This is a genomic window from Paenibacillus paridis, from assembly GCF_006345825.1.
Taxonomy (GTDB): Bacteria; Bacillota; Bacilli; order Paenibacillales; family Paenibacillaceae; genus Pristimantibacillus; species Pristimantibacillus paridis.
Window position 1 is genome coordinate 115344 of sequence record NZ_VCIX01000091.1, and the last position, 115343, is coordinate 230686.

Genomic DNA, 115343 nt, shown 5'->3' on the forward strand with positions numbered 1-115343 from the left:
TGTTGTTCGAGATGTTTAGCTGGAATTTGTCCTTCTAAATTACCCAAGGTCGTCTTCTTAGCTCTAAAACGGTCGGATTAACGGTATAATTTCCATCTATTTCTTTTTCCGAGCGAATAATGATAAATTAGCGGGAGAAATTCCAACTATATCACTTGATCTTGAAAAATGAAGCTTTTGCGAAGCGATCAAACGTTGACTACAATTTTGATATTGTTCATGATAAGCTATTGTAGTCAGTCATTTTTCTTATACATTGGAAGGAGGGATACCGGATGAAAAAAAGATCGATCAAATCGCTGTCTTGGGGCATCGGGTATTCCACTGCTGTTTTTTTCTAGAATGAATGTGGACGGGATAGGTCTGTCAACAATTCAGAACATAGAAAAACAGTGAAAATGGATCACCGTAATTTGGCGGTTTATTTTCAATATATAAGGAGACTTTATCCATGATGAATTCAAACCATAACGTTGTACAACGATATAATCCGGAAAATATAGCGAAACCTGTCGGTGGATATAGCCATGTAACTAAGATCAGCAGACATGCGGAGATGTATGTGTTTTCTGGTCAAGTTGGCGTGGACATGAACGAGCATATCCCTTCGGACTTCAATCAGCAGGTGACCAATACGATGGGCAATATTGTTGCGATTCTTGCTTCTCAGAAGCTGACTCCCGATCATGTGGTTAAGGTTAATATCTGGGCAACGGAAGAAATTGATTGGGACCATTTCTATGGCATTTGGAATCAAACCTTCGGCGATACGCCTCCTTCCATGACCATTGCTTATGTTCAAGGATTAGGTTTGCCTGAATTAAAAATTGAACTGGACGTGTGGGCCGCTGGTTAACGCAGTCCGTCATATAGAGAGTGAAGCCACTTAGCAGTGGTGCGAAATGCAAGCTGCGAAGGTGAGAATAGAAAGAGCCGCCCCATTCATGGGGCGGCTCTTTCTATTTGCGGCAGAACACGGGCGAGGTCTGACCAATCCTGCATGTCTATTTCTATTGATCCTGCTTGTTTAGAATTCCTTGCAGGATGACCTCAAGCCCCCAATGAAACCGTTCCTTGCCGCCGGAGGAGGTCATTTCGTCCTTCAGGCCCGCGAGTAGCGGATAACGTGACGCATCAAGCGTCTGGTAAGAAGCGGTAAGCGCGTGGAGCGGCGAGCCCTTCTGATTGCGGGAAGCTTGTTCGAAAGCGACCGAAGCCGGGTAAAGCAGCAGCAGATCGACTCCCCAAGCTGCCGAAGTGGAACGGATGCCTCCTTCATGCAGCCGCTCAAGAATATACTCCGTCAACGCTAACGAATGGGGTCCGACGGGAATGGTCGTAAGCGCAAGCTCAGCGATGCCCGGGGTCTCATACAAAACCATGAGGTACGAGTTTAGCGCATCAAACAGGTTCGTTTTCCAGGAGCCTTCTTGGACATCAGGCAATGCCATCTTGCCAAGCCCGTGATCTAACACATAAGCGCTTAGCTCCTGCAGGTTTGTGACATAGACATAAAGCGAAGAAGGGCCCGTATCTAGTGCTTTGGCGATTTTTCGCATGCTTAGCCCGGATGGGCCTTCACTTTTTAATAACTCCAAGGCGGTCTTTATAATGAGCTCTTTGCTTAGCGGCTCCTTGGCAGGCCGCGAACGACGACTGATAATGGTTCGAGTAGGTTTATCCATAGTTTCCTTATAGCATGCCCGCTTAAATTAGTAAACAATCGGGCGCGCTTTTTAGTGCTGCTCATGAAATTGAGTCATCATCTGGCTAAGCTTCGCTGCGGCATCATCGCCAAAGCAAAGCTTTAGGCTATCATCCGACTCCGCAGCTGATTTAGAGGAATAGCCATACATCTTCTGCTCGTAGTCGGAGATGGCTTTGTTGATATCGTCGTGCTGCACGAGGGACAATGCGAGCTCTGTAGCATCCAGCATCGCTAAGTTCGCACCTTCTCCAGCAAACGGCGACATTACATGGGCAGCATCGCCGATCATCGTGATGCCCGGCTTATGCTCCCACGTCAGACCGACAGGGAGCATATAAATGCGTCTTGGCAGCAGAGGGCCATCGGCATCGCGGATATATTTGGTTAGGGATTCGTCCCAATCGCTATACTGCTGAAGCAGCTGCCGCTTTGCCTCCTCGGGTTGGTCAAAGGGAATGCCGCAAGTATCCAGCCAATCCTGCTCGACTTTAAAGCTCAGATATACCCGGATGGTTCCGTCTCCATTCAACTGGCCGATAATGGCTTTATGGTCGGAGAGTGCGAACATTTTGCCGCGTCCGTTGAAAGCGGCGATTTCAGGATGAATTGCGACAGCATTCCGCAAGCTAATCTCAACCATGCTGAGCCCGGTGTAGGCTGGCACGGCATCCGTAAGAAGCGGGCGAATGCGGGAGAAGGCGCCATCGGCTGCTACGACAAGATGCACAGTGTCCACGTGCCCGTTCTCGAAGCGAAGCTCGTGCATACCATTTTCCAAGGAAATGGCTTGGTCCAGCTTATATCCCCAGCGGATGCAGCCCGGATCGAGAGCATCAAGCAACAGCCGGCGCAGCGTGCCGCGATCGATCTCGGGACGTTGTCCTTCATCGGTGTCATCGGGATCAGCGACTTCATCCCAATAGTTTCTTCCGGTTTTATCGAAAATGCGGAAATCTTCTCCTTCATAGCGGGCAATGGCTTGAAACTGCTCATACAAGCCAGCTTCTTTGAGCGCTCGTTGTCCGGACTCCGCATGCAGATCCAACGAACCGCCCTGCTGCTTGCTCGATGGCGAAGCTTCGCGTTCATAGACGACGGTCGGTATGCCGTGTCTCTGGAGAATGAGGGCAAGAGTCAGCCCGCCAGGACCTCCGCCGACGATGGCTATGCGTTGTTGTTTCTTTGTTACTGCGTTTGTAGTTGTCATGATAGTCAACACCTCGGTATTAGATTTGAAATGAATTGATCTAGTTATACCATAACGAACACCGTTCGTAAAGAACAATGTTCGTTAAAGGTGAGAATGCTTTTTGGATGGATTCCCATCATCTGTGCAAGACACTCAAAGCGCTGCTGATGGATTGGAAGCCGCGATCAAAGCAATAAAAAAACCGAAATGCCTTCGACTGGGCTTTTTCATCCCGATACGATGGGCAATCCGGTAGAAACGAAGTTAGCTTATTCAAACCGCTCCAAAACGATTTTTCCAATCATGCTGCCGGTCTCGATGATTTTGTGGGCTTCTCGCAGGTTAGCGGCATTAATCGGGGACAGCCGCTTTGCAAGGGTGGAACGAAGCGTGCCGTTATCGATTCGCTTGGCAATCTCATTCAGCAACCGATGCTGCTCTTCCATATCTGCCGTTTCGTACATTGCTCTTGTGAACATGAACTCCCAAACGAAAGTGACGCTTTTGTTTTTGAGCAGGGTGAGGTCGATAGGCGAGCTCATCTCGACGATAGAGCAAATTTTTCCTTGTGGTGCAATCGCTGCAGCCATATTGGCCCAATGCTGCTCCGTTTGGTTAAGGCAGAAAATGTAGTTGACCGATGCAAGGCCGATGGCCTGCAGCTGAGGCAAAAAAGACTCATGGTGATTAATCGTATGGGCAGCGCCATGTGCCCGTGCCCAATCTGCGGATTCGGGTCTCGAAGCGGTTCCAACCACAGTTAATCCTGCTTCGCTTGCGAGCTGGGTAGCGATGGAACCAACTCCACCGGCAGCGCCTATAATCAAGATAGACTTGCCTTCATTCTTGCCGCAGTCGTGTGAGATGCCGAGACGGTCAAAGAGCCCTTCCCATGCCGTGATGGCGGTAAGCGGCAAGGCTGCGGCTTGAGCAAAATCAAGGGTTTTCGGTTTGTAGCCGGCAATGCGTTCATCCACGAGGTGAAATTCGCTGTTGCCGCCTGCGCGCGTGATGCTGCCCGCATAGTAAATCTCATCGCCCGGTTTAAAGAGTGAGGCATGTGGGCCGACAGCTTCGACGATACCCGAGACATCCCAGCCGAGCACGCGCGGGGCTGCCTCAATTTTTTCCTTAGGAGCACGGACTTTCACATCTACGGGATTAACTGAAATTGCCTGAACTCTCACTAGCAGGTCGCGGCCCGTAGGAATAGGCTTATCCATTTGGAAATCGATGAGGCTTTCAACGTGTTCGATCGGCAAATAACGGTGCAATCCAATTGCTTTCATTGTGGTCATATGGTTCATTCCTCTCTTTTTGACTAGCCATAGCCCTAGTATAGGTGTTAACCTACAGATACGTAAGTACGCACATTCATGTGATGTAGTATCAAAATGTATACTATGAAAGTGAGGATGAGTTGAGATGAGAGACCGGATAAGCGGGTATGGCGATTGTCCATCCGGTGAAGGCTGCCCCGTAGAATTCACGCTGGACGTGATTGGCGGCAAGTGGAAAGGCGTCATCCTGTATCATCTAATCGATGGAACGAAGCGGTTTAATGAATTTCGTAAAATATGCCCGAACATTACCCAGCGCATGCTGACCCTACAGCTTAGAGAGCTTGAGAACGACGGGATCGTTCATCGCGAGGTTTATCATCAGGTACCGCCGAAGGTGGAGTATTCGCTGACGGAATTCGGGGAAACGCTGAAGCCGATTATATTGCAAATGAAGCAGTGGGGGGAAACCTATAAGGACAGCCTGCTGGTGCTTTCGAAAAACAGGCAGACGAAGTAATTTGTCGGCAGGCTATCCTGCACGTTGGCAGGATAGGGGGTAATAAACTGCTTGAATGAGCAGCTATGTTGCATCGTCGCAGCAGAGCTGCTCTTTTTGGTGTATGGAGCTGCTAAATCATACGTTTATCATGCGATTTTGAAGGATAGGCTGCTCAAGCGCACGGAATAAGGATAAGTTGCTGCACAGATGCAGGATAGCGAGTAGGCAAACGATTACGGACGGGGATCCTATAGATTGGACTAACCGTTAAGAAATGCTAACTATCACCGGGCACCGACCTCTGCAGTTGGTGAACGTAAAGTAGCGCTAACGATTGCTGAGCTCCCATCTCTGCAATTGGTGGACGTTAATTAGCGCTAACTTTTGCCGAGCTCCCACCTTTGTAATTGGTTAATGGCGCCCTCATCAATGGAGCTATCCGCTTGCTTTAGCGCGAGTAAGACCGAGCCGATGACGGGCGGGAATTGCGGCTGTACGATAAGATAGCGTTTGTTGTTCCCTTGGGCAAGCTTTTCCCTTAGTGACTCTAAGTAATAAGCACTGTTTGCTACACTGCCTATGAAGGTGACTGAAACTTCCTCGCTAGCGAAGGAGGCGGCAATAAGCTCAATGCCTATTTTGATTTGGCCAATCGCTCGCTCGCATACACGGATCGCTGCGGAGCTTCCTTGCTCTGCCGCTTTGGTAACCGCGGGGGCGAAGTCGCCAAACTGCTTGTCACGTGCGCGGCGCTCTTCGAGGAATCCTTTTTTTGCTAGCTCGGCAAGCTCGCCTAAGCTTGGAACTCTCCAGTGCGCAAGCATGGAGTCCAGCAATCCCTTGTCCGATTCGTCATAGCTGCCAGCAAGCACTTCGTATACGGCATCGTAAGCGATGGAGCGGGCAGCAGTTACGGCATAATGATGAAAATCATAATTGCGAATGAATTGCCCATCTTCCGTTACGCCTACAATAATCGAGCCAGTTCCAGCTATAACGACGATGCCAGGCTTGCCCATCAGCGCACCTGAATGTGCGGATACAGCGTCGTTGACGTGCAAGACGGGGCAGTTCAGACCCGGCAGCTCTGTTAACGGCGTTATCCACTCTAGATCGGATGGTGCATCATAGCCTGCGATCCCGGCAACCAATGCTTGTATGTCAGCAGTTGTCCGGTCTGCTTGTTGCAGCGCTTCGGCTATGGCTCCTTTTACGTTTTGTGCAGCCTGCTTGTCTTTATAGATGGAGGCTGAGCCTCGCTCCAAGTAAGCCAGAACATGTCCCTGTTTATCGCTAATCATCACACGGGTATGCGTTCCGCCGCCATCGATACCGATAACGACCTGTTTGGTGCTCATAGGATTCCCCCTAGTTATTTCGTTGATTCAGCCCAAGATGAAATGAGCCGCATGATTTATTTTACCGCTATTTTCCATAAAAAAGAAGCTGTTCCTTTTGGAGGATACTGCTTCTTCCGTATGAAGCTGCGGGCTTTCCGGCTTGCTCTTTATCTCTTCACCATCCCCTTTCGCCAGAGCTGTATTTACCTGTAGCCTAGCGATCATTTCTCACGCAACTTCAGCTGCAACCCTTTTTTTGAAAAACGGTATTAACAGGTATTCAGCGATCCTGCGGCAGCTTGCCGCTTTGTTTAAATTGCGTTTAAACAGGGAAGGTAAAGTAAACGGCATAGTGGAGAGAAGAGAGATAGAGGAGTGGGAGCAATGAAAGATAAAAAAAGCAATGTGAAGCGATTTAACGGACTGATCATGGAGACAAATCCTCCAAAGAAGATGTTGACCATAGCCATTGTTCTAAGTTTGATTAGCACGCTCGTTGGATTGACGATACCGTTATTTACGAAAAACATGGTGAACGGCTTCTCGCTCGGTTCGTTAAGCACGGCCCAGATTGTCGGCATGGCGATAGCGTTCATTGCGCAGGTGGTATCGGGCGGGGTCTCGGTGTATTTGCTGCATTACAGCGGAAACAAGATTGTATCGTCTATCCGCGAGAGGCTGTGGAGCAAGCTGCTTCGTTTGCCTGTTCCCTACTATGACAACAAGTCGTCAGGCGATACGATTAGCCGACTGACCAATGATACAGCGCTGCTCAAGGGATTGATTACGGAGCATGTGACCGGCTTCTTCACAGGGATTTTGTCGATTATCGGCGCCCTGTCGATCCTGTTCTACATGAACTGGCAAATGACGCTGATTATGCTGACGGTGTTCCCGGTTGCAGCCTTGATTATGATTCCCATCGGTCGTAAAATGTACAGCATTTCCAAATCCACGCAGGCGGAAAATGCCCAGTTTACCTCGGTTGTGAACCGGGTTGTTTCCGAAATCCGTCTCGTGAAGGCTTCGGGCTCTGAGCCGGTGGAATATGAGCAAGGACGCACAGGCATTCAAAATCTGTTTGGCCTCGGCTTGAAGGAAGCCCGGATGCAGGCGCTTATTTCGCCAATTATCACTTTTATTATTTTGCTGCTGCTCGTTTGCTTGATTGGCTTTGGCGGCGTTCAGGTGTCATCAGGTGCCATGACCGCGGGAGAACTGGTTGCATTTATCATGTACCTGTTCCAAATCATGCTTCCCATTACGCAAATTTCGCAGTTTTTCACGCAGTTTCAGAAGGCGATGGGGGCGACGGACAGCATTATTGGTATTATAGAGTCAGAAGAGGAAGATCAGGAAAGCGGCAAAGCCGTTACGAAAATGAATCAAACGCTGCAAGTAGACCACGTATCCTTTGCCTACAAGCCGGAGGAGCCGATTCTTCGGGATGTAAGCTTGACGATTGAAGCAGGCAAGGTAACGGCGCTGGTCGGCCCGAGCGGCAGCGGCAAGACGACGCTATTCTCGCTGCTGGAGCGTTTCTATGATCCGACCTCCGGCGCGATCCGGTTAGGCGGAACGGATATCCGCGATGCCTCGCTTCGCTCGTGGCGCAGCCAGATCGGCTACGTTTCGCAGGAAAGCCCGATCATCGCAGGATCGATCCGAGATAATTTATGTTACGGCTTGACGCGCGAGGTCACCGATCAGGAAATCGAACAGGCGGCGCGAAGGGCGTATGCGGATGGTTTCATTGAAGCCTTGCCAGACAGCTACGATACGGAGGTTGGCGAGCGCGGCATCAAGCTCTCCGGCGGACAGCGGCAGCGGATTGCGATTGCGAGGGCGCTCCTGCGTGACCCTCATATACTGATGCTGGATGAAGCAACCTCCAATCTGGACAGCAAGTCGGAGGAGGTCGTGCAGGATGCGCTCAAAAATCTGATGATCGGGCGAACGACGGTGGTCATCGCGCATCGGTTATCCACGGTCGTCGACGCGGATTCGATTGTCTTTTTGGAGAAAGGGATCATTACGGGCGTTGGAACGCATGAAGAGCTGTATGCCAGCCACGCGATGTATCGCGAGTTCGCCAATGGCCAGCTAAGAATGAATAAAACGGCCTCCTAGGCAGAGAAGAGGGTGCAATGATGGGCTATGTGCTTGTTGTGGACGATGATCCGCATATCCGGGAGCTTGTTCGCGTTATTTTGCAGAAAGAAGGCTTGAACGTGCAGGAAGCTGCGGATGGGCAATCAGCGCTTGCGCAAATGGAGGCTTTGCCGGCAGACATGGTCATCCTTGACATTATGATGCCGAATATGGACGGCTGGGAGCTCTGCAGGCAGCTGCGGCAGCACTATGATATTCCTCTGCTCATGCTGACAGCCAAAGGGGAAATGGGAGATAAGGTCAAAGGGTTTAATCTGGGTACGGATGATTACTTGGTGAAGCCGTTTGACCCCGCTGAGCTTGCTGTTAGAGTCAAGGCGCTAATGAAGCGCTACCGAATTGCCGTTTCTCAGCAGGTGTCCGTTGCCGAGCTGATGCTGGATCGCCAGACGTTTGAAGTGAAAGTACACGCGGACTATTGTACGCTCCCGCCGAAGGAGTTCGAGCTGCTGTTCATGCTGGTTAGCCATCTCGGCCGCACCTTGACGCGCAATCAGCTGATTGAAGCGATATGGGGGTATGATTTTGATGGCAACGAGCGAACGCTTGACGTACACATTAATCGATTGAGAGAACGATTTGTTGCATGGAACGTATCGATTAAGATCAGTACCATTCGCGGCCTTGGCTATCGGCTGGAGGCATTGAAATGAATTCACAATATAATAAGTGGCAGATTGCGGTGCGGATTTCGGGCGCGACGGCGATGGTGTTCGCTTTCAGCGGCGGCGCCTTTTCACTAGCCTACTGGCTGACCCATTGGTTCTATTCCCATCATGAAGTGCGCATGCCGGAGTATCTGCTTCAGCTTGTGAATTGGGGCTTGGGCGTTTTCATCATGATATTAATATTTGCAGTCGTGAACGTGTTGGTTCGGCCGAAGCAAAGAGCGGTATGGAAGGAAATGATGGACGCGCTGAAGCGAATGGCTAAAGGCGACTTTAATGTCATTGTTGACCAAGATAAAAAATATCACGGGCAAATGGGCGATTTTATTCAGTCTATAAACGATATGGCCCATGAACTGAAGCAGGTGGAGCTGCTGCGGCAGGAGTTTATTTCCAATGTATCGCATGAAATTCAGTCGCCGCTAACCTCGATTCGCGGCTTTGCAAGCACGCTGCAGCGCGAGGATCTGAGCCCAGAGGAGCAAAAGCATTATTTGTCGATTATCGAACAGGAAACGACGCGCCTGTCGAGCATAAGCGACAATTTGCTGAAGCTGACTACGCTCGAAGCCGAGCAGCAGCAGCTGGATAAGAAGCGCTACCGATTGGACACCCAATTGGAAAATGTCGTGCTTGCTTGCGAGCCGCAGTGGCTGGGGAAAGAGCTGGAGCTGGAACTTGCGCTTCAAGAAACGGAAATCGTAGCAAACGAAGAGATGCTGAGCCAGGTATGGGTCAACTTGGTGCATAATGCAATCAAGTTTACGCCGGCACTAGGGAGCGTTAAGATTGGGCTGCACAGCAGGGAAAACCAAATCGAAGTATACATTACGGATACGGGTATCGGAATTACGCCGGAGGATCAACTGCGCATATTTGAGCGTTTTTATAAAGGCGACAAGCAGCGGACAAGAACAGCCGATGGAAGCGGGCTTGGGCTGTCGATCGTGAAAAAGATCGTAGAGCTGCATCATGGCGACATTCGAGTAAGCAGCCGGCTGCATGAAGGCTCGACATTTAAAGTTACGCTGCCTTTCGAATAACGGTTGGTTCCATTTTATGAAGGCCAATAAAAGCCTATGTATCGTTCCCACAATTTACATCTCGCGGCTTTGTTTCAAAGCCGGTATATACGGTTAATCTTAGCTATATCGTAATACAGAGAGGGGAAGATAAATATGGGTCTATTGTGGACATTAATTGTAGGCGGAATCATTGGTTGGTTAGGTGGCTTGATCGCAGGGCGTGACATTCCGGGAGGCATTATCGGCAATATTATCGCTGGCTTTATCGGAGCTTGGCTAGGTACGCTCATTCTAGGATCGTGGGGTCCTTCGCTTGGCGGGTTTGCGCTCATCCCGGCGATTATCGGAGCCATTGTAGTCGTTCTGATTTTGAGTGCCATTATGCGTGGCGCAAGAAGAGCGTAAGACGATCTTTGCGAAAACTTGATAAAACCGTTGTTGAAGTATAACGTATACTTCAATAGCGGTTTTTTTTGCATAAAAATTGTGAAATTGAAAGAGGTTAGAACATGTGGATACTGCTTGGCATCATTGTTGTACTGGTCGTCATGGTTTATGTGCTGCTGAACTACTACCCTGCTTTCGGGGCTAGGCAATCGAAGGCGAGGAAGGCTCAGCTAAGCCGGTCTGCGCAGTATGGCGCAAAAAAGTTTAGAAACGCTACACCAGCACCGATCGACAACACCAACATGGGCGGGAAAATAAAGCTGCTGGTGGAATTTGCAAAAGGCAATCCAAAGGGTAGGCCTGCCATTCCCGTGGCTGTCGAACCGTTTCGCGGGAGCAATGGGGAAGTAGGAGCTGAGCAGAGCGGCAAAGCAGCCATCACATGGTTCGGCCATTCGGCGGCTATGCTTCAATTAGATGGGAAGACGCTGCTGCTTGACCCGATGTTCGGCCGCGCGCCATCGCCGTTCCCTTTCATTGGAGGCAAACGCTTCAGCAGCAAGCTGCCGTTTGAGATTGAGCAGCTGCCGCTAATTGATGCTGTTATTATCTCTCATGATCATTATGACCATCTCGATTACGGATCGATCGTGAAGCTTAAGGGTAAGGTGAAGCGATTCATTGTACCGCTTGGCGTGGCTCCGCACTTGGTGAGATGGGGAGTGAGCGCGGCTATTATTGAAGAGCATGACTGGTGGGATGAGTTTGAATATGCTGGCTTGCGGCTGGCTTGTACGCCTGCTAGGCATTTTTCCGGCAGAAGCTTGTCCGATCGAGATGCGACGTTATGGTGCTCATGGGTCATTGAGGGACGCAAATCCAAAATCTTTTTTAGCGGCGACAGCGGATATGGCCCCCACTTTAAGGAAATCGGCGATAAGTATGGCCCGTTTGACCTCACTTTAATGGAATGCGGCCAATACGATGAGCGCTGGGCTGCTATTCATATGATGCCGGAAGAAACGGTTCAGGCTCATCTGGACGTGCAAGGCAAAGTGATGATTCCCATCCATTGGGGCGCGTTTACACTGGCGCTGCATGATTGGACCGATCCCGTTGAGCGGGCAGTTAAAGCAGCTATGGATCGCCAAGCGCGGATAGCTACTCCGAAAATAGGCGAGACCGTCTTCGTTCCGTCGGCAGCTTATCCCTCCTTGCCTTGGTGGCGATAAGCGAAGATGGTATGGCAATAGCTGAATGAAAAGGCAGGATAATGGAAGCAGTACGTGCGTCCATATGCTAACAGCATTTAGGTCGTTCGAGTTAGTTGTCGTTAAGCGCCAATGTGTGCTTAACGACTGATACTAGCGTATGAGGGAGACCAAATGGTTACAATAAGCTCATGAGTGCGGACTGCAGTTTTTCAAGCTTCATGGGTGAAATCAAATTAGTTTGGTAAAAGGTGTTGACAGGAGCTTCGAAATATATTATCTTTAATTCAAGATAATTAACTTAAAGATAAATGCAGCGCAGAAGGGAGTGATCATCATGTCCAAGGAAAATCAGAAACCAAATGATTCATTAGATCTCTTCATCGCGCTGTCTAGAGCGACTCAATGGGTGAATGCCCATGCGGATCGCGATATTCGCAAGAATGGATTGAACCGGACGGAGTTTGGGGTTCTTGAACTGCTTTACCATAGAGGACCGCAGCCCCTGCAGCAAATTGGCGAGAAGGTGCTCATGAGCAGCGGCAACATCACTTATGTAGTAGATAAGCTGGAGAAGAAGGAAATGGTACGCAGACGCGCTTCGACCGAGGATAGACGCCTCATCTATGCCGAGATTACGGAGCATGGCACACAATTTATAGAAGAAGTTTTCCCGGCCCATCAGGTCGTCATTGAACAGGCGGTAGATGGACTTACGGCAGAAGAGAAGATGCAGGCGAGCCAGCTGTTGAAGAAGCTCGGCAAGTTTGCACAGGAGCATTACAAGTAGCTGAGCCTGTGGATTTGCTGCAAATCTAACAACTATTTGATACGCATGGCAAAATAGGGTTTTCTAACGGCTGCTTCTCCCGCTTAGCCTTACTGGTTTAACTTGTAGCCGGAGTGTATAGTCAGCCGATTATGCTTGTCACATATCTTAAATTAAAGATTCTTTAAACAATAATAAAAACCAAATGGAGGAATTTAAAATGAGTATCGCATTGGGATTGTTGATTGTACGTCTGGTTGTCGGTTTATTGTTCGTAGGGCATGGCGCTCAGAAGCTGTTCGGCTGGTTCGGAGGTTACGGACCTAAAGGAACGGGCGGCTGGCTCGAATCGATTGGCGTTAAGCCAGGGGTTGCGATGGCAGTGGTTGCCGGGCTGATGGAGCTTGTAGGCGGTTTATTATTTGCAGCCGGATTGCTTACTCCGCTAGCTGCCGTTATCATCGTGCTAACGATGCTTGTAGCTATCGTAAAGGTTCATGGGCCTAACGGTTTGTGGGTGACTGCAAACGGTTATGAATATAATCTGGTTCTTGTAGCCATTGCTATAGGTATTGCTTTAATCGGAGCGGGCGATTATTCGCTGGATGCGCTCATTCGTTAAGAAATTATTTTGTTAGTTACAATACTTTAGAAACTAATATAAACTAGGGAGTGGAAACACATGACAACTCAAACCGCTGGAATTCACCATATAACTGCTTTTGTAAGAAACGCACAGGTAACGGCTGACTTTTATGCAGGGGTCCTTGGACTTCGCCTAATCAAAAAAACAATTAACTTCGATGCACCAGAGGTATACCATCTCTATTTTGGCAATGAAGCAGGCAGTCCAGGTACGATCATCACCTTTTTCCCTTGGGAAAACTCGCGTAAAGGCAAAATTGGCGGAGGCCAAGTCGGTTATACCACGTATGTTGTCCCTGCCCATACGCTTGATTTCTGGAAAGAGCGGCTGACTAAGCTGAATGTTGATTTTGCACAAACCTCAAGATTTGGCGAAGAGTATTTGCAGCTTGCCGATCCGGACGGTTTGAAACTGGAGATCGTTGCCCGTGAACAAGGAGCGCAGAGCCAGTGGGCGTTTGGCGGGGTTCCTGCGGAAAAAGCGATTAAAGGATTTGGCGGAGCCATCCTGTACAGCACCAACGCTGCCCAAACGGCAGCGCTTCTGGTGAACGTAATGGGACTTGAGAAAGTAGGTGAAGAAGGCGGCTATGCCCGGTTCAAATCAACTGGCGATCTAGGCAACCTGATTGACGTGAACGTGGAAAATATGGAGCCTGGTCATGGCGGTGCTGGAACGGTGCATCATATTGCATGGCGGGCAAAAGACGACGCTGAACATGCGCTTTGGAGAAGCCTTGTGGAAAGCAGCGGCTATCAGCCAACGCCGATCGTAGACCGTCAGTATTTCAACGCGATCTATTTCCGCGAAACAGGCGGCATCTTATTCGAGATTGCGACCGATCCTCCAGGCTTTGCCCGCGATGAAGAGCCAGAGCATTTAGGCGAGAAACTGATGCTTCCAGAATGGTTCGAAGAGCATCGCACACAAATTGAGCAATTGTTATCGCCATTCGAAGTAAGAGTTCTAGAGGAGGACAAATGATGAAGCATATATTCAAACAAGGTACTGATCCTAATGCACCCGTATTGCTGCTGCTGCACGGAACTGGCGGAACGGAGCGGGACTTGCTCCCGCTTGCCGACCGTATCTCTCCCGCATCCTCTGTTCTAAGCGTAAGGGGCAATGTGTTGGAAAATGGGATGCCGCGTTATTTCCGGCGGCTCGCTGAAGGGGTCTTCGACTTAGAGGACTTAGCGTTTCGCACCAAGGAGCTGAATGATTTCCTGGATAACGCCGCAGTGGAATATGGATTTGATCGTGGCAATATGGTAGCAATCGGCTATTCTAACGGAGCTAATATCGCAGGCAGCTTGCTGTTCCACTACGAAGGCACGCTGCGCGGGGCCATCCTGCATCATCCGATGGTTCCGATTCGGGGGCTTGAGATTCCTGGTCTGTCAGCTGTTCCATGCTTCATCGGCGCAGGGTCCAATGATCCGATCTGTCCTCCGCAGGAGACAGAGGAGCTTGACCGCTTGCTGCAGGCAGCGGGCGCGCCGGTTACCGTTCACTGGGAGCCATATGGTCACCAGTTGACCAGTACCGAGGTAGCCGCAGCGGCAGCCTGGTATAACGAAACCTTTAATGGATAAGCAACGAGCTGTCACAATAGCAGGATAAAGGAAAAAAGGAGGCTGAAGATGCGATCCATTGATCCCGCGAGTCAGAGCGTTCAAGACAATTACAAGCTCCTCATTGGCAGCATTGTGCCGAGACCGATCGCTTTTGTCACCACGTTGTCTGGCGAAGGGGTGCTGAATGCAGCACCCTTCAGCTTCTTCAATATCGTAACGGCCAATCCGCCGATGGTGGCGGTATCCGTACAGCGCAAGCCGGGTGGTGTCCAGAAGGACACCGCCCGAAATGCCGTTTATGCAGGCGAATTCGTTGTCCATATTTCTGATGAGAGCTATATAGAGGCGATCAACGTCACCGCTGCTAATTTGCCGCCAGAGGAAAGTGAGGTGGAGCTGTCAGGCTTGACGGCTATCGCGAGCGAACGGGTAAAGGTTCCAGGCATTGCCGAGGCGAGAATTCGCATGGAGTGCGTGCTTGAGCAAGCATTGCCGCTTGGCGGCTCCGACGAAACGCCGGCTTGCGATCTCTTGATCGGGCGAGTCGTGCATTTTCATGTAGCAGATGAGCTCTATGAGAACGGAAGAATTAACGCCGAAGCACTGCAGCCCGTCAGCCGTTTGGCAGGCAATGATTATGCGAAGCTGGGACAGCAATTTACCATTGAACGGCCCATTTAAGGGAGGAGATTGACAAAGATGGTTATAGCAAGCATTATATTCGTATCATTAGTAGCAATGGAGCACCTCTACATATTAGTGCTAGAGATGTTTTTGTGGACCTCGGACCGGGCACGCAAATCCTTTGGCACAACGAAGGAGTTCGCGGAAAGCACCAAATCCTTGGCTGCTAACCAAGGGTTATATAACGGTTTTTTGGCAGCGGGCTTGTTCTGGGGTTTGTTCCATCCCACCGCTGAATTCGGATATCAGCTTCAATTGTTTTTCTTAATCTGCGTATTGGTGGCTGCGGTGTATGGCGGTATAACCGCGAAGAAGTCTATTCTTGTCGTGCAAGGCTTGCCAGCGCTTATCGCCCTCGTTTTCGTATTATTCGCATAAGCAGGCGACAAACAGCCCATACACGGTGATTCATCAACCGGTACGGGCTGTTTGTGCTTTCCGATCAGACTAGGCGTCTGCGGATCGCTCCTGAGATCAGGTCGATGATCGTAATCAGAATGACAATACCGAGCAGAATAATGCCAACGCGGTCCCAGTTGCGAGTACTGAGGGCGAAGATCAGCGGCGTACCGATGCCGCCTGCGCCGATTACGCCAAGAATGGTTGCAGATCGCATATTAATTTCAAAACGGTAGAGCATATATGATAGAAAGCCTGGCAGTACTTGCGGGAGAACGGCAAACCATAAGATTTGCAGCTGGTTTGCCCCAGAGGACAACAGCGCTTCGACGGGGCCTTTGTCCATATTTTCGACTTCATCGGCAAACAGCTTGCCAAGCATGCCGACCGAATGCAAGCCAAGCGCAAGCACGCCGGCGAAGGAGCCAGGTCCAACGGCTTTAATAAACATGAGTGCGAGCACCATTTCGGGAACGGCCCGAATGAAGCTGAGCAGCATTTTGCCTGAGCCGGAGATGGCCCTGGAATTGCTCATGTTCACCGCAGCCCAGAAGGCAAGCGGCAGACAAAGCAGCGTGGATATAAACGTGCCTAGGACGGAGATGGCGAGCGTATCCAGCAAACCTCGCAGTAAGTCCTCCCCTTCGGGCAAATAAACGAAACCCCAATCGGGCGAGAAAATGCCGCTTACAATTGACTTCGTAATTTGTACGGCTGTCTCCTTGATGCCTGTAAAGGGGACGCCTGAGAAAGCCCAAACATAGACGGCGGCAAGCGCCAAATAAATTAGCCAGCGGTAACGGTTCTTTTTCGGCCTCTGAACGAGGGTATTCCAAGGTTTGGTCATAATAGCTTCTCCCGCAGTTTCGTGCTTGAATAGTCAATGAGCAAGACGATGCCTAATGTAAAAAGAATAATGACGCAAGTCTTGTCGTATTCCAGAAATCCTAGCGTGATCTCATAATAATGCCCGATGCCGCCTGCGCCGACGAGCCCAAGCACGGCAGCTGCGCGGACGTTGATTTCAAAGGTATAAAGCGTAAAGGACATGAAGTGGGCCTGTATTTGCGGAATAACCGCATACCAGATCCGCTGCAGGCTGCCCGCGCCGACGGCGGTCATCGCTTCGAGCGGACCACGGTCGATGGACTCCAAAGCTTCATAGGAGAGCTTGGCGATCAGGCCCAATGAAAAGACGGCCAAAGCCATCGTTCCCGGGAGCGGGCCGATGCCGACGATGGCGACAAAGATAGCTGCTAGCAGCAAATCAGGAATCGTGCGGATGAGATTAAGCACAAAACGTACAGGATGGCGCAGCCACCAGCTTTTCGTAATGTTGCTGGCGCTTAGCAAGGCAACAGGAATGGCAAGAATTGCGCCAATGGTCGTGCCAATAAGCGCCATGCGAATAGTCTCCAGCATAGCTCCGACAATATTGTCGAAATACGTCCATTTGGGCGGGAACATTTCGGCTAGCAGGTCGAACATATTAGGAAAACCTTCGATCAGCTCACCCATTGTCGCTTCGGTCTGAACGGAGCTTCCCCATAGCAGCAGGATAACAATGGCTGCCGTCAAATAATGCTTGAGCTTGCTTGGCGGCTTCGGATGCGGAAGAGATTTATTGGTATTCATGCGCGCCGTGCTCCCAGCAGCTCGTCCTCTTCAATCGGGCGACCGTAAATTTCCGCGAATATCTCGTCCGTGGCTTCTGCTACCGGTCCGTCATACACGACCTGTCCACCTCGCAAGCCGACGATACGTGTCGCATATTGCCTAGCTAGATCGACGTAATGCAGGTTTACAATCGTTGTGATGCCCAGCTCTAGATTGATTTTTTTTAAATCGTCCATGACCTGCTTCGTCGTTAGCGGATCTAGCGAGGCAACAGGCTCGTCTGCCAAAATAATTTTGGCTTCCTGCGCGAGTACCCGCGCGATCGCCACCCGCTGCTGCTGTCCGCCGGAGAGCTCGTCGGCACGCGAATAGGCTTTCTCGATAATGTTGACGCGGTTCAGCGCCTCAAAGGCCAGATTCATGTCCCGCTCGGGAAACCGGCCCGTCATGGTGCGGAGAGTGGAATGATAGCCTACGCGTCCAGCAAGGACGTTGCGAAGCACGGATGAGCGCTTAACAAGGTTAAAGCTCTGAAAGATCATGCCGATATTGCGGCGAATCAAGCGCAGCTGCCTGCCCTTGGCGCTGGTAATGGATTTGCCATCGATCAAAATATCGCCCTCCGAGATGTCATGGAGGCGGTTAATGGAGCGCAACAGGGTTGATTTACCGGCGCCTGACAGTCCGACGATGACGATAAATTCGCCTTCGCCGAAGGTAAGGTTAATTTGATTTAAGCCCTTTGTCCCGTTGGGGTACAATTTCGTAACGTTGCGAAGTTCGATCACGGGAGTATCATTCCTTTTTAAGGATAAGTTTTGATAGGTTTTATATATTTTCAGGAAGCGAATTTAGAGGGAAATTCTCCTGCTATTTAAATGCAATTTGGAGTTTTGGGGCAATTAGAAGGAATTTCTCCCTCTAATTCCAATGATCCAGCCCTATTTGACGCAAACCAGCTGGATTAACAGGACAAATTCCCACTAATTCACAAGCAAACGGAATAAAGCTAGTTTAGCGGGAGATTTTCCATCTAAATATGCAAGTGGATGGGAACGGCCAGACATGCTTGTACAGTTGGAAAAAGCATAGCCAGCCCGGTCGCGAATCCGCCCGAACTGGCTGTCCAATGCTTTTGAAATGGAAGGAAGCATGAAGCTTCTGCTTGAAACCTACTAACAACTACTCGGTTTTAACCTTCTCACCGTATTCGCGAACAATGTTGAAGATGCTGTCTTCGGATTTGACATAGCCTTGATGGGAATAAATATCGAAAATAATTTGGCGAGTTGCATCGTCTTGGCCAAGTGAAATAAAGGCATCCTGAATCTTAGCGATCCATTCCGCATTCATGTCGGAGCGAACGGAAATCGTGTCGTTTGGAATGTTCTCGGTGTATGTGAGGACGCGCGTGTCATCAAATACGGTTGGGAAATCCTTTGCAACGGTGGTACGGGCATCCTGGAAAATTGCCGCTGCGTCAACGTCGCCGTTCAGTACGGCGATTACGCCTTGGTCATGGCCTTTTACTGTAACAGCCGAAACGTCCTTCAGCGGATCGATGCCTGCTTCGAGCAGCTTGCCTGCCGGCCAAACGAAGCCTGCGGAGGAAGTCACGTTTTGGTAGGCAATCTTTTTGCCTTTCAGATCCTCAATTGTCTTGATATCGGAATCCTTCTTTACGATGATCATGGATTTGTAGAAATCAACGAGCTGGTCGGTAGGAGCGCCTGAATCATCCTGTACGCCAAAACGCTGCGCTTGAAGAATGACCTCGGCTGCGCCTTTATCCTTAGCTAGTACATAAGCCGTCGGAGGCAGGAAGCCTACGTCTACTTTTTTGGAAGCCATCGCTTCAATAATCGTGTTGTAATCTGTGGAAATGCTCACTTTGACCGGAATTCCTAGCTTGTCCGACAGCAGCTGTTCCAGCGGCTTAGCCTTTGCTTCCAATGTATCTGCATTCTGTGAAGGGACGAATTGTACGGTTAGTGTTTCTGGCACGTATCCTGCGGCCTGTTCGGTTGCAGCAGGCGCGTTGGTGCTGGCGTTGTTTGTCGCTGCGGCTTCATTGTTTGATTTGTTAGCGCCGCATGCGCTAAGCAGGGATACGGATAATAGTAGCGGTAGGACAAACTTGGTCATTTTTTTCAAGTGGTAACCCTCCAGATTTTCTAATGTATGGTACTTGGTTAACTATAAGGACGGTTTATTATCTGTCCGTAAAGCAGGCGATAAGCTTTTGTAAAGCAGCGGAACGGCATTCTCACCCCTCATCTGAATCGGTTAAGATATATGGATGCAAGGCGAATGAACGCAATCGGAGGGAAGTTATACCATGACTCAAACGAATAAATATACATGCGAAATAATGGTAACCAGCGATCTTCACGGTCACATTCGGCCAGTCGATTACCGCACTCGCGAGGAGCGGCCTGCGGGACTTGCCAAGCTGGCAACGCTGGTGAAGGAGGCCAGGCAGCAATCGCCAGAGCTTATTCTGCTGGATAACGGCGATCTGCTGCAAGGAACGCCATTTGCCTATTACGCAGCAACGGCCGGCAAGCAGCGGCTCAATCCTGCGATAGCAGCGTTGAATGAACTGCAATACGATGCAGCCGTGCCTGGCAACCATGAATTCAACTATGGCTTGGAGCTGCTGGGCAGGGCGATCGAGGATTCGGATTTTTCATGGCTTTCATCGAATATCCTAAGCGCCAAGACGGATAAACCCGCGTTTGGCCAGCCTTATATTGTAAGGACTTTAACAAGTGGAATCAAAATAGTAATACTAGGTGTTACCACGCATTACATTCCGCATTGGGAGAACCCGGCGCACTTGGAGGGACTCGCTTTTCAAGATGCGCTTGCATCCGTCAAGGAATGGGTTGCTACGATCCGAGCAATAGAGCAGCCGGATTTGCTTGTGGTTGCTTATCATGGAGGGTTTGAACGGGACCTGCTGAGCGGGGAACCTGCCGAGAAGCTGACAGGCGAGAATCAAGCCTATGCGATGTGCACAGAGGTCCTGGGGATTGATGTGTTAATCACGGGCCATCAGCATCGAATGCTTGCGAGTGAGGTGAACGGGGTTACGGTTATTCAGCCAGGCTTCAACGGACAGGCCATAGGCAAGATCAGCGTCGCATTTGAAAGAAAGAAGGGAGATGGCTGGGCAATCGTGTCGAAACAGGCGGAACTGCTGCAAGCAAATGAAACAGTAGCAGCCGATCCCGCTATTATGGTGCTGACGCGTGAAGCGGAGGAAGAGACGCAGCGGTGGCTTGACCAGCCTATCGGCCGAATCAACGGAGATATGACGATCAAGGACCCGCTCGGCTGCCGCAGTGCGGACAATCCTTTCATTGAATTTATGAACAAGGTACAAATGGAGACGGCTGGCGTGGACATTTCGAATGCGGCACTCCTGAATAATGAGTCGGAGGGCTTTAGCGGCGAGGTGACGATGCGCGCTATCCTGACGAATTTTATGTACCCGAATACGTTAACCGTATTGAGATTAAGCGGCAGCGATATTAAAGCCGCGCTGGAGCAGACGGCCGCTTATTTTCAAATGAACGAAGATGGGTCGCTCGGAGTCAATCCTGCCTATATTGAGCCCAAGCTGCAGCACTATAACTATGATATGTGGGAAGGCATCACGTATGAGCTGAATGCCGCGAGGCCAGTGGGACAGAGGGTGGCGAAATTGCTATGGAACGGGCTGCCTTTGCTGGCCGATGAGCAGTTGGACGTCGTGATGAACAATTACCGGGCTGCGGGCGGAGGCGATTACGAGATGTACCAAGGCAAACCCGTGATTCGGGAGGTACAGATGGATATGGCGGAGCTAGTTGCGGGTTATTTGCAGAAACATGTCGAGGTAGAGGCGACTTGTAATCACAATTGGCGAGTTGTTCTGGAAGGCTAACAATTATCTAAAGCATTCCTCTCATTTATCTAATAATACTCTGCTAGGATGGGATTACGATACGATTCGAATGCCAAACTAGATTGATTACAAGGGAGAGTATTAAATGCTTGCAGTTTTGAAATTGGATTATTGGTCAAAAATGTCATTCCGCTTTAAATTGCCTGCCATGATTTGTTTGCTCGTATGTATTGTTTTGGCATCAACCAGCTTCATTTCGTATCAGATCGCCTCCGGCATTACGCTGGACAAAAGCAAAGATGAGATCAAAGCTACCTCGGATCGCATTGGCGAAGGATTGTTTTCTGCCGTACAGCTGGAGCAGCAGTCTGTTTATTTGTTGTCGATTAACTCGGCGCTTACCGCTTTATTGGAGCTAAGAGGTGCGGGTACGATGACGGAAGAAGAGTTCTACTCTAAATCGAATTCTATGTTTGTGAAAGCAAATCAGACGCTGGAAGCGAGTATTAAAGGCATGCCGGGGAATGAGACGCTGATGCTGATTGATACCAAAGGCATTGTTATTGCGTCAAGTAATCCAGCGGTTGTAAAAAACAGCCGTGCTGACCGGCAATATTTCCAAGACAGTCTGAAAGGGAAAACAGTAGTTAGCGAATCGCTTTTATCGAAAGCAAGCGGAAACCAAGTGAATGTTTTCTCGCAGCCGGTATACGATTCGAACGGAAAAGTACAAGGGGTGTTTATCTCTTCCGTTGTATCTGCTTTTTTTGTAGATAAATTAGGGAGCGTTAAAATAAATGATAAGGGCAATGTGCTTATTTTGGATCGTGTAGGCACATTGGTTTACCATTCCGGTGATGAGTCCCTTATCGGAAAGCCGCTTGAGAGCGGAGAATACAATGAAATTACTAAAGGTGCCGGTGACGGAAAGCTTGCGCAAGGTGAAGTGAAGCTGAAGGATAAGGTAGCTTATTACTCAAAAATACCTGCAGCCGACTGGACGGTAATCGTTGAGGATAGTTACGAGGACGTCAATCAACCGCTGCAATCCATGATGAGTAAGATGGCTACCTCCATGATTATCGCTTTGGTGGTGTCGATTATCGTTGGAATATTAATCTCCAGATTGGTGACAAGACCGGTGGCGCAATTGACAGGACTATTCAAGAAGCTATCTTCCGGCGACCTCACGACAGTGGCAACGGGCAAATACAGCGGAGAATTTAAGGAGCTCGCGGATAGCTTTAATACGATGGCCGAGCGCAATAAGAACTTAATCTCCAGTATGAACAGCTCGATAGCGGTACTTCACACCAGCACGAGGGAGCTGGACCAAACCTCCGCCCGGACGTCAACTTCAATTATGGAGACATCGACGACAACTTCCGAAATTGCGAAGGCGATGGAGTCGCAAGCGAACGACACCGAATCGATCGTGAATAAATTTATGGACGTAGGCGACAAAATCGAAAGTGCCACAGGCACATCGCTTACGATCAAAGCGAAGGCGGACGCTATTACCGACATTTTTCAAGCTAACCATAAGGTTATCGAAACCCTGGTTGCCATCAATGTGAAAAATGAAGAAGAGGTTCGCAAAATATCGGAAATTACGCGGCAGCTTGCGGAAAGCTCATCTGGCATTGGGCGCATGACCGATGCGATTGCCGAGATTGCCAATCAGACCAAACTGCTTGCCTTGAACGCTTCGATTGAAGCGGCACGGGCGGGAGAGCACGGCAGAGGATTCGCCGTGGTCGCAAGTGAAATAAGAAAGCTTGCGGAGCAGACCTCCGTACAATCCCAGGAAATTAACGCCATCGTGGGCCAAACGATCAATCACGTAGAGCAAAACAATCAAAGCGTTCATATCATTGAAGGCATTACGGAGCAGCACAATGACAGCGTAGGGCAAACCAAGCAGTCTTTCGATCTCGTCTCGGGGCATGTAAAGGATATTATCGAGCAGGTAAGAGAGATGGCAGAAGTGCTGTACGAGGTTGAGAATGACAAGAATGAAGTGCTTGCTGCCGCTCAAAACCTGTCAGCTTCCGGAGAGGAAGTGTCCGCCTCTGTCGAAGAGGTAACCGCAACCGTACAGGAGCAGGCAGCCATGGTTCAGCAGCTGGCGGAAATGGTAACGACCATCGATAAACTTACACAGGATTTAGCGGTCGCTTCGGCCCAGTTCAAAACGGAATAGCAATAAGAGGCTGCTCCCCAAAGCCATGCTGCATGCATAGCTGAGGAGCAGCCTTTTTTTGGGGACTATGCTATATCCCGAAAGTTTCTTTTAAGTGAGCTTGGCCTTAATGTGAAATCTTAGGTTAAATATGGTATGTTAGTAGAAATAGCGTTTAACAGGAGCGGTTTGTTCATGAAGGTTAGTATTTTTGATGTGGCCAAAAAATCAGGTTTGTCGGTCGTGACAGTATCCAGGGTACTCAATAATTCAACTTCAGTTCGGCAAAAAAACAAAGATAAAGTGCTGCAAGCGATGAAGGATTTGGATTATCATCCAAACGCCTCGGCCCGAAGCCTGGCAAGCGGAAAAACAGGGATTATCGGACTTACGCTAACTACCTTGCATGATACGGTTTTGGATGCAGTCGTTAAGGAAATCAATGATTGCTTGGCAGAGCAGGGTTATTTCCTGGCGTTGTCCATTTCAGCAGGCGACGAAGACTCCTTTCAGCGCTCTATGTTTCAAGAAGACCGTGTAGACGGCGTCATCTTGCTATCGCCGATGAATGCAGATATATATGTGATGGAGCTCAAAAAAAGGAAGATTCCATTTGTAATTTTGGATAACCAGCAACGCAATCCCTCGGTACCCTCTGTCGTGGTCAATAACTTTAAAGGCGGTTATGACGCAACCAAGCATCTCATCGATTTGGGACATACGGAAATTGCCCATATCAGTGGTCCAGATCCTTACTTAAGCAGCCGCGATCGTGAGCGTGGGTATTTATTTGCGCTTGAGGAGGCAGGGTTAACGCCATTCCATATTGAGCAAGGAACATTCGGCATTCCGTCGGGCTACAGCATTGCCATGCGCTGGATCCAGTCCGGTCGCTTGCCTACGGCGGTGTTTGCGGCGGATGATTTTATTGCTCTTGGGGTAATGGACGCTTTCAAGAACGAGAGAATACGCATACCAGAAGATGTATCTATCGTTGGATTTGACGATCAGATCTATGCGGAGGAATTTCGTCCTACCTTGACCACGATTCGCCAGCCGTTTGAGAAAATAGGACGTCAGGGTGTCGATATTTTGTTAAAATTAATTAAGGACCCATCCAAGCGGAACGTAACGATGGAATTCGATCCCACTTTGATTGTGAGAGAGTCAACGGGAGCGCCTCGGAAATCCTAATCGCAGGGCTCCTTACGGATAGATATCGTTAAAAGCGAGGACTTACAAGGTTTGCTGCTTCATTTAGCAAACCTTGAAGGTCTTTTTTTATTGCTGATTGCTTTTAACGATGAATCTCATCCTTATTCGACACTATTTCTCATCTTATATAGTTAAAACGCTTATACTTTTATTGTTTGATGCCATATCACTCCATTAAATTGGAACAAGAAAATGCAAAGAACAGCAAGAAACACACACTGATTTTGGGGTTTATCTTCAAAATACAAAGAAAAATACTTTGGAAGTGATTGACAGAGTGAGACTTACAGGATAAACTCTTTTTGAAAGATTAAAGCGCTTAAACTTTTAAGGGGGAAGTTAAAAATTGGCCTAAAGGAGTGGTAAAGCCATCAATGGGTTTGAAATTATCGCTCATATTGGCATCAAATTAAAATGATAACGCTTACAGAAAAGGTGTTATAGTATGCGCTTTTGTTTTCATTACAGAAAAGAAAAGAGGTCAAAAAACATGTTTATCAAAAGAAAAAGGAAGAACTCATTTCATGTAATCACGTGTTTGGTACTAACGTTCATGCTATTACTGACGCCATATTCAAGTTTTGCAGCTGAAGGTGAAACGGCTGCGGGAGCGGGGCCGTTCAAGGCATTCCCTCAGCACACGTCTTATGTGGAGGGCAGCATTAAGCCAAACCATGTGGCGCAAGCCGATTTGGATGATACCGTATCGAGATTATATGACGAGTGGAAAGCGAAATACTTGAAAGAAAATCCTTATACGCCTGGCCAATATTATGTCTGGTATGCAGATGGCGACTGGTTTGAAGACAATGAGATTACCGTTTCCGAGGCGCATGGTTACGGCATGCTGATTACCGCACTAATGGCGGGCCACGATGCGGATGCGAAGAAATATTTTGACGGCATGTATCGATATTTCAGAGCGCATCCAAGTGAGATTAATCCGGATCTGATGGCTTGGCAGCAAGCCGATGATGGAGAGTCGATCATAGATATTAACGGCGTTGACTCGGCTACGGATGGCGATATGGATATCGCTTATGCACTGCTGCTCGCAAGCGAGCAATGGGGCAACGACGGGGAAATTGATTATTTGGCGGAGGCCCGCAAGGTAATCAAAGCAATTATGGATAGCGAAGTCAATCAAACCGACTGGCTGCTCAGAATCGCCGATTGGGCAACGGACGGAAAATATGCAACGGCAACGCGTCCGTCAGATTTCATGCTGCAGCATATGAAGGATTTTGGAGTCGCTTCCGGCGATAGCCGCTGGAAGCAAGTAGTGGATCAAACCTATAGCGTTGTGCAGCATCTGTATAAGAACTATAGCCCGAATGCAGGCCTTCTGCCGGATTTTGTTATCAAGGATGAAGGGAGCGGCAGCTTTATCCCTGCACCGCCGTATTTCCTGGAATCGGACACGGACGGCGATTACAGCTACAATTCCTCGCGAACGCCTTGGCGGATAGGTACGGATTACCTCATTACGGGGGAACCGCGGGCCAAAGAACAGTTGAGCACTTTAAATACGTGGATTCGCGAGAAAACGAACGGCGAGCCAGAAAACATAATGGCTGGTTATCGTTTGGATGGATCGGAAGCATTAACGGATTATCAAGACATTACCTTCTCTGCTCCATTGATGGTGAGTGCCATGATCGATTCTTCCAATCAAGAATGGCTGAATAAATTATGGGACCACAATGCTGCGGTTAAGACGGAGGATGATCTTTATTTCGGAAATAACCTCCGTTTGCTTAGCATGATCGTCGTATCCGGCAACTGGTGGACGCCTACGATCGTGGATGCGGAGGCTCCCACTGAACCGGCGGATCTGAAGGCGGAAGCGGTATCCGGCTCTCAAGTTAATCTGACTTGGTCTTCATCCAAAGATAATTTGGGAGTAGCAGGCTACAAGGTTTTCCGTAATGGCGTCGAGCTCGCTGTGACGACGCTAACCTCTTATAGCGATACGGGCTTAAGCCCGGCAACTTCATATCAGTATTATATAATCGCGTTTGACCAAGCCAATAACTTCTCCAAGGCCAGCGATGCGAGAAACATTACTACGCCTGGCGGTTCAACAGGAAGCATAGGCGGCACAGGCGGAACGGGCGTCACCGAGGTTGTCTCTACGAATGGCAAAGCAACCATACCTACGGGTTACCCGGCTAAGGTGAGCTTGGGTGAGAAGATTAAAATAACGATCCCAGCCGGATCGACGGAGCAGCAAATGTTGCTCACGATTGAAGAGCTGCTGGATGCGGCTAAGCTGTTTGCGAAGAATGAGGTATATCTCAGCCCGGTGTTTGAAATTCTGAAGGATAAGGCTGGCAAGTTCAGCAAGCGTATCACGCTTGTCTTCGAGTTTAACCCATCATTGCTGAAAGAAAACCAGACGGCGGGCGTATTCTACTTCGATGAGGCGACGAAGAAATGGGTGCTCATCGGTGGAGAAGTGACCGGTAACCGCATTGAGGTCGAAGTGGACCATTTCACGAAATTCACCGTGCTGGCGATGAACAAGGCACCACTCAGCTTCAAAGATATTGAAGGTCACTGGGCACAGTTCAATATCCAGCAAGCAACTTCGGAAGGATTCGTGAATGGATATGCTGACGGTACATTCAAGCCTAACCTTTCGGTAACGCGGGCAGAATTTGCCGTGATGATGATGCAAATGCTGAAACCAGAAACCAGTGGCAGTGAGCTGCTATTTAAAGATAAGGCCGCTATCGGCGAATGGGCTATCAAGGCAGTAGCTCAAGCTGTGGAAGCGGACATTATTAAAGGCTATGCGGATGGTACCTTCCGTCCAAATGCAAACATAACGAGAGCCGAGATGGTGGTCATGATTGCGAAGGTGGCAGGCATGGAGGCAGAAGCGGTGGGCAAAACCAGCTTTGCTGATGACAGCGACATTCCTGCCTGGGTGAAGAAAGCGGCTGAAACGGCTAAGACGCTTGGCATTGTACAAGGACGCAGCGGCAATGCCTTCGTATCGTCTGGCGCAGCTACTCGCGCAGAAGCAGTGACGATGCTGCTGAAATTAAATGAGATTTTAGAAAAATAAAGCTTGAATGATCCGGAGACGGAAGTGGGGGCGATTGTACTGAAGCGCAGCAAAGGGCAAAGGCGTGAAAGCAAATATTTTTACTTATTCATTTCGCCCTGGATGATCGGTTTTCTATTATTTGCACTGTATCCAGTGGGGGCTTCCTTGTATTACAGCTTTACGGATTACGACATTATTCATTCGCCGGTCTTTATCGGCGGGGATAATTTTAAAGAGCTCTTCCATGACGAGCAATTCTGGAATTCTATCGTCGTTACACTCAAATACACCTTTATCAGTGTTCCGATCACGTTGTTTCTTTCACTGATTTTTGCGATTTTGATCAACCAGAAAGTTCCCTTCAGCGGCTTCTTTCGTACAGCAATGTACTTTCCGAGCATGATTTCGGGTGTTTCGATGGCGCTGCTCTTTTTTTGGGTGTTCAATCCGCAGGCGGGATTGTTCAACTATGGGCTATCGCTGTTTGGGATCGAACCGATTCACTGGTTCTTGGACGACCGCTACGCATTATGGGCTTTGATTATGATGTCATTTTGGGGATTAGGCGCAGGGATGCTTATCTTTCTCGCTGGTCTCCAAGGCGTGCCGTCGCATCTGCTGGAGGCTGCGAGGCTGGATGGGGCGGGGCGCTGGAGAACTTTTTGGAGCGTGACGTTCCCGATGATCTCACCGGTGTTTCTGTTTCAGCTGATCATAGGCGTGATCGAATCCTTTCAAGTCTTTACACAGGCGTATACCATTACTCGCGGAGGACCAAGTTATTCTACTTGGTTCTACGTATACAACATTTATATTAATGCGTTCAAAAATTTCCGTTACGGCTATGCTTCAGCGATGGCTTGGCTGCTTCTCATTGCCGTGTTAATTATTACTTACCTCATCATGAGGTCTTCGAAGCGTTATGTTTATTACGAAGGGGGGCGTGACAGATGAGCGAAGTAGCCCTGGAGAATAAAAAGAATACGGTGCGAAAAAAGAAGAAATGGAAGCTGTCGCAGCTAATCGGATTTGTTATCCTTCTAGTCGTGACCATAACGATGCTGTCTCCCGTTTGGTTTATGGTGACTACCTCGCTAAAGACGACGAAGGAATTGCTTCTTTTTCCTCCAACCATAATTCCTAAGGTGTTCGCGTGGGGAAATTTCAGTGAATTATTCACCAACACCGACATCAAATTCGGCCAGCAGTACATGAACAGCTTAATCGTTGCGATATGCACCGTCATTGGCACAATCATTTCTTCATCTCTAGTTGCTTTTGGATTTGCTAGGTATCAAACGAGAAGCAGCGGTTTTATGTTCATGCTGGTGCTTAGCACATTAATGCTGCCGTATCCGGCTATCATGATCCCGCAGTTTCTGCTCTTTATGAATCTCGGCTTGCATGATTCCTTGCTTCCATTGATACTGCCGTCCTTTTTTGGGTCTGCTTATATGATATTTTTGTTGAAGCAATTTTTCTCTACGATGCCGGATGAGCTTTACAATGCGGGTCGAATCGATGGCTGCAGCGAATTCCGCCTCTATTGGAATTTAACGCTTCCGTTAGCTGGCCCTGCGCTTGCGACGGTTGCCATCTTCTCCTTCATTTGGAGCTGGAATGATTTGCTCACGCCGGTCTTGTATTTGGATTCGCAGGAGAACTTTACGCTTCCGATCGGCATGGCTGCTATGCTGTCGTCGAAGTTCCGGCTTGCTCCGTGGAATCTATTAATGGCGGCTTCCATTCTATCGGTCATGCCGATTGTGCTTTTATTTGCAGTAGCACAGAAAAGATTTGTCGAAGGTATCGTGCTCACGGGCATTAAATAAGCCTTGCGCCGATATCGAATGAAAAATAAGGGGGAAATAAGGAAGATGAACAAGAAATGGATGTCCATTGCGATTAGCTTGACTCTCGTATTTGCTTTACTGGCAGCGGCATGCTCGAATAAGGAGAAGACAGAGGGCGGCAAAGGCGAGAAAGTAACGATCACCCATTATACAATTGACTCGCCAGACAGAACCTTCGTTGAGAAGCTAATCCCGGATTTCGAAGCGAAGCATCCTAATATTAAGATTAAAGTAACTAAAGCGCCTTATGAGCAGTTCGACTCTAAGCTGCAATCCTCCATTGCTGCAAAGAATGCTCCGGACGTTACTTCTCACTGGGGATACGGCGGTTTTATGGAGTATTACAATAAGGATATGCTGATGGATTTGTCACCCTATTTGGAGGGCTTCAAAGCATCGGATTACAACATTCCCGATGATGTCATGGACATCTATAAGGTCGATGGGAAAACCTACGGCATTCCTCTTAATAGTTATGTGACCGTCATGCTTTATAACAAAGACTTGTTCGATAAGGCGGGTCTCCCTTATCCTCCAACGGATTATGAAGACAAAAGCTGGACCTTTGAGAAAATGGTAGAATACGCGCAAAAAATGACGGTAGACTCCAAAAATATGGAGGAAGCGCAGTATGGTGTCGATTTCGGCTTTGGCGAGCGTGATCAACGTCCCCAATACTTCGGAGCGAATGTTTATTCCGATGATACTTGGACAAATGGCGGCAAGCCTTCCGAAATTAACCTATCCAAACCAGAGGTAGTGGATGCCTATAAAACCCTCTATGGTCTCATTTACGATAAAAAGGTTGCTCCAACGCCGGCATTCTCTCAATCCGTTTCGGGCCAATTCGGTGATCCGTTCTTATCCGGAAAAATCGGAATGTCCGTGGTTGGCTCGTGGAGCTTGGCTGCTGCAGCAGATTTCAGCTTTAATGTAGGTGTAGCCGCAGTGCCGCAAAGCCCGAAAGGCGATGTAAGAAGCGTGCTTTACGTAGATCCACTGTTCGTTCTGAAGGATTCCAAGCATCCGGAGGAAGCTTTGGAATGGATCAAATATTTGATTACGACTGAAATTCAGGAAAAATCGATTGAGCTCAGCGGTGGCAATCCGCCGGTAAACCAAGCGGCAGCTGAGAAATACTACAATAACTTTGAAGGCATCGACCCAAAAGGGATTCAACAGGTGTTTGATGGCGCATATAAATATGGTTTTGAATCCTACAACCATCTGATTTCCAACTACTCGCAAATCAATGAATTGTTCATTAACGAGCTAGCAGGCGTTGAGAATGGCGATAAGCAAGTAGAGGAAGTGCTTCCTGTTATCGAACAGAAGCTGAAGGATCTTCTAGCGAGAGTAAACAAACCATAGAACATAGGCTTTGAGGAGGGGGTGTAGGGTGCTGCTCCCCCTCCTTCTTTTCGTAAAGGTAATCACTTTGGTTTGAGGAAGGCGTTTGCTATGAAAGTAAGCATATTAGACGTAGCTAAGAAATCAGGGCTTTCCATTGTAACGGTCTCTCGCGTATTGAACAATTTACCTAGCGTAAGATCGGGCAATAGGGATCGTGTACTGCAAGCGATGAAGGATTTGGATTACCATCCTAACGCTTCGGCCAGAAGTCTTGCCCGTGGCAAGACGGGGATTATCGGACTATCCTTGACGACGCTCTATGATTCCTTTCTAGATTCCGTCGTCAAGGAAGTGAATGATTGTTTGGCGGAGAAGGGCTACTTTCTTGCGTTGTCGATTTCCAGCGGAGACGATGATCAAGCTCACCGCTCCTTGTTTCAAGAGGATCGAGTGGATGGCGTCATTCTGCTGTCGCCGATGCGTGAGGATGAATATGTGCTCGACCTGAAGAAAAATCAGATTCCGTTCGTGATGCTCGACAATCAGCAGCTTAATTCCTCCGCCACCTCTGTTATTGTAGATAACTTTCATGGCGGCTATGAAGCTACCAAGCATTTAATCGGGCTTGGCCATCAGGATATTGCGCATATTAGCGGTCCGGAGCTGTTCCTCAGCAGTCGTGAAAGGGAGCGGGGCTACCGTGCTGCCTTAGCTGAAGCGGGATTTCAGCCTTACTGCGTAGAGCGAGGGGATTTTGAAATCTCAACGGGCTATCGCATTGCCCAGGCCTGGATAGAATCCGGCAAGCTGCCAACAGCGCTATTCGCGTCGGATGATTACATGGCGCTTGGCGCGATGAATGCATTCATGAACGAGGGAATACGAGTACCGGAGAAAATATCTATTATCGGGTTCGACGACCAGTTCATTGCCTCCGAATTTCGGCCAATGCTGACGACCATGCGGCAGCCGGCGGACCAGATCGGAAGGACGGGTGTGGATTTACTGCTTAAAATGATTAATGGCGGAGTTAAACGAAACGTGACGGTCCAGTTAAGTCCGGAGCTTGTCGTTCGTGAATCGACTTCCCCTATGTCTTCATAATCGCAGGTGCGTATACGAAAAAGGCAGCTATCCTCTTCGGAGGGCAGCTGCCTTCTTTGCGTTTGCTTCCTTAACCTTTCACCGCGCCGGCTACAACGCCTTTGACGATGTACTTTTGCAGGAAGATGAACACGATAATCGATGGCAGCACGGCCATGACCATGGCGGTCATCGCGTATTGCCAGTCGGAAGTATATTGGCCGACGAAGGTGTAAGCGGCGAGCGTCAAGGTTTTGGTGTCGGGCGAGCCGTTAACCATAAGCAGCGGGAGCAGGAAGTCATTCCAGATCCACATGACATCAATGATAACGATCGTTGTTGTAACCGACTTAAGGAGCGGAAATATCACTAGGAAAAATAATTTAAAGCCGGAAGCGCCGTCAATTGTAGCGCTCTCGTCGATTTCCTTCGGAATGCCCTTCACAAAGCCATGATAGATGAACACCGCGAGCGGTGCGCCGAAGCCCCAGTAAAGAATGCCGAGCCCCCAAGTGCTCTCGGACAAGTTTAAGTTTTTGGCAAGCTGAAGCACGGTAAGCATAATCGATTGGAACGGAATCAGCATCGGCATAATGCAGAGCAGGTAGATAAGGCCGCTCCAACGCGTCTTCGTTCTCGCCAGCTTATAGGCTGCGATGGAGGAGACAAGAATAATGCCGGCAAGTCCCACGGTCGTAATAATAAAGTTGTTAAGGAACAGCTTCGGATAGTTGATGAACGACCATACGTAGGAATAGTTCTCGAATACGAGCTGCTTTGGCAGGGCCACGACATCGGTCATGACCTCGCCGAAGCTTTTGAACGAGTTGTTGATCGCCAGAAATAAGGGATAGAGAAACACAAGCGAGAGAAGCACCATGACGACTTCCAGTACGATGCGCCCTGTTCTTGCTTTGGCATGCGTATTCATTAGGCTTCAACCTCCCTGCGTTTGAAGATCGTCAATTGAATGATAGTTACGAACAATACCGCAACGAATAGGATAAGCGCTTTGGCTGTTCCGTAGCCATAAAGATTGTTTTGGAACGTATCTCTGTAAATGTCATAAGCGATACTATAAGTCGTTCCACCAGGTCCGCCGCCAGTCAGAGACAGGATGACGTCAAAGACTTTGATGGAGTTGGTCAACGCCATGAAGACGGAAATCGTGATGGACGGCGCTAGCAGCGGCAGCGTAATGCTGAAGAAGCGTCTTAACGGACCCGCGCCATCGACGGTTGCGGCTTCCTTGAGATCATCCGGCACCGACTGCAAGCCGGCAATGTAGATCACTAAGTAGAAACCGATCGACTGCCAAATCGAGACCAGCAGGATCGAGACGAAGGCTAGCCCGGGCTCGCCGAGCCAGCTTAGGTCGAATATGCCCCAGCCCGTGCTCTGCGCAAGCGATTCAAACCCTTGCATAAAGATAAACTTCCAGATAAATCCAACGATGACGAGGCTTAAAATATAGGGAATAAAGAAAGCGGCGCGCAGCCATGAAGTCGTTTTGAGCTTCATATCCAAAATAACAGCCAGCACAATGGCCAGCACATTCACGAGCACGATATACAAAACCGCATATTTGATCGTGAACCATGCGGAGCTTGCAAAGTTGGCGTCGCCCGTAAAAATTTGCTTAAAGTTATCAAGCCCAACGAAGGTTGGATGCTTGGAAATTCCGTTCCATTTGGTCATGGAATAACGGATGGTCATGGCGAACGGGATATAGAACGCTACGGCGATACAAATTAATACCGGCAAGGTGAAGATGCCGAATTCGAGCTTCTCGCTCCATTTTCTCCCTAATGCTTTAAACATCAACGCACCTCTTTTCTTCTCTGTTCGTCTAATGGCTGTTTGCTTCTGCTATACAAGCGTGATTGGCGTATGCCATGATGAAAGGCAGAACGGCTAACGCGGGAACACAGGCAGAGCTCGTTTCCGAGGCTGTACATTTTTGTTTTCAATCCATCGCCATTCGTTATAATGTGTATTATAAAACAGCCGCCCACCTGCAAAAATGGATTTAAGAAATCAGTTAGGGGTAAAAAGGTGAACGGAATGCCGGGCTGAAGGGAAGAGGGAAATGATCATAAATCGAGCTGGGAAAGCCGTTAAAGCAATAGCCGAGCGCATGTCGAGAAGACTGGTGAACAAGCTTATTTTGCTTTTCACGTCCATTATTATACTCGTGGTCGGGTCGCTGACTTATATTTCATATCAAATGCTGCAGAAGGAGTCGGTCACAAGCAGCATAGCCAGCACTTCAAACAACCTGCTGCTCGTTAACCAGAACATGGAGGACTATTTGAAGGGAATGGAGCAGTTATCGCTGCCGCAGATCCGCTATGATGAAATTACTTATGCCATTACGCATGAGTCGGTGGATTATGCTTCGAAGATGTATTTGGAGGATTATTTGCGGGAGCTGTATTATTCCAGAAATGATCTGGAAGCGATCTTTCTCTATGTGGTGAAGGAGAAAAAATATTATGCCATATCGAAGGAAAGCTATAATATTACCGTTCGTACAGGCGTGGACCCTGCCATCACCAAGCTGCCATGGTACGAGAAGGCGATGTCGAGCCCTTTTAACCGTTCGTACCAGTCGTTTGTTGAAGCAGACTCGGAGCCTGGGTATCCGGTAGACACGGAAAATAGCTTTATGGCCTATCACCGGGTGCTTCGCTCGATCGTATCGAGGCAGCCTCAGGCCGTGCTGTCATTTTATTACGATTCCTCGGTCAGAGACGAAATATTAAAGGATATACCCTTCGATGCAGGTCAGCATTTGCTGTATTTAAGTCCGGATAATGAGCCCTTTTATACGGATGATCCTGCTTTTTATGAGCGGGCTAAGGCTGGAGGCTTATTGGAACGTTTGGGACAACCATCAAGCAGGCAGCTGACCTGGTCGGAGGAAGAACAGAAGTACCTTGTCGTTTATGACATCGGTGAGCAAGAGGGCTGGAGGCTCGTTAAGCCGATTCCTTATACGCAAATCTATGAGGCGGCCCGAACGACGCGCAACATCAGCTTTTCAATCGGTTTTCTGTTCTTGCTGCTCTCGATTATTGCGGTTACGTATTTCTCTAATGCGATTACTAAGCCGCTGAGGAAGCTTTCTTATCAGATGAATCGCTTCAGTACGGGGCATTTCGATGCGGAGGCAGAGGTAAGAGGCCGAGACGAGATTGCTTATTTGTCCCGTCATTTCAACCAGATGGTGAGAAGGACGAATGATCTCATCAATGAACGCTACAAGATGAAGCTGGTGGAGAAAAATGCGATATTGAAAGCGTTGGAGGCTGAAATTAATCCGCATTTTCTATATAATGCGCTGCAAGCCATTTCGACGAAAGCGCTCAAGAGTGAACGCTTTGACATCGTTGATATGGTCGACTCCCTGGCATTAACGCTGCGTTATTGCATAAGCGGTAAAGATATCGTGCAGTCGCGCGAGGAGCTGAAGCATATCGAACATTATTTGTCGCTGCAGAAGGCGCGCTTCGGCAGCCGCCTGCAGATGACTTATGAATGGGATGATTCGCTTATGGCCCTGGAAATACCGAAGCTGTCGCTTCAAACCTTAGTGGAAAACTCGATCAAGCACGCGCTGGAGAAAGTATCGAGCACGATTACGATAGATATCCGGGCCAAGCTGACCGAAGAGCATGCCGTCATATCCGTGCATGACAATGGACCAGGCTTTACGCCAGAGCGACTCATGGAGGTGAGGCAATCCTTTTTGAGCGAGTGGGAGGAACGTGAGGATGCGGAGGAGAGCATCGGGCTTGTGAATTTGCATACCCGCCTGAGGCTGCTTTACGGAGACGAAGCGATGCTTCGAATCGAAACAGACGAGCTTGGAACAACAATGGAGATGCGGTTACCGCGGGAAGGAATCAGCCATGTATAGAGTGCTAATTATTGATGATGAAGAGCCGCTTCGCGAGGCCATTCGCATATTAGGAGATTGGAAGGGCTTGAACGTGACAGAAGTGCTTGAAGCAACCGATGGAAAGGTCGGACTAGAGATGCTGGCTGCTCACAAAATAGATTTGGCCATGGTGGATATGAAGATGCCTGTAGTAAACGGCGTGGAGCTGCTGCAGATGATCGAGCGCGATTATCCCGATTTGCTGACAATTGTGATTAGCGGCTATAACGACTTCGAATATACGCGTCAAGCGATACGTTCTAAAGTCGTCGATTACTTGCTGAAGCCGGTGAATCGCAACGACTTGAACCAATCGCTCCGCAAAGCGATCGACGTGTTGGATGCGAAGCGGAAGAAGGACAGCGATTTTATCAATCGCAATATCACGCTCAACATGTCGCTGCCGCGTCTCAAGGAAAAAGTGTATTTGTCCATTATTGAGCGCAGCTTCAAAAGCCAAAGCAATGAGGCCTTCCTGCCTTTAATCGGCGCGGATGATCCCGGCAACCGCTTTACGGCGGTCGTGCTCCGCGTCTTAAATCTGGAGCAGATTCGGAAAAGCCGCTTTCATGAGGACACCGACCTTTTGCATTTTGCGGTGGCAAATGTCATGAATGAAATTGCTGGCGACCATTTTGGCGCATTCAGCTTTGCGAGCCCGAAGCAGGAGCGGGAGCTCATTGCGATCCTGACAATGAATGGCGGTTATGCGGAGGATATCGCGTACCATTCCATGCATCAAATGAATAAGGTCATTTCGACGTTAAAGGAGCTTTTCGGCATTGTAGTAGCGGCAGGAATCGGCCATTCCAGCCCCGATGTCATGCAAATCGCAGCGTCCTATGAGATGGCCAAAGGCGCGATTAGCGGGATTGATCTGCTTAGGCTGAAAGGAGCTACGGTAACCAATGCCGCGGATAAGAACGTATCTGCTCCGAAAGACAACCAGTCGCTGACCAGCCGGATTCTGAATATCCGCACTGCGCTGGAGGGCGGAAACCCTCAACATGCGAAGGCGCTTGTGAGTGAGTATATCAAAAGGTGGAAAGCCTCGGAGCAATTCAGTATTGGAGAAGCAGACCGGGCATTGCATGAGTTTGTGATTCTGCTGAATGACATGTCGCTGGAGCTGGGCGTGAAGCCTGAGCAGCTTCCGCTTACAGGCGACCATGCACTGCGGGGCATTGGCATCTCTACCGATTTTGGAAATATCGAGCAGTATGAGCAGCTTCTATATGCCATATTGGATTTTTTCAGCGGTCAAATTAGGAAATCGCAAATGACGAATCAGCCGTTTGAAGTAGGGGATATTAAAGCCTACATTGATCATCATTATTTTGAGGAAATAAAGATCTCGATGTTTTCCGACAAATATTTTTTGAGCAGGGAATACTTGATGAAGCTGTTTAAGCAGCAGTTCGGTTTCGGCATTCATGAGTATGTGCAGAAGGTAAGAATGGACAAGGCAAAGGAGCTGCTCAGCGATCCGAACCTGAAGATTCAGGATATTTCAGAGATGCTGGGGTATAAAGACAAGAACTACTTCAGCAAGGCGTTCCGCAATTATTATTCGGTATCGCCTTCGGAATTTCGGTCCTCCAATGGGGATAGCTAAAAAGTGAACAACGGGCAGCATGACACTTTTTTACCCTTAAGACTTCACTTATGTGCATTCTTATCCGATTTCATTTTCTTTAGAATAGGCATCGTAGACCACAACCAATGAAGGAAATGGGGGCAATACAATGTTAAAAAGATTTCTGGCACTGTCCGTCAGCCTCGTGCTGATTATCGGAATACTTGCTGCTTGCGGCAGCGACAAAAACAATACGACAGGCAACAACGAGGGTACGAATACGGGCGGCAACACAGAGGCCTCGGATAAACCGGTTACAATCAACATGTTCACCGCCTCTCCAGAATACACAGATGCTTTCAATGCATACATCGCAGAATACAAGAAAGTAAAACCGAACGTAACGATCAACTTGGAAATTATGCAAGCCGATTATAACACGGTCTTGAAATCGAAGATCGCGGCAGGCAGCACGCCGGACGTATTCCAGACAACGGCAGGCGGCGACATCGATACATTTGCAGAATACAGCGCGGATTTGACGAATGAGCCGCTTGCAGCAGCCATGACGGATTCCGTTAAAATCAACATGAGCTCCAAAGATGGCAAGGTGCTGGGCTTCCCTGTCAAAGGCAACCTGATGAACATGGTTTACAACAAAAAATTGTTGGCTGACGCTGGCATCACGGAAGTGCCGAAAACAACTTCGCAAATGGCAGATGCCATTACGAAGCTAGAAGCTAAAGGCATTACGCCGTTCGCGAATGCATACAAAGAGTGGTGGGTATGGAAGCATATTTTCCAAAACTTCGTCAATGCAGCTGCCGAAGATGCAGGCATTACGCCGAAAGAGCTGGTAGAAAATTTCATCGCCGGCAAAACGACGTTTAACGATCACCCAGTACTGAAAGATAACTTCTTCGCTTTCATCGATACAACGGTTCAGCATGGTACAAGCAAGCCGCTTGAGCGTGACAGCAACGCAGAAGTCAGCGACTTTGCTTCCGGCAAAGCTGCATTTATGACAGGCAAGGGCGCTTGGGACGAAGAAGCGATCAAAAAAATTACACCTGATTTTGAGCTTGGAATCGTGGGTTACCCAGTGAGCGAGAAAGCAGAGCAAAACCTGCTTGTTACTGGCGCTGACCAAGCGCTTCGCATCAACAAGGATTCTAAAGTTGTCAACGAAACGATTGCGTTTTTCAACTGGCTTTACACTTCCGATTACGGCAAAAACTGGTTCTCCAGCGTAGCGAAGGTTATTCCTCCAATCAAGGATGCTCCGCTTCCTGAACTGGATATGCCTAAGCAAATGGAAGAGATTCTAAAAACAGAAAAATCCGGCGATCTGTCGGTTAACTACTCTCTGGATACGTTCCACCAAAAGTTTGGTGAGTTGATGCAAGGTTATATTGGCGGCAGCAAAACGAAGGATCAAGCGATTGATGAAATTCAAAAGGCTTGGGTTCAATTCGGATCTGCGGAATAAGCTTTGCCATAGGCTAACTCTTAACTCAGCACTTTTACAGTGCTGAGTTAAGCTGTTTTATGGACTCCAAAAACGATTAAAGGATGTGGAATAGCGATGAGCAAAAGAATAGATGTCAACGAAAACGGGCTATTTCTGAATTTTGAAATTACAGCTAGCAACGATGTGCTGTTTCTTCATTTTGGAGCACAGCCGCTTGATGCTAGTGTCATACAGGACAAGCAAAAGCCGGGCTTCCGGCTTATGGAACTGCAGCTTACAGGCGAGGACCGCGCCGAATACCACGGCCGGACACATCGGGCGACGTACCCCGGATTGCGGATGGTTTACGACGGACACGAGGATACCCGCAATTCGCTTGGACGTAAGTTTGAGCTTGGCTTGCGCGATGAAGAAACGGGCCTAAAGGCGATTCAGCATTTTCAGTTCTATGACGGGGTACAGACAGTTCGCAGCTGGTCGGTTCTTAGGAATGAGGGAGTGCAGGCTGCTGAGGTCGAATATGTATCTTCATTTGCGCTGACGGGTCTGGATAAGGAAGGCACCCAGGATCGTGATGACAAAATGAGGCTGTATCTTGCCCATAACGGCTGGCAAAGCGAGCTTCAATGGCGTTCGTACACGCTGCCGGAGCTAGGCATGTCGCATCTGATCGACCGTGGCTCCAAGCGGGTCTCCTGCAGCAATACGGGTTCTTGGTCCGCCGCGGAGCACATCCCCATGGCTGTGCTGCAGAACGAGGAGGCAGGAACGAGCCTCTTCTGGCAAATCGAGCATAACGGCTCTTGGCACTGGGAGATTATCGAGCAATCGGACTGGCTGACGGTGCTGATTAGCGGTCCAACCGAGCATGACAACCACTGGTGGCTGAAGCTGGCGCCGGGAGCGGAGTTTGTGTCTGTGCCGCTGGCCATTGGCTCGGTAGAAGGTGGCTTCGAGGAGTCTATTGCGCAGCTGACGGCCTATCGCCGTCTGATTCGCAGACCGAATGAGGATAATCAGCTCCTTCGGGTGATTTTCAACGATTATATGAACTGCTTATGGGGTGACCCCACGACGGCTAAGCTTCTTCCGCTGATTGATGCAGCTGCCGAGGTCGGATGCGAATATTTTTGTATCGATGCGGGATGGTATGCGCCCGGGGAATGGTGGGACGGCGTAGGCGAGTGGCTGCCTTCCGAAGAGAGATTCCCGGAGGGAATCAAATACGTGCTCGATTATATTCGCGGCAAAGGCCTGATACCCGGCTTGTGGCTGGAGCTTGAGGTGATGGGCATTAATAGTCCGAAGCTGGCGGAGACCGATGACAGCTGGTTCTTCATGCGTCATGGCAAGCGGGTCAAGGATCGCAGCCGTTACCAGCTGGACTATCGCAATCCGAAGGTCATCGGCCATGCGAATGAAGTCATTCGCCGCTTGGTCGAGGACTACGGCGTTGGTTATATCAAAATGGACTATAATATTAACGCGGGCATCGGAACGGAAACGGCGGCGGACAGCTATGGAGAGGGCCTTCTTCAACATAACCGAGCCTACCTAAGCTGGTTGGACCATATTTTTGCAAAGTATCCCGATTTGGTGATCGAAAACTGCTCCAGCGGCGGAATGCGGATGGATTACGCGATGCTTAGCCGTCACAGCATTCAATCGACCAGCGACCAAGAGGATTATGTGAAATATGCGGCGATCGCGGCAAGCTCGCCGGCGGCGTTAACGCCGGAGCAATCGGCCATCTGGTCTTATCCGCTGCGTGAGGGCGACGACGAGGAAGTGATTTTCAATATGGTCAACGCGTTGCTGCTTAGGGTGCACCAGAGCGGGCATTTGGCCGAGCTGAGCCCGCGCCGCAAGGAGCTCGTCAAGGAAGCTCTCGATTATTACAAAAAAATTCGGGGCGACATTCCCGAGGCGCTGCCCTTCTGGCCGCTAGGATTGCCTACGCAGCAAGCGGACTTTGTAAGCTTCGGCCTCTATCACGATGATCGAATCTATGTGGCGGTTTGGCGGATCGCCGGAGAAGATGCTTCCGTGAAGCTGCCTCTTCCACGCTGGCAAGGACAGCCGCTTGAAGCGGTATGCGCCTATCCTAAAGAGGCGAAAGGCACGGAATGCCAATGGCTTGCCGCAGAAGGTGTATTGGAAGTAACGCTGCCTGTGGTGAAAACCGCTCGGTTGTTCGAACTGAGGTTAAGCTAGGCATATTCAGATTAGCTGATCAGAGCCGCAGCAAGAATGCAGCCAGACATGATTATCGCCATTTTGGACAGCTGCCGAATGTCTTCCTCCTCATGAGTTCATGCAGCTGTAAAGGAATAGAGCAAATAGGAGTGCTTTCAGGGACATCAATCCTGGAGCACTCCTTTTTTAATTGAAGCAGGTAGTTATTTTTCTAAATAAAGGTTTACTCTCTAATAATGAACAAATAAAGCCGATATAAATATAAAAATTCTTAAAGGAGGTCGGAGTAATGCTTCCCACTTATGAAATTGCTATGACTAATGTCAACCTTCCCTATGACGAGCTCAAGCAAATTAAAGCAGATACGAATAAAAAAAGGCTTAGGGCAGCGGCTGTATTTTTGATTTGTACGATTATTTTAGTTGTTACTTTTCTAAACGTGGAATACTCTCTTCTAACTATTTTTATTATTGTTGTATGGCTGGTATCCCTGTGGTATACATTTCGTGTGTTTACTAAAGGGAGAGCAGTCTACAATGCGGCGCTGAAGCAAGCAGTAATTGGCGCTTTGGCAGACAATATGCTCAAGTTTGCGAAGCTTCCCTATGAATCAGAGCATTATGAAAAATATTGTCATTATGCGCATGATGCTCGAATTAGCGATGAATGGATTGATGCGAGCGAGCTGTTCGTGTTTGAAAATAGGCATATAACAGGAGAAGATTACTTTGAAGGGAAATATGGCGTAACCGAATTTCATATGTCTGAATTGAAAATTACAACAGAGGATCACTTTTCTGATGCGGATGGTTATACTACAAAACAAAGGAATGTCGCTTTTAACGGTGTGTTATTCATAGCTGATTTCAAAAGGGACTTTGCTGGCCTAACAGTAGTAGAAACAAATTATTTAAAGTCCAATAGTAAGATGGGAAGTTTTTTTGCAAAAATGCTGCAAAATGCTGCTTCGACGACCAGCAAGAAGGCAAAGTCTACAATTGAACTTGAACATGCTGAGTTTAATCAATACTTTACTGTACGTACGGATAATGAAATCGAAGCACACAGCATTCTAAGCCCTTCATTAATGGTTCAATTGCTTGATTTCTGTAAACGATATACAAGCCCGATGATGATCTCATTCCATCATTCTTATATGTTTGTTGCTGTATGGTCACAAAAAAACTTTATTGATAGTGGCATCAAGAAGAAATATGGTGAGTATGATCTGAGGAATGTTTATGATGAGATGGCTGTTTTTTTTCATATCATCGAGGAATTGGATTTAAATGATAGAATCAGGGGAAAGAAATAAAATTTATACTTTAATGTGACTCGTTAAAATAAGACTACACCTTGCTATAACGGCTTTTTAGCCGTTATTTTTCAAGGTGTAGTCTTATTTGCACGGGTTAACAGAAGGGCAGCAATTTCGCCACTTATCACTCCTCCTCCGTTATTTTGTCGTTAATGCCTCTTGCCAGCAGGTCGGCATAAAATTCTGCCCCCTCTTTGTTCAAATGCACGCCATCGGCGGAGAAAAAGTCTTCTTTGTCCTTACTAGCTGCATACCAGTCGACGAGCGTCACATTTTCGTTGCTGCCAGCCGTTTCCGCGAGCATTTCATTAACGGAATCCTGCCATTTGCGAGGCACTCGCGTGTTGATCAACAGGATGTGGCGCTCGCTTCCGATTGTCTCCAGAAGTTCACTCATTTGCTTCGCTGTGAAGATCCCATTTGTGCCAAGCTCGATAATGACCGTATCTCCAAGCTGGTTGCTGCTTTTCATGGATTCAACAATGGCAGCGGCTTGGCGGAACTGCCTGCCGATTTTTCCATCGATCACGATGCCGGGAAACCACTTCTCGAGATAAGGTCCCGCATCCAGCAGTACGGAGTCGCCGATAGCTGTAATTTCTACGGGTTCCTTGTCGGAGCCTGCCGGTTCTTGTTCCGGAGCAGGGCTAATGGAGCCTTCGGATGGGACGCTCTCGGTATCCGGAGCCGGAGAAGCCGTAGGGGCAGGCTGCTCTACCACGGCATGATCGACAGCTGGCGGCAGGCTTTCATTTTTTACGGGCCGGGCAGGTTTGCTATTTTCTTGCTTCTGCGGCTCATGAGGCTCGGGCGTTGTCTCTGGGTGAGGCGTAACTTCCGCAACCAACTCGCCTTGCTTAACGTGATCTGTTGGCGGAGTTTCCTCCTCGTTGTTGGCATTTACAATTTGGGAGTGCAAATTTTTTAGATTCACGCTGGCAGATTGCAAATCGGCGCTGCTCATACAGGATACGGTGGTAACGACAAGCACCGATGCGGTGAAATAGCCGGCTGACCGTTTGATTCGACCAAAGGGGATACGGCGGACAGCTTGCTGCTTCAATAGGCTTGCGAATCTCTCTAGTGCGCCGTGGCGGATCGGTTCTTCAATGAACCGCCAAGACAACTCAGCCAAAATCAAGGTTAGCACGACCTGCGTCATTGCCCGAAGCGGGTGTAGTTCACCGCTCTCGGCGGCAGGTGTAGTCAGCACAATAATCGGATAATGGTACAAGTAAATGCCATAGGAACGAACGCCTATCCACGTAAGCGCTTTGCTGCCGACGAGGCGGGCAAGTTTGCTTGCGGGATGGGCAAGGGCTGCAACCACGACGGCCGTTGCAACAGAGAACAGTACCATGCCGCCGCGGTAAAGGAAGGAATCGTACTCGCCGACTTTTCCGATCATAAGTAAAACAATGACAAGGCCCGCGGTTCCGGCTGTATCGAGCAGCATGCGGCTGCGGGAGGAGATCGCATCGGACAGCTTCCAACTCGGCCATACAATGGCAAGCGCTGCTCCTATAAGAAGGGAGAAGGCTCTGGTGTCTGTGCCGTAATATACACGGCTAGGATCTGCACCCGGCTGGTATAGCAGTATCATGGCGCCAGCGGATAAGGCGGCAGCAGCCAGCGTCCAGAGAGCAAGCTTGCCACGTTTGGGCACGAAGCGAATGACGGCGACCAGCAGTAGCGGCCAAACGAGATAGAATTGTTCCTCTACGGCAAGTGACCATAAGTGGCCGAATGGGGAGGCGGGACCGAAGCTTTCAAAGTAGGATACTTCATGAAAAATCAGCCACCAGTTACTAATATAAAGCAGTGCCGAGCCGATATCGCCTTTCAAGGAGAGCAGACGGTTAGCATCGCTCATGGCAAGCCATAAAGAAACGGCAGCTAGCATAATGAACATAGCAGGCAGTAAACGGCGGGCACGCCGGATTAAAAATGTTTTCAGGTTAAGCTTCTTATTTTGATTTAGCTGCTTGAGCAGAATGTCCGTGATGAGATACCCAGAGAGGACAAAAAATAGGGTTACCCCAAGCAAGCCGCCAGGTACCCATTTTACGTTCAAATGATAGGCAATAACGGCCAGGACAGCTATAGCCCGCAGGCCGTCGATTCCCGGCATGTAACGGCTGCTGCTGCCAATAGGCTTAGGCATGTCGGGCTCCTCCTTTGCTTAAAGAAGGTAACAGAATGCAGAAAGTAAGGCGGGTCAGCAGAAAAAAGCGGGTGTAGCGGTGGTGGATGTTCGTACCGGTGATAAAGATGTTGTTCAGCCCCTCTGGAAGATAAATCGTTGTATAGCAAGTATAGGCCTGAATGTTGGAAAATGCGTAACAGAACAGTTACAAATAGGTATCAAAACGGAAACAAATACAGGCCGGCGAGAACGATAGCCGCTAGCTGCTGGGAGTATGTTTCAGCCAGGGAAGGGAACGGTAATGCTAAAGCTACTATTTAGGAGGATAAATGAATGATGAACCTTGCCAAAAAGAGTTTGGTTTTGCTGCTTGTTCTGGCATGGATGACGATAACATCCGTAACCCCTGCCATGGCTGCTAAGCGGGAAGAACCTTTAAAAGCGGCTTTTGTTCGGGGCGGCGAGCTTTGGCTAAAGGAGGGAACACGGGAGAAAAGGTTGGCTGCAGGACCCTTTGTGCGCCGCCCGAAATGGTCCTTTGACGGGAAATGGCTGGCCTTTACGAAAGGGGAAGAGGAGCAGGAGCTGTGGGTGCTAGAGCTCCGCAGCGGAAAGGCGAGCCTTGTCTCGCCAAAAGGAGGCGGAAGATTTCAATGGTCGCCGAAGGATCGGAAGCTTGCATACCAAACGGAAGGGCTATTGTCCTATGTGGATGCGGATCAACCAGATAAGCCGCTCGGCCAGGCCGCAGGGATCGGCAATTTTTCATGGCTTCCGGCTGGCGGTGGCTTCTTCGCTTCCTCGCAATCGGAGCTGCTGCCTGACGGCTGGACGCCGATCAGCCTATATCAAATCCCGCTGCAAGCACTGGGCGATGCAAGCCAGTATATAACCGTTCATGTACTGCCTAAGCCTTCCGATGATTTTTTTGCAGTCGATACAAGTCTATTTAAATGGTCTGCAGATGGACGTTGGATCGCTTTCCTTGCAAAGCCGACGGCTTCCTTGTCTGCTGACAGCAATACGTTATGTGTGATTACTGCCGATGGTGTCGTCTTTCGTACGCTGGATGAAATGGTCGGCAACGAGGAATGGTTTGCATGGGCTGAGAGTGGCGATCAGCTTGCCTATATTGCCGGTATTGGGCGCGAAGCCACCCATAATAAACAGCTTAAGGTACTGTCGGTAACGCATGAGAAAGGCTCTGCCTACACTCCGGAGGGGTATGTGGACCAAGCGTTTGCCTGGCAGGACCTTCGTCACATCGCGGTGTCGCGCGCAGTGGAATTGAAGCCGGAGAGCGGTGCGGTAGCGGCAGCCCTTCCGTTTATCGCACGAGTGGAATTGGAGAGCGGTAAACAAACCTCTATCACGCAACCCTCCGCTAATTTTGGCGCCTATTATCCGGTAGGACTTCAATCGAAGCTGGCTTGGGTAATTCACGGACAAGCAGCAGCTCGTGTTATTGTTGCTGAACAAGACGGCAGGCAGCCGGTAGAGTGGATCAAAGAGGTCGACAGTGCGGATTCTTATTATGGACAGTGGCGATGGCCGGCGGTCCTTTCCTTTTATGAGCGACCTTCCGCGAAGTAAAGGCTTCGTGGCAAGCGGGGCATACAAAAAGAACCGGGAATGTTGTCCCCGGTTCTGATCTTAAATTTGGACTAGCAGCAAAATGATGGACGATAGGCAGAGGCAAGTACTGATCAGGCATAGAAACATGACCACCTGCTTGTGGTTAAGGCCTGCGCGCAGCAAGCGGTAATGGGCTTGGCTGGCGTCTGCCTGATAAATGGCTTTGCCCTGCATCATTCTTCTGATCACGACGAACAAATTATCGAAAATAGGTACGCCGAGCGCCAAAATAGGAATAAACAGCGACATGACGGTAGCCTGTTTAAATGCGCCGTCGAGCGCGATAACGGCCAATATGAACCCGAGGAAGGTAGCCCCGGCGTCCCCCATGAATATTTTGGCTGGCGGCTTGTTATAGCGTAAATAAGCAATCGTAACGCCTACCAAAATAATTGCCATAATGGCGGAGTTCGACTGCCCTTTTGCTATGGCGACGACGAACAGCGTAACTGCGGAAATGGCGGATAGCCCGCCGGCAAGCCCGTCCATCCCATCGGAGAAGTTGATGACGGTCGTTACGCCGAATATCCATAGGATCGTAAGCGCAAATTGTAATATTTCCGGCAATAAGACGTATTCGCCGGAAAGTGGATTATAAAAGCCTGTGAACGATATGCCGGAAGCATAAACGAGCACTGCCGCTGAAATTTGTACGATAAATTTAGGGAGTGACGGAAAGTCCTTGCCCTTTGTCTTGTACCAATCGTCAACGGTTCCTATGACCAGCAGCAGCACGCCGCCGACAAAGATTGCTCCCGTTTGCAGCGAGAAATCTCTCGTAACTAGCAAATACGTGAGGAAGAAACCGATAAATATGACATAGCTTGCCGTAAGGGGAATAGGCTCCCTGTGAAGCTTGCGCTCAACGTCTTTGCGGGGCTTGTCCACAAAATCGAGGCGGAATGCCAGCCTTCCAAACGGGGGAATCAGGAAATAAACGATCGCAAAGGACAACAACAAAGAGAAGACGTATAAAATGTTCGTCACCACCGTTAATTATTGAAGGAACAACAGAATTATACAGCGCAAGCAGAAAATTGTCGATTACAGATATCATAAGTGAGAAGAACTTAATCTTCGGCTCCGGCCAATTGATTCATCCATTTACGCGAACGGAGTCGAATAGCGCCGCATGCCATGCGCACGATTTCCTCAATGGAAAGAAGAAAATATACCCCGTATACCGGCCATTTCAATACAAACGCCGCGAGCAAACCAAGCGGGACACCGATGAACCACGTGGCTCCGGCTTCCATCCGAAAGACAAAGTGACTGTCTCCGCCGCTGTTCAAAATACCGCCCGCTACAATCATATTGAATGCTTTCACCGCGAAAAAGCCAGCAAAAACCCATAGCACGCCGATGCTGTAGCTATAAGTGACGGCCGTAAGCTGGAAGGCTGATAAATAGACCGGCGCGAGAACCGCCAACAGGAGCATAAGCAGCATGGACGAGAGTAGGCCAAATCGGACAAATCGCTTTGCAAAAGCCAACGCCTCTTCCTTTTTCCCGGCGCCCAGCAGTTGGCCAATCATGATGCCCGCAGCGGCAGCGAGTCCGGATAGCAAGCCGAAGCTAAGTGCCTGAATCGGATAAGACAAGGTCATAGCTGTGAGCTGAGCGCCGCCCATTTTACCATAGATGATAGAGTAAGACGTTTCTCCTAGCACCCATAGCAGCTCCGTCAGGAGCAGCGGGTAGGTTGTTCGCAGAAAGCGGCCCGTCAGGCCTGAAGCCGTACCGAACAGCTCGCGGAGCCTCGCCGCACCGGGCAGCCTTCGGTAGTAAACAAGCCCGATCAATAAACCAGCTTCCATGATCCTAGCAATGACAGTAGCTGCAGCTGAGCCTTCGGCCCCAAGCCGGGGAAAGAAGCCATGGCCGAATATGAGGAAATAATTCAGAATTACGTTTACGATAACAGCTGCGAAGCTGATATACATCGGAAGCTTGACCGTTCCCGTGCTTCGCAAGACAGCAGAGTACATGATCGTTAGCATAGCGGGAATGTAGCTGAAGGAGATGAGGAACAGGAAGCGGGAGCCAGCGTTAATCACGTTGGCGTCATTTGTGAACAACCGCAGCCCATACTGGGGAAAAAGAGCTGTGCAAAGAGAGAAGAGCAGCGTAAAGGCGCCGCCGATAACAAGACCCAGCCCCAGAAGCCGGGATAGGCTTGTCGTATCCTGCCGGCCCCAATACTGCGCGGCAAAAATGGAAACCCCGGTTCCGATGCCCATGAGGACGACTGATAACACTGAATACAGCTTTCCGGCAATGCCGACAGCAGCGATGGTATGCTCGCCAAGGCTGCCAACCATGAGCTGGTCCGTGAGCTGGAGCAACGCCATAATGAGGCTTTGCAGCGTAATCGGCACCGCGATTTTGAATACATTTTGATAGAAGCCAGCTTGCTGTTCCAAATGATTCATCTCCCCGAAACAAGTGTTTGAAACAAAAAAACAACCCTTCTCTTGGAATAAGAAAAGGGTTGTTCGATTAACTGAAAGCATTGCCCGTATGGAATTGGATATATTTGCATTGTAAATTGAACGTTCATCCACTGTCAATCGCCAAAATCACGGAGCTAGCAAATAATCAATGCATCCTTCTCGTGATATCGGAATAAGGATAACCAACTACGGCTATAGGCCGAAGAGAGGCGGTTCCGCGATGAAGCTGGATTGTGCCGTTATAGGCGGCGGGCCGGCGGGCTTAAACGCTGCATTGGTGCTCGGCAGGGCGAAGAGACACGTTATTGTGTTTGATCATAATAAGCCAAGAAACGCAGTGACGCGTCAGTCGCATGGCTTTCTGACAAGGGACGGCATGGAGCCCCGCGAGTTTCGCAGGCTGGCCCATGAGGACATCGCGCGTTATCCTTCAGTAACCATTAAGCCAGATAAGGTTACCGAGGTGAAGGCCGATCGGGCGGGCTTTGCGCTGACAACAAGCAATGGCGTTATGTACCACGCACGGACAATTATTTTGGCGGCAGGCCTTAGGGAATCTTTGCCGGAGATACCAAGCGTCCGCGAGTTTTATGGCGTTAGCTTGTTTAGCTGCCCCTACTGTGACGGCTGGGAGCTGCGAGATAAACCGCTTGTTGTCATTTCCGAGGGTTCCAATCTATTCGCTTTAACCAAAATCGTCTACAATTGGAGCAAGAATCTCCTCGTATGCACTAATGGGAGAAATAGCTTGAATGCCGAGCAGCTCGGCCAGCTTAAACAAAAGGGCATTCAGGTGAATCTTCACCGAATCAAAGAGTTAACAGGCGAGCATGGACGGCTGAGGCGGATCCGATTTGAAAATAACACGGAATTTGAGCGCGATGGCGGCTTCGTTACCCCCTCTTGGGATCAAGCCGCTTCGTTTGGCGAAGCGCTTGGCTGCGCCATGACGCCGGGAGGCGGCTTTGCAACGGACGACTATGGCCGTACGAGCGTGCCGGGCGTATATGCGGCAGGTGATACCTCCATTATTGTGCCTGCCCAGCTCATTGTTGCCGCAGGCGAAGGAAGCAAGGCCGCCATCGGAGCCAATACTGATCTGTCCCATTGGGACTTTTGGCGGGAGTAGAGCTGAATTATCGGTCCTTGGAACTGTTTAATAGCCGTCCGCCTAAACCAGCCGGGCGGCTGATAAATGAGGAATCTTAAAGTGAAGCAAGGTTTGTTAGAGCAGCAGGTTTAATGGGTATTGGTTGTGGACGAAAACCATCAGGAGATTTAGATGAAGCAAAAGGAATCATTCGTCGGAAGGAGGAGAGATGATATGCTTGAGAAGCTGCATCCAGATGACGGAGTTTTAAACCAGGTTCCGTTTATGAAGGACGAGCTGCAATATAATTTAATTCACTTAATAACCGCGATTGACGGAGCAACAAGCTTAAAGTCGCCTGACGGGCGCCTTTTGTTTGCAGGCTCGCCCGGACATAATGCTTGGCTGTGGATTTCCGAGGACGTAGACGATGACCGCAAAGTAGAGTTGATGAAGGAGCTTGTTTCCTACTATGATGGGACAGAGCTGCCCGGCATTTGCGGAGCGCCGCCAACAGCAGAGCTGTTTGCGAAAATCTATGGGGAAGCCAATCAGCGCGGTCATCATGCCTATATGATGATGGAAACTTATTTTTGCCCTAAAGCCATACGGCCAGCGAAGGTTAAGGGGAAAATGATTCAAGCGACAAGGCAGCATTTGGAGCTGGTTGCCGAATTTCTGGCAGGGTTCTCCGAGGATGCCTACGGTGCGTCGGTTATCCCTGCCAGCCAGCTGCCGGTCGCCGAGGGCATGATTATGAGAGGCAATTTGTATTTTTGGACGTTGGATGAGCTGCCTGTAGCCATGGCCAATATTGCTTACCGTTCTCCGCGCCACGGTCGGATTAACGCGGTATATACTCCGCCAGTGCTGCGGAAGAACGGTTATGCGAGCGCGATCGTTGCTGGTCTTTGTTCGATTTTGGAGGAAGAGAATAGGAAGCCTATGCTGTATGCAGACGTTAAAAACCCAGCCTCCAATAAGGTATACAAAAACGTAGGTTTTATTGAGAGCGGCCCCATTGCGGAAATTCGCTTTGGTTAGCGGCAGAATATCGGATTAACTGAAGAAAGTAGGAAAGTCGTTGAAAATAGATCGATTGCTGGCCATGACGGTGTTGCTCTTGAACCGTGGCCGGATCAGCGCCAAGGAATTGGCTGAGCGTTTTGAGGTCTCGACCAAAACGATTTACCGGGATATGGATACGCTCAGCCAATCCGGTATTCCCGTCTTAGCCCATCAAGGCACGACGGGCGGATTCGAGATCATGGAGCAGTACACGATATCTCGGCAATATTTAACCTTAAGCGAGCTCTCGTCCATGATTGCCGCCGTGAAAGGCGTGGGAATGGCGGTGGACGATACAGCCTACTCTACATTGCAGGATAAAGTGATGGCGCTGCTGCGCAAATCTGACAAGGACAGCAATGGCCAGCGCGGCGAAAGCTTGGTGTTCGATCTTAATCCATGGGGACAGGGGCCGGAAGCGCGCCAAAAAGTCAATTTGTTCAAGCAAGCGATTGAAGATAAACGAATCGTGCAGTTGAGCTACATTAACCGCAATGGCACGGAAACGGAACGGACGGCAGAGCCCTATGCCCTGATTTTAAAAGGGAATATCTGGTATGTACACGCTTATTGCTTATTGCGCGGGGCATTCCGCGTTTTTCGTGTGTCGCGCATTCATCAAGCCGAAGCGCTGTCTGCAACCTTTGAGCGCCGCGAGGCTGCTGTGCTGGACAAGTATGCGTGGGATTCGGACTGGCTAGGAACGGATGAAGTGGAGGTTACGCTTGTTTTCCGCCCCCAGGCGCGTTACCGTGTCGGCGATTCCTTTCCTGCGGATAAAGTGACGATTGCCGAGGATGGCTCCTTGCGGGTCAAGAACAGCTTTGTGTTAGATGAGTGGTTTTATGGGATGCTGCTCAGCCATAGCGATCACGTAAAAGTCGAGCAGCCTGACTTTGTTGCGGAGCAAGTTATTCAGCGAGCCCGAAATATTATTGGACGATACGTTAACTAAGACAGACAGCTGTCCAGATTCCCCGGTTACAATAAGGACAAATCCAAAGAAATGGGGAATCATCTTGCATACAGACCTGATTGGCAAACCTGGAGTGTCATTGGCAGGAATCGCTGTTCGAACGACCAATGCGGTTGAAACAGGGGGAAACGGACGCCTTTCGGCGTTGTGGAACGATTACTTTGCGAGCGGGATTGCTGAGCGGCTTCAGGCGAAGCACGCCCATTTGATTTATGCGCTATATACCGATTACGAGAGCGATGCTACGGGTGCTTATACGGTGCTGATCGGGCATGAGCGCAGTGATGTACCGGTACCGTCTGGCCTGGCGCAGGCTGAAATTCCGGAGTCGAAATTTCTCGTTTTCAAGACGAAGAAAGGCCCGGTGTACGAAGTTGTTGCTCAAGCATGGCAAGAAATATGGACATTTTTCGAGCAATCGTCTATTGAGCGAGCTTATACGGGGGATTATGAGCTGTATGACGGCCGATCCTTTGACCCAGCCGCTGCCGAGGTTGACATTTATATCGCTGTAAAATAAAGCGAGCAACAGCATACCCAAAGAAGCACAACATAAGAAGCACCCCAACGAAAGCTGGGGTGCTTCTTGTTTTTTCCTTATCCAAAGGCTAGTCCTCGCGGTAATCTTGGCAAAGAACCTCTATTGCGCCCGTTTCCGGGCTGAGAATGAAGCCGTGTACCGGGATATCCTTAGGAAACAGCGGATGTTTGCGAATTAATTTGACGCTGTGCATGACGCCTTCTTCGGCGCTTTTGAAACCTCTTAGAAACTTATCCATGCGGATTCCGGAATTTTCTAGGGTCTCAATGGCAAGCGGATCGATGCCGTGATCGATGAACTTGCTGACCATGCCTGCGGTATCGAGATTTGTCATGCCGCAGCCATGGTGGCCGATTACCAACACCTCGCGTGCTCCAAGCTCATAGACAGCAACAAGGATGCTGCGCATGGCGCTTCCGAATGGCTGGGTCAAGATCGCGCCCGCGTTTTTGATAAATTTGGCATCCCCGTTTTTGAAATTAAGAGCTTTGGGAAGCAGCTCGATAAGACGCGTGTCCATACAGGTGAGAACGGCTACCTTTTTGTCTGGAAATTTGTCCGTGAGATAAGCTTCATAACTCTTCTCTTCGACAAATTTCTTGTTGAATTCTAACATACGTGGAACGATGGACATAATCATTTCCTCCTAGCCGCATGACTTTCTATTTATATTAATTATTATTCATAGAAAGTAGGATGGAGTCAAATTTTCTGTTCGCGGCTGTTCAAAAAAGTCCTATCCTCATCGGAAATTTCACCGTTTAACCAAAAATTCCATTGTTTCCCGTGTCCCAAGGGCCGTCGGGATCGGAATACGTTTTTCAACATGTGTGGGATCTGGGGAACCTTAGCGTTTGTGCTTTTTCCATTGGTGTTAACCCATGCTGGTCTGGAATCGATGCCTTAAGCATTGGTAGAAGGAAATTCGAAAACAGCTCGTACATTACAAGTATATCTAATAAATGTGATTTTTAAGGAAAGATGCACCAAACAAAAAAGTTTCGTAGTTCATCCAAAACCGCGAAGCCTTGTTGTAACAAGGTTTTTGTCTTTTCCTCATCAAATCTTTCATTATTCTTTTATTGTGCTTTAGTAGACTTGTCAGTGAATCGTTTATTCCATCAGATAGTACGAGAGGAGAATAAAGAATGCGTAGATCAGGAAAAAAAGCCTTGTCTATCCTATTGACGATAGTATTAGGATTAGGTGTTGTCGCACCTTCGGGGATTTTTGGAAACAACAAAGTGTTTGCGGCAAATGAGTTTTTAGGAAGTGGTACAGCAAGTAACCCCTATCTCATCGGAACTGCCGATCAGCTTAACCAGATTCGGGGAGCTTATTTGAATGCAGGTCTTTATTTCAAGCAGACAAAAAATATTGACTTGAGTACTAGCGATTATAAAGATAACTGGACTCCTATTGGTAATAATCGCGCGACGCCATTTAGGGGGAATTTTAACGGAAACGGATTTGCAATTAATGGATTAAAAATAAATACAAGTGGTAATAACTTGGGTTTATTCGGGTTGACAAGCGAGGAAAGTATCATTTCTAAAGTAAATCTAGAAAATGTGGACGTTACTGGAAATAATAGTGTAGGTAGTTTGGTGGGTGCAAATAGAGGGAAAGTTTCATATAGTTATGCCACCGGAAATGTAGGCGGAAAAGATAGAGTAGGTGGCTTGATTGGCGATAATGGCGTTGCGATTTCTAATGGGCATGCCATAATCGACAATAGTTACGCTCATGCTAGCGTTACTGGATCGGGCTTCTCTTCAGGCGGTTTAGTGGGTACGAATAGCGGAGCTATTAATTACAGCTACGCCACGGGAAATGTAACAGGAGATTATGCAGTTGGCGGTTTAGTAGGCAATAATGATGGAACGATTAGCTACAGTTACGCCACAGGGGAAATGATAGATGGTCAAAGTATTGGCGGCCTTGTTGGCAGCAATTCTACAAATACTGAAATAAGGAACAGTTTTGCGACAGGCAAAGTTAATGGTAGTTTTTCTTCAGGTGGATTAACGGGTTACAATTATGGAACGATTAGCAAAAGTTATTCCACAGGTGAGGTGAACGGAGGACAGCATGTAGGTGGCTTAGTCAGCAATCTTGAAGTTAGCGGAATAATAAGCGACAGCTTTACTACGGGGAAAGTGAGCGGATATAGTTTTGTCGGTGGCTTGATTGGCTATGCTTACAGTAATAGTAGTGGATCATATAGCAATAGTTATGCAAGTGGTCATGTGAGCGGAGATATTGCTCCTATCAGCCCTTTGACCAGCAATGGTGAAGGAAACAATATAGGCAGCATTTACCTAGACGAAAATATGAAGGGGCCTGTAGGTGGCTGGGATTTTAATACTCTTTGGGCGATAGATCCATCGCGTAACGGCGGATATCCTTATTTGCAAGATTTCTTGTTTCAATTAAAATATGACGGAAACGGAAACACTGGCGGGACCGTTCCGATTGACTCCAATTTATATCTACCTGGAGAAACGGCTAGCATATATACAGGGACATTAAATTTAGTAAAGACGGGTTATACCTTTATAGGATGGAACACACAAGAAAATGGAAATGGAAAGAGCTATAGTGGTTCTTTCGAGGCCATGCCCTATACAACCTTGTATGCGCAGTGGGAAGCCCAAAGCTCAGCTGCCACTTTGACTTCCGGTATCGGAATCGTGAGTACTGACGGAACAACAAATGAAACGATCACCAATATTCCGTCTGGAACAACATTAGCCGTATTAAAAGAAGAAATTATGCCAGCGACTAATGCAACGTTTGAAATCTACGATGAAGACGGAGCCACCGTTGCAACAAACCTAACCTCAGGAAAGAAAGTCATTGTAACCGCAGCGGATGGGGTAACGAAAGTTACATACATCGTGTCTGTCATAGCAAGCAGTGCGAAGGATATCATGTCATTTAGTTTAGCGGAGCAGACCGGAGCAGCAACAATTAATAAGACTGCACACACTGTCGAGATTCAAGTGGGGAATGCCACTGATGTAACCAACTTGAAGGCTACATTTACGTTATCCCCAGAAGCCTCTGCTAAAGTCGGCATGGTTGACCAAGTAAGTGGACTGAGTGCTAATAATTTTACAACTCCAGTTACCTATACAGTAAAAGCAGGGGATGGAAGCAGTCAAAACTGGACTGTAACCGTGAGAAAAAGCAGTGAGAAAGATATTATGGCGTTCTCATTAAACGCCGTTACCCAAACCAAAGCAGCTACGATCAATACGACAGATTTTACCGTAGAGATTGAAGTTGTATACGCAACCTCTTATAGCAGCTTGTCTAATTTGAAGGCCACATTCTCTCTATCACCTGATGCTTCAGCAAAAGTTGGCTCAATTACTCAAGTAAGCGGGACGACTGCCAACGATTTTAGGAACCCTGTTCAATACGTAGTAACTGCAGCAGATGGTAGCACCCAAGAATGGACGGTCTATGTCTCTATTGAACTAAGTAGCGCAAAAGACATTACAGCATATAGTTTTTCTTCGCAAACCAAGCCGGCAACAATCAACACGGCAGCTCGTACGGTCGACATAGAGGTAAAGTATGGAACGAATGTGACTAATCTGATTGCCACATTCACATTAACCCCAGCATCCTCTACAAAGGTAAACGGGACAACTCAAAGAAGCGGCACAACTTCTAACAATTTCACGAACCCGGTCACTTATGTTGTGCAGGCGGAGAACGGTACAAGGCAGAACTGGGTGGTTACCGTGACTGTTGCGCCGCCGAGCAGTGCCAACGATATCGTTGCGTTCAGCTTTGCTGCGCAAAACAATCCAGCAGCGATTAATACAACCGCACAAACGGTAGCTATTGAAGTAAAGCATGGCACTAATCTGAATGGATTAAAGGCTACATTTACGTTATCTGCAGGAGCTTCGGCGAAGGTTGGCTCCATAGCACAAGTGAGCGGGACGACGGGAAATGACTTTACTTCTCCCGTGATTTACACTGTCACTGCACAGGATGGCACAACGAAACAGTATATTGTTACCGTAACGGTGGCTCCGAGCAGCGCAAAAGATATAACAGCCTTCAGCTTTGCGGATTTGACGCCAGTGGTAACGGGTACGATTAGCGGGACAACCATTGCGCTTACTGTTCCTTACGGCACAGATCGAAATGGGTTGAAAGCCACGTTCACATTATCCGCAGGAGCCTCGGCGCAAGTTGGCTCCATAGCTCAAGTGAGCGGGACGACGGGAAATGACTTCACTTCTCCAGTGACATACACTGTCACAGCACAGGATGGCACAACGAAACAGTATATCGTCACCGTAACGGTGGCTCCGAGCAGCGCAAAAGATATAACAGCCTTTAACTTTGCGGATTTGACGCCAGTGGTGACGGGTACAATTAGCGGGACAACCATTGCGCTTACTGTTCCGTACGGAACAGATCGAAATGGAATGAAGGCTGCATTTACGTTATCTGCAGGAGCTTCGGCGCAAGTTGGCTCCATAGCACAAGTAAGCGGGACGACGGGAAATGACTTTACTTCTCCCGTGATTTACACTGTCACTGCGCTGGATGGCACAACGAAACAGTACACCGTAACTGTAACGGTAGCTCCGAGCAGCGCGAAGGATATAACAGCCTTCAGCTTTGCTGATTTGACGCCAGTGGTGACGGGTACGATTAGCGGGACGAACATCGCGCTTATTGTTCCTTACGGCACAGATCGAAATGGGTTGAAAGCCACTTTCACATTATCTGCAGGAGCCTCGGCGAAGGTTGGCTCCATAGCACAAGTAAGCGGGACGACGGGAAATGACTTCACTTCTCCAGTGACTTACACTGTCACTGCACAGGATGGCACAACGAAACAGTATATCGTCACCGTAACGGTGGCTGCTAGCAACGAGAAGGACATTACCGCTTTCAGCTTTGCAGAGTTGACGCCAGTGGTGACGGGCACGATTAGCGGGACAAACATCGCGCTTACTGTTCCTTACGGCACAGATCGAAATGGGTTGAAAGTCACGTTCACATTATCTGCAGGAGCCTCTGCGCAAGTCGGCTCCATAGCTCAAGTGAGCGGGACGACGGGAAATGACTTTACTTCTCCCGTGATTTACACTGTCACTGCACAGGATGGCACAACGAAACAGTATATCGTCACCGTAACGGTGGCTGCTAGCAACGAGAAGGACATTACCGCTTTCAGCTTTGCAGAGTTGACGCCAGTGGTCACGGGTACGATTAGCGGGACGAACATCGCGCTTACTGTTCCTCACGGCACAGATCGAAATGGAATGAAGGCTACATTTACGTTATCTGCAGGAGCCTCGGCGCAAGTTGGCTCCATAGCCCAAGTAAGCGGGACGACCCGTAACGATTTCACTGGGCCGGTTACTTATTCGATAACAGCGGTAGATGGGACTCAGCAGAACTGGGTAATAACGGTGACTAATAGTGCATCTTTAAGCCACGATGCCACGATATCATCTACCCTAGGGACCGTAAGTGTGGGCGGAACGGCGAACGAGAGCATCTCGAATATTCCGTACGGCACAACGATAGCTGTTTTAAAGGCAGCGATTATCCAGGCAGCGGGAGCGACTTTTGAAATCTTTGATGCCGATGGAACAACGATAGCAAGCAACTTAACTTCTAGTAGCAAGGTCATTGTAGTTGCGCAGGATGGCATAACGAAGGTTACTTACACGGTTTCTGTTAATGCTGCACCTCCATCCGGCGGCGGTTCTACGCCTCCAAGCGACCCAAAAGCATACTCGACGGATGGGAAGCTTACGGTTCCGGCTGGTAAGTCGGGAGAGGTTAGTTTGGGCAAGGAAATTATCCTCTCAATTCCAGCTAATGCTACCGATAAAGAGCTCAGAATTACGATCGACAAATTGACGGACACGCAAAACCTTCTCAAGAATAATGAAGTAATGATTACCGGGGTCTATGAGATTCTAAAAAACTTCAAGGAGAACTTTAATAATCCCGTTTCGCTTTCCATTGCGTTTAACCCTGCCCTCTTGAAGGAAGGCCAATCGATGGCTATCTTCTATTATGATGAATTGAAAAAAGGCTGGGTGGAAGTGGCTGGCGGAATAATAACAGGCAATTATATTACGGTGAAGATTAATCACTTTACGAAGTTTGCTGTAATCGCCACCGGCCAATCGCCAGTGGATGGGCAAGAACCGACGAAACATTTGAGCGACATTACAGGACATTGGGCGGAGACAGCAATTAAGCAAGCAGTAGGAAGCGGAATGGTTAACGGCTATCCAGATGGAACGTTTAAGCCCAATCACACCGTGACACGGGCGGAATTCACAGTGATGCTGATGAATACGTTGAAGCTTCAAGGACTAGATGCAGGAACATCGCCGGCATTTACCGATGAGGCGAAAATTGGGGCATGGGCGAAGAATGCAGTGGCGCAAGCCGTACAAGCGGGATATCTAAAAGGCTATGCAGATGGGTCCTTCCGTCCGGATGCAGCCATTACTCGCGCGGAAATGGCGATGATCGTTGCTAACGCATTAGGTCTGTCGTTACAAGCCAGTTCCGAAACGGGCTTTGCAGACGACAAAGCGATTCCGGATTGGGCAAAAAACGCAGTCTCAGCCGTCAAGATGCTTGGCATTGTGGGTGGAAAAGGAAACAATACATTCGATCCTAATGCCGGGACGACAAGAGCAGAGGCCGTTACCGTTCTTCTGAAAATTTTGGATCAAAAGAACAAGTAACTTAAAATAAAAGAATAATTTTGAAGTGAGGGTTATTCTTCAATCCGTTGATTCAACGGGTTGAAGGATAACCTTTTTGAATGGGTTGGCTCAAAATTCTTTAATTACCCTATTTAGATTGTGAAATTTTCGATGAAGATAGGCGGCATTTTGAACAGGCTCTTTTAGTGGATTAAGCCACTTTGCTTCGCTTTTTCCAGCATTTTGACGGAGTAGCGGTTAATCCATTTCTTTAAGGCGAGTCCCATAACTAGAGCGGCGCCAGCAAAAACCGCTAAGGCAATCAGGTCTCTGACGACAATATCCCACAAAATCCCGCCCACGGCCTCGCGCATCATGCTAATCGCATAGGTAAAGGGCAAGAACGGATGGATCGCTTGGAAAAAAGGCGGCGTAACCTGAATAGGGAACGTCCCCCCAGAGCCGGCGAGCTGAAGCACGAGCAGAACGATAGCCATGGCTTTGCCGACATTGCCGAATACGGACACCAGCGTGTACACGATAAGCATAAATACTGCGCTGAGCGCCAAGCCGAACAAGATGAACCACGTTTTATCCGCGACGTAAGCTTTGAGCAGCCAAATATCTCCAGCCGTCACAAGCACGGACTGAAGCAGCGCGATAGTAAGGAAAGTGAGAAAGCGGCCGAAATAGATGTGGTAGCTGCGGTACTTACGTTCTTCGTCATGGACATCCACGCTGAGCAGGGACACGAGCAATAGCGCCCCGACCCATAACGACAACGTCGTAAAAAAAGGCGACATCGCAGAGCCGTAATTCGGAATCGGATACAGCCGATTTTCTTTCAGGATGACTGGTTCTGCGAAGAAGGCCCCCTCGCGTTCCGCATCGTTCTTGAGGAGATCGACAAGCTCGTTCAAATTGCCTTCCTTTTCCAGGTCGCGTATGCGCTGTGCGAAATCTTTGACCCGCTGCTCAGCAGCAGGCAGGTTCTGCTTTATTTTCGCTAGTTCCTTGCTGCCGGTCTCGAGCCCCTTGGCGGCATCGTTCACGATTTGCAGGGCGCTTGGCATATTTTTGTTCGCTGCTGCGAGTATCGACTGCGCGTCCGCTGCGGCTTGCTTGGCTTTGCCTGCTGCTTGCTGGATGCGCGGCAAAATGTCGGAATCATAGCGGCTGAGCAGGTCGTTTAACATAGCAGAAGTCTCCGCCGACAAGGCGTGAAGCCGGTCGATGAGCGTCGCAGCAGGCTGCTCGCCCTTCTTGATGGCTGCATGAATTTGCTGTACAACCGCAAGCTGCTGCCCGAAGCGGGTATTGATTTGTTTTAAACGCTCAATAGTAGGCGTGAGGAGCTTGCTTCCCGCTGAAGCCGACTCATTTAAACGTTGCAGCAGCTTAATCGTTCCTTCCGTAACGGATACTGCGCTGGTAAGCCGCTTTTTGGCTAACGCAAGCGCGGCCTGTACGGTTTCCGGATCTACGTCCGCACCTTGCAAAACAGCAGTTAGCTCCTCGACCGCCCCAGCCGTTTGGAGCAGCAGCTGCAGATCCTGCTTGATGAGCGGGCCGGCTGTGTCGAGCGCAGCCGTGCTCTGGTCAAAAAAACTGCCCAGCTGCTTCGTGAATGCTTCCCCGTCCTTCGCGAGCTTAGCGGCCTTGGGCAGTTCGGTTTGGACGGAAGCGACGATTTTTTTCGATTTATCGAGGTCTGTCGATGCTAGCGCTACGGCTTCATTTATTTTAGGAATGAGCGCTTCTAGCTTGAACACGGTGCTTCTAACCTGCTCAATGGCCGGCCGGTTTTCTTCCAGCTCTATCCCGATCTGATTGAAAATACGAAAAATCGTCTCGTTAGCTGTTTTGACAAAGCTGCTGCGGACTTCCTCAATAATGCCGCTTGCTCCTTTTTGGGCAATTTTCGGTGAGACTGCATTTATTTTTTCATTTACGGCGTAATCCAGCTCCGCTTGCTGCAAGTTATCGGTCAGCACGGTCGCCATTTTGGCGGAGAAGTCAGCCGGAATCGTAATGCTGGCATAGTATTCGCCATGCTTCACGCCCGCAAGCGCGCTTTCCTCGTCAACGAAAACCCAGCCGATCTTCTTATTTTCCTTCAAGGAGGCAATAATTTCATCGCCTACTCTTATCGGTGTGCCGCGCAGCTCGGCGCCCTCGTCGTTGTTCACGACAGCAATAGCGAGCGAGCTAGTTTGCCCATAAGGGTCCCATGATGCCTTGATATTGAACCATGCATAGAGGGAAGGCAGGCAGGCGAGTCCGATAATAATGATGGCTGCGGCGCTATTTCGCACGATATGACGAAGATCTTTGGCGTATATGGACAAAATATGGCTCAATATGTTCGACCTCCCAAAAATGCTGCTCTTAGTATTTCTGATTTCGCCAAAATCTACCCATCTAAGCGAATATGGGAAATGAGCATAAAAAAAGCAGTAGTTTGGCAATACTTGCCAAACTACTGCTTCGAATGTAAAGGGAAAAATAGTTATGCGTATTCCACAATGGCCGTTCGTTTTTTTGCTTTGTGGTTACTGAGCCGCTTCGCGGCTCTCGCGTGCGATCTCGGAGAGCAGCTCGTAGGAGCGAAGTCGTGCGCCATGGTCATAGATCTGGCTAACGACGATCATTTCATCGGCTTCTGTCTCTTCCAAAATGGCGTTTAACCGATCCCGAACGGTCGCTTTCGTACCGGCAATCGTAAAGCTAAGCTGCTTGCGAACCATCATTTTCTCTTGTTCGCTCCATAGTCCGTCCATGCTATCCACAGGAGGATTGAGCTGTCCCATGCGCCCGCGGATCAGGTTTAGAAACGCCTGTTCTTGCGAAGTAGCGAGAAATTTGGCCGCTTCTTCCGTTTCGGCGACAATGACATTCACGCCAATCATGGCGTAAGGCTTCTCCAGCTCTGCGGAGGGACGGAAGTTGTCGCGGTAAAGCTTGAGGGCTGGCAACACGAAATCCGGCGCGAAATGGCTGGCGAATGCAAACGGAAGGCCATGATGCCCCGCAAGCTGCGCGCTAAAGCCGCTGGAGCCAAGTAGCCAGATCGGCACGCTCAGTCCTTCGCCCGGAATTGCCCTTGGCATCACCGCACGGGATTCATCGGTCGGATTGAAATAATGGCGAAGCTCATTGAGCTGTTCGGGGAAATCCTCGCCGTTGCTGCCAAGTCCGCGCCGCAGCGCTCGAGCGGCAATATGGTCCGAGCCGGGCGCTCTGCCTAGGCCGAGATCTATCCGTCCGGGATATATGGATTCAAGCGTTCCAAATTGCTCGGCAATGACGAGCGGAGCGTGATTGGGCAGCATGATGCCGCCGGAGCCGACGCGGATTTTTTCAGTACCCGCGGCTACATACCCAATGACGACCGAGGTCGCGGAGCTAGCGATGCCAGGCATGTTATGATGCTCCGCCAGCCAGTAGCGGTGATAGCCCCATTTTTCGGCATGCTGGGCCAAATCTAGCGTATTTCGGAAAGAATCGGCGGGTGTGCCGCCGGTGACGATGGGTGCAAGATCCAAGATGGACCAAGGAATCGTATGAATAGACATAGTCGATTAAACCTCCTAAGCAATGTGTAAACGGAAAGACCGTTTTCCGAGAGAGGGTAGGGTGGGCTTTGCGAAATTCCCGGATTAGACGGAAAACCCCAAGCGCCATGGAGAGGCGAGGGGCTACGTCAGTTGAGCAGAGAATTATTGCGGATTGGTTGTCCAAATGCCCGCAGTTTTAATGAATACGCGGTCCGGCAGCTTGAGGGCTGCGAGCACAAGCTCTGCCATATCCTCCGCTTGCATCATGCGGTCCTCGTCACCGATTTTGAGTCCGGCGTTCGAAGCCAGCTCGGTGTTGACGGTACTTGGCGTCAGTGCCGTAACACGGATGTTCGATTTGCGAACCTCCTGCATGAGCGCCTCGGTCATGCCGATGACGGCGAACTTGGACGCGCAGTAAGCGGAGCCCGTGGCGAAGCCGCGCTCACCCGCCGTAGAGGCAATGTTGATAATGCTGCCGCTGCTTTGCGCAAGCATCGTAGGAAGCGCGGCGCGTGTCACATAGTAGGTGCCCATAACATTGGTCTGAATAATGCGTTCCCACTGCTCAGGCTCCATGTCTAGGAGTGTGCCGAACGTTCCGATACCGGCGTTGTTGATCAGAATATCGATGGAGCCAAGGCTCTCCTTCAAGGCTTCTACCGCTTGATCCACGTCTGATTTTACCGCTATGTCCGCAGTAGCAATATGTACGCTAATCCCGTGTTTGCTAGTGAGCTCTGTTTGAAGGGCTTCCAAGTCGGAGCTTGTCCGGGCAACCAGGCCGAGGTTGACGCCTTCTGCGGCCAATGCCGTGGCAATCGCTTTGCCTATTCCCTTGCCTGCGCCGGTAATGATGGCTGATCTATTTTTTAATTCCATGCAGATCTCTCCCTTGTCTTGCGTTTTGTTTAATTCGTATGAACCAGCCTAGGTATGATATCCTTTTAACAAGTCATGACATACGTTAAGCTCTCTTATTATGCTACACCACACGGAAGGCAAGTATCAACTTTTCAGAAATATAAGCTTGATCGTGTGCAGGATACACCAGATTTCTACACCCGCGATAAAAGGTTGCTCTCTTTCGGCAGAGAAGGGCTACGCCGTTATAATTTAGTGGGAATTCCTCCCGTTAAAAAAGCACTATTCATCTTGAAATTGAAATAGCGGGAATAACTCCTGTTAATACAACGGCATAATGCCTTATGGGTCCTTTTATCCGAAATTAAAGGGAGAAATTCCAGCTAAACGGCACAAAATCCTAAATTCAATGAAAATAGAGGGAGAAATTCCAGCTAAATTTTAATGAGGGAAGTCGTATATATAAACGGTGCGAGATCGGACGCAGGGGAATTTGTTGAGAAACGTTCGGCAATATGGATATATTGCGAAAGAAGCTATTATTTTTCGAGTTTATTCGATATCGATCTAATGATTTGGACACTAAAGGAGTCGTTGACGTTGGGAGATCAGCATTTTAAAGAAACCGTGGAATTGACCTTGAAGGTGATTGGCGGCAAGTGGAAGCCGGTTATTCTTTGCCATTTGACGGAGGGGACGCACCGCTTCGGCGAGTTAAAACGGGAAATGCCCGCCATTACCCAAAAAATGCTTACGCAGCAGCTGCGTGAATTGGAGGAGGATGCGATTATCGACCGAAAGGTCTATGTGCAGGTGCCTCCTAAGGTTGAATATTCATTAACGGAATACGGGTTAACGGTGAAAGAACTGCTCAATGTCATGTCGCAATGGGGAGAGCAGCATCAGGAAAGACACCTGCGGGGGCAGGGGGAATAGGAGAAAAAAACTTCTCATAGTTACCAAATGGGTACTACGTTCCGTAAAAGTGCGTACTGTTTTATTTGCCTATGACGGTCTAGAATAGGGTTTGTTAGTGAAACAAACACAACCTATGAGGAGTGAACGATAAATGAAATTGCAATTAGCGCTTGACCTTGTTGATATTCCGGGTGCAATTGAAGTCGTGAAGCAAGTGGAGTCTTATGTGGATATCGTAGAGATTGGTACGCCGATCGTTATTAACGAAGGACTTCATGCAGTCAAAGCGCTCAAGGAGGCTTTTCCCAACCTTGCGGTGCTTGCGGATTTGAAAATCATGGATGCCGGCGGCTACGAAGTGATGAAGGCAGCTGAAGCTGGCGCGGATATCGTTACGATTCTTGGCGTAGCTGAGGATGCGAGCATTAAAGGTGCGGTTGAGGAAGCCAAAAAACAAGGCAAACAAATTTTGGTGGATATGATCGCGGTGAAAAACCTGGCAGAACGCGCGGCGCAGGTTGATTCGTTTGGCGTAGACTATATCTGCGTACACACAGGTTATGATCTGCAAGCAGAAGGGCAAAATTCCTTTGAAGACCTTCGCACCATTAAAGCCGTTGTCAAAAATGCAAAGGTAGCTGTTGCTGGCGGGATCAAACTAAGCACGCTGCCGGAAGTCATTGCTGTTGGTCCTGACCTGGTTATCGTAGGCGGCGGGATCACAGGACAAGCCGACATGCAAGCGGCTGCTTCCGAGATGCAGCAATTGATTAAACAAGGGTAATGAAGATGTCCAATTCCTCCAAACTGGCCGTAGTCTTGGACGAGCTGAATCGTGCTGCAGAGCAGCTAGCAGGCGAACAGCTGGAGCAGTTAGCTGAAGCCATCGGCTCTGCAGGCCGCGTATTCGTGGCAGGGGCAGGGCGTTCCGGTCTGATGATGCGGGCGTTCGCGATGCGGCTTATGCATTTGGGCCTTGACGTGTATGTGGTTGGCGAGACGGTCACCCGCAGCTTAAGCAAGGGGGATTTGCTCTTGATCGGCTCAGGTTCGGGCGAGACCAAATCACTGGTGCCGATGGTTCAAAAAGCGCGAAGCTTGGAAGCCCGCGTAGGGGTGTTGACGCTCTCCGAAGCTTCGACCATTGGCAGACTGGCAGATATCGTAGTAAAGCTGCCTGGCGCGCCAAAGGATCAGGATGGGGAAGATGCGTCAACGGTTCAGCCTATGGGATCTTTGTTTGAACAAATGCTACTGCTCGTATGCGATGCCGTCATTCTGCGGCTGATGGACAAGCAGGAGCTGACAGGCAAAGCCATGTACGGCAATCACGCGAATTTGGAATAGTTAGATCGAAATGAGAGAGACAAGCCCAGCGGTCATGTTGACGGTAGGCGGGTCTCTTTTTTTGTTGACCAGCTAGCTAGCATATATGGTAATATCAGAGATATTACTGCCGAAATCCAAACGAGCTACAGATCAATGCGCAAGCGTTTGCATATTCAGAAAGGGAGGACTTCGCCTGTATCAAACCTATATTTTTGATTTGTACGGCACATTAATTGATATACAGACAGATGAAGAAAGCCAGCAGCTGTGGGAGAACATGGCCCTCTATTTTCGTTATAACGGCATGAATGTTTCCGGCCAAGCCCTGCAGGCACTCACACTCTGCCATATGGAGCAGCACTTGGAAGCGGGCAGGAGGCGCTGCGAATACCCCGATTATGTCATAGAGGATGTATTCGCTGACGTCGTGAGGAAGCTGAAAGGGCGTGCGAATACAGCGTGGCTGCAAGAAACGGTCAGATGGTTCCGAATATTGTCGATGCGTAAGCTGATGCTCTATGAAGGGGCTATCGAGGTGCTTACGGGTTTAAGGCATCGGGGGAAAAAGATCTATTTACTCTCCAACGGGCAAAAAACGTTTATTGAAATGGAGCTGAAATCGCTGGGGATCGACCATTGTTTCGATGGAATAGCGATCTCGTCGGTGGCCGGGATCAGTAAGCCCGACCCTCTTTTTTATGCGTATTTATGCGGAAAATATCAAGTCAATTTATCCGCCGCGCTGATGATTGGCAATGATCCTCGAACGGATATGGAAGGTGCCCGCCGGGCGGGCATTGACGGCTGTTATCTTCGTACAAGCGCGTCTCCTGCGCATTTATTGGAAACTAGAAGCAAGTGGCTGATCGAAGATGGAGATCTGCGCAAGATTCCAGGCTGGCAATAGCCGAACAGGGCTAACGCCCCCAATCTCCCAAGCTTCGAATCACGGAGTCGCTTTTCCCTGAATGCAAGAGGGGCAGAACGGCGAAGGCCAGCCTAAAGCGAAGGCTCTCAATAGGGTCCTTAAGCTTAATGCCCATCAGCTTCTCGCATTTGTCCAGTCGGTAAATCACGGTATTCCGGTGGACAAAAAGCTGTTTGGCTGTTTCTACGAGCTGGCACTGGGTGTCGTAATACACATGAAGCGTGCGCATCAGCTCCTTTTGCTCATTCTCCTCCATTGCAGACAAGCATTGGAATGTTTCATCGTAAAATTGTTTCAGCTCATCGTAAGGGATCATTCGGAAGAGATAGCTGATGTCCTTAGGCTGATACGATTGGATGAACCTCGTTTTTTTCATTTGATACCCGATATGAAGCGCCTTGACAGCCTCGTTATAGGAAGTGCCAATATCCAGCACATTCGTCACCGGATTCCCTATGCCAAGCGAGATGCCCAGTTGAGACTGCAAATCCAGCTGCTCCTGCATGGCTGCCAATTGCTTCAGGAAAACACTTTCCTCCCATTCCGATTCCCTAATGCACAACAGCATGCCAAACAAATCATTTTTGGTGAACATGACGGGCGCGTCTCCAAGCTGCGAGAATTGCCGTTTAATCAGATCATACTGGACATCCCGCTCTGAGATCAGACGCTCGTCAGTAAGTGGCGCAGCGTTTTTTGCCATGCTTGTCGGCGAGCCGGAATTTTCGTCTTTGCGGGCAGCGAGGAGCAACCAAGTCTCCTTCTGCTTGAGGCCGTATTTTTTGCCGCGATGGAGTGCTTCTTGCTCTGAGCTGATAAATCCGTCGATCAAATCGGAAAAAAATTCGTTTTTGTACCGGCGTGACCGTTCCTTCACGGCATGGAGCTTAGTCATCTCCATGCCTATGACATTGGCGGCTTGCTCCAGCGTTAAGCTGTACTGGGCCGAAGCTGCCTGGTGGGGCTGGAAAGCGATGAGATAGCCTTCATGGCGATACGTGAATACCGGATAAATGGCCATGTAGCGATGCTTTCGCAGCACGGGGTCAAGCAGGCAGAGCTGAACGGCGGCAGGCAAGGCTGGAATATCGCTTAACAGCTTATTGGCGGCTGCCATTAGCGGCTGCAAGCTCGGCTGCTTGAAATGATGGGAATGTTCGGTCACCTGCAGCTTGCTGCCGAGCAGGAGGATAGGCGAGGATAGGAGCTGCGTCAGCGCGCCAATCATTTGGGGAATGCCGTTCCCTTTCATGATCATTTCGGAGAACTGCTTATGAATGGTCAGCGAATATTGCAATTCATCGTTTTTGTTATCCAAGATCAAGCTGGTGGAGCGCTGCAAGACTTCGCCAAGCGAATACTCCACGGAGGAGATTTCGATGATCGGAAAATGAATCCGATTGGCTTCGTCGATCACCTCCTGCGGAATGTCCAGCGCAAACCGTTTAGTCTTGACCGCGAGCCCCGAGCAATTCAGGTGATTCATTTTGCACATGAGCTCCAGCAGCATGGAAGGTGTCTCTTTCATGAAATAACCGTTCGTAAGCAGCAGCTCACCGGGTCTTAAGAAATGGATAATATCAGGCGCATCCATAATATTAACGGTCTGAATGGTACGCGTTAAGCCGCTATGGCCTGCAATAACGTTTGCTTTGGCAAAAACGGCATTCGAAAGCAATTGCTCAAGCAGCATAGGGTCCATCCTTCCATTTATAGTTATGATATAAAAACTAACACCGATTGCGCTTGTTGTAAAGGGTATGCTGGACGAATGATCCAAAGAGTAGAAGAACCTTTGGATCTATTGAACAATGACAGCAGTTAAATGAAAAGTTATGCTTTTTCTACAAGGATATATGTAAATAAACATGACATGTGGGAGGGGTTGTACTTTGTTGCTCCCCATCAAATCTTCATTAAAATGTGCCAGTAGAGGTGAGAGCATTGCTTGATTTACTTCTTACACAAGTACGTCTTCAACAGGAAACCGCACTTATGGATGTCGGCGTAAGACAAGGGCATTTCACGTATCTTGCCCCTAGCCAATCGAATCATAGGCCGGAGGCGCTTCAAACGGAGGATGGAGCAGGAGGGATGCTGTTACCGGGATTCATAGAACCGCATATACACCTGGAGAAGGCTTATCTGCTCTCTCGCATGGAGCAGGAGGCCGCATCCTTGCAAGATGCGATTCGCATGACTGCGGAGATGAAGCATGGGTTTACGAAGGAAGACATGCAGGCGAGATCGCTCGCGGTTATCCGCGAAGCCGTTCGCTGCGGTGTCACCCATATGCGCTGCCACGCCGAGGTTGATCCCATTCTTGGGTTGTCTGCGTTTGAAGCGGCGCTTGAGCTGAAGGAGCGAGTAAAGCAGGTATTGGACTTGCAAATCGTTGTTTTCCCGCAGGAGGGCATAGCCGAGTGCCCTGGAACGGCAGAGCTTATGGATGAGGCCATGCGCCTTGGAGGGGATGTCGTTGGCGGCATTACGTATCAAGATGCTGATTTGAAGGAGCATTTGCGTTTTGTGTTCGATTTGGCAGAAAAGCATGGCAAGCCTATCGATTTCCATGCTGATTTTTCAGATAATCCCGAGCAGCTCGCCATTGCAGACATTGCGGACAAAACGATAGCGGCAGGCATGCAGGGCTTGGTGGCCGCAGGACATGTCACTTCGCTTGGTTCGCTGGAGCATCATCGTGCGGTATCGGTCGTGGAGCAAATCAAGAAGGCGGACCTCCAAATCATGAGTCTTCCAGCTACCGATTTGTACATCAACGGCAGAGGCGACCTGGAGAGGCCTAGGCGCGGGTTAACGCCGATCGGCCTATTGCTTGAGCATAGCGTCAATGTCGTGATCGGGGTGAACAACGTGCGCAATCCGTTTACCCCTTTCGGAAAGGCAGATCCGCTGGAAACAGCGTGGCTGGTCGCAGTTTCCTCTTATATGGGAGGCGAAGCCGATGCTCGGCAATTGATTCATATGCTGACGGATGGGGCGGCTAGAGCGCTTGGCGTGCAAGACTATGGGATTCGTATCGGGGCGAAGGCGGATATGGTGCTGTTCGCGGTACAGACCGAACGCGATATTTTGCTGGATAAGCCAGAGCATCGAACGGTGTGGAAACGAGGCGTGAAATCGGCCGAGACGCGGGTATCCAGCGAGCTGCAAAGGTTTTGATGAAAAAAACACATATAGAGGAGTGGGTTTGAGGATGAAGAAGCTAAGCGGCAAGAAGTGGACACTGGGTTTATTGGTCGTTGTCATGATGTGGGTACTGGCAGCATGCGGCGGTGGCAATGGCGGCGGCAAGAATGCAGAAGCGGCTAACGCCCCGGCTTCCAGCGCTGGAGCTGCCAGCAAGGAGCCGATTCTAATCGGCATGTCAACGGAAGCGACGGGCGATAACGCAATGAACTCAGTTAACCTGTATCAGGGTGTTCAAGTAGCGGTCGATCAAGTGAATGCAAAGGGTGGAATCGATGGGCGCCTGGTTGAGCTGGTCGTGCGCGATACGGAGCAGAACCCAACGCGCGGCATCAGCATTATCCGTGATTTTAGCCAAAAGGAGAAGGTGCTTGCAGCTATTGGCGGTTTTCACAGTACGGTTATGTTGGCGCAATCGCCAATCATTATGGAAGAAAAGTTTCCGTTTATGGTAGCCACCTCAAACGTTCCGGCATCGGTTGAATCCGGTATGCCATGGACGTTCGGCGTTCGGATGAACGCGAATATAACGGCGCAATATGCACTTAAATTCATTAAAGAGCATTTCCAGACGACAAAAATCGCGGTATTGCACGAGAACGGCGGTTACGGCAAGGGCGCGGCAGCCGCTATGACCAAGGTGCTGGAGGCGGAAGGGCTGAAGCCGGTTGCGGTCGAGTCCTTTGATAATGCCAAGGATAAAGACATGACCGCGCAGGTCAACCGTGCAAAGCAAGCGGGAGCCGAGGTCATCTACTTATTCGGGCAAGGCGCGGCGAATGGGTACGTGCTGCAAGCGATGGATAAGCTCGGCTGGAAGGTGCCGATCGTAGGCGAGAACGGCATGGCGAACAAGGGTGCCCAAGAAGTTGGCAAGGAGCTGGCGGAAGGCACGTATGCGATTCAAACGGCTAACTTCAACGTGGATCAGACGCGTGAGACGGCAAAAGTGTTTTTGGCAGACTTCACGGCGAAATTCGGCCACATTCCAACCACCTTCGCCTCTGCGGCACAAGGCTATGACGGTGCGATGATGCTGTTCCAAGCGATTGAGAAAGCGGGCTTATCCGGTGATTTGGCGAAGGACCGCGAGGCGATCAAAAATACGCTGGAGACGAATCTGGGCACTTACAGCGGCGTAATTAAGGATTGGGAGCAAGCCTTTACCCCTGAAAATCACGATGCGGTAGATGTGAATTCCTACCTTATGTGCGTATGGAAGGACGGCAAGCTGGTTATTTCGGATAAGCAATAAGTTACTTCGCGGAAGAGAGGGATGGACATGTCGCTTATACTCCAGCTTGCCATTAGCGGGCTTTCGGTCGGCTGTCTATATGCCTTGATTGCACTCGGCTACAGCTTGACGTTCGTCGTGAATGGCACGCTGAATATGTCGCAAGGACAGCTGGTTATGCTTGGCGGGGTGCTTATGTTCGGCTTTGCCGAGCTAGGGCACCTGCCCTTCTTCGTTTCCTTTATGCTGGCAGCGCTAATCGTTGGGCTGTTGAATTTAGGAATCGAAAGATTGGCAATCCGAAAGTTCGACAAAGGCGTGAATTCAATCGAATGGGTGCTCAGTACGATAGCGGTTGGCATTATTATTCAAGACGTTGCTCTTTATGTAAACGGTCCGGATGAAGGCGTTACTCCTTCGCCCATGGGTGATGAGATGCTGCGTATTGCTGGAGCGGGGATCTATTGGAAAGAGTTTGTTTTTCTGCCGGTCGTTGCGGTATTGCTGGTGCTGCTCATTTTATTTTACAAAAAATCGCATTGGGGCTTATGGCTTCGGGCAACGGCGGACAATCGCACAGCTGTAGAAATAATGGGCATTAGCAGCAACAAGATCGTGGCGGTTGCTTACGTGCTGAGCGGTTTGCTGGCAGGCATTGGCGGAGCCTTGATGTCTACGAACTATGCCGTTTCCGTAGATATTGGGCTTCCGCTCGGGCTTAAGGCGATATCGGTTGCGATTCTCGCCGGGGTTAACAATCCGAAGGGCATCGTCGCGGCAGGCTTGATTCTAGGCATTTCCGAGGCTTTCATTGGCCAGTACATCTCTACGGCATTCAGGGAGATGTTTGTGTATGGTTTGGTTATTCTGGTGCTGTATTGGAAGCCGATGGGGCTGTTTAATGCGCGCAAAACGATAGTGAAAGTCTAGTGAGTTTAAGTCAGGGGGTGTGCAGATGATTCAGCTCATAGAGCGGAGCGCCGGCTACCGTGCAGCCGCAGGGTGGATCGTCGGCCTCGCGGCCATTGGGATGCTTGCCGCAGGGCCATGGATGGTCGATACGTATTATTTGAACTTATTGTTTATGATCGGCATATTCGTTATTACATGCACGGGCATGAATATTTTAATCGGCTATTGCGGCATCGTCTCCATTGGCCATGCGGGCTTAATGGCCATCGGCGCATATATGTCTTCTTTTCTCAGCACCAAATACGGCTTGTCCTTCTGGAGCGTTGCGCTGATCGGCATGGTCGTTTCGCTTCTCATTGGCAGCTTGATCGCCATTCCAACCATTCGAGCCGGCGGCGTCTATTTATCGATGATTACCATCGCCTTCGGGGTCGTAATTCATGAGGTGCTTATTCGGTGGGATGCTTTCTCTGGCGGCCCGCTTGGCATATCAGGCATAGCCAAGCCGCAGATCGGCAGTTATACCTTCGATCTGAAAGGCATGTATATATTTGTGCTAGTGATTTCAGCAACTGCGCTTTTGCTTGCTCGCAATTTGCGGCGCTCCTCCTGGGGCAGGTCGATGATTGCGACGAAGGAAAATGAGATTGCCGCTGCGTCGCTTGGCATTCGCAAGTTTGCGGTCCAATACGCGGGCTTCGCCATCAGCTCGGTGCTAGCAGGGCTATCTGGCGCAATTTATGCGCATGCCAATAGCTTTATCAGTCCAGATACGTACAACTTTCAGACCTCAGTCCAGCTGGTTCTAATCGTTATTTTAGGAGGAGCAGGCCGAGTGCTGGGCCCGGTAATCGGCGCGGTTATTATCGTGTTTTTGCCGGAGCTGCTTGATATGGAGAAGCTGCGTATGGCACTATACGGAGGCATTATGTTTGCCGTGCTATTTTTTCTGCCGAAGGGCATCGTCGGTACGCTAGATGGCTGGCTTAGCCCGCGCTTGAGGCGATATGCAAGCGCCAATCCAAGGCAGGTGTTGTCGCCGGAAGAGGCCAAAGCGTTGTTTGCTTCCCCTGTACGAGCGAGCGGCCAGCCCATTCTTATGCTAGAAGGAATCCAGAAACATTTTGGAGGATTGCATGCTTTAAAAGATGTGAGTCTTACGGTCGAGGCGGGGACCATACATTCGTTGGTCGGTCCAAATGGGGCCGGCAAAACCACGCTGCTGAATGTCATCAGTGGATTATACAGCTCAGATCAGGGTCATTATACGCTACGAGGGCAGCCGCTCATTCCGCGTTCCTTGTCGGCAGTTGCCGAGCTAGGGATTGCAAGGACGTTCCAGCATTCCCGTTTGTTCAAAGAGCTTACCGTCCTTGAAAATGTGATGACAGGCCTAGCTAAGCGAGCGCAAAGCGGGCTTGGGGCATCCCTCCTAAGATTGCCCGGGCAGCACCGCTCCGAGCGCCTCATGGTGGAGACCTCGCATGCGCTGTTGGACCTGATCGGCTACGAAGGCGACCGGCATATGCCGGCTAGCCAGCTCCCGTATGGGCATCAACGGATGGTAGAAATCGCGCGTGCGCTGGCGACGGCTCCTAGCCTGCTGCTGCTCGATGAACCGGCAGCCGGCATGACGGCTTTGGAGATTGAGCAGTTGGAGCAACTGCTTCGCAAGCTTGTCGGCCATGGCTTGACGGTTATTTTAATCGAGCATCATATGGACTTTGTGCAGCGCGTATCGGATACGGTGACTGTGCTTGATTTTGGGAAAATAATCGGAACGGGCAGCCCGGAGCAAATGCTTAGCGATCCGCGAGTTATCCAAGCTTATTTGGGCTCAGAGGAGGTGGCTGCCAGTGCTGAGCATTAAAGGACTTGAAGTGCGCTATGGCGCTATCCACGCTTTGAAGGGCGTAGACGTGGAGCTTAAAGAAGGCGAGATTGCAGCTGTAATCGGCTCCAACGGTGCGGGCAAAACAACGCTTCTGCAAGCGGTGCTTGGCCTTGTAAGACCTAATGCCGGCGTCATAGAGCTTGGCGGCAAGCCGATTACCCGTATGTCAGCGAACAAAACGTCAAATCTTGGCGTATCGCTTGTTCCGGAAGGCCGGGAGGTATTCGGCACCCTGACGGTTACTGAGAATTTGCGCATGGGGCTGAAGAAGAAAATCGGGTCGGTCACGAAGCGGCAATTCGAGAAAGAGCTGGAGCTTGTATTCGAGAGGTTCCCCCGTCTGCATGAACGCCGAAATCAACTGGCCTTTACGCTTAGCGGAGGCGAGCAGCAGATGCTCGTTCTCTCGCGTGCCATGATCAGTAAACCGAGGCTACTGCTGCTCGATGAGCCCTCGCTCGGGCTCGCTCCTATTATCGTCAATGAAATCTTTGCTACCATAAACGAATTGGCATACGAAGGAACGGCGATTTTGCTAGTAGAGCAGATGGCGCATAAAGCGCTGTCCATTGCGAAGCGAGGTTACGTTGTTGATAATGGAAGTATCGCATTACAGGGTTCGTCTACCGCTTTGCTGAATGATGATCGTATGATTAAAGCCTATTTGGGCGCACATTAACTAAATGATGACGTAGAGGGTGACGCAGGTGTCCATTACACAAATTAATCGTATCCAAATCAATGACCTTCTGTTTGACATCAAGCTGGACGTGGAGAAAGGGATTATTTCGCATATAACGCCTAGCCATCCGGCTTCAGGAGGCGCGGTGGGAGCCGGCATCAGAGATGCGAAAGGGCTGCTGTATTTGCCAGCAATGACCGATATGCATATTCATTTGGATAAGCATTTTTTGGGCGAGCCGTGGAAGCCACTTCAGCCGTTTATTACATTGCCCGGGCAATTAAAGTTTGAAAAGTCCATGCTGGCATCGCTTCCGACGACGGTCGCTGAGCGCGCCCGCCGACTGATCGACCTGCTTCTTCGCCAAGGAACGACTAAAATCCGAACGCATGTGGACGTTGATCCGCAAATTGGCATTTCCCATTTGGAGAATGTCTTGCAGGTTCGTGAAGAATACCGCGGCGTAATGGAGATTGAAATTGTCGCCTTCCCTCAGCAAGGGCTGCTCCGCTCGGATTCGAAGCAAGTCATGAAGGATGCGCTGCGTGCCGGCGCCGAGTATGTTGGCGGCGTTGATCCTGCGGGATTGGACCGTCAGGTCGATCGCAGCCTTGAAGCTACATTCGAGCTAAGCGCGGAGTTTAATGCAGGCGTTGATCTCCATTTGCATGACCCTGGGCATCTGGGCTTGTATACGATTAGCCGCTTTGCGGAATTAACGGCACAGGCCGGCAAAGGCGGCAGGGCCGCTGTCAGCCATGCTTATTGCTTGGGACAGGTTACGGAGACGGAGTCGAGAGAGCTTGCGCAGCAATTGAAGGCGAATGATGTCGCCATTATTACGAGCGTTCCGCTCGACAGGCCGATGCCGCGTGTAGACCAACTGGTTGCGGAAGGTGTCCAAGTACATGTCGGATCTGACAATATACTCGATGCATGGAGTCCGTTTGGCAATGGGGATTTGCTTGCAAGAGGAGCAAAGCTGGCCGAGAAGTTGGGCTGGATACTCGATGATGCGCTCCTTCAGACGTATCCGCTCATATCGTCAGGCGCTCTTACACCGCAAGTGGGCGACCCAGCGAGCTTTATGCTGGTGCCTGCCGTCAATGCGAAGCATGCGATTGCTTCGGCTCCCCTTCGGGAGGCTGCCTTCTCTAGTGGCAAGCTTGTAGGCGGGAAATGGGCAGAAATGGAGAGAGCGGTGTCTATCCGTTAGTCCAAAGGAAGGCGTTAGCCGGTTCACCTTGGGCCGAGCAGCATGCTCGTTCATACTGGGTTCATGATCCTTGTGTATAGTTGACTTTCGTTAGGAAAGCAAGCATAAGGAGGGACAGTAGATATGAACATATCGTCTACAACAGGCAACAGCACAGCGTCATATTCAGCCGTATCATCCACAGCATCCAGCTTGGAGAAGCAGTTGAGCAGTCTGCAGGCCGAGCTTAAAAAAGTCAATGACAGTAAAGATGATCAAGCGACTAAGGATAAAAAAGCGCAGGTCATCCAGCAGCAAATTCAGCAATTACAGCAAGAAATCGCGAAACAGAAGGCAGAAGCCAGCACGAACAAGGCAGGCGGCCAAGATGTAAATGCAAACGCGAATGTTAACGCTCCAATGGCTGTTACCGGCCCAGTTGCGAATTCTGACCGTACATTAGATGTACGGGTATAAATGATGGAAGGGAAGTTCGAATGGGCGGATGCATAGGCATCCGCCCATTCGCCTTGCAAAAGGGGATTGCGGGAAGGTAAACTACCATAGACAATGGTTTTGATATGAAGCTTGCGAGGAGGAAATCATATGAGTCAGTCAAAGCGAGGTAATCAAATCGGGCCTCCGCGATTTGTCATAGCCGTTCATGTGCTCATTTGGCTTGCCAAGAGCGGAGGCCTGCTTTCCAGTGCGACTATTGCGGGACAAGTGAACTCTCATGCGACTTTTTTGCGCAGAGTGCTTGCCACATTGGTGCAATCAGGATTTGTTGAAGCTAGGGAAGGTCGCGACGGAGGGTATAGCTTAAGTATGCCAGCTGGCAGCATCACGTTAGCGGATGTTTATTTGGCAGTGAAAATGGAACCTTGCGAAGGAACGGAAGAAATGTCATGCAGCGGCGAAGAAGGCGCTGGCATACAGCTCGATCAGGCGCTCGAGCAAATCATGAATGCTGCCGATCTGCGCACGGTAGAATACTTGAAACAATACTCGATTGCTGATTTAACGGAAACAATTGACTTTTGAAAAGTGGCAGATTAATATGTGCTTATAAAGGTTGCAGTTATATCGGATATACTGCAATTTTTTTGAAACAAACTGTGCTTGTGTTAGTGGCAGTTAATTGGACGAGGGGGAATACGTATGGAAATCGTAGCGATTATTGTACAAAGCTTGCTGGGCTTGATGTTTCTAATGGCTGGTATAGGCAAAGTATCCGGCACCAAAATGCATGTGGACCATTTCAACCAGTGGGGCTTGCCGCAATGGTTCAGAGTAGTGACTGGATTAGTAGAGCTCCTTGGAGCGGCTGCTTTAATCGTGGGCATTTGGGAGCCGAGCTGGGCGGCAGCGGGCAGCTTGCTGCTAGGAGTGACAATGATTGGGGCAATCCTGGTGCATGTTCGCATGAAAGACAGCATGAAAGAATCAGCCGCATCTATTGTGCTATTTGTTCTATCGGTAGTTATCTTCCTTCTGCAAAGCGGAGAGCTTGCCCAGTTTCCTGGATTTCAATAAGATAACTAGGCTGATGGCATAGGAGCGGGCGTGAAGGGCAAGCTAGCGAATAGAAGGTTATGCCATTTGACACGAAACCATAGGGTGTCATATACTCATAAAGTGAAACCAAATGGTTTCGTATTAAAGAGCTGCAATGATTACGCATTGCTAATGGAGGACGTCAAATGGATAACAATATTTCGCAGAATACATTATCGGATATTAGGCAGACACTTGTGCTTAACGCGCCAATACAGAAGGTATGGGCTGCGGTCGCAACCTCGGAAGGCATTGCCACATGGTTCATGCCGAACAATTTTCAAGCTGAGCTTGGTTATGAATTTCATTTGGAAGCTGGGCCTTTCGGGAATTCTCCTTGCAAGGTAACGGTGCTTGATCCTCCTAATCGGTTGTCTTTCTCCTGGGGCAAGGATTGGTCCCTGACATTCGAGCTGGTTGAACGGGAGGGCAAGACGGAGTTTACGTTGATCCATGCAGGCTGGGATGCGAATAAGGTTACGGAATTCGGACAGTCGCATGGCGAGGTGCATGGCCGGATGTCTGGCGGCTGGATCGGCATTGTGGCGAAGCTGCGCCAGATTATAGAGTCTTAATATGGCGGAGAGCGCACCGAAACATGACGTATTTCAGGCCATTGCTGATCCAACAAGGCGTAAGCTGCTTCACCTGCTTGGGGACGAGGAGATGCCGGTCACTGTCCTTAGCGGACATTTTACGATGAGTCGGACAGCGGTATCGAAGCATTTGCGCGTGCTTGCAGATGCAGGGCTCGTAAAGGATCGCAAGGTTGGCCGGGAAACGCGCTATCGTCTTGATCCAGAGCCGCTGCTGGAGCTTAAGCGCTGGCTCGCCTATTATGAACGCTATTGGGAAAATAAATTGTCAGCTCTTAAGCGGTTCGTTGAGTCTGATGACGATACTTTTGTAGAATCCTTTGGTCCGCTTGCTGCAGTAGAGCGGAACGAAGGGGGATAGCCCTGTTAAGAGAAGAGCCCCTAATTCCACGGAATTAGGGGCTCTTCGGCGTTGCTTATCTATATTCGAGCTTAAGCGCATCCTATCAGCGCAGAAGCGATAAGTCGAAGCTAGGCACGAGGCCCTCCTCGGCAGCCCGTCCAAGAAGGGCTTCAATGGCAGCGTAGCCGTCATCGCCTAGGTTTGCCGTGAATTCATTGACATAAAGGTCAATATGGGCCTGCGCAACATCAGGGGATAGCTCTTGCGCATGCATCATAATGTAGGGCTTGGATTCCTCCGGGTGCGTCCATGCGTAGTCGACGGATGCACGGATCCACTGAGCAATCGCTTCGGCATCGAGCTCGCGCTTGGCAATAATAGCTCCGAGTGGAATAGGCAAGCCTGTATCCGACTCCCACCAGCTGCCTAGATCGGTCAGCATGGTCAAACCGTACGTAGGATAAGTGAAGCGAGCCTCGTGGATCACTAAGCCAGCGTCGATATGCCCGTCGCGTACGGCCGGCATAATTTCATGGAAAGGCATGACAACGATCTCCCCTACACCTTCAGGGATATTTTGCGCTGCCCATAACCGGAAAAGCAGATAGGCCGTGGAACGTTCGCTAGGAACGGCTACTCGTTTTCCGGCAAGAGACACGGCGCCGCTCTCCCCGCCATTGGTCAACACAAGGGGGCCGCAGCCGCGGCCAAGGGCCCCGCCGCAAGACAACAATTTATAATCATCAAGCACCCAAGGCAGCGCGGCATAGGAAATTTTCATAACCTCGGGACCTTTGGATTTGGCAGCCCAATTATTCGTAATATCGATATCTGCATAGGTGACGTCAAGCGCTGGTGCTCCAGGGATTAGACCGTGTGCCCATGCGTGGAAGACAAAGGTATCGTTCGGACAAGGTGAATAAGCAATGTTCATGTTAAAACCTCCCGTATGGCTGTACTTGCTGCTTCTAATGAGGCTAGCGCTTCTCCGATCCGCCAGGCTGCACGGTCACGCGGACCGACAGCATTGGAGATTGCGCGAATTTCGGAAATAGGCAGGTTAAACAAGGTGGCCGCCACTGCGACGCCATAGCCTTCCATGCCTTCCGCGGCTGCGCCATCGACTCGCTTAGCAAGCGCAGACGTGGTCTCTGCCGTTCCGGTAGCCGTTGTTACAGTGAGGATGGGGCCGCTTAAGACGTTTAATTGGGCAACTGCCATTGCATGAACTAATAGGCTGTTCCAATGGCTGCTTACTGCTATTCGAGCCGAGCCGAAACCAAGCTCGTCCACGCCTAGGAAGCCTTCCGGCGTCTCTGCTCCCAAATCAGCGGCAACAATAAGATCGGCGACCACTAGCGAGCCGATATCGGCCCTGCCTACAAAGCCGCCGCCTATGCCGGCGCTTATAACCAAATGATAGGGAATCATAGCCTTTGCAAGCACGGCCGCAGTACGTGCCGCAGCGGCTGCTGCACCTACGCCTACGGCAATGACGTCGACGTTCGGCATATCCCCCAGTCCTCGAAGTACAGCATCACGCTCCGCTTCAACGGCAGTCGCAATGAGTATTCGTTTTTGACTGTGCAGCTCTTCTTCATGTAATAAATCGGTAGCATGTTTATCGGTTTGTGATGTCATGAGACCATATGCTCCTCTATCTGGAAATCAGTCATAATGAATAGATCTATCGTATCATTCGCCAGATTCCCGATGCAAATGGCTGCTTAGCCGATGGTGATTTTGCCTTCAGGGTAGCGGTACAGCTCTTTTTTGGAACGCGTGTTGAGTGCGAAGGCGAGTGTCACTGGCCCGAGACGGCCAACAAACATAAGCAAAATGATGATGATTTTACCCATATTGCTTAGATGCTCCGTTAATCCCGCTGACATGCCGACGGTGCAATAAGCTGACGTCGCTTCGAACAAAATGGCGAGGAAGGAGCCCGTCTCCGTAATGGAGAGGAGCATCGTCGCTCCGCATATAATAGAGAAGGCAATCATCGTAAACATGATCGCCTGATGAATTTGGTTCTTGGCAATTCGGTAGCGGAAGAGAACGACGTCGTCTTTGCCCCGCATCATAGCAATAATCGCTCCAATGAGGATTGCAAAGGTGGTGACTCGTATTCCGCCTCCCGTCGATCCGGGGCCAGCGCCAATAAACATCAGCAGAATAAGGAAAAACTGCGTAACCTCACGAAGCATGCTCGGATCAACGGTACTGAGGCCTGCGGAGCGGGCGGTAACCGATTGGAATAAGGCGCCGAGCGTTTTGCCAATACCGGACAAAGGCTGCAGGGTATTCGGGTTGGACAGCTCCAGCGCAAATATAACGATTGCCCCAATGACCGTCAGCATGCCAGTAACGGATAATACAACCTTGCTATGTAAGCTGAATTTTCTATGTTTAGGGTAGGTAACGAGCTCCGATATCACAATAAAGCCGATCCCGCCAAAAAAAATAAGCAGCATCGAAACGATATTAACGAACGGATCTTCAACGTAATGGATCAAGCTGCCCGGCCGTTCGGGAAACTGCGAAAACAGATCGAATCCCGCATTGTTGAAAAACGAGATGCTGTGGAAGACGCCAAAATATAAAGATTTGCCTACGGGCATTTCCAACATAAAATAGCTGCTCAATAAAATAGCACCGGTCAATTCAATGACCAATGCATACAGCAGCACTTTTCGAATCATGCGTACGATGCCTTCATTAGAGCCATAGTTCATAGACTCCTGAAGCACCAGGCGCTCGCGGAAAGAGATACGCTTGCGGAACAGAAGCGCAAATAAAGTTGCCATGGTCATAAACCCAAGTCCGCCGACTTGAGCGAGAACAATGATGACCACTTGCCCAAAGGTGGAAAGGTGCGTGCCGGTATCGAGGACGGTCAGTCCGGTGACACAGGTAGCGCTGGCAGACATAAACAAGGCATCGAGGTAGGAGATAGACTTGGCATCCGTAAAGGATATCGGCCGAGACAGCAGCTGTGCCCCAATAAAGATAATTAATATGAAACCAAAGGTCATGACTTGCGGCGGACTTGGTCGAAACCGCAGTTTATTGCGCAGGTCAGCTACTTTCAGCATGGCGTCAACTCCACCTATCTCTTTCGTGCTAGTATGGTTTTTTTGCTTCGATTGCATGTATTGAATCTTGCTCGTGCAAATGAACGCAGTTTCGGCCGTTATGCTTCGACCGGTAAAGGGCAACATCCGCTTCGCTTAACAATGTTTCCAGCGGCACCACAGGCGCTCTAGCCTGGTTGACGCCAAAGCTTGCCGTAATGGTGAGTGCTTTAGCCGAGCTGTAAAGCGGATTGCTCTCAATCGCGGCCCGGAGATTCTCGGCTATCTGACCGGCTTGTTCAAGTTTCGTGTTGGGCAAGCCGATAGCGAACTCCTCGCCGCCATATCGTCCAAACAAGGCGCTTGCCGGAAGCGTCTGCTGACAAATCGAAACGACATGCTGGAGCGCGAAATCTCCCACGCTATGTCCATAGCGGTCGTTAATCAGCTTGAAATGATCAATGTCAAACAAAATAAAGGAACAAGGCTGCTGTCGCTGGTGAGCGGAGAGGAGCAGCTGTCGGCTTTTCTCCATGAAAAAAGTCCGGTTATAGATAGCAGTAAGTCCATCGATCTCGGCGAGATGGCGCAGCTTGTTCTGCAGCAGGGTATGCTCCGTCACATCGATCATAACAATTGTTCGGCCTGCAAGCTGGCCGTTTGGCTTTAGCAGCTTAGAAGCTCTGATCCGGTAATAGAATGTTTCGCCGCCGCGTATCCATTTAAATTCTTGCTCATGCTCGGTTGTAGGGTCTACATCAAAGGAGAAGGCTTCGGATTCGGCGCCGCGCTTCCATATATGGTCAAGCTTTTGGCCAATCGCCAAAGGAGTGAGCGCTGGAATGATTTGAGTGGCTGCCCCGTTAAAGTCCATAATCTGGTTCTCTAAATTAAGCACAAGCACGCCATCCCGCATGCTCTCGAAGATATGCTCGCGGGCAATAGGAGCGACAGTAAGCAGAGCGGTTGAAAAGATGGCTGTCACGTATAAAATGGATGTCACGCACATGATGACGGGAACAGGATCCATGCCCATAGGGGTAAGCCCAAGCGTATAGGATAATGCCCCTAACATAGGCAAAGCGACACCGATGGCGAGCGTGATCATTTGCTTGCGGTAAATCGTCTTTTTCTTCCGCCAGTAGCGTCCGAGTATGAATAGGCTGACGTACATAGATCCGGAAGTATAGCTGCCATGCACGTAATACCACAATCCAGGTACAACCTCTACCATAGGGGTATCCACATTTGGCCGCAAGAACACCTCTTTGTAGAACAGGTGGTGAAAGTCGTTGGTAAGGACCATCAGTAGGGTAATAGCGGGAATGACGAACAACCCCCAGGCTTTTTTGGGAGTGTTGAATCGCTCTATACCCACATAGTGCATAATCAGCAATAAGGAGAAAATAGAAATGAACGGCATGCCAAGGTACTCTATTTTGATCCAAAACAAAATTTCACCTAGTGAATCGCTTGCAAGCTCGAAAGCAAACGCAAACGTATACACGGCTGACAATAGAGTGGACCACATAAATAATTTCAGTCCGGCGAATTTTGACTTGTTGTAATAAGCGTATATGGCAAGCAGTACGTTAAGAACACCGGATATGATGACAATGATAATATACTGGGAAATAGGGGTATTCATAGTCATTGATAGATGCGGCTCCCAATGTAACGAAATAGTAGTTATTCCATATTGAAACAATCGCGTGAAGGATTCAAGGCTATGGACACATTTTAACATAGCTCTTCATTCTTCTACAAAATAATATAAAATCGGACAGCGAGGCTAGTTCGCCTAGCTGTCCACCGGTAAGGATACTTCCACGCAGGTTCCTTTGCCGAACTCGCTGCGGAAGACGATGGCGCCTTTATGAGCGGAAATGATTTGCTGGCTGACCATAAGGCCTAGCCCATTGCCATTTTCTTTTCTCGTAAAGAAGGGTTCGCCGAGACGCGCCAAGTCATCGGCAGCAATTCCGCCGCCTTGATCAATGAACTGAAGGGTAATGAATCCTTTGGAAAGATGCTCAATCTTCACGGAGAGCACGCCGCCGCTTGGCATCGCTTCAATGCCGTTCTTCATCACATTGACGAAAACTTGCTTTAATTGATTGGCTTCGCCGGTCACGCTAGGCAGGTCGGAATCCGCAAGCAAGGTTAATTGTACGTTGCTCATTTTCGCTTCCGAATCCAGAAGCATCATAATGTTGCTAACGAGATTTATAATATCTATCGATTGATATCGGCTCGCTTGCGGCTTGGCAAACACGAGAAACTCGCTCACGATCATATTGATCTGGTCCAGCTCGCCAAGCATGACTTCAAGATGGGCGGGCGATAACGAGCCTACCTGCTGATGGAGCTGCACGAAGCCTCTCAGCGTCGTGAGCGGATTGCGGACCTCATGCGCGACGCCTGCGGCAATCTGGCCGACGACGGACAATTTCTCGGAGCGCCGGATAATTTCTTCCGTTTGCTTACGAGACGTAATATTCCGGGAAATAGTTGCAATGGCGATGATCTCCCCCGATTCGCTGTGGATAGGCGAGATCGTTATGCTCAGGTCGATAAGCTGCCCGGATTTGGTATACCTGACGGTCTCGAAGTCGGTGACGGAGCCGCCGCGCAGCACGGTTACTTCCAGCTCATGATGCGAGCTCACGTAATCGGGAGGCACATTGTCGAGCGGCTTGCCAAGTGCTTCTTCTTGGCTCCATCCGTACATGGACTCGAATGCAACGTTCACCTGAATGACGTGCCCGATTAAATCGGTCACATGAATGGCATCGGAGGTGTGATTGACGAATGATTCCAAATATTGCTTCGTGCTCTGAAGCTCCTCGGCCGCGGCTTTGAGCTCGGCTGTATAATGATTGAGATTATTGCCCATCGTATCGACGCGGGAGGCGAGCAGGCCGAATTCGTCATCACTGCGTATCGTAATCACTTCGCCGAAATTTCCAACTGCAATTGCATTTACTTTGCGCATAATTTGATTCAAGCCGCGCATCATGAAGCCTGCAATGAAATAGCTCGCAACCATCGTAATGAGCACAAGGCCGAGCGAAATAATGATTTGCATGACGAGCAACCGATTGACGGGTTCTTGAATGGCTTTTTGATCGAATACAACGCTAAAGACGTAGGTTTTGTTCATTTTGATGGGAATGAAATTTTTGATAACGGGAATGCCGTTGACGTTTCGTTTAACGGTTATCGCTTTGCCGGTCTCGTTTGCCTCTTGGATATTTTCGCGGTCATTGACGGGGTCTTGATAGTTATAGTCGCCAAAGGGAATCTCGCGGACATCCAAATTATAGACGGGCACTCCTTTTTTGTACTTGATGATTTTAGCCTTGCCGTAAAACTCCAGGTCAAAGCCAGTAATCTCTAAAATATCGGATTGATCGGCGATGATCTTGTTGACAATAGCGTCGGTTCCGATGGTGTAATTAAAATCCATCAGCACCTGTGCGTTTACGTAAGGGTTGATCATATAGTTGGTGGAGCCGTCGTAATAGTAACCCCATTTCCGTACCTTGGATGGGTCGGAGGTGGAGAAATTGAATGGCCCCGACCAGAAATGCTTTAGCTTTTGCCCCTGTTCGATGCTCACTTCCTGTTTGTCGAATAATTGCAGAAAAGCGACATGCCAATAATCCCATGTTTTCGAGCTCATATTGACCTCATTGGGATCGGAGGATCTGACGGCAACCACATCGTCTCCAAAACGCTGCCATAAGGTGATGTGGTCCACGCCAAGCTTTGCGCTAAGGCTGATCAATTGCTCATTGGTTATGTTATTGATATCCGGATCGAGCTGCTCTTTGGCAGCAAGAGATGCGATCCTCAGCTTGTCTCCGAGCGTATCCTCCATATATTGAAGGGCATTTTCGGAGGCTTCCACCGTGATGCTTATTTGCTTGGCGATATTGTTTAATTGAGTCTCGAGATTGGCCTCGGTTTCTGATTTTGTCGAATAGTAGTAGAGGGAGGTGCTTAAGGCTAATATAACAGCTACGATGATGGAGATGGAGAAGGATAGTTTGGCTTTTATAGACAACAGAAATTCCCCCCAGGGTCTTTGGTGCATGTACTACAATTAGACACTGAATGACAAAAATCCTGTCTGTAAGCATATAAAAAAAGGAGAAACATCATTTGTTTCTCCTTTTTCTTCCATATTATTGAATTAAGCGCGCGTAAATTGCTCTTCTTGCAAATAAAGCTCGGCTTCCTCATAGGTTTCGAAGGCCGATTCCAAATTCAAATCCGCATATAAGTACCACAAGTCTTCCTCGAATAGCAGAGTCAGTACAGCATTATCCGGCCCGATCCAGCGTTCCTCTTGCGGAGGCTTGCGTTTTTTCTTTTTCTTGGACTCCGGTTTCTCCGGCGGTGCAATCGCAAGGGCGCTAATGGACTTTGCAATAAGCGAGCGAAGCTCAGCTTCGCCGTAATCCCTGATATTCACGAGTCCTTTGTCGTCCGTAGCTATGCCAGGCACGAGTCCGGCAAATACATAGCCATTTCCATTCGGGTGCAGATGGTGCACGACCGACTTTTTCTCATGGGCGCTTTCCTCGTAGTGGAAATTCGTGCGGCCCAGCGAGACGTCCTTTCGTTGCAATTCGGGAAACGACTCAATAACAGCCAGCTTTTGTTCAAAAGATAACATTTCTTTCCTCCTAAGGTTTGCGGAGCAAACCACCTCGTAAGCATAAACTTAGGTTTGCGGAGCAAACCACTTCGTAAGCATAAACTTAGGTTTGCGGAGCAAACCGCCTCGTAAGCGTGAGCCTAAGCTTGCGCAGCCGCAGCTGCGACGCTTGATTATACCACACCGAGGGAGGGAGCTGTTAAATGTCTTTCTTCTTCATCATCAGCATCATGGCGCCAGCGAGAACGAATACGATCGCAATGATCGGTTGGCTTAGCACGAACTTGTTGTAGATGGAACCGATGGAGAATACCGCGAAAAATAGCAGCGAGAGCACGGTTAAGATGTTAATCGGTATAAGCAGCCATTTGTTGCGGTTGCCGAACCAATAAAATTCGAACAACCCAACCGCGGGAGCGAGAATGAAGCCCGGCCACATGTAACCCCAATTGTTAAAGAGCATAGCGATCTGACATACAATTCCGGCTGTGAACAGAATGCCTCCCGGAATGAGGACGCCGATCCCTTTTCTGCCAATCATAGAGAAGTAAAGCCAGTGGAAAAACAGGCCAAGCGGAATGACGAATAGCGATGGCCAGAAGTAGGCGAATATTTTGCCGGGGCCGAAGGTTTCTCCTTGATTTAGAAACAGGCAAGCGCCGAGCAGCAGGAGGACAAGTCCGCCAATGGTTCTTACATTCATAGTTTTAGTACACCCCAATCGTCGTTTTATTAGCTGCATTCAGCATAGCATACAATGAAAATAGCTGTCCTCCTGCTGCAGGTAAAACAGCGAGCTAGACCAAAGTCCAGTATAGGCTATTCCGGATGATTGAGAGTGGCTGAACCGATCTCAAAGGGGAGGACACTCCCTCGTACATAAGATGCATCGTCATGCCCGCTGCCGCATGCACAAGATTATGGCAATGATCCATCCAAATGCCCGGATTATCGGCAACGAATGCTACCACGTAAGTTTCCCCTGGAGCCACGTCCAGTGTATCCGACCACCAAAGACTACCGCTCACCGGTTTATTGTTGCGGGACAGCACCAGCATATGATGGCCGTGCAAATGCATCGGATGATCAACTAAGCTGCGATTGACGATCGTCGTTTTCACCAGCTCGCCCTCCTTGACAACAAACATCGGCGTATTGGGAAATACTTCGCCGTTAATCGTATCGTAAGCGGCAAAGCTTCCGTCGTAGAAAGCGAATCGTTTATCCAAAATCATCTTAAATTCCCGATCATAATGGCTGCTCATGTTGAATGGGGCTAGTTCTGCGATAGTCCCGTAGTTAAGAGAATCAAGGGTAGTTGTGGCAGTCTGAGAAAGTATTTCTCCGCTGCCATTCTTGCTTATAAGGCCGCCAAATGAATTCCCCTTACCTGCCATCATGCTAAGATTGTCAGGCAGTCTGCTGCCTTCCATAGCCGTGATGAACGGGATGCTCACGGCTGCTGCTGCCAGCAGAACGCCCGTATGCTTAAGCCTGCGTCTCCAAGGACGGTATAGAAGCGGCGCCTTTGCTGCCAGTTGGTTGCGGTGGGTTTGAAGCATCCATAGCAAGGAGGCAATAAACAATAGCAGCGCAGCAGGAACCGTTACAGCGAGCCAGCGAAACGGAACCGGAGGGAAAAAAGCAAAATAAAATAAGGCCATGGAGCTGAGAGCCGCTAGTTGATAGGGAACGATGAAGGCGGGGGCTGAAGCTTGTCGCCTTCTGGCTACGTCAGGGGGCGCATCCGTTTGCCCGTTCGTCCGCTGTGACAGCTTGCGCAGCCTTGGGTAGGAGCCTAGCCAGATCAGCAGGGCCGGAATAACGGCTAATGGGGTTCTGATCAGCAGCCGATCAAGCCACAGTAACGGAGAAAACGCCGCTGCGAGCATAAGGTCGGCCGCTGCCACCGCCACAGCGAGCAAGCTTAAACTGACAGACCAAAAAAGCAGCTTTCGCGTTTTGCGGTATAGCTGCTTTTCTGTCTGATTGAACACGAGCTTTGCCGCTTTGTTTGCCGCTATAAAGGAGAACAGAACAAAGAGCATAATCGCGATGAGCTCCAGATTGGATAATAAGGAATACATAGGTAGAGCCTCCTGATCGAATCGTAATACTTACCTGCTTTTATTGAAGAATAAGAAACCGTTTACTAGTCGTTATTCATCTTATCTAGTTCGGCAGCCATACAAAACCGCCGTAAGTCGGAACGGTTTACTGGACCTCTGACGGGGCAACGGCTCGAATCAGCTCGAACGGGCTCGAACGTTACAAAAAGCGGAAATAGTTCTTATGAAACGACAATTTACACCTCTTGTATAGTTCTATGAAAGCGCTACAATTAAGGTATTAAGAGGCAGGAGGTGAATAATATGAGCCAAGAAGAAGAAGTAGTTCAAGAAGGCGCGGAGGTGTCCGCAGAACTGATTTCGGAAGAGGCTCCAGCGGAAGAAGCAGTAGAAGCTGTGGAGGCTGAATCGGAAGAAGAAGTGGAAGAAGCGGCTGCTGCGGTTGAGGAAGAAGCTGCTGAGGAAGAGGAAGAAGAGGCGGCTGAGGAAGAAGCTGCTGAAGAAGAGTCTGAAGAGCAATAATGATATCTATCATTTTAAATTATAAAGAGGAAGACTGTGCCAAAGCTGTTTCGACAGCGGGGGTGTAGTCTTTTTTTTACGTTATAGCAATATGGATTGCCGAGTCGTTTCGCCATAACTTGCGGCATTCCCTAAATATTTATGCTATATATGTTCAACAAATGAGGTTAGACGCAATGAGATTCTGGAAGAAGAATTCCATACGGATACACTGTCGGTTTAAGATAGCCTAAAGCTCAGAGGCTCCAAATGGACTGAATGTGGCTGGGCTATGAAAAAATAGAGCTAATTTTTAGATCTAATCGGGCTTAAATAGCCGAAGTCGCTGAAATAGGTCTGAAAAATAGATCTAATTTAGCCCAGAGGCCCCAAATGAACCGGAAATGGCTGGGTTATGGAGAAATAGATCTATTTTTTAGATCTAATCTGACGTAAATAGCCGATGTAGCTGAAATAGGTCTAAAAAGTAGATCTAAGCTTGTTTAGAGGCTTCAAATGGGCTGGATGGGATTGGGTTTTGAAATGGCTTTTTTCGATATAAAAAGCAAAGCAAAAGGGTGGAAAAACCGCTAACTGGCAAGGTATGCGTTTACATTTGAATTGGCAGTATTTTATTCGCGTAAAATCATAAATCTATCGTGCAATAGCTATTTTTATATGCTACGATACCTTGTGCTTTGCTTTTTATTTTTAGAAGAAGGTGACAACATGAGTGCGGCAGCAGTGGGTAGCGGACAAGGCCAGCAGGATCCGAAAGGCATCAATTTGTTTTTTCTGACATGGCCTATATTTTTGGAAATCTTTTTGTTTATGCTTATGGGTATTGCAGACACGCTAATGCTGAGTGCGATTTCGGATAACGCCGTTTCCGGAGTCGGGGCATCTAATCAATATTTGCACATCGCTATCCTATTATTAGAAGTAATCGGCAACGGGGCTTCCATTGTGGTTGCGCAATATATCGGCTCGCGGAAGTTTATCGAGGCTGCAAAAATATCCGCGCTGGCGGTAACGCTCAATTTGGCAGTGGGACTGCTAATCAGCCTGACCTTCGTTTTGTTTGGCGGTCACTTGCTGCAGACGTTGAATTTGCAGGGCGAGATTCTGGATCATGCCAAAAGCTATTTATCGATTGTGGGCGGAATGATCTTCCTGCAGGCGATTATTAACTCAATAGCGGCTATTATTCGGGTACACGGATTTACCAAAGAAGCCATGTACGTATCGCTTGGCATGAATATTGTGCATATTATAGGAAACTATTTGCTTATTTTCGGCAATTTCGGTTTTCCCGAGATGGGCGTGCAAGGCGCAGCGCTTTCTTCGGTTATCAGTCGGGCGCTAGCGCTTGTCGTCTTCTTCTGGATGCTGTATCGGATTATGTCGGTAAGGGTGGAGCTTCATTATTATTTCACTTTATCGAAGGAGTATGTCTCCAAAATTTTGAAAATCGGCATTCCGTCTGCACTGGAGCAGGTAATGTACCAGACCTGCCAAATCGTATTTCTTTATTACGCGACTTATCTTGGGGCAGCTTCGCTGGCAGCCAAGAACTATGCAAACAATATTTCGATGTTCACCTATTTGTTTGCCTTTGCGATCGGAATGGGAACATCGATCATCGTCGGGAGGCTGGTTGGCGCAGGAGAGCCAACGTCGGCCTATCACCGGGTTTGGAAAAGCGTGCGCTGGGCAAGCGGCGTGACCTTGTTCGCCGTGCTGCTCGTCATCGCTTTCCGTGAGCCGCTTATGCGCATGTTCACGGACGACGAGGAAATTATCCGGTTGGGCGTTAGCGTATTGCTGCTCAGCATCGTACTGGAGACCGGACGGACGATTAATATCGTACTCGTTAACTCGCTGCGTGCGAGCGGTGATGCCAAATACCCGCTGTGGGTCGGGATGTTCTCGATGGTTGCGATGAGTTTGCCGCTCGGATATTTCTTTGTATTCAAGCTGGAGATGGGCTTAGCTGGCATTTGGCTTGCCATCGCGGCGGATGAATGGCTTCGTGCGTTCATTATGTTTTTCCGCTGGCGCAGCAGAGCATGGGAGAAGCATGCGCTGGTCAAGCGCGAGCAAAAGGAATCGTCTGCTGTTCTACACGGATAAATAAGAGCTGAAGCATAAGGAGCAAGGGTGTCGGAGAAGGGATTATAACCTTCTCTGGCACCCTTTTTTTATATAACGGTACTTAAAAATAGGCAGATAAGCTGTTGCTGTTAGGAGAGAGGCCGTTTCGCTGGGTATCGATAGAAAAATTTAAAAATATAATTGACAAATTTGTGTCTAAGCCATAAAATACAATTATACAAAATAAAAGTTAGTACATTATAAAAAGTAAGTAAATTATTATTTATGTAAACTTAGGAGGAAATTTAAAATGGCAAAATCACAATGGACGGTTGATTCTACACACAGCAGCATTGATTTTTCAGTAAAGCATATGATGATCGCAAAGGTAAAAGGCTCGTTCCACGCTTTTGAAGCGAATATTGTGGCAGACGCGCATGATCTTACTTCCGCAGACATTCAGGTGACGATTGATCTAAGCAGCGTAGACACACGCAACAAGGATCGTGACGCGCATCTTCGCAATGCAGACTTTTTTGATATCGAGAAGCATCCTTCGCTCGTCTTCACTTCGACTGCGATTACGAAAACCGATGATGGAGAGTATTCTGTCGTTGGTGATGTTAGCTTGCATGGCGTGACGCGTTCCGAGAAATTCAACGTTAGCTTCGAAGGCGCGGGCAAAGATCCTTGGGGCAATGATAAAGTAGGCTTCAGTGCTACGGGCAGCCTGAAACGCAGCGATTACGGTTTAACTTATAATGCGGCTCTGGAGACAGGCGGCGTCCTGATTGGCGATGAAGTGAAAATATCGATTGATATTGAAGCGATTCAGCAAGGCTAATCAAAATAGCTAAAATGATAAAACAGCTTGTCGGATAGCATTCCGGCAGGCTGTTTTTGTTCAGATCTATGGCTTTATAGGGTTCACGAGATAAAGTTTATGAGAGAAACGGCTTCCCCTCCTCTTGCAGAGGACTGCGATGTCGTTTCTTCTTAGTTTAGGGAGGCATCTGCTCCCGTTTATGCTTGCTGTTATGCGCTTACAGAGTTACGATAAGGAAAGGACAGCTAGTAAGGAGACATGCGTAATGGCAGCTAACGCAACACAACATATACGAAATATCGGTATTTTTGCCCATGTCGATGCGGGGAAAACAACAACAACTGAACAGATTCTTTATCGCAGCGGTCGAATTCGGTCGCTTGGCAGTGTAGATGCCGGCACGGCGCAAACGGATTTTCTCGAGGTTGAGCGCTCCAGAGGCATATCCGTGCGAGCGGCTGCAACGCGCTTCTCCTGGCAGGGCATGACCATTAATCTGGTCGATACGCCCGGGCATGTCGATTTTCTATCCGAGGTTGAACGTTCTTTGCGGGTGATGGACGGAGCGGTGCTCATTCTTTCGGCGGTGGAAGGCGTGCAGGCGCAGACGGAAGTCATTTGGCATGCTTTGCGGGAGCGGAACATTCCAACGCTGATTTACGTGAATAAGCTGGACCGAATCGGTGCAGATCCCATGGGAACGTTGAAGCAAATCAGACGGTTGCTGTCGCCGTTGGCAGCCCCCATTCAGGCTCCGTGTGGAGTAGAGGATACCTTTGCTGGCATAAGCAGCGTATTGAGAGCGGGTAGTGAACCGGAAGAAACAAAAGGGTATTTGCAGCTGCTCGAAGAAACGGTGGCCGAGCAAGAAGAGGCGCTGCTGAATTACTACTTGGAGCACGGTACGCTGCCGATGGAGGAATTGACGGATAGGCTGCCAGCCCTTACGCAAAGCGGAGCGATTTTCCCTGTTCTATTCGGTGCTTCGGGGCGTGGCATCGGAATAGAGTCGCTCATGGAAGCCATGGTTACGCTGCTGCCGGCACCAACCGCGGTAATGGACGGGCCTGTATCGGGCGTCGTATTCCGTATAGAACGGGACTCGGCGATGGGGCGGATCGCCTATGTCCGCTTATATAGCGGTGTGATTCGCAACCGCGATTCGGTATTTAACGAAACACAGCAAATCGAAGAGAAAATTACGCAAATTCGCAAAATTGACGGTCAGAAGGCGGAGGATGTCGGGCTACTGGAGGCGGGGGATATTGCTGCCGTCTGCGGCTGGAACCAAGCGCGTATCGGCGATATTATCGGTTGCTCGGATCATGTTCCGGGCGAGACAAGACTGGCTGTACCGCTTCTGACGGTGCAAGTGCGCTGGAGCAGCGAAGCCGATTATCCGGCTGTCGTAGCCGCACTGCAAGAGCTGGCGGATGAAGATCCGCTGCTTGATCTGCAATGGCTGCAGGAGCAGCGCGAACTGCATCTGAAAGTCATGGGACCGATTCAGATTGAGGTGCTCACTCATCTGCTGAATCACCGCTATGGGCTGAAGGCGGAATTCGGCCAGCCTTCCGTTATATATAAAGAAACGCCTGCTCAAACGGGCGAGGGCTTCATTGCTTATACAATGCCGAAGCCCTGCTGGGCGATTCTTCGCTTTCTCATTGAGCCAGGCGAACGCGGAAGCGGGCTCACCTATAGCGCAGCCGTACGCTCGGAACGCCTGCTTGACCGTTACCAGAACGAGGTGGCTAGAAGCGTTCCGGAAGCGCTGCAGCAAGGGCTTTTTGGCTGGGAAGTCACGGATCTGAAGGTGACGCTGATCGAGGGCGAGCATCATGTGTGGCATACTCATCCGCTCGACTTCGCACTGGCTACGCCGATGGGAATTATGGATGGCTTGTCCCATACAGGGGTAAAGCTGCTGGAGCCGATGCTGTCCTTCCGCCTTTCCGTTCCGGAAGAAAACGGAGGCAAGCTTATGAATGAGTTGATCCTCATGAGGGGGGAATTCGACACCCCGGTCGTCAGACAGGAGAGAATGGAGATCGAAGGGAAGCTGCCTGTCGCCACCTCTCTTGATTTTCCAGCGCGTTTCGGATCGCTCACCAAGGGGCGTGGTGTCTTGGCTACATTTTTCGCGGGGTATCAGGAATGCCCGCCGGACGTATCTGCGGAACGGGTGCGCCGCGGCGTCAATCCGCTGGATCAATCCAAATATATTTTAGCCTTCCGAAATGCGCTTGCCGGCTCGAAATGACGGGTTCGTCATTTATTTGCAAAATTCTACGCGTCTTACCTGCTGCAACCATTATTTGGCGTATACCGTCTAGACTAGGAATGTGTATACTTGGGAGCTTAGAGTGGTCTGGACTTTACCCTTCAAGGAGTAGAATATGAATAAAGTAACAAAAGTTATTTTGTGGACGGTCGTTATCGTTGTGGTCACGGCGTTTGTACTGCTTTGTTTATTTGGCATTATCTTTTTCTCGGGCGTTTGGTTTCGGGATGTTTTTATGCAGAAATAAGGATGAAGGCCTCGGCCTCATGGATACAAAAAACCATTTCAGCGCGCGTGTTTAGCATGCTGAAATGGTTTTTTTAATGCTAGCTATTCATTTGCTCTTACAGAAGCCGCAAGGGCTAAGAAGGATATAGTCGCGCGATGAATACGGTCGATAATAGGCTGCCCGCCGTTTTCGTACTCCGTTAAGCCATGGGCAAGCTCATTGCGCTGCGCACCGCCTACGGAAACCCACTCAGGTGCGTTAACCCCATGAAGGTTGCGAACGATTGCCTGAAGCTGCAGCAGCGAGCTGGTGCCGACGGCTCCGCCTGAGGAGCACATGGAGAGCACGGCTTTTCCGCGGAAATGATCCTGGCCCAGATAATCCAGAGCATTCTTGAGCACGCCGGATACGCTTCCGTGATATTCCGGCGTGGCGAGCACGATGCCGTCCGCCTTCAGCATGCTTTGTTGAAGCTGTTGCACAGCGGCATGGTCGTGATCGATCCCATCAGGTGAATAGAATGGAAGCGGATGTTCAAATAAATCATGCAGCATGACGGTGTGCCCCTTCTGAGTAATAAGCTGGCCTACAATAGCAGCAAGCTGTGTGCTGGTAGCGGCATGCCGGTTGCTTCCGGTTAGGATTGCGATGTTCATGGGTAATTTTCCTTTCATCCATTGATTTCATTGTCTCTATTTTACCATTCTCTTCTGTTGATAGCGTCAGCAATCGGACTGAATTTAAATATTTGGACGGGCTTCTTGGATTATATATCCTTTTGGATATAGCAAGCTTGTGCTTTTGGCATAAACTATGGTATAGTACAACAAAATTAATTATCGGATCACGCCAGTGAAGAGAATCCAACTCGGAGGCGTTCTCGTCAAGGGGAGGCAGCAACCTCCCCCTAAGTTTACCGGGCCCGCCCGTTACAGCGGAACAAAGAGGATCGGACAGTGCGTCTGTTCGGTCAATTTGGGTGGCACCGCGAGTACAAAAAACGCTCCTCGTCCCATAGGGATGAGGGCGTTTTTTGTGTTTTTCTAACGAAAAGGAGCGCGGTATCATGTTGGACATGAAATGGATCAGAGCAAATCAGGAGCAAGTACAGACAGTAGCCAATCAGAAGGGAATTCAGATTTCGATTGCTGAGCTGCTGCTGAAGGACGAGAAGAAGCGTTTGCTGCAGCAGGAAACAGAGGTTTTCCGTGCCGAGCGCAACAAGCTGTCGAATCAGATTGGCAGGCTGGTAAAGCAAGGGGCTCATAGCGAAGTGGAGCAGATTAGGCAAAGGGTAAAGGAATCGAATGAAAAGCTGGCAGTTCTGGAGACGGAGCTTGTCCGCGCTGAAGAACAGGTTGCCGAGCTGATGGTTTTGGTGCCGAACATCGTATCGCCAGATACGCCGGGGGGGCGATCGGATGCAGATAATGTGGAACGGAGACGGGTGGGCGAGGCGCCAAGCTTTGCCTTTGAGACCCGTGACCATATGGAGCTCGGTGAGCTTCATGAAATGGTTGACGTGCAGCGCGGGGTCAAAGCGGCGGGTAGCCGCAATTATTACTTGAAGGGTGCAGGAGTGCTGCTCCACCGCGCTGTTCAGCAGCTGGCCATCGATTTGCTATTGCGGAAAGGGTACACGCTGCTGGATGTCCCGTTGATGGTTCGTACCGAAGCGATGAACCATACCGGATTTTTTCCGCTAGGGGAGGATCAGACCTACCGAATTGCGAATGAGGATAAATGGCTGGTTGGTACCTCGGAGGTGCCGCTTATTACCTTTCATGCCAACGAAATCGTCGAGGCGGATGTACCAATTAAGTTGGCAGCTGCTTCGAACTGCTTCCGCAGCGAAGTAGGCTCGGCAGGAAGGGATGTTCATGGCTTGTATCGTGTCCATCAATTTGCAAAGGTGGAGCAGGTCATTATATGCAAAGCGGATCCGGAGCTCTCGGAGCGGCTGCTTCAGGAGATTACGGCAAATGCCGAGGAGCTGCTTCAGCTATTGGAGCTGCCTTACCGCGTAATGGCCGTTTGTACGGGAGATATGTCGCAAAAAACCTATAAACAATACGACATTGAGACGTGGATGCCCAGCCGCGGGGCTTATGGGGAAACGCATTCGTCGTCGAACCTGCATGATTTCCAGGCGCGGCGCTCGAATATCCGCTACCGAGCCGAGGATGGCACGCTCCTGTACTGCCATACGCTCAATAATACAGCGGTAGCAAGCCCGCGCATCCTGATTCCGTTGCTGGAGAACCATCAGCAGGAAGACGGTTCGATTCATATTCCGGCAGCGCTTCGGCCTTATATGAACGGCATGGAGCGGCTTATGGTTACCTAATAAGAAAAGTGCGGTTAGAAATGGTGCGCAGCACATCCTAACCGCACGTTCCTGCACTTGTTATATTTTTCTCCCCATATGGAGTGCCTTTGTATGCACAAATATGCAGGATTCATAACGGTATAACGCTCTAAAAAATTTTCATTCCTGGTGTTTGGTTTTTAGTAATAATACGGTTTTCTTCCTTCATCATTTGTTTTCTGTGACCCGCCTATGGAATGAATTTCGCTGTCTTACGATTGATTTAAAATGAATATTAGAATTTAAAGCTGCAATGAAGAGAGTAGACCGTTTTGAAGTAACGTAGAATCCGTCCATGCGGCCTTGCTCTTCCCGTACAAAGTCTCACGAAAACAATGAACCTAGCTGACACCGTGACCTTTAAATCATAATCTCCCTGCGCTGTACTAACACATGATTATCCTCTGTACAACATATATAGATGGAATTTCTCCCGCTAAAATATCAAAATTCGATTGGCAAACGAATTAGCTGGATTTTGTCCTGTTAATCTAGACGATTTCCAGCATTATCGACTAATTTATTGGAATTAGAGGGATAAATTCCTTCTAAACACCTCTATAATCCAAAATTCAATAAAGTAACGGGAGAAATTCCAGCTAATTCGGAAGTGGAAGGAAATAGAACAAAGTTTATTAACCATTTTTCTCTTTAAATTCATAACAAAAAGAGCTCCTACAATCAGAGCTCTTTGACTGATGATAATCACTTTAAGCGCCTGTCCAACGTATCCTAAATCCAACTATGGGTTAAACGCCTGCCTTGGGAAGAGGGATGCCTTGAGCGATAAGGCCAACGCCTTCCGCGCAAACGCCGTACTTTTCCCATGGGCAAGTGGTACAGAGGCTGCTAATATCAGCAGGTACCATAACAGCAGCTACGCGGCTGCAAATCGCCTGCCAGCTGTCCCGCTCGCCTGTACGAAGCCCTAGCTTTGCAAGCACCGCTTCATCTAGCCCATAGACCGTGCCTTCGCAATGATAGGCTTTGTCCGGCGGATAAGCACGGCAAACGTCATCCGGACCTAGTATAATTTCAACCTCAGTGTCGGGTTTCGTGCGCAGCGTCTCGTAAATAATGGTCATATTCGCGCAAAAGTCCTCCGAATACCCCATGCCCCGAAAGCCGAGAAGGCATAGCAGATGGTGGCCGCGCAATCGTATCGTCATCGCTGTACCGCTCCTTATGCTAAAAAAGAATATGTTAACCATTTTAGCATAAGTAGAAGTTTACATATAGAGTGGTTTACTTAGGCGACGACGGTTAGTGGCTCAAGTATTGGTCTTGAATGACCTTCCAGTGATGAAGCTCATGTCCAGCAATAATATAGGCTAAAGCTCTAGCTGAGATCGGAGCGTCGTTTGCTGTTCCAATCCGCTGCCAAGCCTCTTCGGATAAGCCGCGCAGTAGCGTAAGCGTTGCTTTACGGACCGAGATATAATCCTCGATGACTTGGGATAAAGTCCATTCTTGAAACGAGGACCCGCTCATAAATTCGTCCTGATCATAACCGGCAAGAGGCGTTTGGTCACCGCGCGCGATGCGAAGCAGGCGATAGGCCATGACGCGCTCATTATCGGAGATATGTCCAATTACCTCTTTCAACGTCCACTTTCCCTCGGCATAACGATAGTTGGACTGCTGTTCGGGAATGTCGGAGAGCAGTTCTGTCGTGCTTGTCAGCTGCTTCGTTAAAATTTCAATGATTGATTCTTCTCCAACCAAACCAACATATTGCTCATAGTAAGGCAAATATTCTTCTCTAGACGGTCTCTGCGGCATGTGTGCAGCCTCCTACTCAAATTAAAAAGCATAGTTTCTTCCAAAAGCATTTACTCTCTTTATCGGTTATCCGGTCCGTTTTTTATAGCGGTATTGTCCAGGCGTCATCCCTTCCTGTTTGCGGAAGGAGCGAATGAAATTTTGCGAGTTGTTGTAACAAAGCTTGGCGGCAATGTCCTTAATGGGCATATCGCTGTCTTCGAGCCATTTCTTTGCCATCTGGAATCGGTATATCGTCAAATACTCGCTGAACGAATAACCCGTTTCCTTCCGGAAAACGCTGCTCAAATAATTCGCATTATAATGAAGGTGCGAAGCGCATTCCTCTAGCGTGAGATCGGTATCGAATTGATGCTGCACAAGATCGATGATTTTCTCGGAAATGTTATGGTACTGCGCTTCCTGGCGGTCCTTGAAAATTTTAACCAATGGATAAACGACTCTAGTCCAGAACCAGTCATCGATTTCTGCCGTGGTATGAAGTTCCAGCAGCTCCTCCAGCAGCGACCCCTTCCTAGGGTGGATCTGAGTTAAGCTAACACCGGATTCCTGCATAATAATCAGCAGGTTGTTGAGCAGCCGGGCAAGGGGGATTTGATATTCCTGCGGTGACAATTCAATTGCGAATACCGCTTGCAGGAAAGTGCGAAGCAGCTCCTTCGCCCTGTCTTTGTCGGCCAGTTTGATGGCATCCATAAGCTCATTCTCCAGATGGGCTGGATAGTTGAGATTCAAATAATGCTTGCCCTCGTTCACGTTCTCATACTGGATGATGATGCCCTCGCCTAATTTGATTCGATGCTTGAGCGCCTCGAGCCCTTCCCTATATGCGATAGCAAGCGAGGAGAAGGAAGAGAACGGCAGACTCATGCCGATGCTGACCTGAACGTTCAAATAGCTTGTAATCTGCTGCTGAAGATGCTCGGTCAATGCGTATTTGGCATTATGGAAAGCCTTGGAATCGGTCTCTGCGCTTCCGATAATCGTGACGATCGTTTGATCCATAATTATAGGCGCAAGGCGCAGATCGGACGGGATGAGCTCCTCAAGCATGTTATGCACGGCAAAAAGCAGCAGCTCCAGGTCGTTTTTGGAGTAGCGGCTGTGATCGGGAAAATCAATTTGGAGCGTAATGGCCGCCATCGTTCTCCACGCTTTCAGCTGCTGGCTGTAGCCGAATTGCTCTAGCCGCTCGGAAATTTCACTAGGCTTGACCGTCCCTTGGAAGACCTTCACGAAGAAGAAGGTACGAACCTGCTGGAGGTGTTGATGTACTTCTTTCTCCAGCGCGGTCTTGGACTGGAAGAGATGCGCGACACGCTCGCCGATCGCTTGGAACTCATTGGTGTTCCGCTTCCGAATATCCGTTGGACGTTCGCCGATCTGGTTCAGGAGCAGCTGGATGGGCGAGTACATGCGGCGTGAGCCGATCCATGCCAGAAGCATAGATAGCAGAAGCATAAACAGGCATACGTAGAGAGTATACGTGCCAATCTTGTTGGATTCCTTCGTCATGGCAGCAATGGAGGTCGTTGATAAATAAGTCCAGCCATTAAGCTCGGAGCGGTAGTAGGTCACGGAGTAATTTTTTTGCTCCACGGCAGTCGTAAATTGACCGGAGGATTCGCCTAATTGCTCGGGCAATATTCCGCTTACGGCTATCGGCTTGCCAATTAGGGAATGATCCTGGTGCAGCAAAATACGGTTCTGATCGTCCAGAATCATAATATTGGAGAAATGATCACCCTTATTGTCGAGAAGCTCCTGCAGACTGCAGGTCGGTATATTGGCAAGTGCCAAGCCGTACTTTTCAAGTCCGTTCGTCGGCAGCTTCTTGACGAGGCTGATGCTGTAGGCGCAGGCTTCGCTTCCGGCGGCTTCCTCGCTATAAAACCATTTGGACGGATTCAGCACCCAAGTGGTGCCTTCAGCAACTTGCATCAAACCGGATAGCTGTTCATAATAAGCATACTGCTCGAAGGAATAGAGACCTGAGTTTTTGATCATCCAATTGTGGCGTTCATTGATCAGCACCACATCCTCGAGCTTGGTGTCGAAGGATTGCATATGCCGAATTTCGCTTCTAAGGTCGTCGTACATGACAAACTCATTAACCGTTAAGGGCTGGTTCATCGCTTTTCTCAGCACGGTCGAGTTAATGACCTGATTTAGCGTATGGTTGACAGTCGTTAATTTCTGCTCTACATTTGAATTAATTTGCATAATCAGCTGCATTTTTCCTGAGTTTACATTTTTCTGGATTTCGTTGGAAGAAGTTGCGTAAGAGAAGGCGCCAATAAAAATAACCGGCAGCGTGCTGAGCAGAAAGCCGTAGATCGTCATTTTGCTTAAGAAGGTTAAGGACCGCACAGCTATCAACACCTTATCTGGGAATGAGAGAGCATTAGCTTTATTTTAGTAAACGCATACATTTTGGGCAATAATCATCTGGCTTGCAGATGATCATTTCCTTAGATTATGAGCAGAAAAGGCTGATAACACAAGGAGGATTACCGTTGGGAAATGATTCTTCGCAAGCTAGGCCAATTGCTGCCGTGCGTATTCTTGCTGCGCTGCTTATTCTCTTTCTATGCTCCTCCTGTGCATCGTCTAACGCCGGGAACCAGAACGAAAGCAGCAGCTTACCCGTCATTTCCATTATGGCGCCGCTTCATTTTCCCCACCCGCCAAGCCAGGAAATCATTGCGCAAGTCGAAGCTTTGGCGAAAGTGAAGCTGGATATCAATTGGGTCCCCGATGGCATTTATACAGATAAAATGAACACGGCGTTGTCCACAAACTCATTGAAGAAGGCGACGTTTGTGAAGCATACGGACTATATTTTCGTGAAAAATGCGATCCGTTCCGGCTCGTTTTGGGAAATTGGCTCCTATTTGGAGAGGTTCCCGAATTTAAGGCATCTGGACGCAGGCATACTTGCACAAGCTGCGATTGACGGGCAGGTGTTCGGGTTATACACGGAACGTCCTTCATCAAGGCAAGGCATTATTATTAGGCAGGATTGGCTTGAAGCATTAAAGCTGGGCAAGCCGGAAACGCTGGAGGACCTCTATGAGGTCATCAAGCAGTTTACGCTAGGAGATCCGGATGGCAACGGCCAGCAGGATACAGTTGGGCTTGCGGATCGGAATGACTTGGTGTTTGGCGCATTTAAGACGCTAAGCTCTTATTTCGGTACGCCTAACAACTGGGGCATTGTAGACAAGAAGGTTATTCCGGAGTTTGAAACCGCGCCGTATCTGGAGACGATGAACTTCATGAAGCGGCTGTATGATGAGAAGCTGATGAACGCGGATTTTGCGGTAACAAGCAAAGAGATGCAGCGGGACCAAATTATCCGCGGAGCCGCTGGCGTTTATATTGGAAGCATGACCGACGTGCAGCGTCTGTCAGACGAGGCAAAGCAGCTTAACCCAAAGGCTCGTTTTACGCTGGTGAACAGAATCCAAGGGCCCGGAGGCGGCTACCGTATCTGGTCGATTCCCAACTATAACGGTCTCTATTTATTTTCGAAAAAGGCGATCCGTACGGAAGCGGAATTGCTGGAGCAGTTGGCCTTCTTCGACCGCACCATGGACAAAGAGCTGGCTAATTTGATGCGATACGGAATCGAAGGAAAGCATTATACGTTGAACGGTGAGAAGGTTCAGCTTCCTGAAGCAACCTCGCAGCTTCGTGTTACGGAGGTAAATGCGCTCTACCCGCTCATGATTGCGGATCTGAGTAACCCTAACCTGCTAAAAGTAGCTGAGAAGGAGTCCATGTGGGAGCTGGCAGAGCGTCTGAGTGCGGACAATGATAAATTTATCGTCAAAGATCCGACGATTGGCTTGGAATCCAAGACATACGATGAGAAAAGCATGGAGCTGAACAAAATCATCTCCGATGCTACCTACAAATATATACTTGGCCAAATTAGCGCCGATGGCTTCTATCAGGAGGTTGACCGCTGGAAGCGCAGTGGCGGCAGTCAGATGATGGCTGAGTATACGGATGCTTATTTTAAGAGGGAATGAGGTTTCATTTGATCAGAAGCTTCGGCTTAGCAAATAAGAGCAGTCTGGACCGTCCGTTAGGGCAGGCAGACTGCTCTTATTTGCTTGCCTATTCGGAAGAGAACAACGGAATGGAATCGGGACAAAATACATATTATGAGCATAAAGTTGCATATCATATGTCGATTTATGTTAATATACTAATACTTTTGTCTCATTTAATCGGATTTTGTTCAGAAAATGTACAGCGGCATTTTATATAATAAAAATAATGTAAGTAATTCATCCTATATCCTAATCTAGACAACATGGAGTGTGACTTGAAATGAAAACAGAAATTTTCAAAGAAATACATAAGTTTAGCCATGACGATGAGTGGAGATACCGATTGCTTATTAGAGGTCTTCAAAGCATTCAGGAAGAGAAAAAAAGCCAAGGCTTCTTCAAGAAGCTAGAGAGACGGTTCGTTCGAAAATATAAGAGGATCAAAGTTTCCGCATGGAAATAAACATATAAGTAGCGAAAGTTAACCGAGGGTGAAGAACAATCTTCATCCTTTTTTGCGTTGTCATCAAATCCACTTGGACGAACATGAATATAAGCACGTGCCGGTTCAGGTGTCATTTTCTTCAGCGATAATCATTCCTTCAGATGAGTCGCGGAAAGCGCCTGAGATGAGGGAATGATTGTTTCGGCACCATCAATCGGCATGGTAGCTTGAAGGCGTAGCAACCAAAACGTAAATGGAGGTCAACGCTGTATGAAGAAAAAATCGTTTTCGATTCTGATGGGCGTGGTTTTGACATTTAGCTTGCTGCTCGCCGCTTGCTCGGGTGGCAACAAGGCCGGGAGCAATAATCCTTCAACGGCGCCAAGCAATGACAGCGGGGAAAAGACAGCAGAGACGGCCAAGCCGGCAGAACCGGAGAAGCCTACAGAAATTACGATCATGCTTCCGCTTAATATCGCGGAGACTCCACCGGATACGATTAAGAACGAGCTGGAGAAGCTGACGAATACGAAGCTTACGTACCAGTTCTTCCCGGCAGACACGTACGAAGAGAAGCTCAATGCTTCCTTCGCTACAGGCTCGCTGCCGCAGGTAACGTATCTGAAAAATCAGGCGACCTTCGTACAAATGAAAGAAGCGATCCGCGAAGGGCAGTTCTGGGAAATCGGGCCGTATTTGAGCGAGTTCCCGAACCTAGGCAAGCTTAAGGAAGAGATCTTGAACAATACGAAGGTGGACGGCAAGCTGTACTCCGTTTATATCGGCAGGCCGCTCGCTCGCCAAGGCATTATATACCGCAAGGACTGGGCGGATAAGATGGGCATTGCCGCACCGGCCAATGTAGATGAGCTGTTTGCGATGATGGAGAAATATACGACGGGCGATCCGGACGGAAATGGCAAGTCGGATACGATTGGGCTGGCTGACCGCAATGATCTTATCTATGGCGCTTTCAAAACGGTATCCGCGTGGTTCGGTACCCCTAACGGGTGGGGAGAAAGAGAGGGCCTGCTTGTACCTGATTTTACGACTCCGGAATATACGGCAACGATGGATTATATCAAAAAAATCCGTGATGCCAAGCTGATGAACGTGGATTTTGCGGCGACAAGCAAAACGGATCAAGTCAATATGTTCACAAGCGGCAAGGCTGGCGTCTATATCGGCTCCATGCAGGATGTCGATTCCCTTGTGAAGGATCTGGTCAAAAACGTACCGACAGCCGTCGTAGATACGCACAGCATGGTTGCCGGCCCGCAAGGGCAATTGGCCTCTTGGTCAATTCCGGGTTACAACAATGTAGCGCTATTCCCGAAATCAGCGATTAAGGATGAAGCGGAATTGAAGAAGATTTTGGCTTTCTTCGACAAGCTGATGACGCCGGAAGTATCCAATGTGATGTACTGGGGAATTGAAGGCACTCATTACACGGTCGTAGACGGCAAAGCTAAAGCTTCTTCAGATAAAGAGCTGACTGAGCGCGAGGTGAAAGGCTACAAGGACAGCGTCATTGGCGAGCCGGAAACAAACGGCATGTACGAGGGCTATCATGAGCTTCCTGCCCGTATTCATGCGGAGCAATTGATTATAGAAAACGAGAAGATAGCGGTAGCCGACCCTACTGCGGCGCTGGATTCGCCAACGTATACGGAAAAAGGAACGGGGCTGCAGGATTTGATCAAGGATGCGACCTACAAATATATTTACGGCTCGATCGACAAGGTCGGGTTCGATAAAGCGGTAGAGGACTGGAAGAAACGCGGCGGGGCTCAAATTATCGAAGAGTATAATGCAGCCTACAAGAAATAGACCGCAGCGCGAGCTGCAAGCCTAATAGCGAAGCCTTGGAGATTGCGCGGATGTCCGGGCAATCTCCAAAACCTCCGGTGGAAAGGAAGATCCCGTATGCAGGAAACGGTAATTCAGCAGGCAAGGGTGCCACAGCCTCGAACTAGCGAGCTTAAGAAGCGTCTATGGAAAAATAAATGGCTCTATGTCATGCTGCTGCCGGGAGTGTTCTATTTTATTATTTTCAAATATATTCCGATGCTTGGTCTTGCGATTGCCTTTCAGGATTATAAGCCTTTCAAAGGGATTGGCGGTAGCAATTGGGTTGGTCTCAAGCATTTCGAGCGGCTCTTCACGGAGCCCGACTTCTTGAACATCTTGGCCAATACGCTTCTGTTGTTTGGCATGAACCTTTTATTCTTTTTTCCGGTTCCGATTATTTTGGCGTTAATGCTGAATGAGGTACGGTTATCATTTTTCAAAAGAACGTTTCAGACGCTTGTTTATTTGCCTCACTTTATGTCATGGGTCATTATCGTGTCGATTAGCTTCGTGATGCTGACGTCGGACGGCGGAATTGTGAATGAGCTGCTTGCGTATTTTGGATTCGAAAAAGTCAATTTCCTGCTCAGTCCCGAGTGGTTCAGGCCAACGTATATCATTCAGGTCATCTGGCGGGAAGCGGGTTGGGGAACGATTATATATTTGGCGGCTATCGCTTCTGTTGATCCGGGCTTGTATGAGGCAGCCCGCATGGACGGGGCCGGCCGGCTCAGGCAGGTGTGGCATATTACGCTGCCGGCGATCCGGAGCGTCATCATTATTTTGCTCATTTTGAAAATTGGAGATGTGCTGGAGCTCGGTTTTGAGCATGTCTATCTGCTGCTGAATTCCATGAATCGGGATGTTGCCGAAATCATTGATACGTATGTATATACGGCAGGGCTGCGGCAGGGCCAGTTCAGCTACAGCACCGCGATCGGCTTCTTCAAATCGTTTATCGGTCTCGTGCTCGTCATGGCAGCGAATCGTCTGGCGAAGAAGATGGGCGAGGAAGGCGTGTATTAAGCTTGGGCGTTGCAACAAAAACTTAGGGAGGGTTCAGCATGGTAGAGGACAAAACGCTCAGCGGCAGGCTTTTTTCGATAGTGAACTTTACGCTACTTGCCATTATAGCGCTTGTGACGGTGCTTCCGTTCCTGCATGTCGTTGCCGGATCGTTCACGACAAGCGCCGAAATGGCGATGAAAAAGTTCATCCTCGTGCCAACCATTTGGAGCTTTGACGCCTATAAATTTATTTTTTCGACCAATACGATCTTCCGCGCTATGTTGGTATCAACGTTGATTACGCTGTTCGGTACGGTATTCAGCATGCTGACCACAGCGCTGATGGCGTACGGGCTCTCGCGCAGGGATCTCGATGGGCGCAAGGCCATCATGTTTCTGGTCGTCTTTACGATGCTGTTCAGCGGAGGACTGATTCCGACGTTCCTGGTCGTGCGGGAGATGGGGCTGATCGACAGCTATGCTGCGCTCATCATTCCTTCGGCGATCAGCGCATTTAACCTTATTATTTTGAAAAACTTCTTTCAAAATATTCCCGAAGGCTTGGAGGAATCGGCAAAAATCGATGGCTGCAGCGATTTTGGCATTTTGTTCCGCATCGTGCTGCCGCTGTCGATGCCTGCGATCGCAACGATTTCCCTTTTTTATGCGGTCACCTACTGGAATACGTATTTGAGCGCTATCTTATATTTGGATGACAGCGCTAAATGGCCGATCCAGGTGCTGCTGCGCCAGATCGTTGTCCTTGCGAGCGGGCTGGATTACAGCTCCGATTTGGATGCTGCCGTGCCTCCGCCCGACCAAACGGTGAAGATGGCGGTTATCGTGGTGGCTACGCTGCCGATTCTTATCGTCTATCCGTTCCTCCAGAAGCATTTTGCCAAAGGCGCGATGCTTGGTTCCATTAAGGGCTAATGCCGAGAGAGTATGCGTATGCTGACCAAAAAAAGAAGAGGTGCTCAACGATGACGGAAAATTCAACGATAGCTTCGCCGATAGAATGGGCAAGAGCGGCTTGCGATTCTTTAATGGACGCCTACTTGCCGGAGGAGCTTCCGCCTGCAAGGCGCTGGCATTACCATCAGGGCGTGTTTCTTTGCGGCATGGAGCTGCTCTGGCAGGCAGGCGGTGATGACCGCTACGCAGCCTACATCAAGCGATATGTGGATCAGCTGGTTGATGATCACGGCAATTTCGATTTCGCTCGCGATGAGCTGGATGCGATTCAGGCAGGATTGCTGCTGTTCCGTTTGGATCAGGAGGGCGGCAGCCGAAAGTACCGCATCGCAGCTGATAAGCTCCGCAGCCTGTTCCATACGCTGAACCGCACCTCGGAGGGCGGCTTCTGGCATAAGGACAAGTATGCCTACAATATGTGGCTGGATGGCTTGTATATGGGCGGCGTATTTGCGCTCAAATATGCTAACGCTTATGGCGAACCGGATTTGCGCACGATGGTCCTGCGCCAAGAGCGGCTCATGCGGCAGCATATGAAGGACGAGCGGACAAGACTGCTTTATCATGCGTGGGATGAGAGCAAGCAGATGCCTTGGGCTGATCCCGAAACGGGCTGCTCGCCCGAGTTCTGGGCAAGGTCGCTCGGCTGGTACGGGCTGGCGTTAGCGCAGTTCATGGATGAAATCTCCGAAGGAGCTGAAGGGCGTGCCGAGCTGGAATCAGCGCTGTCTGAGTTCTCGACGGCGTTAATTAGGTATCAGGATGCCACGAGCGGCTTGTGGTACCAGGTTGTGGACAAAGGGCATTTACCGGATAATTGGCTGGAAACGTCGGGAACCTGCTTGTTTGTATATACGCTTGCGAAAGCTTATAAGCTCGGGCTAATCGGCGAGGAAGGCTTAGCTGCGGCAAGGCGAGGATTTGAGGGACTTGTGAGCGTGACGAAGTCAGACGAACAAGGGCGGTTGGTTCTGCCGGATATTTGCATTGGCACTTCGGCGGGCGATTATGAAAGCTACGTGACGCGGCCAACTTGCGAAAATGATTTGCATGGCGTCGGCGCCTTCGTGATGGCCTGCGTGGAAATGGAAGCTTTGATGGCGCAAGATGCCGATAGGGCGACTTTGGAGTGAAAAAAAGATTGGTGCGCAGGCTCCTTCCAAGCAGCAGTGCCTTGCATGGAACATTCTGAATCATAACGAAGAAGCCTTCCAACTGACATCTTCGTCGGTTAGAAGGCTTCTTCTCGGCTATAGTACAGAATCCGCTCTATTAAAGCACCTGCTCCAAAAACCGTGCGGCACGCTCGCTTTGCGGCTTGGTAAAGAACTGCTCGGGCTCCGTCCGTTCCACGAGCTTGCCTTGATCAAGGAAATAGATCGTATCCGCCGCTTCGCGGGCAAATTTCATCTCATGCGTAACGATCAGCATTGTCATGCCGGTCTCAGCAAGACCGCGAATGACGGACAGCACTTCCTTCACCATTTCGGGATCAAGCGCCGAGGTCGGCTCATCGAACAGCATAATGTCGGGCTCCATGGCCAAGCTTCGGGCAATGGCTACGCGCTGCTTCTGTCCTCCGGACAAACGCGAAGGGTAGCTGTCGGCTTTGTCCAGAAGGCCAACGCGAGCTAGCAGCTCCTTCGCCTTAGCCTGCGCCGCTTCTCGTGGCAAACCTTTTACCTGAATGGGCGCAAACGTAATATTATCCATGACCGTCATATGCGGAAACAGATGAAAATGCTGGAACACCATGCCGATCCGCTGGCGGACGCGGGCGATATCGGTTTTTGGATCGGTAATCGCGGTGCCGTCGATCGCAATCACGCCGGAGGTCGGCGTTTCGAGCATATTCAAGCAGCGGAGAAAGGTGGATTTGCCAGAGCCGGAAGGGCCGATCAAGGCAACCACCTCCCCTCGGTCTATGGTTGTCGTTATGCCTTTCAGCACTTGGTTTTTGCCAAAGGACTTCGTCAAGTCGGTCACATTAATCACTGCGGCGCAGCCTCCTTTCAAGTCTATGGGCAAGTGCCGTCAAGACGAGCACGAGCACGTAATAAATAGCAGCAATGAACAATAAGACTTCAATGGACTTGAAGGTTGCCGAACGAACGACATCGGCACGGCGCATTAAGTCTGCGACGCCAATAACAGAAACGAGCGACGATTCCTTGAGCAGCGCGACGCATTCATTCACCAGCGCAGGCAAAATGGTGCGCAGCGCTTGAGGGAAGATGATGCGGAGCATCATCGTGCGGTACGGGACACCAAGCGCGATAGCAGCCTCGCGCTGCCCCTTGTCGACCGCCATTATTCCGCCGCGGATGGTCTCCGACAAATAAGCGGAGGAATTAAGACCGAACGCAAGTCCGGCTGCCATCAGCGCGGGGATATCGTAATGGAAGATTTGCGGCGTCGCATAATAAATAATCGTGAGCTGAACAAGCAGCGGCGTTCCGCGAAATACCGAGGTATAAGCGGTCGCGAACCACTCCAGCGGCTTAATGCCGGAAATTTTGAACAGCGACAAGATAGTCCCCCACACAAGTCCAAACAGTGCCGAGACTAGCGTAAAGAGCAGGGTGACATAGACGCCTTTCAATATATAAGGAATATAGCCCTTGAGCACGCTAAAATCGATATTGAGATTCAGCAGCGAGTTGGACTCCTTCTCCTCGTCGGGAAACCATTTGTCTACGATGCGGTCAAGCTCCCCGTTTGCTTTCATGTCCGCCAGTACGCCGTTAAATTCGGCGACAATAGGCGATTGTTTGGGAAAAGCCAGGGCATAGCCGTTGTCAGCCGACTCGGCTGGCAGGAAATTCATGACCAAGTCGGGATTGAGGCTGGTCATCTCCAGAGCAACGGCATCCTCAACGATGGCGGCATCAATCCGTCCGGAGTTCAGCTCCTGAATCAGGTCGGGAATTTTATTGAGCTTCTTGAGGCTGGCCCCTTCAATCGTTTCGGCATATAAATCCTGTGTGGAGCCGAGCTGGGTTCCAACTCTTTTGCCGGCCAGCGAGGCTTCTGTTTCCAATGGCGCCGATTTTTTGGAAACGATCGTATTGCGCGCTGCGTAATAGATATCAGAAAAATCGACGTTCTTCTTGCGATCCTCCGTTGCGGACATCGCTGACATAACGAAGTCAACACGGCCGGTTTGCAGCGAGGCAATTAAACCATTGAAATCCATGTTTGCGATTTCCAGTTCATAACCGAGCTGGCTGGTGATATACTTGGCAATATCGATATCTAGTCCGACGATCTCGCCGCTGTTTTTGGCATCTACGCTTTCGTAGGGCGGATAATCGGCTGAGGTTCCAAGGATGAGCTTTTTTTTCTGGCCGTCCATTGGCGAGGTGGCCGCACCTTCCGCATGCGCGGTCGATGAGCTTTCTTGGCCCAAAGGAACGGCTTGCCCCAGCGCAAGCAGCAGGAGCATAACGAGGATAAGCGATAAATAAATGCGATTGAACTTTTTTCGTATCATGATGTCCTCTTTCTTCTAAGTTGATTGTTCATCGCCATGAAGCGCCTTATGAGCGGAGCCAGCTCCATTCGGGCCGCCGGCGCATGCAACTTAGAAAGTATATGGTGTTCGCCATCTATTTGTAAATAACCAGCTTAATGGGAGTTGTAACACATTTGTGCTGGCTGGGCTCGTAATTAGCAGAGATTTACTGATATAATATCCAGATAGGTTCAAAAGTATTTGGATGGACAGGAAGGGAGGTGAATACATTGTTTGAGTTTGAACTGCATGATATCGTGCCCTATTTGATTTCGCTTAGCCTGCTTTGTTCGTTGGCCTTTGCCTTTGCTACGCATTTGCATCTTGATGTGTATGCCTATTGGGAACGAAGCCAAACGTTAACCGTAATGTTCGTATTGACGCCACAGGTACTTATCCGAACTGTTCCTCTGCATCACTGGTTAGCCAGGAAGGTCAAGCGGAAGGAATCGCCGGATGACGACATCGCAGACTGCTCCGCCTCGTTTGTTGCGCTATTTTCAAACAAACGAGGAGGATTTTTATGCAAACGGGCAATGTATTCACTTCTTTAAAATATAAACGGGTTATGATGGCGGGTTTGATGCTGCTGGGCTTGCTTTTAGTGAGCGGCTGCAGCACGGCTACAGGTACGATCGATGGCAATACGCCAGGTATATTCAATCACTATGTGATATATCCATTATCCGCGGTACTACAGTATTTAGCGGACATGTTCCAAGGGAATTACGGCTTTGCGATTATCGGGATTACGTTGATTATCCGTTTGGTGCTATTGCCGCTTATGATGCGCCAGTACCGCTCGCAAAACCAAATGAAAACCAAGATGGCTATCCTTCAGCCAGAGCTGAAACAATTGCAAGACAAATACAAAAACAAATCGGATGCGGAATCCAAGCAAAAGCTTCAACAGGAAACGATGCAGCTTTACCAGAAGCATCAGGTTAATCCGCTTGCCATCGGCTGTTTGCCGATGCTGATCCAAATGCCGATCCTCATGGGCTTATACTCAGCGATCAAGCTGACGCCAGAGCTGGCGGATCACTCGTTCCTATGGTTTAAGCTAGGCTCGCCCGATATTGTGCTGCCGATCATTGCAGCCATCGTTTATTTTGTGCAATTTAAGGTTTCCCAAACCACGCAGCCGAATGCGAATGCCGCTCAGCAGAAGCAGCTAGCGTTCATGGGCTACTTGTCGCCGATCCTGATGGGCGTATTCGCTCTTTCGGCGCCTGCAGCCATCTCGCTGTATTGGGTAACTGGCGGCCTATTCATGATTGCGCAGTCTTATCTAGCCAAAAAAGTGTACGCGCCTAAGGTGGAGGTCGCACTCGAGGGCAGTGCCTAATATGAAGGAGACGATCGGATGTCAGTCGGTGTATTGGCCCATTTATTCGGAAGCTTGCCTTATAAAGAGCTTGCTCCAAAAGTAGCAGAGAGCGGCTTCACTCATGTGCAGCTGGCTTTGTGGAAAGCGATTAGCGACGTTGATTTCAGCAAGCCGGGCAACATTAGCCCGGGACTTGCAAATGCAATCGGCGAGCAATTCGACAAGCATGGCGTATCGATCTCGGTGCTTGGCTGTTACGTTCATCTCTTTGAACGCGACGCGGAGCTGCGCCGCGCCAATGTGAATCGATTTAAAGAGCTGCTGCGCTACGCCAAGTTCTTTGGGGCACCGATGGTTGCGGCTGAAACCGGCCGCAATGAGGGCGGGGATTACACCGACAGCGATTGGTTGGTTATGAAAGCGACGCTGGAGGAGCTGGCGGAAGAAGCCGAGAAATGGGGCGTGTTTGTAGGCCTGGAGGCCGCAAATGACCATTTAGTCGGGACGGCACCTGAGCTGTCCCGGATGCTGGAGGAGGTTCCCTCCTCGAACATTGGCGTCGTGATTGATCCCGGAAATTTGCTGACGCCAGCCAACTTCTCGAAGCAGGACCAAGTGATTGAAGAAGCGTTCGAGCTGCTAGGCAGCCGGATTATCGCAGCCCATGCCAAGGATCGTATCCTGCTTGAAAATGGCGAGCTAGGCACGGTAACGGCTGGACTCGGCAAGATGAACTACGAGCTTTATATGAAGCTTCTCAATCAATATAAGCCGCATGTGCACATCATCATGGAGGAAGCGAAGGAAGACCAAATGGCGCAGTCGAAGGCGTTTATTGATGAAATTCGCGGACGAGTGTAAGAGCGGAGAATAGAGAAACCAGCAGATCAAGGGGGACCTTGGGTTGCTGGTTTTTTTAGCGATATGTAGTTCAAGATTTCGGCTGAAAATAGCAACATCATCAAAACTAATACGTATTAGCATACTAGTTTAAGTTAAAAGGGGACTAGGATATGCGCAATAAAATATGGATGCTGGTCGGCGCATTAATATTTCTGATCTACGGCTACGATTTCTTAGCAGCTTGGATAAGTCAGGAGGACATATCCTATTTCAGCCTATTTCTCTCACTCGGAGGATTGCTGTTATTTTTTACCCGGTGGTTTGATATGAAAAAAGGAACCAAAAATTGAGTGCTAGGTGTAGAAAATTTGAAAACCAGCAAATCGAGTGGGCTCACTTGATTTGCTGGTTTTTATCGTTAAGAAGATGGTGCAGCAGCCGCTGGCTCAGCGTCAATGATTTGATAAAATTCGATTAGGATGCAGCTCTCAACCATTGGAGCAGCCGCGCTTGTGATTCACCGTGAAAGACACCCCGCAGTACTTGGTTTTTGGTTACAATTTCCAGCTCCAGCTGATCTCCTGTACGAACAGGGCTGGCTTTCATGCTATGCTTCACAACGGCTTCCCATGGAATGAGCATGTTGTTATAATAAACCCCCTCGCTCCCAACGGAAAAAACCATTTTATCCTTCTTAACGATGGTGATTAGGAAAAAAAGGTACATATAAGCATACCAGTGCTGGTGAATCCAGTTGTTGTACCCAAGCAGAAATAATGCCCAGAAGAGAGTCATGGCGGCTGCGTAGACAAATATTGTGGCAACAATGATTTTATTGTGCGAAAGAATTGCGGCGCTATAGATTTGAATGTTGTTTTTGGCTTTTTTGATTAAACGAAATTGGACGAACTCGTTGTAGAGGAACCATACCAATATTCCTGAGCAGATTAGATTTATGATTAAAAAAATCATACTTAAAAAAGTCAAACGTCCCACTCCTTGTTTCATTCATAGTTAAATTATTTTTACGGGAGAATTACCCCCTTTATTTTATCATAAATGTTAATTATTACGTTAGATATTCTGAAACTTGTTTCACTTTGATGCTTGAGTCGTATAAAGCTGAATCAACTGGAAATCTTCCCTCTAAATGAGACGAATATGGATGTTTTGGATCATTTATAAGGAATTTCTCCCTTTAATATCAAAGAAACAGCCTAAATTGGCGCAAAGCGGCTAGATTAACAGGATAAATTCCATCTATCTCCTCTACTATGCGAATAGGGCTATTTTAGCGGGATAAATTCCTTCTATATACATTGAACTTAAGTTTTCATTTTGGTCGCTGCGAGAGTAGCTTATTCTTTTTCGATTACTTCAGTAATGACCAAACAGCCGAATCTAATTGATAGTCATTCTCATTGTTGTTATACTGAAGGGACCGGAAAAACAAAGCTACGGTTTATATTGAGATAAGTATAGCAAAGCAAGCTTAGGGGGTGCATCATGGAACACAGCGAAAAGGTGTCAGAGGAAGAGGGACGAAGGCAGCCAAGGACGGATCTGCGGGAAATCCGCCGTTTTATGGAGCAGCATTTCGATGAGCCGCTTTCTGTGGAACAGCTTGCCGCGATGGCTAATATCAGCCCCAAGTATTTTGTGGATTTGTTCAAAAAAAGCTACGGGCATAGCGCAATTGATTTTTTGACGGATTTGCGCATTAACCGGGCCAAGCGATATTTAATCGAGACGGAATACCGGCTTCGTGAAATTGCCCAAAAGGTGGGCTATAGCGATGAGTTTTATTTTAGCCGCAAATTCAAGAAAGAGGTCGGCATATCGCCATCCGCTTTCGTGAAGCATCCGAGACATCGCATTGCGGCTTGCTCTCCTTCAATGATTGGCCAACTGCTCGCTTTAAACCTCATTCCGATTGCCGCGCCGCTCGATTCCAAGTGGACGCCTTATTACTACAATGTGTACCAGATGAAAATAAAGGTTCACATGCGTTATGGAGATACGCAGCAGCCGGAGGAGTTAACAAAGCTGATTAAGGCCCGTCCCGATGCCATCATCGGCTCGGAGTATATGCCGGACGGTGAAAAACAAAAGCTCGCAAGCATAGCGCCGTCATTATTTGTTGCTGGCAGACAGGCGGGATGGCGGGATCAGCTCCGCCAGATTGCATCGTTTGTGGGGCGCGAGAAGCAGGCGGAGGCTTGGATTAGCGGGTATGACCGAAAGCTGGAGAATGCTCGGTCCCAAATGCAGCAGGCCATCGGAACGGAATCCTTTATCGTGCTCCGTGTGTATGGGAAAAGCGTCCATGCGTATAGCAATCAAGCGATCCAAGAGGTACTGTATCGGGATTTGCAGCTTACGCCCGCCTATGCGCTGGAATCATTGTATAATCATGTGTTAACGCTGGAACAGCTGAACAAGCTTGATCCCGACCGGCTGCTTATCTTAGTTTGCCCTGAGGTCGAATCGCGGGCGTATTGGCTATCGCTTCAACATGATCAGGCATGGCGATCGCTCAAAGCGTTCCAAAGAAATAATTTCTATCTTGTGCCGTCCGATCCATGGTGCGAATACTCGGCTGTGGCTGCCAATCGGATGCTGGACGAGATGCTGCTGCTGTTAACCGGACATTGTCCAAAGGAAAGTATGGATAAAATCCATGGAGACTCTGTCGAACAACCTTTATAATCTTCCTAAATGAGAATTATTATCACAGGAGGAGATTTATCATGCTTCAACGTTTTCATCTAGCTTTAAAATCAATCAAAACCAGCGGGCTTACGCTGTTGATTGTTATGATGGCTGTCAGCTTGCTGGCTGCCTGCGGCTCCAAGGATCAAAATACGGCTGAACCGAGCCAAGAGGCGGCTGCTCCGGCGCAAACCGAAGCTCCGGAAACGACGGAAGCTGCGGAGGGGCCTTCAACCAGAACCGTTACGGATGAGCTTGACCATGAGTTAACGATTCCATCCAAACCACTGAAGGTATTTGCGCCATATATGGAGGATTCGCTGCTAAGCCTTGGTGTATTGCCGGTCGCGCAGTGGGCGGATGGCGAGAACGGCCAGCCATATTTGCAGGATCAGCTAGCGGATGTACCGAAGGCTAATTTTGTTGGCGGAACGCCTCCTTCCCCCGAGGTGGTTATGGATTTCGAGCCGGACTTGATTATATTGCACACTGCGTTTTACGCGGAAAATGGAGTTTACGAGAAATATTCGAAAATCGCGCCTACCTATGTATTCAAAAAC

Annotated in this window: 99 protein-coding genes (1 of these 99 only partly in view); 66 read left to right on the plus strand and 33 right to left on the minus strand. The window is 49.3% G+C overall.

The features are described from left to right. The first annotated feature begins 451 nt into the window (after positions 1–451). Positions 452–856, plus strand: coding sequence for a RidA family protein (locus FJQ58_RS20620; protein WP_202915301.1), 405 nt, complete (start codon positions 452–454; stop codon positions 854–856). A gap of 154 nt (positions 857–1010) precedes the next feature. Here the strand turns inward: FJQ58_RS20620 and FJQ58_RS20625 are convergent, their stop codons facing one another. The 3 genes from FJQ58_RS20625 to FJQ58_RS20635 all read right to left on the minus strand — a co-directional run bounded on the left by FJQ58_RS20625 (position 1011) and on the right by FJQ58_RS20635 (position 4195). After that, entirely contained in the window at positions 1011–1685 is a 675-nt protein-coding gene (locus FJQ58_RS20625) for a TetR/AcrR family transcriptional regulator (protein WP_139996682.1), read from the minus strand. Between the two features lie 51 nt (positions 1686–1736). Continuing rightward, positions 1737–2915: an FAD-dependent oxidoreductase gene (locus FJQ58_RS20630; protein ID WP_139996683.1), complete on the minus strand. Its 1179-nt coding sequence runs from the start codon at positions 2913–2915 to the stop codon at positions 1737–1739. 251 nt (positions 2916–3166) lie between these two features. Continuing rightward, the gene (locus tag FJQ58_RS20635) at positions 3167–4195 is read right to left on the minus strand and encodes a zinc-binding alcohol dehydrogenase family protein (RefSeq protein ID WP_139996685.1); all 1029 of its coding nucleotides are present in this window, start codon (positions 4193–4195) and stop codon (positions 3167–3169) included. A gap of 127 nt (positions 4196–4322) precedes the next feature. Between FJQ58_RS20635 and FJQ58_RS20640 the strand changes: the two genes are divergently transcribed. Further along, on the plus strand, positions 4323–4697 hold the full coding sequence (locus FJQ58_RS20640; protein WP_139996686.1) for a winged helix-turn-helix transcriptional regulator: 375 nt from the start codon (positions 4323–4325) through the stop codon (positions 4695–4697). Positions 4698–5056: 359 nt separating this feature from the next. Here FJQ58_RS20640 and FJQ58_RS20645 read toward each other — a convergent pair whose 3' ends face one another. Next, on the minus strand, positions 5057–6037 hold the full coding sequence (locus FJQ58_RS20645; protein ID WP_139996687.1) for an N-acetylglucosamine kinase: 981 nt from the start codon (positions 6035–6037) through the stop codon (positions 5057–5059). Positions 6038–6403: 366 nt separating this feature from the next. Here FJQ58_RS20645 and FJQ58_RS20650 point away from each other — a divergent pair, with 366 nt between their 5' ends. The 11 genes from FJQ58_RS20650 (at position 6404) to FJQ58_RS20700 (ending at position 15536) form a co-directional block, all read left to right on the plus strand. Continuing rightward, positions 6404–8149 carry an ABC transporter ATP-binding protein gene (locus tag FJQ58_RS20650; protein WP_139996689.1) on the plus strand — a complete coding sequence of 582 codons (1746 nt, stop codon included), beginning with the start codon at positions 6404–6406 and terminating at the stop codon, positions 8147–8149. 20 nt (positions 8150–8169) lie between these two features. Next, on the plus strand, positions 8170–8844 hold the full coding sequence (locus FJQ58_RS20655; protein ID WP_139996691.1) for a response regulator transcription factor: 675 nt from the start codon (positions 8170–8172) through the stop codon (positions 8842–8844). Next, a complete protein-coding gene (locus FJQ58_RS20660) occupies positions 8841–9902 on the plus strand; it encodes a HAMP domain-containing sensor histidine kinase (RefSeq protein ID WP_139996693.1) in 1062 nt (353 codons plus the stop codon). The genes FJQ58_RS20655 and FJQ58_RS20660 overlap by 4 nt, the downstream gene beginning before the upstream one ends. Before the next feature lie 135 nt (positions 9903–10037). Continuing rightward, a complete protein-coding gene (locus FJQ58_RS20665) occupies positions 10038–10289 on the plus strand; it encodes a GlsB/YeaQ/YmgE family stress response membrane protein (RefSeq protein WP_139996694.1) in 252 nt (83 codons plus the stop codon). A 104-nt stretch (positions 10290–10393) separates the two neighbouring features. After that, on the plus strand, positions 10394–11503 hold the full coding sequence (locus tag FJQ58_RS20670) for an MBL fold metallo-hydrolase (RefSeq protein ID WP_139996709.1): 1110 nt from the start codon (positions 10394–10396) through the stop codon (positions 11501–11503). A gap of 316 nt (positions 11504–11819) precedes the next feature. Further along, positions 11820–12272, plus strand: a complete 453-nt coding sequence (locus FJQ58_RS20675; RefSeq protein WP_139996710.1) for a MarR family winged helix-turn-helix transcriptional regulator — start codon at positions 11820–11822, stop codon at positions 12270–12272. Between the two features lie 199 nt (positions 12273–12471). Further along, on the plus strand, positions 12472–12873 hold the full coding sequence (locus FJQ58_RS20680) for a DoxX family protein (RefSeq protein ID WP_139996711.1): 402 nt from the start codon (positions 12472–12474) through the stop codon (positions 12871–12873). A gap of 60 nt (positions 12874–12933) precedes the next feature. Then, positions 12934–13881, plus strand: coding sequence for a ring-cleaving dioxygenase (locus tag FJQ58_RS20685; RefSeq protein ID WP_139996712.1), 948 nt, complete (start codon positions 12934–12936; stop codon positions 13879–13881). Next, entirely contained in the window at positions 13881–14492 is a 612-nt protein-coding gene (locus FJQ58_RS20690; RefSeq protein WP_139996713.1) for an alpha/beta hydrolase, read from the plus strand. The genes FJQ58_RS20685 and FJQ58_RS20690 overlap by 1 nt, the downstream gene beginning before the upstream one ends. Positions 14493–14540: 48 nt before the next feature. Further along, a complete protein-coding gene (locus tag FJQ58_RS20695; RefSeq protein WP_139996714.1) occupies positions 14541–15155 on the plus strand; it encodes a flavin reductase family protein in 615 nt (204 codons plus the stop codon). A gap of 18 nt (positions 15156–15173) precedes the next feature. Then, entirely contained in the window at positions 15174–15536 is a 363-nt protein-coding gene (locus tag FJQ58_RS20700) for a DUF1304 domain-containing protein (protein ID WP_139996715.1), read from the plus strand. A gap of 64 nt (positions 15537–15600) precedes the next feature. Here FJQ58_RS20700 and phnE (FJQ58_RS20705) read toward each other — a convergent pair whose 3' ends face one another. From phnE (FJQ58_RS20705) to FJQ58_RS20720, 4 genes are all read right to left on the minus strand, one after another. Continuing rightward, positions 15601–16404, minus strand: a complete 804-nt coding sequence (gene phnE, locus FJQ58_RS20705; protein WP_139996716.1) for a phosphonate ABC transporter, permease protein PhnE — start codon at positions 16402–16404, stop codon at positions 15601–15603. Next, positions 16401–17192, minus strand: coding sequence for a phosphonate ABC transporter, permease protein PhnE (gene phnE / locus FJQ58_RS20710; protein WP_139996717.1), 792 nt, complete (start codon positions 17190–17192; stop codon positions 16401–16403). Before phnE (FJQ58_RS20710) ends, phnE (FJQ58_RS20705) begins: the two co-directional genes overlap by 4 nt. After that, positions 17189–17962 (minus strand): phosphonate ABC transporter ATP-binding protein, encoded by a 774-nt coding sequence (gene phnC / locus FJQ58_RS20715; protein WP_139996718.1) that lies wholly within the window; start codon positions 17960–17962, stop codon positions 17189–17191. The genes phnE (FJQ58_RS20710) and phnC overlap by 4 nt, the downstream gene beginning before the upstream one ends. A gap of 394 nt (positions 17963–18356) precedes the next feature. Then, positions 18357–19319: a phosphate/phosphite/phosphonate ABC transporter substrate-binding protein gene (locus tag FJQ58_RS20720; RefSeq protein WP_175598016.1), complete on the minus strand. Its 963-nt coding sequence runs from the start codon at positions 19317–19319 to the stop codon at positions 18357–18359. Between the two features lie 193 nt (positions 19320–19512). Here FJQ58_RS20720 and FJQ58_RS20725 point away from each other — a divergent pair, with 193 nt between their 5' ends. The 8 genes from FJQ58_RS20725 (at position 19513) to FJQ58_RS20760 (ending at position 31828) form a co-directional block, all read left to right on the plus strand. Beyond that, positions 19513–21105 carry a bifunctional metallophosphatase/5'-nucleotidase gene (locus tag FJQ58_RS20725; RefSeq protein ID WP_139996720.1) on the plus strand — a complete coding sequence of 531 codons (1593 nt, stop codon included), beginning with the start codon at positions 19513–19515 and terminating at the stop codon, positions 21103–21105. A 106-nt stretch (positions 21106–21211) separates the two neighbouring features. Then, a complete protein-coding gene (locus tag FJQ58_RS20730) occupies positions 21212–23269 on the plus strand; it encodes a methyl-accepting chemotaxis protein (RefSeq protein WP_139996721.1) in 2058 nt (685 codons plus the stop codon). A 174-nt stretch (positions 23270–23443) separates the two neighbouring features. After that, positions 23444–24442, plus strand: coding sequence for a LacI family DNA-binding transcriptional regulator (locus FJQ58_RS20735; protein ID WP_139996722.1), 999 nt, complete (start codon positions 23444–23446; stop codon positions 24440–24442). Positions 24443–24953: 511 nt separating this feature from the next. Further along, the gene (locus tag FJQ58_RS20740) at positions 24954–27536 is read left to right on the plus strand and encodes a glycosyl hydrolase family 8 (protein WP_238404214.1); all 2583 of its coding nucleotides are present in this window, start codon (positions 24954–24956) and stop codon (positions 27534–27536) included. A gap of 3 nt (positions 27537–27539) precedes the next feature. Then, entirely contained in the window at positions 27540–28472 is a 933-nt protein-coding gene (locus FJQ58_RS20745) for a carbohydrate ABC transporter permease (protein WP_338016158.1), read from the plus strand. Then, positions 28469–29350: a carbohydrate ABC transporter permease gene (locus FJQ58_RS20750; protein WP_139996724.1), complete on the plus strand. Its 882-nt coding sequence runs from the start codon at positions 28469–28471 to the stop codon at positions 29348–29350. The genes FJQ58_RS20745 and FJQ58_RS20750 overlap by 4 nt, the downstream gene beginning before the upstream one ends. A gap of 45 nt (positions 29351–29395) precedes the next feature. Next, positions 29396–30742, plus strand: coding sequence for an ABC transporter substrate-binding protein (locus FJQ58_RS20755; RefSeq protein ID WP_139996725.1), 1347 nt, complete (start codon positions 29396–29398; stop codon positions 30740–30742). Between the two features lie 90 nt (positions 30743–30832). Further along, positions 30833–31828 carry a LacI family DNA-binding transcriptional regulator gene (locus FJQ58_RS20760; protein WP_139996726.1) on the plus strand — a complete coding sequence of 332 codons (996 nt, stop codon included), beginning with the start codon at positions 30833–30835 and terminating at the stop codon, positions 31826–31828. A 70-nt stretch (positions 31829–31898) separates the two neighbouring features. Here FJQ58_RS20760 and FJQ58_RS20765 read toward each other — a convergent pair whose 3' ends face one another. Next, on the minus strand, positions 31899–32738 hold the full coding sequence (locus FJQ58_RS20765) for a carbohydrate ABC transporter permease (protein WP_139996727.1): 840 nt from the start codon (positions 32736–32738) through the stop codon (positions 31899–31901). Then, positions 32738–33628, minus strand: a complete 891-nt coding sequence (locus FJQ58_RS20770; protein ID WP_139996728.1) for a carbohydrate ABC transporter permease — start codon at positions 33626–33628, stop codon at positions 32738–32740. The genes FJQ58_RS20765 and FJQ58_RS20770 overlap by 1 nt, the downstream gene beginning before the upstream one ends. Before the next feature lie 74 nt (positions 33629–33702). On the opposite strand from FJQ58_RS20770, the gene FJQ58_RS32410 reads away from it, so the two are divergent. The 6 genes from FJQ58_RS32410 to FJQ58_RS20795 all read left to right on the plus strand — a co-directional run bounded on the left by FJQ58_RS32410 (position 33703) and on the right by FJQ58_RS20795 (position 42308). Continuing rightward, positions 33703–33840: a hypothetical protein gene (locus tag FJQ58_RS32410; RefSeq protein WP_161601324.1), complete on the plus strand. Its 138-nt coding sequence runs from the start codon at positions 33703–33705 to the stop codon at positions 33838–33840. A 56-nt stretch (positions 33841–33896) separates the two neighbouring features. Beyond that, positions 33897–35729: a sensor histidine kinase gene (locus tag FJQ58_RS20775; RefSeq protein WP_139996729.1), complete on the plus strand. Its 1833-nt coding sequence runs from the start codon at positions 33897–33899 to the stop codon at positions 35727–35729. Further along, positions 35722–37365 carry a response regulator transcription factor gene (locus FJQ58_RS20780; RefSeq protein WP_139996730.1) on the plus strand — a complete coding sequence of 548 codons (1644 nt, stop codon included), beginning with the start codon at positions 35722–35724 and terminating at the stop codon, positions 37363–37365. The genes FJQ58_RS20775 and FJQ58_RS20780 overlap by 8 nt, the downstream gene beginning before the upstream one ends. A gap of 130 nt (positions 37366–37495) precedes the next feature. Then, complete coding sequence (locus FJQ58_RS20785; RefSeq protein ID WP_139996731.1) at positions 37496–38815, plus strand: ABC transporter substrate-binding protein; 1320 nt, start codon at positions 37496–37498, stop codon at positions 38813–38815. A gap of 96 nt (positions 38816–38911) precedes the next feature. Continuing rightward, entirely contained in the window at positions 38912–41011 is a 2100-nt protein-coding gene (locus FJQ58_RS20790) for a glycoside hydrolase family 36 protein (RefSeq protein WP_139996732.1), read from the plus strand. 271 nt (positions 41012–41282) lie between these two features. After that, positions 41283–42308: a DUF3137 domain-containing protein gene (locus tag FJQ58_RS20795; RefSeq protein ID WP_139996733.1), complete on the plus strand. Its 1026-nt coding sequence runs from the start codon at positions 41283–41285 to the stop codon at positions 42306–42308. A 127-nt stretch (positions 42309–42435) separates the two neighbouring features. Here FJQ58_RS20795 and FJQ58_RS20800 read toward each other — a convergent pair whose 3' ends face one another. Continuing rightward, complete coding sequence (locus FJQ58_RS20800; protein WP_139996734.1) at positions 42436–44475, minus strand: acyltransferase family protein; 2040 nt, start codon at positions 44473–44475, stop codon at positions 42436–42438. Between the two features lie 315 nt (positions 44476–44790). Between FJQ58_RS20800 and FJQ58_RS20805 the strand changes: the two genes are divergently transcribed. After that, positions 44791–46050, plus strand: a complete 1260-nt coding sequence (locus FJQ58_RS20805) for a TolB-like translocation protein (RefSeq protein ID WP_139996735.1) — start codon at positions 44791–44793, stop codon at positions 46048–46050. A 60-nt stretch (positions 46051–46110) separates the two neighbouring features. Here FJQ58_RS20805 and FJQ58_RS20810 read toward each other — a convergent pair whose 3' ends face one another. Beyond that, positions 46111–47079: an MraY family glycosyltransferase gene (locus tag FJQ58_RS20810; protein WP_420799853.1), complete on the minus strand. Its 969-nt coding sequence runs from the start codon at positions 47077–47079 to the stop codon at positions 46111–46113. Positions 47080–47162: 83 nt separating this feature from the next. Continuing rightward, positions 47163–48515: an MATE family efflux transporter gene (locus tag FJQ58_RS20815; RefSeq protein WP_238404216.1), complete on the minus strand. Its 1353-nt coding sequence runs from the start codon at positions 48513–48515 to the stop codon at positions 47163–47165. 250 nt (positions 48516–48765) lie between these two features. Here FJQ58_RS20815 and FJQ58_RS20820 point away from each other — a divergent pair, with 250 nt between their 5' ends. From FJQ58_RS20820 to FJQ58_RS20835, 4 genes are all read left to right on the plus strand, one after another. Beyond that, positions 48766–49674 carry an NAD(P)/FAD-dependent oxidoreductase gene (locus FJQ58_RS20820; protein ID WP_139996737.1) on the plus strand — a complete coding sequence of 303 codons (909 nt, stop codon included), beginning with the start codon at positions 48766–48768 and terminating at the stop codon, positions 49672–49674. Between the two features lie 195 nt (positions 49675–49869). Further along, on the plus strand, positions 49870–50679 hold the full coding sequence (locus tag FJQ58_RS20825; RefSeq protein WP_139996738.1) for a GNAT family N-acetyltransferase: 810 nt from the start codon (positions 49870–49872) through the stop codon (positions 50677–50679). 40 nt (positions 50680–50719) lie between these two features. Then, positions 50720–51658, plus strand: coding sequence for a helix-turn-helix transcriptional regulator (locus FJQ58_RS20830; protein ID WP_139996739.1), 939 nt, complete (start codon positions 50720–50722; stop codon positions 51656–51658). 64 nt (positions 51659–51722) lie between these two features. Continuing rightward, positions 51723–52199, plus strand: a complete 477-nt coding sequence (locus FJQ58_RS20835; protein ID WP_139996740.1) for a GyrI-like domain-containing protein — start codon at positions 51723–51725, stop codon at positions 52197–52199. A gap of 88 nt (positions 52200–52287) precedes the next feature. On the opposite strand, the gene FJQ58_RS20840 is transcribed toward FJQ58_RS20835, so the two are convergent. Further along, positions 52288–52854 carry a beta-class carbonic anhydrase gene (locus FJQ58_RS20840; RefSeq protein ID WP_139996741.1) on the minus strand — a complete coding sequence of 189 codons (567 nt, stop codon included), beginning with the start codon at positions 52852–52854 and terminating at the stop codon, positions 52288–52290. A gap of 514 nt (positions 52855–53368) precedes the next feature. Here FJQ58_RS20840 and FJQ58_RS20845 point away from each other — a divergent pair. Continuing rightward, entirely contained in the window at positions 53369–58972 is a 5604-nt protein-coding gene (locus tag FJQ58_RS20845) for an S-layer homology domain-containing protein (RefSeq protein WP_139996742.1), read from the plus strand. A 164-nt stretch (positions 58973–59136) separates the two neighbouring features. Here the strand turns inward: FJQ58_RS20845 and FJQ58_RS20850 are convergent, their stop codons facing one another. From FJQ58_RS20850 to FJQ58_RS20860, 3 genes are all read right to left on the minus strand, one after another. Then, on the minus strand, positions 59137–61293 hold the full coding sequence (locus FJQ58_RS20850; RefSeq protein WP_139996743.1) for a YhgE/Pip domain-containing protein: 2157 nt from the start codon (positions 61291–61293) through the stop codon (positions 59137–59139). 192 nt (positions 61294–61485) lie between these two features. Then, positions 61486–62508 (minus strand): LLM class flavin-dependent oxidoreductase, encoded by a 1023-nt coding sequence (locus FJQ58_RS20855; RefSeq protein ID WP_139996744.1) that lies wholly within the window; start codon positions 62506–62508, stop codon positions 61486–61488. A gap of 144 nt (positions 62509–62652) precedes the next feature. Next, positions 62653–63372 carry a 3-ketoacyl-ACP reductase gene (locus FJQ58_RS20860; RefSeq protein WP_139996745.1) on the minus strand — a complete coding sequence of 240 codons (720 nt, stop codon included), beginning with the start codon at positions 63370–63372 and terminating at the stop codon, positions 62653–62655. 552 nt (positions 63373–63924) lie between these two features. On the opposite strand from FJQ58_RS20860, the gene FJQ58_RS20865 reads away from it, so the two are divergent. From FJQ58_RS20865 to FJQ58_RS20880, 4 genes are all read left to right on the plus strand, one after another. Further along, positions 63925–64290, plus strand: a complete 366-nt coding sequence (locus tag FJQ58_RS20865) for a winged helix-turn-helix transcriptional regulator (protein ID WP_202915303.1) — start codon at positions 63925–63927, stop codon at positions 64288–64290. 133 nt (positions 64291–64423) lie between these two features. Next, on the plus strand, positions 64424–65056 hold the full coding sequence (gene hxlA, locus FJQ58_RS20870; RefSeq protein WP_139996747.1) for a 3-hexulose-6-phosphate synthase: 633 nt from the start codon (positions 64424–64426) through the stop codon (positions 65054–65056). A 5-nt stretch (positions 65057–65061) separates the two neighbouring features. After that, positions 65062–65619: a 6-phospho-3-hexuloisomerase gene (gene hxlB, locus FJQ58_RS20875; protein WP_139996748.1), complete on the plus strand. Its 558-nt coding sequence runs from the start codon at positions 65062–65064 to the stop codon at positions 65617–65619. Between the two features lie 85 nt (positions 65620–65704). Further along, positions 65705–66508, plus strand: coding sequence for an HAD family hydrolase (locus FJQ58_RS20880; protein WP_238404217.1), 804 nt, complete (start codon positions 65705–65707; stop codon positions 66506–66508). 10 nt (positions 66509–66518) lie between these two features. Here FJQ58_RS20880 and FJQ58_RS20885 read toward each other — a convergent pair whose 3' ends face one another. Then, entirely contained in the window at positions 66519–68222 is a 1704-nt protein-coding gene (locus FJQ58_RS20885; RefSeq protein WP_162341653.1) for a PucR family transcriptional regulator, read from the minus strand. A 251-nt stretch (positions 68223–68473) separates the two neighbouring features. On the opposite strand from FJQ58_RS20885, the gene FJQ58_RS20890 reads away from it, so the two are divergent. The 11 genes from FJQ58_RS20890 (at position 68474) to FJQ58_RS20940 (ending at position 78170) form a co-directional block, all read left to right on the plus strand. Beyond that, entirely contained in the window at positions 68474–69712 is a 1239-nt protein-coding gene (locus tag FJQ58_RS20890; protein WP_139996750.1) for an amidohydrolase family protein, read from the plus strand. Between the two features lie 34 nt (positions 69713–69746). Then, on the plus strand, positions 69747–70994 hold the full coding sequence (locus FJQ58_RS20895) for an ABC transporter substrate-binding protein (RefSeq protein ID WP_139996751.1): 1248 nt from the start codon (positions 69747–69749) through the stop codon (positions 70992–70994). 27 nt (positions 70995–71021) lie between these two features. Next, a complete protein-coding gene (locus FJQ58_RS20900) occupies positions 71022–71903 on the plus strand; it encodes a branched-chain amino acid ABC transporter permease (RefSeq protein ID WP_162341655.1) in 882 nt (293 codons plus the stop codon). 25 nt (positions 71904–71928) lie between these two features. Then, positions 71929–73755, plus strand: coding sequence for a branched-chain amino acid ABC transporter ATP-binding protein/permease (locus FJQ58_RS20905; protein ID WP_139996753.1), 1827 nt, complete (start codon positions 71929–71931; stop codon positions 73753–73755). After that, the gene (locus FJQ58_RS20910; RefSeq protein ID WP_202915304.1) at positions 73742–74458 is read left to right on the plus strand and encodes an ABC transporter ATP-binding protein; all 717 of its coding nucleotides are present in this window, start codon (positions 73742–73744) and stop codon (positions 74456–74458) included. The genes FJQ58_RS20905 and FJQ58_RS20910 overlap by 14 nt, the downstream gene beginning before the upstream one ends. 28 nt (positions 74459–74486) lie before the next feature. Next, the gene (locus FJQ58_RS20915) at positions 74487–75677 is read left to right on the plus strand and encodes an amidohydrolase family protein (RefSeq protein WP_139996755.1); all 1191 of its coding nucleotides are present in this window, start codon (positions 74487–74489) and stop codon (positions 75675–75677) included. A gap of 123 nt (positions 75678–75800) precedes the next feature. Further along, entirely contained in the window at positions 75801–76133 is a 333-nt protein-coding gene (locus FJQ58_RS20920; protein WP_139996756.1) for a FlxA-like family protein, read from the plus strand. 129 nt (positions 76134–76262) lie between these two features. Then, positions 76263–76700 (plus strand): Rrf2 family transcriptional regulator, encoded by a 438-nt coding sequence (locus FJQ58_RS20925; RefSeq protein WP_139996757.1) that lies wholly within the window; start codon positions 76263–76265, stop codon positions 76698–76700. A gap of 117 nt (positions 76701–76817) precedes the next feature. After that, positions 76818–77192 carry a DoxX family protein gene (locus FJQ58_RS20930; protein ID WP_139996758.1) on the plus strand — a complete coding sequence of 125 codons (375 nt, stop codon included), beginning with the start codon at positions 76818–76820 and terminating at the stop codon, positions 77190–77192. Positions 77193–77359: 167 nt separating this feature from the next. Continuing rightward, the gene (locus FJQ58_RS20935) at positions 77360–77788 is read left to right on the plus strand and encodes an SRPBCC family protein (RefSeq protein ID WP_139996759.1); all 429 of its coding nucleotides are present in this window, start codon (positions 77360–77362) and stop codon (positions 77786–77788) included. Position 77789: 1 nt separating this feature from the next. Continuing rightward, positions 77790–78170: an ArsR/SmtB family transcription factor gene (locus FJQ58_RS20940; RefSeq protein ID WP_139996760.1), complete on the plus strand. Its 381-nt coding sequence runs from the start codon at positions 77790–77792 to the stop codon at positions 78168–78170. Between the two features lie 85 nt (positions 78171–78255). Here FJQ58_RS20940 and FJQ58_RS20945 read toward each other — a convergent pair whose 3' ends face one another. The 8 genes from FJQ58_RS20945 to FJQ58_RS20980 all read right to left on the minus strand — a co-directional run bounded on the left by FJQ58_RS20945 (position 78256) and on the right by FJQ58_RS20980 (position 87979). Further along, the gene (locus tag FJQ58_RS20945; protein WP_139996761.1) at positions 78256–79086 is read right to left on the minus strand and encodes a 1,4-dihydroxy-6-naphtoate synthase; all 831 of its coding nucleotides are present in this window, start codon (positions 79084–79086) and stop codon (positions 78256–78258) included. Then, positions 79083–79793, minus strand: a complete 711-nt coding sequence (locus FJQ58_RS20950) for a futalosine hydrolase (RefSeq protein ID WP_139996762.1) — start codon at positions 79791–79793, stop codon at positions 79083–79085. Before FJQ58_RS20950 ends, FJQ58_RS20945 begins: the two co-directional genes overlap by 4 nt. An 86-nt stretch (positions 79794–79879) precedes the next feature. Further along, the gene (locus FJQ58_RS20955; RefSeq protein ID WP_139996763.1) at positions 79880–81247 is read right to left on the minus strand and encodes a TrkH family potassium uptake protein; all 1368 of its coding nucleotides are present in this window, start codon (positions 81245–81247) and stop codon (positions 79880–79882) included. A gap of 28 nt (positions 81248–81275) precedes the next feature. Beyond that, a complete protein-coding gene (locus FJQ58_RS20960; RefSeq protein ID WP_162341657.1) occupies positions 81276–82880 on the minus strand; it encodes a histidine kinase N-terminal 7TM domain-containing diguanylate cyclase in 1605 nt (534 codons plus the stop codon). A gap of 147 nt (positions 82881–83027) precedes the next feature. Next, positions 83028–85295, minus strand: coding sequence for an ATP-binding protein (locus tag FJQ58_RS20965; protein ID WP_202915305.1), 2268 nt, complete (start codon positions 85293–85295; stop codon positions 83028–83030). Positions 85296–85424: 129 nt separating this feature from the next. Next, positions 85425–85910 (minus strand): hypothetical protein, encoded by a 486-nt coding sequence (locus FJQ58_RS20970; protein ID WP_139996766.1) that lies wholly within the window; start codon positions 85908–85910, stop codon positions 85425–85427. A 181-nt stretch (positions 85911–86091) separates the two neighbouring features. Next, the gene (locus tag FJQ58_RS20975) at positions 86092–86595 is read right to left on the minus strand and encodes a hypothetical protein (protein ID WP_139996767.1); all 504 of its coding nucleotides are present in this window, start codon (positions 86593–86595) and stop codon (positions 86092–86094) included. A 94-nt stretch (positions 86596–86689) separates the two neighbouring features. Then, on the minus strand, positions 86690–87979 hold the full coding sequence (locus FJQ58_RS20980) for a multicopper oxidase domain-containing protein (RefSeq protein ID WP_238404221.1): 1290 nt from the start codon (positions 87977–87979) through the stop codon (positions 86690–86692). Between the two features lie 285 nt (positions 87980–88264). Here FJQ58_RS20980 and FJQ58_RS20985 point away from each other — a divergent pair, with 285 nt between their 5' ends. From FJQ58_RS20985 to FJQ58_RS33240, 5 genes are all read left to right on the plus strand, one after another. Then, the gene (locus FJQ58_RS20985; protein ID WP_139996768.1) at positions 88265–88483 is read left to right on the plus strand and encodes a hypothetical protein; all 219 of its coding nucleotides are present in this window, start codon (positions 88265–88267) and stop codon (positions 88481–88483) included. 657 nt (positions 88484–89140) lie between these two features. Next, on the plus strand, positions 89141–90595 hold the full coding sequence (locus FJQ58_RS20990) for an MATE family efflux transporter (protein ID WP_139996769.1): 1455 nt from the start codon (positions 89141–89143) through the stop codon (positions 90593–90595). 271 nt (positions 90596–90866) lie between these two features. Beyond that, positions 90867–91400: a YceI family protein gene (locus FJQ58_RS20995; RefSeq protein ID WP_139996770.1), complete on the plus strand. Its 534-nt coding sequence runs from the start codon at positions 90867–90869 to the stop codon at positions 91398–91400. 247 nt (positions 91401–91647) lie between these two features. Beyond that, the gene (locus FJQ58_RS21000) at positions 91648–93645 is read left to right on the plus strand and encodes a GTP-binding protein (RefSeq protein WP_139996771.1); all 1998 of its coding nucleotides are present in this window, start codon (positions 91648–91650) and stop codon (positions 93643–93645) included. Positions 93646–93781: 136 nt separating this feature from the next. Continuing rightward, the gene (locus FJQ58_RS33240) at positions 93782–93913 is read left to right on the plus strand and encodes a hypothetical protein (RefSeq protein ID WP_274382336.1); all 132 of its coding nucleotides are present in this window, start codon (positions 93782–93784) and stop codon (positions 93911–93913) included. Positions 93914–93996: 83 nt separating this feature from the next. On the opposite strand, the gene FJQ58_RS21005 is transcribed toward FJQ58_RS33240, so the two are convergent. Next, positions 93997–94551, minus strand: coding sequence for an NADPH-dependent FMN reductase (locus FJQ58_RS21005; RefSeq protein WP_139996772.1), 555 nt, complete (start codon positions 94549–94551; stop codon positions 93997–93999). A gap of 410 nt (positions 94552–94961) precedes the next feature. Here FJQ58_RS21005 and serS point away from each other — a divergent pair, with 410 nt between their 5' ends. Then, complete coding sequence (serS, locus tag FJQ58_RS21010) at positions 94962–96242, plus strand: serine--tRNA ligase (protein WP_139996773.1); 1281 nt, start codon at positions 94962–94964, stop codon at positions 96240–96242. Positions 96243–97012: 770 nt separating this feature from the next. Here the strand turns inward: serS and FJQ58_RS21015 are convergent. From FJQ58_RS21015 to FJQ58_RS21025, 3 genes are all read right to left on the minus strand, one after another. Continuing rightward, positions 97013–97432, minus strand: coding sequence for a DUF1284 domain-containing protein (locus tag FJQ58_RS21015; RefSeq protein WP_139996774.1), 420 nt, complete (start codon positions 97430–97432; stop codon positions 97013–97015). Between the two features lie 94 nt (positions 97433–97526). Beyond that, positions 97527–98045, minus strand: a complete 519-nt coding sequence (locus FJQ58_RS21020) for a DinB family protein (RefSeq protein ID WP_139996775.1) — start codon at positions 98043–98045, stop codon at positions 97527–97529. Positions 98046–98111: 66 nt separating this feature from the next. Continuing rightward, positions 98112–100415, minus strand: a complete 2304-nt coding sequence (locus tag FJQ58_RS21025; protein WP_139996776.1) for an AraC family transcriptional regulator — start codon at positions 100413–100415, stop codon at positions 98112–98114. Positions 100416–100561: 146 nt separating this feature from the next. On the opposite strand from FJQ58_RS21025, the gene FJQ58_RS21030 reads away from it, so the two are divergent. The 6 genes from FJQ58_RS21030 to FJQ58_RS21055 all read left to right on the plus strand — a co-directional run bounded on the left by FJQ58_RS21030 (position 100562) and on the right by FJQ58_RS21055 (position 107517). Beyond that, positions 100562–102082, plus strand: coding sequence for an extracellular solute-binding protein (locus FJQ58_RS21030; protein WP_238404223.1), 1521 nt, complete (start codon positions 100562–100564; stop codon positions 102080–102082). Positions 102083–102386: 304 nt separating this feature from the next. After that, positions 102387–102569 (plus strand): hypothetical protein, encoded by a 183-nt coding sequence (locus FJQ58_RS21035; protein WP_139996778.1) that lies wholly within the window; start codon positions 102387–102389, stop codon positions 102567–102569. A gap of 252 nt (positions 102570–102821) precedes the next feature. After that, complete coding sequence (locus FJQ58_RS21040; RefSeq protein WP_139996779.1) at positions 102822–104381, plus strand: extracellular solute-binding protein; 1560 nt, start codon at positions 102822–102824, stop codon at positions 104379–104381. Positions 104382–104477: 96 nt separating this feature from the next. Further along, positions 104478–105428 carry an ABC transporter permease gene (locus FJQ58_RS21045; RefSeq protein WP_139996780.1) on the plus strand — a complete coding sequence of 317 codons (951 nt, stop codon included), beginning with the start codon at positions 104478–104480 and terminating at the stop codon, positions 105426–105428. A gap of 38 nt (positions 105429–105466) precedes the next feature. Next, complete coding sequence (locus tag FJQ58_RS21050) at positions 105467–106342, plus strand: carbohydrate ABC transporter permease (protein ID WP_139996781.1); 876 nt, start codon at positions 105467–105469, stop codon at positions 106340–106342. 50 nt (positions 106343–106392) lie between these two features. Continuing rightward, complete coding sequence (locus FJQ58_RS21055) at positions 106393–107517, plus strand: glycoside hydrolase family 88/105 protein (protein ID WP_139996782.1); 1125 nt, start codon at positions 106393–106395, stop codon at positions 107515–107517. 139 nt (positions 107518–107656) lie between these two features. On the opposite strand, the gene FJQ58_RS21060 is transcribed toward FJQ58_RS21055, so the two are convergent. Together FJQ58_RS21060 and FJQ58_RS21065 are read right to left on the minus strand one after the other, a co-directional pair. Beyond that, on the minus strand, positions 107657–108379 hold the full coding sequence (locus FJQ58_RS21060; protein ID WP_139996783.1) for an amino acid ABC transporter ATP-binding protein: 723 nt from the start codon (positions 108377–108379) through the stop codon (positions 107657–107659). Continuing rightward, positions 108372–109877 carry an ABC transporter substrate-binding protein/permease gene (locus tag FJQ58_RS21065; RefSeq protein WP_139996784.1) on the minus strand — a complete coding sequence of 502 codons (1506 nt, stop codon included), beginning with the start codon at positions 109875–109877 and terminating at the stop codon, positions 108372–108374. Before FJQ58_RS21065 ends, FJQ58_RS21060 begins: the two co-directional genes overlap by 8 nt. Before the next feature lie 251 nt (positions 109878–110128). On the opposite strand from FJQ58_RS21065, the gene FJQ58_RS21070 reads away from it, so the two are divergent. The 4 genes from FJQ58_RS21070 (at position 110129) to FJQ58_RS21085 (ending at position 112421) form a co-directional block, all read left to right on the plus strand. After that, positions 110129–110452: a hypothetical protein gene (locus FJQ58_RS21070; RefSeq protein WP_139996785.1), complete on the plus strand. Its 324-nt coding sequence runs from the start codon at positions 110129–110131 to the stop codon at positions 110450–110452. Next, positions 110422–111246, plus strand: a complete 825-nt coding sequence (yidC, locus tag FJQ58_RS21075) for a membrane protein insertase YidC (RefSeq protein ID WP_139996786.1) — start codon at positions 110422–110424, stop codon at positions 111244–111246. Before FJQ58_RS21070 ends, yidC begins: the two co-directional genes overlap by 31 nt. A gap of 18 nt (positions 111247–111264) precedes the next feature. Next, positions 111265–112089 (plus strand): sugar phosphate isomerase/epimerase family protein, encoded by an 825-nt coding sequence (locus FJQ58_RS21080; protein WP_139996787.1) that lies wholly within the window; start codon positions 111265–111267, stop codon positions 112087–112089. 152 nt (positions 112090–112241) lie between these two features. Continuing rightward, positions 112242–112421, plus strand: a complete 180-nt coding sequence (locus tag FJQ58_RS21085; RefSeq protein ID WP_139996788.1) for a hypothetical protein — start codon at positions 112242–112244, stop codon at positions 112419–112421. Positions 112422–112545: 124 nt separating this feature from the next. Here the strand turns inward: FJQ58_RS21085 and FJQ58_RS21090 are convergent, their stop codons facing one another. Next, positions 112546–113058: a hypothetical protein gene (locus FJQ58_RS21090; protein WP_139996789.1), complete on the minus strand. Its 513-nt coding sequence runs from the start codon at positions 113056–113058 to the stop codon at positions 112546–112548. A 519-nt stretch (positions 113059–113577) separates the two neighbouring features. Here FJQ58_RS21090 and FJQ58_RS21095 point away from each other — a divergent pair. Together FJQ58_RS21095 and FJQ58_RS21100 are read left to right on the plus strand one after the other, a co-directional pair. Continuing rightward, the gene (locus FJQ58_RS21095; protein WP_139996790.1) at positions 113578–114780 is read left to right on the plus strand and encodes a helix-turn-helix domain-containing protein; all 1203 of its coding nucleotides are present in this window, start codon (positions 113578–113580) and stop codon (positions 114778–114780) included. A gap of 41 nt (positions 114781–114821) precedes the next feature. After that, positions 114822–115343, plus strand: the 5' portion of a protein-coding gene (locus FJQ58_RS21100; protein WP_139996791.1) for an ABC transporter substrate-binding protein. The gene runs 504 nt beyond the window's last position; only the first 522 of its 1026 coding nucleotides appear in the window; it begins with the start codon at positions 114822–114824; the stop codon falls past the right edge of the window.

Coding starts and splice junctions, on each gene's coding strand:
- yidC (WP_139996786.1), top strand. CDS start 110,422: ATGCAAACGGGCAATGTATTCACTTCTTTAAAATATAAACGGGTTATG.
- phnE (WP_139996717.1), bottom strand. CDS start 17,192: ATGAATACCAATAAATCTCTTCCGCATCCGAAGCCGCCAAGCAAGCTC.
- FJQ58_RS20995 (WP_139996770.1), top strand. CDS start 90,867: ATGGCAAAATCACAATGGACGGTTGATTCTACACACAGCAGCATTGAT.
- FJQ58_RS20920 (WP_139996756.1), top strand. CDS start 75,801: ATGAACATATCGTCTACAACAGGCAACAGCACAGCGTCATATTCAGCC.
- FJQ58_RS20775 (WP_139996729.1), top strand. CDS start 33,897: ATGATCATAAATCGAGCTGGGAAAGCCGTTAAAGCAATAGCCGAGCGC.
- FJQ58_RS20925 (WP_139996757.1), top strand. CDS start 76,263: ATGAGTCAGTCAAAGCGAGGTAATCAAATCGGGCCTCCGCGATTTGTC.
- FJQ58_RS20930 (WP_139996758.1), top strand. CDS start 76,818: ATGGAAATCGTAGCGATTATTGTACAAAGCTTGCTGGGCTTGATGTTT.
- FJQ58_RS20985 (WP_139996768.1), top strand. CDS start 88,265: ATGAGCCAAGAAGAAGAAGTAGTTCAAGAAGGCGCGGAGGTGTCCGCA.
- FJQ58_RS20760 (WP_139996726.1), top strand. CDS start 30,833: ATGAAAGTAAGCATATTAGACGTAGCTAAGAAATCAGGGCTTTCCATT.
- FJQ58_RS20645 (WP_139996687.1), bottom strand. CDS start 6,037: ATGAGCACCAAACAGGTCGTTATCGGTATCGATGGCGGCGGAACGCAT.
- FJQ58_RS20675 (WP_139996710.1), top strand. CDS start 11,820: ATGTCCAAGGAAAATCAGAAACCAAATGATTCATTAGATCTCTTCATC.
- FJQ58_RS21000 (WP_139996771.1), top strand. CDS start 91,648: ATGGCAGCTAACGCAACACAACATATACGAAATATCGGTATTTTTGCC.
- FJQ58_RS32410 (WP_161601324.1), top strand. CDS start 33,703: ATGATGAAAGGCAGAACGGCTAACGCGGGAACACAGGCAGAGCTCGTT.
- FJQ58_RS20750 (WP_139996724.1), top strand. CDS start 28,469: ATGAGCGAAGTAGCCCTGGAGAATAAAAAGAATACGGTGCGAAAAAAG.
- FJQ58_RS20740 (WP_238404214.1), top strand. CDS start 24,954: ATGTTTATCAAAAGAAAAAGGAAGAACTCATTTCATGTAATCACGTGT.
- FJQ58_RS21045 (WP_139996780.1), top strand. CDS start 104,478: ATGCAGGAAACGGTAATTCAGCAGGCAAGGGTGCCACAGCCTCGAACT.
- FJQ58_RS21080 (WP_139996787.1), top strand. CDS start 111,265: ATGTCAGTCGGTGTATTGGCCCATTTATTCGGAAGCTTGCCTTATAAA.
- FJQ58_RS20730 (WP_139996721.1), top strand. CDS start 21,212: ATGCTTGCAGTTTTGAAATTGGATTATTGGTCAAAAATGTCATTCCGC.
- FJQ58_RS20900 (WP_162341655.1), top strand. CDS start 71,022: ATGTCGCTTATACTCCAGCTTGCCATTAGCGGGCTTTCGGTCGGCTGT.
- hxlA (WP_139996747.1), top strand. CDS start 64,424: ATGAAATTGCAATTAGCGCTTGACCTTGTTGATATTCCGGGTGCAATT.
- FJQ58_RS20725 (WP_139996720.1), top strand. CDS start 19,513: ATGACTCAAACGAATAAATATACATGCGAAATAATGGTAACCAGCGAT.
- FJQ58_RS21020 (WP_139996775.1), bottom strand. CDS start 98,045: ATGCCGCAGAGACCGTCTAGAGAAGAATATTTGCCTTACTATGAGCAA.
- FJQ58_RS21095 (WP_139996790.1), top strand. CDS start 113,578: ATGGAACACAGCGAAAAGGTGTCAGAGGAAGAGGGACGAAGGCAGCCA.
- FJQ58_RS33240 (WP_274382336.1), top strand. CDS start 93,782: ATGAATAAAGTAACAAAAGTTATTTTGTGGACGGTCGTTATCGTTGTG.
- FJQ58_RS20625 (WP_139996682.1), bottom strand. CDS start 1,685: ATGGATAAACCTACTCGAACCATTATCAGTCGTCGTTCGCGGCCTGCC.
- FJQ58_RS20940 (WP_139996760.1), top strand. CDS start 77,790: ATGGCGGAGAGCGCACCGAAACATGACGTATTTCAGGCCATTGCTGAT.
- FJQ58_RS20855 (WP_139996744.1), bottom strand. CDS start 62,508: ATGTCTATTCATACGATTCCTTGGTCCATCTTGGATCTTGCACCCATC.
- FJQ58_RS20665 (WP_139996694.1), top strand. CDS start 10,038: ATGGGTCTATTGTGGACATTAATTGTAGGCGGAATCATTGGTTGGTTA.
- FJQ58_RS20905 (WP_139996753.1), top strand. CDS start 71,929: ATGATTCAGCTCATAGAGCGGAGCGCCGGCTACCGTGCAGCCGCAGGG.
- FJQ58_RS20885 (WP_162341653.1), bottom strand. CDS start 68,222: ATGCTGCTTGAGCAATTGCTTTCGAATGCCGTTTTTGCCAAAGCAAAC.
- FJQ58_RS20690 (WP_139996713.1), top strand. CDS start 13,881: ATGAAGCATATATTCAAACAAGGTACTGATCCTAATGCACCCGTATTG.
- FJQ58_RS20975 (WP_139996767.1), bottom strand. CDS start 86,595: ATGAATGTAAGAACCATTGGCGGACTTGTCCTCCTGCTGCTCGGCGCT.
- FJQ58_RS20980 (WP_238404221.1), bottom strand. CDS start 87,979: ATGTATTCCTTATTATCCAATCTGGAGCTCATCGCGATTATGCTCTTT.
- FJQ58_RS20630 (WP_139996683.1), bottom strand. CDS start 2,915: ATGACAACTACAAACGCAGTAACAAAGAAACAACAACGCATAGCCATC.
- FJQ58_RS20860 (WP_139996745.1), bottom strand. CDS start 63,372: ATGGAATTAAAAAATAGATCAGCCATCATTACCGGCGCAGGCAAGGGA.
- FJQ58_RS20695 (WP_139996714.1), top strand. CDS start 14,541: ATGCGATCCATTGATCCCGCGAGTCAGAGCGTTCAAGACAATTACAAG.
- phnE (WP_139996716.1), bottom strand. CDS start 16,404: ATGACCAAACCTTGGAATACCCTCGTTCAGAGGCCGAAAAAGAACCGT.
- FJQ58_RS20770 (WP_139996728.1), bottom strand. CDS start 33,628: ATGTTTAAAGCATTAGGGAGAAAATGGAGCGAGAAGCTCGAATTCGGC.
- FJQ58_RS21015 (WP_139996774.1), bottom strand. CDS start 97,432: ATGACGATACGATTGCGCGGCCACCATCTGCTATGCCTTCTCGGCTTT.
- FJQ58_RS20820 (WP_139996737.1), top strand. CDS start 48,766: ATGAAGCTGGATTGTGCCGTTATAGGCGGCGGGCCGGCGGGCTTAAAC.
- FJQ58_RS20895 (WP_139996751.1), top strand. CDS start 69,747: ATGAAGAAGCTAAGCGGCAAGAAGTGGACACTGGGTTTATTGGTCGTT.
- FJQ58_RS20825 (WP_139996738.1), top strand. CDS start 49,870: ATGCTTGAGAAGCTGCATCCAGATGACGGAGTTTTAAACCAGGTTCCG.
- FJQ58_RS20790 (WP_139996732.1), top strand. CDS start 38,912: ATGAGCAAAAGAATAGATGTCAACGAAAACGGGCTATTTCTGAATTTT.
- hxlB (WP_139996748.1), top strand. CDS start 65,062: ATGTCCAATTCCTCCAAACTGGCCGTAGTCTTGGACGAGCTGAATCGT.
- FJQ58_RS20785 (WP_139996731.1), top strand. CDS start 37,496: ATGTTAAAAAGATTTCTGGCACTGTCCGTCAGCCTCGTGCTGATTATC.
- FJQ58_RS20670 (WP_139996709.1), top strand. CDS start 10,394: ATGTGGATACTGCTTGGCATCATTGTTGTACTGGTCGTCATGGTTTAT.
- FJQ58_RS20735 (WP_139996722.1), top strand. CDS start 23,444: ATGAAGGTTAGTATTTTTGATGTGGCCAAAAAATCAGGTTTGTCGGTC.
- FJQ58_RS20960 (WP_162341657.1), bottom strand. CDS start 82,880: ATGACTATGAATACCCCTATTTCCCAGTATATTATCATTGTCATCATA.
- FJQ58_RS21055 (WP_139996782.1), top strand. CDS start 106,393: ATGACGGAAAATTCAACGATAGCTTCGCCGATAGAATGGGCAAGAGCG.
- FJQ58_RS20680 (WP_139996711.1), top strand. CDS start 12,472: ATGAGTATCGCATTGGGATTGTTGATTGTACGTCTGGTTGTCGGTTTA.
- FJQ58_RS20970 (WP_139996766.1), bottom strand. CDS start 85,910: ATGTTATCTTTTGAACAAAAGCTGGCTGTTATTGAGTCGTTTCCCGAA.
- FJQ58_RS20945 (WP_139996761.1), bottom strand. CDS start 79,086: ATGAACATTGCTTATTCACCTTGTCCGAACGATACCTTTGTCTTCCAC.
- FJQ58_RS20640 (WP_139996686.1), top strand. CDS start 4,323: ATGAGAGACCGGATAAGCGGGTATGGCGATTGTCCATCCGGTGAAGGC.
- FJQ58_RS20780 (WP_139996730.1), top strand. CDS start 35,722: ATGTATAGAGTGCTAATTATTGATGATGAAGAGCCGCTTCGCGAGGCC.
- FJQ58_RS20800 (WP_139996734.1), bottom strand. CDS start 44,475: ATGCCTAAGCCTATTGGCAGCAGCAGCCGTTACATGCCGGGAATCGAC.
- FJQ58_RS20840 (WP_139996741.1), bottom strand. CDS start 52,854: ATGTCCATCGTTCCACGTATGTTAGAATTCAACAAGAAATTTGTCGAA.
- FJQ58_RS20845 (WP_139996742.1), top strand. CDS start 53,369: ATGCGTAGATCAGGAAAAAAAGCCTTGTCTATCCTATTGACGATAGTA.
- FJQ58_RS20865 (WP_202915303.1), top strand. CDS start 63,925: ATGATTTGGACACTAAAGGAGTCGTTGACGTTGGGAGATCAGCATTTT.
- serS (WP_139996773.1), top strand. CDS start 94,962: ATGTTGGACATGAAATGGATCAGAGCAAATCAGGAGCAAGTACAGACA.
- FJQ58_RS21005 (WP_139996772.1), bottom strand. CDS start 94,551: ATGAACATCGCAATCCTAACCGGAAGCAACCGGCATGCCGCTACCAGC.
- FJQ58_RS20880 (WP_238404217.1), top strand. CDS start 65,705: ATGGTAATATCAGAGATATTACTGCCGAAATCCAAACGAGCTACAGAT.
- FJQ58_RS20650 (WP_139996689.1), top strand. CDS start 6,404: ATGAAAGATAAAAAAAGCAATGTGAAGCGATTTAACGGACTGATCATG.
- FJQ58_RS21040 (WP_139996779.1), top strand. CDS start 102,822: ATGAAGAAAAAATCGTTTTCGATTCTGATGGGCGTGGTTTTGACATTT.
- FJQ58_RS20950 (WP_139996762.1), bottom strand. CDS start 79,793: ATGACATCACAAACCGATAAACATGCTACCGATTTATTACATGAAGAA.
- FJQ58_RS21050 (WP_139996781.1), top strand. CDS start 105,467: ATGGTAGAGGACAAAACGCTCAGCGGCAGGCTTTTTTCGATAGTGAAC.
- FJQ58_RS20795 (WP_139996733.1), top strand. CDS start 41,283: ATGCTTCCCACTTATGAAATTGCTATGACTAATGTCAACCTTCCCTAT.
- FJQ58_RS21065 (WP_139996784.1), bottom strand. CDS start 109,877: ATGATACGAAAAAAGTTCAATCGCATTTATTTATCGCTTATCCTCGTT.
- FJQ58_RS20720 (WP_175598016.1), bottom strand. CDS start 19,319: ATGACCAAGTTTGTCCTACCGCTACTATTATCCGTATCCCTGCTTAGC.
- FJQ58_RS20660 (WP_139996693.1), top strand. CDS start 8,841: ATGAATTCACAATATAATAAGTGGCAGATTGCGGTGCGGATTTCGGGC.
- FJQ58_RS20635 (WP_139996685.1), bottom strand. CDS start 4,195: ATGACCACAATGAAAGCAATTGGATTGCACCGTTATTTGCCGATCGAA.
- FJQ58_RS20655 (WP_139996691.1), top strand. CDS start 8,170: ATGGGCTATGTGCTTGTTGTGGACGATGATCCGCATATCCGGGAGCTT.
- FJQ58_RS20935 (WP_139996759.1), top strand. CDS start 77,360: ATGGATAACAATATTTCGCAGAATACATTATCGGATATTAGGCAGACA.
- FJQ58_RS20765 (WP_139996727.1), bottom strand. CDS start 32,738: ATGAATACGCATGCCAAAGCAAGAACAGGGCGCATCGTACTGGAAGTC.
- FJQ58_RS20700 (WP_139996715.1), top strand. CDS start 15,174: ATGGTTATAGCAAGCATTATATTCGTATCATTAGTAGCAATGGAGCAC.
- FJQ58_RS21035 (WP_139996778.1), top strand. CDS start 102,387: ATGAAAACAGAAATTTTCAAAGAAATACATAAGTTTAGCCATGACGAT.
- FJQ58_RS20955 (WP_139996763.1), bottom strand. CDS start 81,247: ATGCTGAAAGTAGCTGACCTGCGCAATAAACTGCGGTTTCGACCAAGT.
- FJQ58_RS20755 (WP_139996725.1), top strand. CDS start 29,396: ATGAACAAGAAATGGATGTCCATTGCGATTAGCTTGACTCTCGTATTT.
- FJQ58_RS20990 (WP_139996769.1), top strand. CDS start 89,141: ATGCTACGATACCTTGTGCTTTGCTTTTTATTTTTAGAAGAAGGTGAC.
- FJQ58_RS21085 (WP_139996788.1), top strand. CDS start 112,242: ATGCGCAATAAAATATGGATGCTGGTCGGCGCATTAATATTTCTGATC.
- FJQ58_RS20685 (WP_139996712.1), top strand. CDS start 12,934: ATGACAACTCAAACCGCTGGAATTCACCATATAACTGCTTTTGTAAGA.
- FJQ58_RS20805 (WP_139996735.1), top strand. CDS start 44,791: ATGATGAACCTTGCCAAAAAGAGTTTGGTTTTGCTGCTTGTTCTGGCA.
- FJQ58_RS20620 (WP_202915301.1), top strand. CDS start 452: ATGATGAATTCAAACCATAACGTTGTACAACGATATAATCCGGAAAAT.